This window comes from Collinsella aerofaciens (assembly GCF_041537385.1).
Taxonomy (GTDB): domain Bacteria; phylum Actinomycetota; class Coriobacteriia; order Coriobacteriales; family Coriobacteriaceae; genus Collinsella; species Collinsella aerofaciens_BV.
Genome location: NZ_JBGORS010000007.1, coordinates 1 through 106633 on the forward strand (window position 1 = coordinate 1; position 106633 = coordinate 106633).

Genomic DNA, 106633 nt, shown 5'->3' on the forward strand with positions numbered 1-106633 from the left:
CCGCCGGCCGCCCGGGGTCTTTTGGCCCCGGGCGCTGCCAGCGTGCCTAGCGCTTACGGATACCCCAGACCAGGGCTCCGACGCCAGCCATGGCAATAACAAATGCCATGAGCAGTGCAGCGGCCTGCTGGTCACCCGTGGTGGGCAGGAAACCCTTGACCGTCTTGACGATGTTCGTCACGGTCTTGGGCGTGCCGGGGTCGGGCGTCGGCGTAGGGGTCTCGGGCTTCTTGTACGTGTTGTTGAACACGATACCCTCGACGCTCTTGTCACCCTTGGTAAAGGCGACGTTCGCCTTGAGGCTGCCCTCGCCGTCGTCGACCACGTTGACGGTCGCGGTAAAGACGGACTTGTCATAGGTCATACCGGCCTCGTCGCCCTTGACCTCGCTGATGGTGTAGACGTACGTACCGGGCTCGTCGTACTCGAACTTGTCGAAGTTGATCTTGCCGTCGGCATCGTTGGTGACGGTGGACTCGATGTCCTCGCCAACGAGCTTAAAGCTAAACTCGTCCTTCTTGAGCTCGCGTCCCTCGAGCACCTTAATGGCGCCGATGGAAACCTGCGTGGGCATGGCGTGATACTTGTTGGTAAAGCCAGCCGACTCGGTGGTTCCCTCGAGCTTGTGCGTCGCGGTCAGCGTGCCGTCGCCATTGTCGGAGACGGTGGTCACGACGGTGTAGGTCGTGCCGTCATAGGTGACGCCCTTGTACAGGCCGAGCGCGTTGGGGCAAGCCTCGCGCAGCGTGTACGTGTGCGTGCCGGGCGCCTCGTAGCGGATCGGGCTCAGCGTAACGTTGCCGCTGGCGTCGTTGGTGCCACTAGCGACAGTCACGCCGTCCTCGAGCAGCTCAAACGTGAACTCGCCAGCTGCAAGGTCGCGGCCGGTCAGACGCTTAACCGTCTTGACCTGATCGGTCACGACAGAATCGGTGGGCGTTACGCTGTACGTGTTAGTGAACGTGAAGGCCGCACCGTCGTCGCCGTTGCGATTGACGATCAGATGTCCAGCACCGTTATCGGTCACGGTGTAGGAAACCTTGCGCGTTACGTTAGCGTCGTTGGTCACGCCAGGGGCGCTACCGGACTCGGTCACCGTATAGGTAAAGGTGTGCGAACGCGGAGCGGCGGGGACCTCGGGCTTGGACTCGTCCTTGGTCTCGTCAGCGTTGGCTTCAGCGTCGCTCGATGCATCGCCAGAAGCATCGGTCGTCACGCCCAGGGCGCGGTTGAGGTCGTCGAGCGTAAAGTGGATCTTGCCAAAGTCCACGTTGCCGGCCGCGTCGTTAGTTGCGGTCGTGCGCTCGGGCATCGGGGAGCCCGCCTCGTCGGCAGTGACGGTAAAGGTAAACTTGCCCGCGATATCGGCCGGGGTCAGGCCCTCGTCTGCCTGGAGCTTCTTGGTGCCGGCAAGCGCGGCATCAACGGCGTCGGCGCCGTAAACGTTCTCGAACAAGGGCTGAATGCCGTCGTAGGCGGGCGCCGCCGTCAGGGTCCCGTCACCGTTGTCGACGACGATAACCTTAAAGCTAAAGCTCGGCTTCGCGGCGGTAATACCCTTTGCTGCGAGCGGGGACGTGTACTCAAACGCCGTGTAGTTGATGGTCCACGTAAGCTTGGCATCCGTGTCGGTGCGGATGGCGCGTTTGGCGTTTACCAAGTCGGCGAGCATCTCGGTCGTGTAATGCAGGGCACCAAAACTCACTTGGCCGTTAACGTTGGTAACGCACGTACCCTCGATGGCTTCCGTCTCGCCCGCATAGGCGATGCCAAAGTAGAACTCGCCGTCGGCCATCGGACGACCGGTCAGGGTCTTGGTTGCGACAACCTGAGCAGCGGTGCCCGGGTTATCGGTCGATGCGTGGTAGCTGTTGACGAACGGGACCACGGCGCTCTCGACCGCAGCCGCGCCGGTCTTGTACTCGGTCACCAGCGTGCCCTCGGGACCGCCGGAGACGGTCGTCGTGGCGGTGAGCGTACCGGCGGTGTCGTCGGCGATAGCGATCGTCACGGTGCGCTCGGCATCGTCGTAGGTGTAACCGGGCTGGCCGTCATTCTTCTCGGCAACGGTGTATGTAAAGGTCTTACCCGCGTCAGCCTGCGTAAACTTGACCTCATGGCCCGCCAGAATGTCAATCCGACCGACCGTTGCCTCTGCCGTCGCAGGGGACTTGTACACGTTGGCGCCCTCGTGCAGGCCGAGCGCGGTGGCAGAAGCCGCATCGGCGGGCGTCACGGTAAAGGTGAACTGGCCCTCGGTCATGGGGCGTCCGTAGAGGGTCTTGCTGAGCTTGAGACCGCCGGCCGCGGCGTAATCGAGCTCAGTGCGGTACGTGTTGGTGAAGCGGCCGCTTTCCTTCTTGGTGACGTTGGCGGTCAGCTTGCCCTCGCCGTTCTCGGTCACGGTCACTTCGGCGGTTGCGACATGCGCGTCATACGTCATGCCGACCGTGCTGCCCGCGTTCTCGCGAATCTCGTACTTATAGGTTCCGGCAGCGGCGTAGTGGATCTGACCGAACTTGATGGCGGCGATGCCGTCCTTCGCGTCCCTCTTGCTCACGGTTACGGTTGCGGGATCGGGCAGCGGGGTGCCTTCGGGGGCGGTGATGGTAAAGCTGAACTCGTCCCCATCCGTCCAGTCGCGGCCGTCAATGGCCTTGCTCAGGCCAAAGTCGAGCTCTGTGTCGAGCGGGGTCACGCTGTAGGTGTTCTTGAACTCGGCGGGCTCGGTGCCCTTCAGGACATGCTCGGCCTTGAGAGTGCCGTCGCCATTATCGGTGATGGTCGTCACGATGGTGAACTTGGCATCACTGTAGGTGACGCCCTTGCTGGTGGTTCCGCCGTTGACCTCGCGCAGTGTGTAGGTGTGCGTTCCGGCCTTGTCGTACTTCACGGCGCTCATCGTGATCTTGCCATCGGCGGCGTTCTTGCCGGTGGCGACGACCTTGGCGTCCTTGCCCTCGCCCTCGACGAGCTGGAAGGAGAACTCGCCGTCCTTGAGGTCGCGCCCGGTCAGGACCTTGGTCGCGGTGATCTGGTCGGTGACGCTAAATTCGCCGGGGTTCGGCTTGTAGGAATTCTTGAACTCAGCAGTCTTGGCATCCTTCAGCTCGTGCTTCGCCACGAGCTTGCCCTTGCCGTTATCGGTGATCGTAGTCACGACGGTATAGGTCTTATCGTCGTAGGCGATGCCGTTGCCTTCGGCGCCCTTGGCCTCACGCAGGATATAGGTATGCTCGCCGGCCTTGTCGTAGGTGATTTTGTCCATGACGATCTTGCCGTCGGCATCGTTCTTGCCGGTGGCGACGACCTTGCCGTCCTTGACGAGCTCGAAGGAGAACTCGCCGGCGGTCATGTCACGCCCGGTCAGGGACTTGGTCGCGGTGATCTGATCGGTGACACTGGAGTTCACGGGAGTCACGCTGTAAGCATTCTCGAAGATAGCCTTCTCGACGTCCTGCAGCTCATGCTTAACCGTGAGCTTGCCATTGCCATCATCGGTGACGGTGGTCACGACGGTGTAGGCCGCGGTGCTGTAGGTGATACCGTTGTCGGCATCGACCTTGACCTCGCGTAGCGTGTAGGTGTGCGTTCCGGCCTCGGTGTAGGTGATCTTGTCCATCGTGATCTTGCCGTCGGCCGCATTGGTGCCCCTGGCGACGACATCGTTGCCCTCGACGAGCTCGAAGGAGAACTCGCCTTCCTTGAGGTCGCGGCCTGTCAGGGTCTTGGTCGCGGTGATCTGGTCGGTGACGCTGGACTTATTCGGGGCAGTGTTGTACTTGTTCTCAAAGCGTGCCGTCTCGGGACCCTCGAGCGTATGGGTCACCTTAAGCGTGCCGTCGCCGTTGTCGATGACGCTCGTCTTGATGGTGTAGCTCGTCTTATCGTACGTGATCCCGTTGCTCAGCCCCGCCTCGTTGGGGAGCTTCTCGCGCAGCTTGTAGGTGTAGGTGCCGGGCTTGTCGTAAGTGATTTTGCCCATGGCAATCGTGCCGTCGGCAGCGTTAGTGCCCTTGGCGACGACCTTGTCACCCTCGACAAGCTCGAAGGAGAATTCGCCGTCCTTGAGGTCGCGCCCGGTTAGGACCTTGGTCGCGGTAATCTGGTCCTCGACAGGCTTCACGCTATAGGTGTTCTTGAACTCGGTCTCGCCCGAGATCTTTTCAACGTCGGCCTTAAGCTCGCCTTTGGCGTTAACCGTCACAGTCACCTTGAACGTGGCAACGTTCTTGCTGTAGGTAATGCCACCGGCGTCGCCCTTGACCTCGCGGACCTCATAGGTGTACTCGCCCGGCTCGGCATAAGTAATCTTGCCAAAGTTAATGGCTGCCTTGCCCTTGTCGAGATCGGCATTGGTCACAGTTACGGTCGCGGGGTCGGGCATCGGGGCATTGTTGTCGGACGTCGCGGAGAGCTCAAACTCAAACGCATCCGTATCCGCCCACTTGCGGCCCTCGAGCACCTTGGTCAGGCCAAAGGCCGCCTTGGTGTCAACCGTTGCCGGCTTGGTTGCAAGGCTAAAGACGATCTTGCCGTTGTTGCCCAGGTGCGAATGCACGTGCGTGGAAGTCGCAACGGAGGAAAGGTCATTCCACCTGGGGTTAAGCACGTCGCGCGCGGTCTCGGTCTTGTTGCCGTTCGCCTCCACATCGTCCTTGGTGGTATGCAGCTGGTCGATATAGGCCAAGCGCGCGGTTCCCTTATTAAAGGACCAGTAGCCGCCATCATTGACCAGAGCGCCGTCGTAGCTGGCGATCTCGTGCCCCTCAAACTCCACAACGGCATAGTCGTCCTTCGGCTTGCGGTTTGCGCCCATCGCCACAAACTCGTCCTTGTAGTAATAGACGTCGTTGCCCTGCGGCTTTACCGTCGCGCGCTGGGTGCATTCCTTGTCCGTGTAGATAGGCGTGATTTTTTGGAAGTAATAGTAGCTGTTGGTATCGGCGGGCTCAAACTCGGCGACAACATCGCCCAGCTCGCCGCCCGACCACTTGTTGGCCAGGAAGTAGACCGTCTGGTTGTCGGCACCCTTATGTTTCTCGATATACTTCTTGAGTCCGTCATCGGGCGTAAACAGGTTGTTACGCGCGGCGTCCTTGACGCTCGAGGTGTATTTAATCTGAATAGGCTTGATGTCATTGAGCGACGTGCGCTCAAAGATCCCGTTTTCCATGTCCACGTGATAGCGGATCAGCGGAATCAGCGATGCGGGAATCTTGACCGTCACGATATCGCCCTGCTGCGCATTGGCAGAGCGCTCGACGGTGATGACCAGGTCCCTGGCCACGCTCGAAAACTCGTACGTGTCCGTATTGCCCTTGGTTGTCTTGGTCACCTCATCAAAGGTGACGCCATTAATCTGAGCACTGACAAACGTATCGACCTGCATGAAGTCGCCCAGCTCATCACTGAAGGTGATGTAGCCGGACTTGCTCTCGTCGTAACCATCCTCGATCTGAGTGGGAGAGCCCTTGCCCGAGGTGATAGAGCTCGAGATATCATCAAACACCTTCTTGAGCTCATCGGCTTTCGACGCAGCCTTGTAGAAATCGGAATTCTCGGTGCGCTTACCAAGCTTATTGGTTGTGTAGGACGTGGCGTTTGGATAGTTGCTCGACACGGCGTGCATGAACTTGTTTTCGTCGCTCGTCCAGTAGTCCGTAGGATCGTCAGCGGGATTCGCACCATCAAAGATGCCGATGGTGTAGACCGTAGCGCCTTTCCCCTTCATTTTCTTGGCGGCGGCTATGGCATTATCGGCAACCGTAGAGTTAAAGTTCCTGGAGTCTGTGGGCGTGCCGTCCGTAAAGAATACAACTACCTTCTGGGCATCCTCGCGGCCCGACATGTCGCGAGCAAGTTCAAGGCCGTAATCAGCCCGCGTGGCACCGGCAGGTTCGATGTAGCCGACCGTATTCTTAAGTTCCGTCGCAGCGCTATCGACACACGGCGTCAGGCTCTTCATGGTCTGCGAGTAGTTGTGCGTGTATCCCTGACGATCGCGATACGTATCGTTGCCGATCTCGTTTTTCTTTGCACCCGAAAACTTAACGATGGCAACCTGATGCCGCTTATTCGTATCTTTAATGCTCTTGTTTTGCTCGGCGATGGTGTCGATAAAGGAACTGGCAGCTGCCTTGAGGGCGTCGATGCGTTTGGTCGAATCGCTGTTACCCATGTCATCATCCATCGACCCGGAGGCATCAAGCACCATCACGATATCGAGCGGTTTAGTGACCAGCGACGTTGTGTCAGAAGTCGAAGACATCGTGGAGAGCGTCGTCACAAAGTCGGACTTTTCGTCCTGCGCTGGCTCGACCGTCTTGTCCGTCCAGATTCGGCCTACATAACGTGTCGTCTGGTCCTGCTCGCCGCCCGACGCCCAGTACTGCCAGCGGCCGGTGGTGTCAGGGTCGACTATCTTTTTGCTCGCCGTCGGTCCGTCCATTCCGGTGCTGGACCTGGCGTTGGCCTCGGGCAGCATGGCAAATGCTGCAGCCGGCAACACCAGCACTACGGCCAGTATCACCGCCAAGAGACCCCTCGTGTACTTACTCATCGCGTCTCCCTTCTCGCGGTCCTAGACCTTGCAACAGCCTAAAGTTACGAAATGAGACACAATTAGGGCAGGTGACACATGTTCCAGATTCGGTTTTGGGCGTGAGACAAATGTCTCACCAAAGTTGAGACACGGCGTTTTCGCAGGAAAACAGGTGCGACTCAAGATGGACGGGGCAAAAGGGCCCGTTTTCCTCCGTCCTTGGGGGATCAAGGGCTGTTACGGATATGGTGACATTTCAAAACTATGCCGGTTTACTACGATAAAAATGAGGTCTCCAACCACACGTGACTTTTTCGCAAAACCGCAAGCCGTCTACCTGCGGTTTTGATTTTGCCAAATGCGGTGTGGTTGGGGGTAGGCGATTTATCGTAGTAATCCGGCATAGTTTTGTTCGCGACGGCTCGCCCGCGCGTTCACGCGCGGGGCCGGTGGGGCATTCTTGCCCCACCGGCCCCTATTCCAGCGCTATACCAGCCCCATTCCAGAGCTACTCCAGCTTGGTTTCTACCGTGAGAGTCTTGTCCGCTGCGACTGGGGTGCGGGCGGTATCCATAGTCAGGCATTGTTTGGGGCAGCTCTCGATGCACTCGCCGCACACCACGCAGGCATACGGGTCAATCGACCACGTTCCGCGCTTGCGATCGACCGCGAGTGCGCCCGCCGGGCAACGGCGCGCACACATGCCACAGCAAATGCACACGTTCATGTCGTTGACGATGTGCCCGCGCAAGCGCTCGGGTGCCGCGAGCTTCTCCTGCGGATAGCACACCGTGACCGGCTGCTTGACCATAGAACCCAAGGCCGTCTTGGCAAATGTCAGCAAACTCATGCCGTGCCTACCTTTCCGTGCAGCTAATGCAGGGGTCGATGGTCAGGATAATCATGGGCACGTTGGCAAGGAGCACGCCCTGCAACGCATGTGTCAGACCCGCCAGGTTCTGCGACGTCGGCGTGCGCACACGGAAACGGTCCAAGTTCTTGGTGCCGTTGCCGCGCACATAGTAATACGCCTCGCCGCGCGGCTGCTCAATCACAACCTCGCCGCGCGCACCGTCGGCCGGCGTGAGCTTGGTGCGCCCGCCGATTCCGTCGTGCGGAATCTTGCTCACAAGCTCCTTGATGATGTCCATAGCCTGCGTGACCTCGGCGCAACGCACCTGGCAGCGGGCATAGCAGTCGCCATCGGTAGCGACAACCGGCTCAAACGCAGCCAGGTCCGCATAGGCGCCGTCGCCAAACATGCGCACGTCATAGTCCACGCCCGAGGCGCGGCCGAACGGGCCGACCATCGAAAGCTCCAGTGCATCTTTCTTGCTGATCATGCCCACGCCATGCAGGCGCTCGCCGCAGCTGGCGTCGTCCAAAAACGTATGCACCAGGGCCTCGTAGTCGGGGCGCATGGCATCGAGTGTCTGGACAATGCCGGCCAGCTCGGAGTCCTCAATATCGTGCTTAAGGCCGCCAATCTCGTTGATCGACAGAATCACGCGACCGCCGCACGTGCTCTCGAAGATCTTGAGAATCTGCTCGCGCAGGGTCCACGAACGATAGAACAGCGCCTCGAAGCCAAAGGCATCGGCGAGCAGACCCAGCCACAGCAGGTGCGAGTGGATGCGCGAAAGCTCGTGCAAAATGGTGCGGATATACTGCACGCGGCCGGGCACCTCGATGTCGAGCATGCGCTCGCAGGCGCTGGCATAGCCGCAGCTGTGACCAACGGCGCAGATGCCGCAGATGCGCTCGGCGATGTAGCCAAACTGATGCATGTCGCGCTTTTCGGTGAGCTTCTCGAGTCCGCGGTGCACAAAGCCGATCTGCGGAATTGCCTCGATGACGCGGTCATCCTCGATCACCAGGTCCAGATGAAGCGGCTCGGGCAGCACCGGGTGCTGCGGGCCAAACGGAATAACGGAGCGATGTGCCATGGACCTTACGCCTCCTTTTTCTGCTTGTCGCGGGCGGCCTTGGCGGCAAGCGCCGCGCGGACCTTGGCCGCTTTCTCGGGATCCATGGCGGCGAGCTTTGCCTCCATCTCGGCGGCTTTAAGTGCGGCCTTGGCCGCGGCCTCGTCATGCTGAGTATCGGAGCCGGCAGCCGCAGCGGGCTGAGCAGCGGCGCCCGCGGCATCGCCGGCGCCCGCAACGCCCTCCCCCGCAACAGCCGCAGCCGCGGCGGCCTTCTCGGCCGCGGCCTTGCGCGCCTTAGCCTCGGCAGCCGCGCGGACCTTCATGGCCTTCTCGCGCGCGGCCTTCACCTCGGGCGTGATAACGCTCATGGGCTCGGCAGTCGAGACCTGGTAGAAAAAGCCCTTAAAGTCGATCTGCATGTCGGTGATGGCAAGCCCAAACAGATCGTGCGCTTCATTTTCAAACGGGAATACCGCGGGGTAATACGAGCTGATGGACGGAATCTCCTGGTACTGGTCGATGCCCTCGACTACCAGGCTCTCAATCGCATAGCTGCCGTCCTGCGCAATATGCTCCTGAGCAGCATGAACGTTGATAAACGTATAGACCAAGCGATACGTGCCGTCGTCGACGTTGCGCTCGGCGTGCATTTGCACAAAGCGCGCGCCGACGCCCTTGAGCGCCTGGACATGCGGCAGGAGCTCGTCGATCCCAACGGTGGTATAGATAGCCTTTTGCATTACTCGGCCTCCTTCGCAGCGACGGACGCGGAGGGCGTCCCAGCAGGTGCGTCGCCAGCGGCGGGCTTCCCAGCAGGCGCGTCACCGGCACCATCAATCCCGGCCCCCGCAGCCACAAACCCGTCCTCGCCCAGCTCAACGCCACCATCCCAGGTAGCGGCACCGCCCACGGTAAGCGGATCGCCACCGGCGCGCATCACGGCCTCCTTCTGGTCCAGGATGCCGCACGCCTCCACGATGGCATCGATCACGGTCTCGGGGCGAATGGCGCACCCGGGCGCGTACACGTCCACGGGAATCGCGCGGTCCACGCCGCCGATCACGTTGTAGGCATCGCGGAACACGCCGCCCGAGCACGCGCAGATGCCGCACGCCACCACGCACTTGGGCTCGAGCATCTGGTTGTAAATCTGGCGCACGACGGGCAGGTTCTGAGCGTTGACCGAGCCCGTCACCAAAAAGATATCCGCATGCTTGGGGTTGCCGGTGTTGACCACGCCAAAGCGCTCTGCATCGAACAGCGGCGTGAGCGAGGCCAGCACCTCGATATCGCATCCGTTGCAGCTCGAGCCGTCGTAATGAATAACCCACGGCGAGCGCGACATTTTATGATCCATGGATGCCGCCTCCTAAATAAACACGTCGACGAGGATGGGCATAAGGTTGAGCAGGCCAAACACCAGCGCCACGCCCCAGCCAAGCTTAAAGCAGCTGCGCCAGGTGCTGCGTGCGAAGGTGTTGTCGATCAGCACCTCGACAAAATACGTCGCGGCCATCACGACCAGGGCTACGACCCAGCTCACCGGGTTGTCCCAAACAAAGAACATGCCCACCCACATCAAAAACAGCACGGTCTCGCACCAGTGCATAAGGGTCATCTTGGCCAGCGTGCCGCCGCTCATCTCGGTGGCGACGCCCTGGACAATCTCCTGATGCGCGTGATGCGAGTACGAAAGGTCGAACGGCGACTTGCGTAGCTTGATGGTGAGCACCGCAAGCAGCGCCAGGAAAATGGGCGCACTGTACACGATGATGGGCGCCGACTGCCCGGTCACGGCGATGGAATCAAAGCTATCGGTGGCGAGATACAGGCCCACGCTCATCAGCAGAACGGCGGGCTCGTAGCTCATAACCTGCAGCAACTCGCGATCGGCGCCGACCTGCGCAAACGGGCTTTGCGTCGAGGCGGACGCCAGCACCACAAAGATCGCGGCGAGCGTCACCATAAAGGCGCACAGCAGCGTGTTGGAGCCCGACACAAAGATGCCGCCGCCCACGACGGTAAAGATGAGCGCGCACGCCATATAGGTATCGTCCATGGTGTTTACGCTGGCAGGGGCCTTGCGCAGCAGTTTGGCAACGTCGTAGAAGGGCTGCAGCAGGCGCGGGCCCACGCGGCCCTGCATGCGAGCCGAAAGTTTGCGGTCAACGCCGTCGATCAGGCCGCCCACAAGCGGCGCCAGCAGGGCAAACGCCACGGTACCAATAAAGATGCCCACGACACCCGAACCTTCAAAATACTTGCCGCGCAACACCGAGGGCGCGCTCATGGCAAGCCGCTCGGGCCCAATCCACGCGCAGCACAGCAGCGCAAACAGAATGATGCTGCAGCACACGACGCTACCCGCGGGGCCAATACGCTTCTCGCCAAGGGCGTCCTCCGAGTACCAATTGCGCTTTTCGGCCTTCACCTCGCGTCCCATCGAGCCGCGGAAATGGCGGTAATTGTCGGTTCCCACACCCGAAAGATATACGTTTACGTGCGGTTTGTTGCTCACGCGGAATGAAGTCAGCAGCACCACGGCGATAAAAGCCACGATAACCACCATCAGATACATGGAGTCCTTGCCAATAACGTACGGCACGCGGCCAAACACCATGGCCAAGTAAGGCGACACCAGACCGCTCGAGATAACCGGGAACGCCACGCAGCACAGAATCAGCAGCGCGGCGATGGTATTGAGGGCCATCCATTCGGTCTTATGGACATTGACCTCAACGTTTTGAGCCGTGGGGTCGACGCCCGAAAGCTTGGCAAGCCACTTGCCCCAGAAGAAGAACGTCGCGGCCGAGCCAAAGGCAAGCACCATGATCATGAGCACGTTGCCGGTCTGCGCAAACGCCACCAGGGCGCCCCACTTGGACACGAGCATGCCAAACGGCGCCACAAACATGCCCATGATGCCCAGCATCATCAGGCGCGTCAGGTGCGGCATGCGGCTGAACATGCCGTCCATGTCCTCGATATTGCGGCTGCCGATATGATGCTCGGCCGTGCCCACGCACAGGAACAGCAGCGACTTTGCCACCGTATGGAACAGGATCAGGAAGATAGCGGCCCACACAGCCTCGGGCGCGCCGACACCCAAGCAGGCACTGATGAGGCCCAAGTTGGAAATGGTGGAGTACGCGAGCACGCGTTTGGCGTTGCTCTGCGAGATGGCCATGAGGGCAGCGAGCAAAAACGTGACGGCACCCACACTCGTGACCATAAAGCCGGTCACAGGATAGATGGCATAGAGCGGGCTCAGCTTGACCATCAGGAACACGCCGGCTTTGACCATGGTGGACGAGTGCAGCAGAGCGCTCGTAGGAGTGGGGGCAACCATAGCACCGAGCAGCCAGGTGTGGAACGGCATCTGTGCGGCCTTGGTGAGCGCGGCGAGCGACAACAGAATGACCGGCATCACCAGCAGCGCGGATTGCGCGGTTCCGGCGCCGGAAAGCTCGATCATGCCCGAGATGGTCAGCGGCATGCCGTTGACGTGCAGAAACATAAGGCCCGCCAAAAACGCGATGCCGCCCAGCATGTTGAGGATGATCTGGGTGAAGGCGTTCTTGATGGCCTCGGGCGTGCGCGTGTAGCCAATCATAAGAAACGAGCACACGGTGGTGATTTCCCAGCCGCAGAACAGCCACTCGAGGTTGTCGCTCGTCACGATGACGAACATGGCCGAGAGGAACAGGAACATAAGCGCCAGGAACTGCGGGCGGCGGTCGGGCGCGGTCTGCCCGCGCAGCGCAGCCTCGTGCTCGTCGTGGGCCTGGAAGTCCTTCATGTAGCCCAGGGCGTACACGCAGATAAGGCTGCCGACAATGCCGACGGCAAGCACCATGATCACACTCATGTAGTCCAGGTAGAGCGGCGTCGCCGTGACGGCTTCGGCCGCGGGCAGCGCCATGGCTGCAAAGGCGAGCGAGCCCACCAGCTGGACTATGCCGAGCACCGTGGTGAGCGCATTCCTATATTTGAACGCGTTGTACAGGATGACGGCGCACAGGATGGCGTCGATGGCGGAGCTGATGATCGAGAGCACATGCGAGGTGCCGGGGGCAACCTCAAAGCTCTGCGGACCCGTGCCAAAAAACATGACGGCGACTACAACTGTCACCGCCATAATAATGCCGGAACCTATGAGCCCCACCGCATCGCGGGCGCGGTCACCGCGCGCGAGCAGCATGCCCAGCGCCGGTACCAGCGGAAACAGGGTAAGGAAATACAGTAGCGTCATACCATCACTCCCCCATGCAAAAACGCTGCAATTGTTTAACGTTATAGCTCAGTTGAGGAGTAGCGACGGCGGGTTTTCGGTCAACTGGGGAGTTTTAGGCGTACGGGGTAAGGAGTCTGTCCGCTTTGGAGCAGAGAGGCGACGCTCCCCCTATCGCGGCGGCGGGCGCACGGGCCACTGCGCGCGGTTTATTAACCACTTTGGAGGATGTTCCAGTAGGCTCACGACGGTCCAAAAAGTTGGCGCGGCAAGAAAAATGCGCCCCTGTGGGCGCACCATCCCGTTCGCTATTCCGCTTTTTTAACGCGCGGCTTGCGACCGCGCGGCTTATCAACCAGCGCGGACTCACCGCTCTCGCGATACTGGCGGCACCAAGCCTTGACCGAAGACTCGCTGGGAATCTTGTGCTTGATCATGGCCTCGCGAACCGTTAAGCCGTTTTCCAAGCGGTCCTTGACCACGGCGAGCTTAACTTCGTACGAATAGGTGTGATGATGCGAACCGGCGTTGAGAACGGCGTCGGCACCGCCCACGGCATACGCGCGGGCCCACTGACGAGCCGTGGCCTGGGGAATGCCAAGCTCCGCGGCGAGGGCGCGATGACCGACCCCCTCTTGGAGGATCTCGACGGCGCGCTGCCTAACCTCGGGCGCATGCGTGCGAGTTCTAGTTGCTTCCGACATACCTGCCACTTCTTAGCCTTAACCGTTAATCTGCTTTCTTACGTGCAAGTTAGATAGTAGCATTTTACTGTTTGCTCAAAGCAGTTAATTAAAATAGACGCGGTGTTATCTGGGCATTTGGCACCAATTTACGACATTTCTTTATCGATTATTTACGCTGGTAGCTGACTCGCAGCTAATCGTCATTCGCTTGTCAACAAAATTGGCATCTCTTTATGTCCTTTGGCATAGAGGATATAGTTATTAACCCCTCCCCCAATAATTTTGAGTAATCGGCAAGGCAGTAGACGTCCTTACTCCTCATGATTACCGCGCATTGCCATCTACCGGAGCAAAACAAAAAGGGCGGGGCCTGCTGCGCTTGCAGGCCCCGCACCGGTTGACACCCGACGGGACACAGCCGGGCGAGGCGGATCCGTGCTACCGCCCCGCCTAGCCGCGATGTTCAACTACAGCTCGTTGGCCGCGTGATATGCCGTGCGAATGGCGTTCGCAATGTCGGCGGTGCGCTCGCCCGAGCAGTCTCCCACGCAGGTCACGGGCACCGTCACGCCATCCAGGTCAAACGCGTTGGCCTTCGAGCCCACGGCCATCACCACGTAATCGCAGGCGATCTTCACCGGCTCCCCGGCGCCGTCCTCGGTGGTACGAACGGCCTCCACGCCCTCGTCGGTAATGGCGGTCAGGCGGGTCTTAACGTGCTGCTCCACGTTGTGGGCGGCAAAGTCGCTCATAATCAGCGGCAGAATGGTCTCGGACTCGCCTGCGGCAATCTTGTCGAGCATCTCCACGATCGCCACCTCGCAGCCGTGCTGCAGCAGGTACTCGGCAGTCTCGGTGCCCACCAGGCCACCGCCAATGACGGCGACGCGCCCGCTGAGCTCCACCTTGCCGGCCAGCACGTCCCAGCTCGAGACGACCTTGTCCGAGTCGGCACCCGGAACGGGGATGACCACGTCGTGCGCGCCCACAGCCACAATCGCGGCGTCGGCGGCGTTGAGGTCCTCAGCGGTAGCGGCATGGTTGAGCTCGACCTTCACGCCCAGGCCGGGCAGAATCTTCTCGTAATACTCGACCGAGCGCATAATCTCATCCTTGCGCGGAGGCGCGGCCGCCAGCACAATCTGGCCGCCCAAGTGATCGCTCGCCTCATAGACGGTCACGTCGTAGCCGCGCTTGGCCGCCACGCGTGCGGCCTCCAGGCCGGCAATACCGCCGCCCACCACGGCGATCTTCTTGTCGCCCTCGCCCGGCTTAATGGCGATGGTCGCCTCGTCGCCGTTCTCGGCGTTGAGCACGCACGAGATGTACTTGCGGTTTTGAATCGCGTCGACGCAGCCCTTGTTGCAGTTGAGGCACTCGCGGATGGGCTCGCCGGTCGCGGCCTTCAGCGCAATGTCGGGGTCGCACATGAGCGAGCGGCCATAGGCGATGATGTCGGCCGCGCCGTCTTCCAGAATCTTCTCGCCGGCCTCGACCGAGACAACACGGCCGACGGTTGCCACCGGCACGGAGACCAGGGCCTTGACGCGCTCGGCCACGGGCAGCGTCCAGTTGTAGGGCATGGCACCCATGGGCGGAATGGTGTCGCCCATGTTGCCGGTATGGTTTGCCTGCGCAACCTGGATCATGTCGATGCCCGCACCCTCGAGCAGCTTGGCAAACTCGCAGGCCTCGTCGGGCTGCAGGCCACCCTTGCCGCGCGGCGTGCCGTCGGGGTTCTCCATGATCACGGGGAGCTTGTACTCCACCATCAGCTGCGGCGCGGCTTCCTTAATGGCGGCGACGACCTCCAGCGCGTAGCGAACGCGGTTCTCGAACGAACCACCGTACTCGTCGGTGCGCTTGTTGAGGATCGCGGAGCACAGCGAACCCACCAGACGGTCGCCGTGGACCTCGATGGCGTCGATGCCGGCCTGCTGCGCGCGGGCGGCCGAGGCGGCAATAGCCTCCTTGATCTGGGTAAGTTGCTCCACGGTGGCCTCGTTCACAAAGTGCTGCATGTCGTGGTGCAGCTTGGCGTAGGCCTGCTTGCGGATCTCGTTGGACTCGGCCATCTTGGCGGCGAAGGTCTCCTCGTCGCCGGCGGCCTTGGCCTCCTGCGCGGCCTTGGCGGCGGCCATGGAGCCCATGACCATGCGGCCGACGCCGGGCACGTCGTACTCGGGGTGGAACAGCTGCAGCGCGACCTTGGCGCCGTGCTTATGGACGGCGTCGGCCAGGGCCTTAAACGTGGGGATCTGGGCGTCGGTTGCCAGCTTGGGCGTGGGGCTCGCAGTCATGACGGGAGCGACGTCGCCGATGACGATGTAGCTCACGCCGCCACGGGCCAGGCGCTCGTAAAAAGCCAGGCTACGCTCGCCGATGGAACCGTCACGCTCCTCGTAGCCGGTGGTCAGCGGCGGGAACATAATGCGGTTCTTGAGCTCAAGGGGGCCAACCGTAATGGACTGGAGCAGCTTGGATGCAGGTGCGGTCATGGACATTCCTCTCTTGTAGGCGCGGCGGCGATGGTGCCGCGTAGTTGTCTAGAGGATATGGCATGGGGGTACAGCAGCACAACGGAAATCGGCGGATAGCAGGTAGCGGCAGGTGGATGGGGCGGGGCCGGCTCCCGGTTTGTCTCGATCTGTAACAGTTACTCAGCAAAACCGGGTCTTACTGTTACAGATCGAGACAAACCAAACCCGCCTGCCGGAAAATCTCAATCTGTAACAACAGCTCGGCAAAATGAGCCCCAGATGTTACAGGTCGAGACAAACACGACCCAACCCACCGGTATATCTCGGTCTGTAACACCTAGCCGCCCAAATCGGGTCTAGATGTTACAGATTGAGATTTTGTTTGAGAGGCTGAGAATTGGACCGAAAACACGGTCCCGGAATAACAAAAAAAGCTCGCCGGCTAGGCCGACGAGCTGCAAGTTCTTGGTCGCGGGGGCAGGATTTGAACCTACGACCTCCGGGTTATGAGCCCGGCGAGCTACCAGACTGCTCCACCCCGCAATGTCTGGGCGCCTCATGTGCGCAAGAAAGAATATTACGCGGGAGTTCGGTAAACGGCAAGGAAAATCTCGTAGAGCATAATTCCTTCATATTTAAACCCCTCAGCCCCTATCACCGTAAACGAATCGCAGCCGAGCGCCGTCGACGGCACGTATACAATGGTGCGCGTCCTTTTATGCCGACACCGGGAGTAGACATGCTGCTCGCTATCGATATGGGAAACACGCAGACGGCCATGGGCCTGTTTGACGGAGACGAGCTGGTGCAGTCGTGGCGCATGCCCACCGACCGCTCCTATACCGCCGACGAGATCCATGTGCGCCTGATGGGGTTCTTTAAGATGTACGGCCTTTCGCTCGATGCGGTCGATGCGATCGCCTTTGCCGGCGTGGTTCCGCAGCTCTCACGTGAGTGGCACGCCGTTGCCGACCGCATCGCGGCGGATGCCATCGTCATCGGGCCGCAGACGGCTGCCGTGACCAAGCTGCGCGCGGCGCGCCCCCAGGCCGTAGGTGCCGACCGCGTCGCCAACGCCGTTGCGGCCGAGACTTTCTACGGCGCGCCGGCAATCGTGGTGGACTTTGGCACCGCGACCAATATCGACGTCATCGATGAGGACGGTTATTACATTGGCGGGGCGATTGCGCCGGGCATCCGCATCTCCATGGACGCGCTTGCCGCCCGTGCCGCCAAGCTCGCCAGCGTGCCGCTCGAGGCGCCCGAGCACGCCATCGGTCGCGACACCGAAGAGTGCATCAAGGTCGGCGCCGTGATGGGCGCCGCCGCCATGGCCGAGGGCCTGGTCGCGCGCATGAAGCGCGAGCTGGGGCGCGAGGACGCCACCGTTATCGCCACGGGCGGCCTCGCCAGCATCGTTGCCGATTCGACCGACGCCTTCGACATAGTCGACGGGCAACTCACCATCAAGGGCATCTGCGAAATCTACCGCCGCATGCAGGAGCTGGGATAGAGTAAACGCCAGGTCGCAGCAACCAGCCGCCAATCCTATTCCTCAAAATCGAAAATTTTTCAGTTTTGAGGAATAGGATTTTTTGCTAAGCCTCGCCGCACAACCACCTCGCCAGGTCCACGATCTGCACCCCATCGCGATCCGTGGCCTCGTGATGCGTGCGGGCAAGAATCATCTTGGGATACGCATCGCCAATGCTCAGCAGTGGCGAAATCTCGCGTTCAAACGTCTTATCCGAGCTGATGTCGTCGCTCACCTGAATGTAGAGCTTCTCGCTTCGCCTGATTGCTACAAAGTCTATTTCCTTTTTATAGAGCACACCGACGTATACCTCGTATCCGCGGCGCAGCAGCTCGATGGCCACCATGTTCTCGTATACGCGTCCCCAATCCATATCACGTGTACCAAGCAGTGCGTATTTGAACGCGTGGTCTGCCAGGTAATACTTCTCGCCGCTCTTAAGGTATTTTTTGCCGCGAATGTCGTACCGACGAACTTTATAGAAGGCAAACGCATCGCACAGGTACCCCATGTACGTGCCGACCGTCTTGTTCGTAATCTTTAGCCCATCCGCATTCAAAACATCTGTAATGTTGCGTGCCGACGTTATGTTGGAGACGTTGTCCATCATGTAATCGGCAATGCGCAGCAGTGCCGATTCGTTTCTCACGTTATGCCGCTGCACGATATCCCTCACGATGAGCGTTTTGAAGACATTGGAGAGATATTGGTAGCGCTGCTCCTGCAGTGGATAAGGGTAAGAGCCGGACATACCGCCGGTTCTCGCGTACTCATCGAAGTCGCGATCGACCTCGCCCTTGTCACTATAGAGGCGATACTCCTCAAACGAGAATGGGAAAACCTCGATCTCGAACGTGCGCCCCGTAAAGAGCGTCGACAGATCGCTCGACAGCAAAAAGGCGTTCGATCCGGTGATGAAGATGTCGTACTGCTCGGATGCATGGAGGCTGTTGATCGCGCGTTCAAAGCCGTCGCACATCTGAACCTCGTCGATAAGCAGGAAGTTTTGCTTGTCGGACACTCGATGCTCTTTCACATAGGCGAGCAGGGCATGATATTCGAGCAGGCCCTCGAACTCGTCGAGGTTGTAATTGATATGGATGACATTCGAATTGGACAGATTTGCCTCCGCGTAATCGCGGAGGGCCTCGAGCAATTTTGACTTACCGCTACGGCGAATGCCCGTTATGACCTTGATGTCCGGTACGCCAATAAGGCTCGTCAACGTGTCCATATATGACGTTCTATTGATGAGTTTCATTGGTGCCTCCCTGCGGTCTTCTATCGCTATTCCTCAAAAACGAAAATTATTCAGTTTTGAGGAATAGACTCTGCAACGAATATACCTCGTTAAAGGCCGAGCTGGCTTAATTCTATTCCTCAAAATCGAAAGATTTTCAGTTTTGAGGAATAGAACCGCGATGCCACCCTGTAGTCGCGTAAAGACCCTCCCCGGCATAGCCGAGGAGGGTCTTGTTGTCATCGCTATCTTTGAGCGCGGGCGCCTCGCGTTACAGTCCGCGAATCCGTACGGCCTCGGGCGGAAACTCCTGCTCGCCGGCATCAGTCTTGATGGTCGCGCGGCCCCAGATGTCCAGGCCCGCAAACACGCCCACCGCGAGCGGCAGGCCGTTGGGCGACACCGCCGCGACCTGACGACCCAGCAGTGGCACCATGTCAAAGTACTCGCCCAGCACCGGAGCCAGCGGGCCGGCGGCACCCTGCGGCGTGTTCGCGACGGCAGCCCAGGCATCCACGCGGGCCAGCACGGCGGCGGCCAACGCCTCGATCAGCGCCTCATCTGCCATATCCACGCCGAGCTCGCCCAGCGCCGCACGCTCAACATCCACCGTCACCGCGGCAAACATACCCGCGGCACCGGCACCACCGTTGACGGCAACACGCGCGAGCGACGTCTCAAACGCAGGCGCACCGCACACGATATCGCTCGGCCACTGGATACCCACCTTGCCGGCAAGGCCCAGGCCCGGCGTCGACGCTGTGCCCACGAGCGCGTCCATCATGCCCATCGCGGCCACAAACGGCAGGCCGTGGAAGGCGTGCATATTCACATCCGGACGCACGACCAGCGAAAACGTCAGCGAAGCATCGCCCACGCTCCAAGCGCACCAACCCGCGGACGCACCCTCGCGACCCGCGTCGCGCGCGGCGTCAAGCTCGGTGCCAGCGGCAACAGTATTCATCTCGATCATCTACATGCGCCCCAATTCGCCCACGATATGGCCCACGCGGTCCTCGGGCTCCTTGACCTCGACGCCGTTGTAGCGGAAGAACCGCGCCGGGTCGTGCATCAGGTCCTCGAGCGGCACCAGCACAAAGTCGCGCTCGCCGATCAGCGGATGCGGCAGACGCAGCTTTTTGCCGCCGTGGGTCTCGCCGTCCATCCACAGCAGATCCAGGTCGATGGTGCGCGGGCCGTTGGCCTTGGCCTTTTTGGAACGGTCGCGGCCCAGCTCGGCCTCGATCTTCATGAGCTCGTCGAGCAGCACCAACGGCGCCAGCTCGGTCTTAATCTCGATGACGGCGTTGGCAAACGCGTCCTGGCGCATCTCGTAGGCCGGCTCGCTCTCGTAGATCTTGGAGGAGTTGGACACGCAGGTGAGTGGAATCTCGGCGATCATGTCGCGTGCGGCGCGGATGTTGTCACAGCGATGCCCCAGGTTGGAGCCCACGGCCACAAACGCGCGGCGCGGCTGCGGCTTGGCAACCGCCCAGTAGCCGTTCAGGAACTGCGCAAAACCCGCGGCGTCGTGCACGCGCACGATGTTGGCACCGGCCTGGATGGCGCCCAGGCACACGCCAAACGTAGCGGCATCGCGCTCGGCGGCCTCGGTCACGCCCGAGACGGCGCCCACAAAGCGCTTGCGCGATACGGCGCACATGAGCGGATAGCCCAGTGACGCCATCTTGGCAGTCTCGCGCTGGATAACGATGTCCTCGTTAGCCGACTTACCAAAGCCCGGGCCAGGATCGATGCAGATGCGGTCGCGCGACACGCCGGCGTGGATGAGCGCGCGGGCCTGGTCGGACAGAAAGCCCATGACGCGGCGCATGATGGGCGCCGAATCGGGCAGGGTGAAGCGGCGGAGCTGCGAGGTGGGCACGTAGGCTTCCTCGCGGCGGGCGCTGCGGCGCATCATGGCGGCCAGGTGGTCATTGGGCTCCGATGCGGCCTCGGTGGCTGCGGGCGCGGCCTCGGGCGCGGGCGCGACGGTCTCGGCGGCAGTAGCCTGCTCGGCGGCGGGCGCCTCCTGCTCGCTTGCGGGCTCAGACGTGGGCTCCGGTTCACCAAACGGCAGCGAGGGCTGCACCACGCCACCCGGGAGCTTTGCCTCGGGCTTAGGGTCGCCCAGCAGCTTGCCACGGCGACGGCGGGCAGGCTTCTCCGCCTCGCGCGCGGCCTCAGCAGCCGCTTCGCGCGCCTTCTCGGCAACAAACGCCGCTGCCGAGGTATCGAGCTGCACCGTTGCGTGCGTGCGGGTAGGCGCGACGACCTCGCCGGCATGCATCACGATGACGCCGCAGGTGCTCGTCTTAACAAACTCGACCATCTTGGGGTCGGTGAAGCCGGTCACGTCGTTGACGATCGAGGCACCGCAGCGCACGGCCGCCTTGGCAACCGCCACATGACGGGTGTCGATCGAGACAATTGCGCCCTCCTTGGCCAGCGCGCGCACCACGGGCAGCACGCGGCGAGCCTCCTCGTCGGGATTGACCGGGGTAAAGCCGGGGCGCGTGGACTCGCCGCCCACGTCGATGATGTCGGCGCCGGCGTCGAGCATCGCCAGGCCATACTCGATCGCGGCGTCCGGGTCGAAGTGCTCCCCGCCATCGCTAAACGAATCGGGCGTCACGTTGAGGACGCCCATGATGCGCGGACGGTCAAAGCTGAGCTCATACTTTCCGCACCGCCATGTCTTGCTGTCGTTCGCCATGAACATCCTCCTAAAATGCCCACGCCGCCGCGCTCGGGCGCTGGCGGCGGGGTCGCTTTGCACTCAGTCTTTCTATTGTATCCGCGCGCGCGGGCTAGAACGCAAACGCGGCCGCGATGTCGCAAGAAATCAGCAGGTCGGCATTTGCATCCTGATCGGTGGGAGCGAGGTTGCATATGGCCAGCGTATCGCCGGTAAAGTATCGCGTAAGGCCCGCCGCCGGATACACCACGAGCGAGGTCCCGCCTACAATGAGGGCATCGGCCGCGGCGATGGCGGCAACGGCACCGGTCAACACATGCTCGTTGAGCGGCTCCTCGTAGAGCACCACATCGGGCTTGATGCGACCACCGCACGCGGGGCACACGGGCACGCCCGCGGCGTCCTCGTGCTCGCGCGAGCAAATCCACTCGGCGCTATAGACCGCTCCGCACGACTGGCAAATGTTGCGATGGACCGATCCGTGCAACTCAAACACGCGCTGCGAGCCCGCCATCTGATGCAAGCCGTCGATGTTTTGCGTCACCACAGCATCAAGCTTGCCGGCGCGCTCCAGCTCGGCCAGCTTGGTGTGGCAGCGGTTGGGCTTAGCGTTAAGCGCGATCATCTTGGTGCGGTAAAAGTCGAAGAACTCCGCCGGATGTGTCTCGTAAAAGCCGTGCGAGAGCATGGTTTCGGGCAGATAGGCAAACTGCTGGTGATACAGGCCGTCCACGCTGCGAAAATCGGGAATGCCGCTTGCCGTGGAAACACCAGCGCCGCCAAAGAACACCGCGCGCTCGTGGGTATTGAACAGCTCCGCCAGCGCGGCGGAGGCCTGCTTGGGGTCCGATATTGCCTGCGTCATATGAGTCCTCCGTCCTTGTTAGTCGGGCAGCGTTGGGCGATGTCCCAGCATGCGGCCTTTAAGTCAGCATGCGCGGAGCCCGCCCCGCCCCTGTTGCGCTAATCTTAAGCCTGCCAACCCCGTCGAAAGGACACCATGCCTCAGACTTACACTTTCGCCTCGTGGAACGTCAACGGCCTGCGCGCCGTGCTCAAAAAGGACCCGAGCTTTATCCAGATCGCGCAAGAACTCGACGTCGATATCCTGGCGCTGCAAGAGACCAAGCTGCAAGAAGGCCAGGTCGATATTGACCTGCCCGGCTATCACCAAACCTGGAGCTACGCCGAGCGTAAAGGCTATTCGGGCACCGCGGTCTTTAGCCGCCAGGAACCGCTGCGCGTGCTGCACGCCGATGCGCTGCTGTCCTACGCCGGCGAGGGTGAGGCGGCCGCACTCGTCGCCCAAGCCGTAACCGAGGGCCGCGTCTGCGCGCTCGAGTTCGACAAGTTTTGGTTTGTCGACGTCTATACGCCCAACGCCCAAAATGAGCTCGCGCGCATCGATGTGCGCATGGCCTGGGACGATGCCTACCGCGGCTTTTTGAACGCGCTCGAGCGCGAGACCGGCAAACCCATCGTGACCTGCGGCGACTTTAACGTGGCGCACGAGGAGATCGACCTTAAGAACCCCAAGTCCAACCGCGGCAACGCGGGCTTTTCGGACGAGGAGCGCGGCAAGTTCACCGAGCTACTCAACGCCGGCTTTACCGATACATGGCGCACGGCAAACCCCGACGTCGAGGGCGTCTACAGCTGGTGGAGCTATCGCTTTAATGCCCGCAAGAACAACGCCGGCTGGCGCATCGACTACTTCCTGGTAAGCGACGCAATCGCCGACAACGTACGCGACACCGGCATCCGCGGCGACATCTTTGGCAGCGACCACTGCCCCGTCACCCTCACGCTGGAGCTCTAGCCCCAGCTGATCCCCTGGGGACGGAGGGAAACGGATCATTTTGGGCCTCGTGAGAGTATCCGCGTGACCCATCCGCCACGAAACACGCCCATCTACTACGTTTAAGCCACCACCCTCAACCACAGCGAACAACGCAAAAAGAAAACCGCAGGTAGAAAGCCTGCGGTTTTTCATAAAACGCGGTCATGGTCGGGAGTATCAAGCTAAACGTAGTAGATGGGCCAGTTTCGTGGCAAGCGCCGTCAACTGATTCCCTGGGGACATCTGGGGACGGAAGAAAATGGATCAATTTGGCTCTCTGAGGGCCACGATGCCCGTCATATCAGCCGGCCATTCCAAAACTATGCCGGTTTACGGGGCTGAATCGCGAACCCCCAACCATACGCAATTCCGAGATAATAAAACCGCAGGTGAACGGCTTGCTCTATTTCGAAAAAAGCCGGCATGGTCTGCCTGCGCCAATCTAGCCCCGTAAACCGGCATAGTTTTGAAATGGCACCGAAGCAGTATTGATTCTCGCCCCAGTGCAACCGGCCTTACAGCCCGTATTTCACGACGACACGGTTAATGCGACGGCACCAAGGCTTGTACAAGGCGGCCAAAAACACGCAGGTCGCAAGGCCGTGCGTAATATCGAACGGCACTGCCGTGGCAAGACGCGCCACGGCACCCGCCCAAGTAAGCGGCTGTACAAAACCAATGATGTCATACGCGTTGATCACGACGCCATAGAGCAGGCCCGACGCAAAGCCGTACGCCAGCAGTGCTGGCATGCGCACGGTGCCGTCGACGCGGTCGAACGCACCCGCATACGCTAGCGCGCCGCCAACATAGCCAACCAGCCCCCAGGCATACATCTGCCACGGCGTCCACATCCCCTGTCCAAAAAAGAAATTGCTGGTCAGCGCCGCCAGTGCGCCAACCATAAAACCATTGCGGCGACCAAGCGTCGCCCCCGCAATAATGGCAATGGCGCTCACCGGCTTAAAGTCGGGAATGGGACCGAACAAGATGCGCCCCGCCGCGGCCAACGCCGCCAACACCAGCGTGGGCATAATCTGGCGCAGGCCCGGGCGCGACGCCTCGTAACCCGCAAAGAACAGCGCAAGCACCAGTGCCACCACGACAAGCATGGCAAGCGCCGCCTGCTCAATACCTGCCAGCAACGCCGCAGCCATCACCGCAGGAACCGCCAGCAGCAGCGGGATTTCCATATGTTGCAAGACGCGCGACAACGGCAGCCCCCATCAAACGAATGTCCGTTTATGGTAGCACGGGCAAAATGAGGCCGACCAATCCCCCGGCCGGCCTTGGCTGCCAGTCGATCAGGCTTTCGCCACGCGACCGGTCTTGGCGCTATTCGCCCGTAACTTTAGCGGCAATGGCCGCGACAAAAGGATCAAACAGCAAGCCGCCCACAACGACAAAGGCCCATCCGCCCACCACGAGGCGAACCCAACGCGAGAAAAACGGCACACCGTCGATAACGCCAACGCCTGACTGAAACGCGACTTCAAATAGCCCGATAATGCAGAAGAGCAGAGTAGCGCCCACAACGGTTCCGCAAATCCGTGCGCCCGGAGTGTTCCGATCAAAACCAAAAAACTCAACGCACGTCTCAATTGCTTTGCCAAAGAGCGGCAAAAAACCCACGAACTGTGCAATACCGATGGCCAGAATAAGCTGCCCCCAGAAACCAGTAAGTCCCTGAAAATCTAAGCCAGGCTTTCCCTCAACAATCGGCAGAAATGAACACATGAACAGAGGATTAACGATGCCGTTGAGAATGGTCACAGCGGTACTCTTTTTTAGTGTCAAGTAGACCAACTCCTTTTGCCCTTGTCGGCCAGGCCCAAAAGGCGAAAACAGGTGTTACATAAGTGAATCGGGAGACGGCAGGAATGGAGACGCCAGCGCCGTCGCGCCAAACAAAACCGCGCACCCAAATAGAAGCGTTTCATAGCTCTCGCCAATGCAGAAGGAGAGGGCCACGGGAATCAAAAACGTAAGCCCCAGCGAAACGGTGCTCACCACGCCACCGGCACTTCCTGCAAGCCCCTCGCGCACCTCGGGCAACATGTAGGGTAGCGACTGAACGACCGGACCGGCGACGGCAGTCGAAGCGCCAATCGCAAACATGAGCCCGACAGAAGGCTGAGAGACAAAAGCCTCTCCGGCCCACATAAGGGCACTCCCCGCCATTGCGGCGATGGCCATAAACACGCGATAGTCGCCAAATTGCGCTCGCGCGTAGGGACCGGCCACGCTGCCGACAATCGACCCAAGCGTCACGAAAGAGGCAAGAAGCCCGGCGACCTGGGGTTCGGTTGAAACCTCAAGTGCCGAGACAAGATAACCCGAGTACGCCGTAGCCGATGCAAGGGCGACTCCAAGCAGTATCGCCACGAGCCAAACCATCGGCATCTTGATTACCGTCGCAAACGCACTTGCCGACGACGAAGCAGGCTCCGCACCCTGAACGCCAAGGCCATCTGCAGCCTGCAGAACATCTGCCGATGGCGCAACCAGCAGCCACAGCAATCCAAACACGGCAAATAAAACGGCAGCAAGGGCATATGCTCGTCCGGGCGTTGCAAAGAGAGGAGAGGTTGCAAGCGAGCAGGCGATTCCGCCCGACCCCGCAGCGTAGAACCATCCCATGGCCCTATCGGTTTCTCCGCCAAAAGCGGAACCAAGCACTTTTAGAACGATGGCATTCACGACGCATGGTGCCGCGCCCAGAAGCATGGTCGCCGTGAACAGCGTCGCAAACGATGCGCACTCCGCGCGAGCAGCCGCTGCAATTGCAGAAATCGCCGATGCGATGAATACGAGCACCTTCACGCCATATCGATCGGCGCAAACGCCGACAGGCATGCCGAATACAACGGCAGGAACAAACGGGGCAAACAGGACGGCTGAAAACTCGGCCGAGGTCAGATGCAGGTCCGACACAACCAGATGTGCCAATCCCGACACCTGATACCGCGCGTAGTTCGCAGCAAACACGATGCCGCACACCACAAACAGCAGGGCATATTTTTCGACCGTCCCTTTGCTCACGTTCATCACCCTATCTATGCTTCATCCTTGCGATAGACGACGCGTCCGTTAAAGATCGTCGTCTCGACTTCGAGATCGCGAAGCGCCATCGGGTTCATTTCAAACGGATTGCCCGACAGGATGACGATATCGGCAAGCTTGCCGGCGGCAAGGCTGCCCAAACGGCGCTCAAAGCCCTCGACATATGCTGAGCCGAGCGTGTGCGCTTGCAGCGTCTCGCCGAGCGTCAGGGCATTCTCGCGGAAGTATCCCTCCGCCGGGTGCCCGTCAAACTCGCTACGCGTCACCGCAGCATACACGGTATCGATAGGATCGATTGACATCACCGCAGGCCAGTCGGTACCAAGCCCCAAGTGGATTCCGCCATCGGCCTCTTCCCTATAGCGCCACATGTGGCTCATGCGCTCTTCGCCAAGAGACTCCTCGTACACGCCCTGCCCAAGGCCTCCGATGGGATGCTGCGGCTGAATCGCAGCATTAATGCCCAGGCGCTTCATGCGAGCAATATCCTCGAGCTTCAGGTTATCTGTATGCTCGATAGCAAAACGCGCCCCCTTGTTGCCGCACACCTCCTCGGCACGCTCGACGGCATCGATAATCATCGTGGCCGATGCGTCGCCGATAGCATGGATACGAACATCGAAACCATTCTTGTTGGCCTCGAGCACCATACAGTCAAGCGTCTCCTGGTTGCACGCCGGCTCGCCGCGGAAGTCCTTTCCCGTGGGGGCGTTAAGATACGGCTCGTGCATGTAGGCCGTGTAGGCCTCGGGGCAGCCGTCCAAAATGTACTTGAGACCCGCCATGCGCACGCGCTCGCTGTGATGACGCGCACGCAGCGCCTGCGACTCTGCCATCGGAGCATCGAGCGCAGAATAGTAGCTGATGCGCAGCGTGCTCAGGTCCTCGCTCGCCAGTCGGTCATAGATGTCGTACACGCCGGGCGTGGTCACGCCCAAAGGATACATATCGCCAATCGAAGTGATGCCGAGCTTGTTAAACTTGCGCATCGACTTGAGCAGCGAAGCATCAAGATCCGGTTTATTGAGAACAACATCGAGCAAGATGTTCGTCGCCTGGGGCTCGGATAAAAAGCCATTCGGCTCGCCGTTGTCAAAGTGGCGAATAAGACCACCTTCAGGCGTCGGTGTATTGCGATCAATACCAACCGCCCTAAGCGCGGCGGTATTGCACCACACCACGTGCATCGAAAAATCCGAAAGCACGATTGGGCGGTCGATATCGAGTGCATCGAGGCTGCGGCAATCAGGGTCAATCGGGTTTTCCCATGCAGGCGAATACCAACCCTGGCCGTAAATCCACGGATTGTCAGGGTGTTCGGCAGCAAACTTTGCCACAGCATCCACGCAAGCCTGCTCGCTCGGCAGGAACATCAGATCGCAACAGAAGTCTTCATCCTTCTGGATTGAACCAAGCGCAAAATGCATGTGTGAATCGTTGAATCCGGGCATGACCAGTTTGTTGCCGGCGTCAATAACCTCAGTATCGGGACCGATAAACGGCTGCACCTTATCGGGAGAGCCCACGGCCACAATCTCGCTGCCGCGAACTGCAACGCACCCAGCGCGAGGCTCAAGTTCCTCGGCCGTAAACAGCGCCGTCGTCTTAAGGACGATATCAGCGGGAACTACCGCCTCCATGGCTACTCACTGTCCTTAGCGACGGCGGCCTGCATGGCCTTGCGACCGAGCTCGGGCAGGAAGAAAACCGGAACCACGGAAAGCAGGAAGCAGAGGCTCTCGAGACCCATGTTCACAGTGTAGTCGGCACCAGCAACGGCAGAGATACCGATGGGCAGGAAATAACTCATGAGCAGGGAGATGGTGCCCACGATACCGCCAGCTGAACCAGCATACTTATCACCAATCTCGGGAAGGAGAACAGGCATGGACTGCATGATCGGGCCGTTGATGGCGGTAAAGAAGCCATTGATGACCAAAATCGCCCACAGAAGGAAACCGACCGGGGTGTACCACGTCACGAACATCGATATGGCACCGATGAGAGTGGTGACGATGAGGAAACCCTTGAACTTGCCAAGCTTATCGCAGAACGCAGGCCCCACGATGCAGCCGAAAAAGCTGCCAACGGTAACAATTGCGGCCATGAAACCAGCAGTGGCGACGTCTATGCCCTTGCCAAGCTGAAGCGCCTGAGGCAGGAAACCGGCATAGGCAGTGGTAGAGGCAAGTCCAAAACCGACGCCGATGGAGATTAGCCACACGCCAGGACTCTTGATAGCAACCTTAAGGTAGTCGAGCACGGGCTCGGGCTCGGGGAGCGATTGCCCCTCGGGCACATCTCGGTCAAGCACGATCCAAAGAACCCAGGAGATGGTCATAACGACAGCAGCGACCATATAGGAGTTAAAGACGCTGCCAAACAAGCCGGCACAGATCTGAGCGACAACGATTGCAACGCACGAAGCCGCGTAGAACAAGCCCATGGCGAAACCAGTCTGCTCACGGAACCAGATGCCGAGCACCTTGATGAGGTTAGCGTTGAGCGCAGAGATGCCCGTGCCAATTAGAAACATCGATGCCATTTGCATAGTGAACGAATCGAGCGTAAAGCAGCGGAGAAAGCCACCGGCGACTGAAATTGCAGTGCAAGCCGTAACAACTTTCTTAGAACCGATGCGATCGCCAAGGGCGCCCAACGGAATCGAAAAGAAAACGGCAGTAAGCATAGGAACGAGAAACAGCATCGAAAAGCCGACGGTATCGATATTGAGCATAGGCATGACCTCGACGGCAAGCGCCGAGACCTGATACTGCATGTAGTTAGCCATAAAGCACAGCAGGCAAACGACCGAAACAATCGCCCAACGCCATGAAGGAAGCTTCTCTTCCATGATGGCCCCTTTAATAAGTCGGAATAATCGAACAGCTTGGAGAACCGGGCCCTGGCTCTTAGGTATTCATATTTTGCGATTGGCCCCTCACCGAAACCATTCGGCTAACGGCTTATCATCATTCGAAAAAAGGAGTAGTATCTCTACGCAAATTAACTAAAATGCCAGCTAAACCACTACGCAATCTCATCGGAGGTCATCTTGAGCTTTTTGTCCGATTCTGAATGGCTCTGCTTAAACGATCTCGTGCTTTCGATTAATTCCATCGACAGCGACCGCGAGTTTCGCTCGACCGTCCTCAAAAAGCTGCGTTTTCTCATCCCCTACGAGTCGGCTGCATTTTTCCTGAGCGACCTTTCCAGGGATCTCGTATCCACCCCGCAAGAATGGAAAACGCGCGTCTTTCTTGACCCTCTTGGCATCGATGTCCCCGCTGGGATGCTCGAGCTCTACACCGAAAAGTACTGGCAGCAGGACATGATCGTCGCCCACCGCAATCTTACGCGCTCGACGGTGCTGCGCGAGTCCGATCAGCTCAGCCCTGGCGATATAGACAGCAGTTATATGAAGGATTATCTTGGCGGCCGCCACGTCGTCAACGTCAGTTTCTTTAATGACGAGGGCTTTTTGGGATCGCTCAATCTTAATCGCAAGAAAGAAGAGGGCGACTTTAGCGATCGTGAAGTTCAAATCCTTGAGCTCATCGAACCGCACCTCACGAACCGACTATCAAAATGGCGTGTACGCGCCGACCGCAGTTCGTCTGAAATCGTATTTGCTCACGACTACGATGTCTCAGCGCGCGAAATCGATGTGTGTCGTTGCGTGTTATCGGGCATGGACAACGCGGCCATCGCCGAAGAGCTCTCCATCAGCACTGGCACCGTTAAAAAGCATCTGGAGAACATCTTTCGAAAAACGCGGGTCAATAGCCGTGTTGGGCTTATGGCGCTCCTTCAGCAGTACACGGCGCTCAAACAGTAAGCCCGATCTCGCCCCACGAACCCCATCACGGCCCATAAAACACGTTGTCGGCAAAAAAGTCGGCGGGCGGCTCCATACAGGCAATCTCGCCGTCAAACATCATGGCGATGTCGTCGGCTACCTGCTCGGCAAAATCCAGGTCGTGCGTTGCCATGATGACGGTGCCGCCAGCCCGCGCATGGTCGCGCAGGGCGCGGGCGATGATGCGGCGGCTCTCCAGGTCCAAGCCCTTCGTGGGCTCGTCAAGCAGCAGCAGCTCGGGGCCAATCAGCAGCAGCTTTGCCAGCGCGAGCAGCTGGCGCTGTCCGCCCGAGAGGTCGTAGGGGTGACGCGTCTCCAGGCCGTCCAATCCCAGTTGCGCCGCACGCTCCCGCGCCAAGTTCTCGTCATATCCGCAGGTCGAGGCCCATTCCATCAGCTCATCGCGAACCGTCTCGGCAACCAGCAATGCTTTGGGATTCTGAGGCAGCAGCGCCGCCGAGGCCGCTCCGCGCATCATGCGGCCGCGCTGCAGCTTGGCGGTCTTCGCCAGCACCGAAAGCATTGTCGACTTGCCGCAGCCGTTACCGCCAACAACCGCATGCACCGCGCCAGCCGAAAACGACGCATCGAGCCCGCGCAGCACCCAACCGCCCGCGCGATCGTAGCGAAACCAGCTCCCTGCCAGGGTGGTAGCCGACCCAGCGTGCATTTTTTGGAGTATTCTGCTTCCATCCGTGCGCGGGAAGGCTTCCGAGCCGTTCTTGAGCGACGTTTGCGCCACAAATTCGGACGATTTGTCCAATTCCGAACTTTTTTTCGCGCTCGATACGTCCACGGGCGACTCCAGAGAGCCCAAACTGTCCTCACGCCTGCTGAATACTCCTGTTTTTGCACATCGGATGGCACCCCACCCCAACATGTCATCGGAAAACAGCGATTCTCGGCGTCCCAAAGAAGCCATATCCGCCACCTCGCGCACGCGGCCGCCCTCAATCCGGTACGCACACGTCGCATACTCGAGCATCGGCCGCGGCTGATGCGTCGCCACAACAACCGTGCAGCCCAGCTCGCGATTCACGCGAAACAGCGCGTGCAGAAAATTCTTCTCGGCAACGGGATCGAGCTGAGACGTGGGCTCGTCGAGCAGCAGCACGCGTGGGCGTAGCGTCAGAACGGCCGCCAACGACAGCAACTGTTTGCGACCACCCGAAAGCGTGTCAGTATCGCGGTGAAGCCAATCTTCCAGCCCAAAGAAATAGCTGGTCTCAGCTACGCGACGGCGCATCTCGTCGCGCGACACACCCAGATTCTCTAGGCCAAACGCCATCTCGTGCCACACGGTTTCGCACACGATCTGGTTCTCGGGATCCTGAAACACGTAGCCCACGCGCTCCGCGGACGCCCGGACGTCCATATCGGCAACGTTCTCACCCAGCACGCGCAGTTCGCCAGTGCGCTCGCCCGCCGGAGCGATCTCGGGCTTGAGCAGCGACAGCAGCGTCGATTTGCCCGACCCGGTACCGCCAACAAGCAGCGCAAACGCACCTTGGGAAACACGCCAATCAAGTCCCTCGAGCACCGGTGCCTCGGCCCCGGGATAGGCAAAACTAAGGCCTCGCACCTCAATCGCCGGCGCGGCCGAGCCATATGCCACACCCGCCGCCGAGCTCCTATCAAACCGAGCCATCAGCCAAACCTCTTCTCATCAATCGCATGCAACGCACAAGGCAGCACCATCCAGGCAGCGTACACGACATAGCCTGGCCACGGCGACGGCACCGAGAGCTGCGGATAAAACGAATACTGCGTCGTCGCGGTCCACGCCACTGCCGCCGTGGCCACGCCAAACAACGCAAGCCCAACCAGCGCGGCAATGTCGCTGCGCCCCAGTCGATACCTCGCATACGTCGTACGACGCGTCGCGGCACCCCACCCGCGCGAGCGCATCGCGTCCGCGCGCTCCAGCGAATCTTCCATGCCCCAGCCCATCAACACACTCGATGCCCGCAAGCGCGAACGCACGGGGTCGGCCGGCGCGCGGCCCGGCACATCAATCGCATCCTGCACCGCCATCACCGTACGACCGCGGCGCAAAAACTGCGGGATAAGCCTCATGCACATCGAGATCATGAGCGCAATCACCGGTGCGGCATTGCCCAGCAGCGCGAGCACCTTATCGTATTCGAGCATCGATGCCGCGGCCTCAAACCACAACACGCTCGCCACAAACAGCCCGCCCATGCACAGGCCGTATACCATGCTCTCCAGATACACCGCGCGCATGCCAATACGGAACAGCTCCGTCGAGCCCGAGGCGCTAAACAGCGGATTGAGCACCGCAACGATCAAAATCACCGGCAGCTGCCAGCGGAGTGCGCCCAGCGTGCGGGCAGCCCCACGCGTCGCAAATCCATACGCCAGCCCGCCCGCAAGTGACAGCGCAATCAGCACCGGCTGCATCGAGAACATAGTGAGCCCCAGCGTCAGCACTATATAGAGTGCCGGCACAGCCGGATGCGACATCGAGAACGCCGCGACGGGCTCGCCGCCAAACTCCTCTCGTATGTTGTCCACGGGCACCCCCGTCCCCTCGCTCAAACGACAGCTCCGCAGCACCGCCAACGCCGCACGCAAGCAGTGCAAACGCCACGCCGGCGGCGCAAGCCCCAACCGCCGCAAACCAATCGCTACGCGCTCGTCATATGCCTGCGGTATCATATTGCGCCGTGTATCGTTTCCAAACACACGTCTCTATAACGTAACAGGAGATCACATGGACGCAACCGCAATTATCCTCGCTGCCGGCGAGGGCACCCGCATGAAGTCGAACCACTGCAAGGTTTCGCACAAGATCCTGGGTAAGCCCATGGTCCAGTGGATCGTCGACGCTACCATCAAGGCCGGCTGCAGCCGCGTCGTGGTTGTCATCGGCAGCCACGCCGACGAGATGCGCGCCCTCATCGACGGCGCCTACGCCAACAGCGCCACCAAGGTCGAGTGCGTCGAGCAGACCGAGCGTCTGGGCACCGGTCACGCCGTGAAGGTCGCGCTCGAGGCCTGTGGCATCACGCAAGGCCCCGTCGTGGTGCTCAACGGCGACCTGCCGCTCATCACCGCCGACACCGTCGCCAAGTTCGCGCAAACCGTCGCCACCGGCGAGCTCGCCTGCACCGTCATGACCATGACCCCGCCCAATCCTTTCGGCTACGGCCGCATCAAGCTGGGCGCCGATGGTCAGATCGAGCGCATCATCGAGCAGAAGGACTGCACGCCCGAGCAGGCCGCCACACTGCTGGAGTGCAACGCCGGCTGCTACGCCTTTGACGGCGCGCAACTCGCCGCCCACATTAACGAGATCGGCAACGACAACGCGCAATCCGAGTACTACCTGCCCGACATGCTCGAGATCCTCAAAGGCCACGGCCAGGCTGTCTCCATCTTCCACTGCGACGACTACCGCGACGGCCTGGGCGTCAACAGCCGCATCCAGCTCGCACAGCTCACCGCCATCGCGCGCGACCGCATCAACGAGCACTGGATGGCCGAGGGCGTCACGTTCATCGACCCCACGCAGGCCTGGATCGGCCCCGATGCCGTTATCGGCCGCGATACCGTCGTGTGGCCGCAGACGCACCTGATCGGCCACGTCACCGTGGGCGAGGAGTGCCAGCTCGGCCCCAACAGCCGTCTCACCGACACCACCGTCGGCAGCGGCTGCACCATCGATGAGACCATCGCCATCGAGGCCGTCATCGAGAACGGCGTCGACTGCGGCCCGCGCGCCTACCTGCGCCCGGGCACCCACATGCTCGACGGCTCCAAGGCCGGCACGCACGTGGAGATCAAGAAGTCCACGATCGGCGAGGGCTCCAAGGTGCCGCACCTGTCCTACATCGGCGACACCACCATGGGCTCCGGCGTCAACGTGGGCGCGGGCTCTATCACCTGCAACTACGACGGCGTGCACAAGCACAAGACCGTCATCGGCAAGGACGCCTTCATTGGCTCCGACACCATGATGGTCGCGCCCGCCCAGATTGGCGACGGTGCGCTCGTGGCCGCCGGCTCCGTCATCACCGAGCCGGTCCCGGCCGACGCACTTGGTCTGGGCCGCGCCCGTCAGGTAAATATTGAGGGCTGGGCCGCCGATTACCGCCGCCGCCTGCACGAGGACGACGAGGTATAACGTTTTACCAAGCACAAAAGGAGCTGCTCCATGGGGGCGGCTCCTTTTTCTATCGTGACCTGCGCGACCGGATGAGTGGTCGGTTCGTGTCCGTTGACGGTAAAGACGTTATCAAGACTCGATAAGCCCCGCCGCGCGGTTACAATGCAACAAGGCATCTATATGGCATTCGATGTATAAAGGAGAAGGGTAATGCCGATTAATGATCCCGAGAAGTCGGAGAATATGCGCAAGTCCATCCGCGTGTATTCCGGTTCCTCCAACCGTCCCCTCGCTCAGAAGATTGCTGAGTACCTTGGGGTCGAGCTTTCGGGCCTTACGCTAAAGCAGTTCGCCAATGGTGAGATTTACGCCCGCTACGACGAGACCGTCCGCGGCGCCGACGTCTTCCTGATTCAGTCCGTGGCCGGCGGCAACGTCAACGACATGCTCATGGAGCTGCTCATCGCCACCGACGCTGCCAAGCGCGCATCCGCCCGCTCCATCACCGCCGTTATCACCCACTACGGCTATGCCCGCCAGGACCGCAAGGCCGGCCCGCGCGAGCCCATCACCGCCCGCCTCGTCGCCAACCTGCTCGAGCGCGCCGGCGTCAACCGCATCATCACCCTCGACCTGCACCAGGGCCAGATCCAGGGCTTCTTCGATATCCCGGTTAACCACCTGTCCGCACTGCCGCTGTTTGGCCAGTACTACAACGACATGCACTTCGACACCGACAACCTGGTTGTCGTCTCCCCCGACGTGGGTCGCGCCAAGGCCGCCAAGAAGCTGTCCGACATGCTCGGCTGCGACCTGGCCATCGCCCACAAGGGCCGTCCGCGCCACAACGCCGCCGAGGTCATGGGCATCATCGGTGACATCAAGGGCAAGACCTGCATCATCAACGACGACATGATCGACACCGCTGGCACCCTGTGCGCCAACGTCAAGGAGCTCAAGGCTATGGGCGCCGGCGACATCTACGTCTGCGCCACCCACGGCATCTTCTCCGGTCCGGCCATCGAGCGCCTGAACGATGCCCCCATCGTCGAGTGCGTCGTCACCGACGCCATCCCCGTCGAGGTCGGCGGCAAGATCAAGACTATCTCGGTCGCCGAGGAGTTCGCTCAGGCCATCTCCGCCGTTTACCACGAGGAGCCCGTCTCCACGCTCGTCGGCGGCGACTTCGCGCTGTAGCCTGCCGCGCATCGCATCATCTTTGATGCTTTTAAAGGGTCGGAAGCTCGCTTCCGACCCTTTTTCTATCCCTCGCCAACCTTCCCTGGACAATTAGTTCAGATACGTATTTTTTAAAGCTCCGAAGGGCCGTTCGAAGCCTTCTGAGCTCCCCAGCGGATGTCATGCCGCCCAAAGCTCATCGTTTTCGAGTACAACCGCCGCATATTTACCCTCAAATCGTCATCGAAGGCCCTTAGAAACGCCTCGAACGCCCGCCGCCTTATACGTATCTGAACTAACTATCCAGTAACTATCGTCAACCTTCGCGGCAGAGCTCAATTTCCTGCAATCCCCTCAACCGATTCCACCGATTTCCTAACACCCGGCCGTTCATGGCGCCCAGCACCCCGCTGAGCGAAAAGAACGGTATGGCGGTCGCATTCTGCCGCCAACTTAGTACGTTATAGCTATGACGACCGTGATTTCACATTTCTCCGCCCTCCGCGCAATTCGTCGCGCACGACGGGCGTACTCTGCCCTACCCTGGAACTCCATTGATAGTGAACAGCAAGCACAGGCCTTGGCTAGCTGCATTCCCAATAATGACGCGATAGACTTTGGCGCACTTTCGATACTCGACGCCTGGAATGAAGATGATTCCGAGCTGCTCGATCTTCTCGTTTCAAACGAAGGCAACCGACGCCCCGACAAGCGACTTCTTCAGCATATTCTCTCCGCTTCGCTTCCTGAAGGTGCAATTATGCACATCGAGGCCGACATCTACGCAACGTCTCCTGCCATGACAGCCATGCTTTGTTCCAAAAATGAATCAGTCGCCAAAACCTTGATGCTTCTCATGGAACTGCTCGGAACCTACTCCCTTCCTCCCGGGGCAACATACCCCATTGCTTATGACGACATCTGGCCCAAGGGCGATGTCTACGAAGCGATGGACGACCTCGATTGCCGGGACGACCAGTCGGCGACCGAGCAGCAGAACGAAACCCGCTATGAACAAGCGCACTACAAATGCGAGCCCGCCACGACCATCGAAGAGCTCGAGGCGGTCGCACGGTTCGCCAAAAGTAGCTCATACGCCTCGTTTCGCACGGCAGTCAAACTCGCCCGAGCTGGATCCGCATCCCCAGCCGAATCCCTAATGTTTGCCGTTCTCGGAGCGTCCATGCGCTTTGGCGGATTCGGATGTTGCAGCCTGCCCATGGGAGGCCTGCTACTCAACTATCGAATCGACTTCGACACTCTTGCGGTCAACATGTCCTCCGGCATCCCTTACGCCATCTGCGACCTGTATTGCCCGGCAGCCGGAGTCGACAACGAATACAACGGAATTGGGCATGAGCTTCAAAACGCTCGCATCCACGATGGCAATCGAAATAATGGCCTCAAGGCAATGGGCATCCACGTCCTGGTTATCAATCGCGACCAAATGAAAGACCTTGTTGCACTCGAAGCCTTCGCCCAAACGATGCATCGACTCGCAGGAGTCCGATTCCGATATCGCATCAAGGGCTATCGCAAGCGTCAGGCCGCTTGGCTCAACGCTCTGCGGGCCGGAATCGGCCTTGCGCCGGTCTAAACGGCGAATCACCCGTGCGCCGTCGAACAGGGCTGGACAGTTAGTTCAAATACGTATAAATAGACACATTGAATTAGGCTGTTTTACAGCTATCTCTATACCATTCGCCCTATTTGAAAGCGGGGCAGACTTCAAAACAGCGTCATATGGACTAACTAAAGTTCCAAAACAACGTATCGGCATTGAATTGAGTGATTCGAGTCTTCAGAACTTATACGTATCTGAACTAACTGTCCACCTCTAATTTCGACGGCCGTCCAAACGCGCCCAAACGCCCTCAATTACCCTCCATTTGACAGCGGCAACAGGGTCGCTCACCATAGCAGGCGACAAATCAACGAAAGGATGAACATGGCAGCTGCACAGCCGCTTAAGATTCGCATGGTTGCCGGACTTGGCAACCCGGGCGAAGAATATGCCGAGACCCGCCACAACGCCGGCTTTAAGGCAATCGACGAGCTGGCCCGTCAGGCCGGCGTCACGTACTGGAAAAACCAGGCCGGCGCCAAGGTCGCGCTCATCAATATCAACGATGCCGAGGAAGAGGGTGGCAAGCGCCAGATCGTGCTGGTCAAGCCGCAGTCGTATATGAATACCTCGGGTGGCCCCATCTCCAAGCTCTGCCGCGAGTACAAGATCAAGGCCGAGGAGCTACTCGTGATTCACGACGAGCTCGACATTCCCGCCGGCGACGTGCGCGTCAAGGTGGGCGGTGGCCACGCCGGCCACAACGGCCTGCGCTCCATCATCGACAAGATGGGCAGCCGCGACTTTAGCCGTATCCGCACCGGCATCGGCAACCCTCCCGGCAAAATGCCCGTGGCAGACTACGTGCTCAAGCGGCTGCGCGCCCGCGAGGCCGAGGACTTCCAGGACACCTGCGCCCGCGCCGCCGACGCCGCCGGCCTGGCAATCGTGCACGGCGTGATCTATGCCCGCGACCACGTCAACGGTGCCGCCTCCGCCAACGGCAAGCACTAAAACCTACCGTTTAGGGACAGGTTTATTTTGGCAGGTTTTATCTGCGGAAACGCCACGGTGGCCGCATCGCAATAAACCCCGCACTGCCATACACACATAGCGCCCCAAAGGGGGCCGGCCTCAACGAAGCGCGAGGCCGGCCCCCTTTGCCGTTTTGCCTGATAAAACCGACCAAAATAAACCTATCCCTATTTGGTAGGTCGAAGTGGATAAACCCTTTTCCCAACCGCCGAAGACACACGTAAACAGCATGTCCATGAGGGTATAATTTGCACCGTATGTCTGCACAACGCCTGTGCGCGTACGGTTTTACTCGGGCTACCGTCCATTTCCGTGGAGGCACGGTTCGGCAGCCCTAACAAGAGAGGGGTTCTATGTATAAGATCCTGGAGAAGACGCAGTTCTCGGAGAAGGTGTTCAAGTTCCGCATCGAGGCGCCTGCAATCGCCAAGCATGCGCACGCTGGACAGTTCCTCATGGTTCGCGCCAACGAGACGGGCGAGCGCGTCCCGTTTACCCTGGCCGGCTGGAACGGTGACGAGGGCTGGGTCGAGTTCATCTTCATGGTGATCGGCAAGACCACTGAGATGCTTTCCACCTACGAGGCCGGCGAGTCGCTGCGCGACGTCGTGGGCCCGCTGGGCGTTCCCACCGAGATGGCCGAGGGCCCCTGCGCCGTCATTGGCGGCGGCGTCGGCCTGGCAATTGCCTTCCCGGTCGCCAAGCACCTGGTCGAGACCGGCCACGAGGTTCACGCCATCATGGGCGCCCGCACCAAGGACCTCCTGCTCATGGAGGACCAGTTCCGCGAGCTCCTCGACGAGGACCACATCCATATCACCACCGATGACGGCTCCTACGGCGAGCAGGGCGTTGTCACCGCTCCGCTGGAGCGTCTGCTGCAGGACAAGGCCGTGAGCCAGGTCTTCTGCGTCGGCCCCGTTCCGATGATGAAGTTCTCGACCCTCACCGCCCAGAAGTACGACACCCCCATCACCGCGTCGCTCAACCCCATCATGGTTGACGGCACCGGCATGTGCGGCTGCTGCCGCGTCGAGGTGGGCGGCGTGACCAAGTTCGCTTGCGTCGACGGCCCCGACTTCGATGCCACCCTGGTCGACTGGGATGACCTTCGTGCCCGCCAGGCCGCTTACCGTTCCGAAGAGGGCGAGTCCCTCAAGGCCTATGAGGAAAAGAGCTGCGCATGCCACTAGTTAACGGTCGTTTCGTTGCCGATATGAAGTCGCCCCGCACCCCCGATAACGAGGAGCCGGCTGCCGAGCGCGCCTGCGACTTCCGCCCCGTCGACAAGGGCTTCACCGAGGAGATGGCGCTGGCCGAGGCCGAGCGCTGCCTCAACTGCAAGAAGCCGTTCTGTGTTGAGGGCTGCCCCGTCAACATCAACATCCCCCGCTTTATCGAGCAGATCCGCGCGAAGGACTTCGGCGGCGCCCTCGATACCATCCGCGAGGACTCCATGCTTCCCGCTATCTGCGGCCGCGTCTGCCCGCAGGAGAACCAGTGCGAGGGCAAGTGCATCCGCGGTAAGAAGTCCGAGCCCGTAGCCATCGGCCAGCTCGAGCGCTTCCTGGGTGACCGCCCCGAGCTCGCCTCCACGCCCAAGATGGCCCCCAAGAACGGCAAGAAGGTCGCCGTCGTCGGCTCCGGCCCGTCCGGCATCACCTGCGCCGGCGAGCTCGCCCGCAACGGCTTTGACGTCACCGTCTTCGAGGCATTCTTCACCGGCGGCGGCGTGCTGGTCTACGGCATCCCCGAGTTCCGTCTGCCCAAAGCAGTCGTCAAGCGCGAGATCGACGGCCTGGAGGACATGGGCGTCAAGTTTGAGTACAACTCCGTCGTGGGCAACATGGCCACGGCCGAGGAGCTGTTCGAGCAGGGCTTCGACGCCATCTACGTGGCGACCGGCGCTGGCCTGCCCAAGTTCCTCAACGTCCCCGGCGAGAACCTGCCCAACGTCTTCTTCGCTAACGAGTACCTCACCCGCGTGAACCTGATGAAGGCCAACAAGTTCCCCGAGTACGACACCCCCACCAAGCACGGCAAGAACGTCGTTGTCTTTGGTGGCGGCAACGTGGCTATGGACGCCGTCCGTACCGCCAAGCGTCTGGGCGCCGAGCACGCCATCATCGCCTACCGCCGTACCGAGGACGAGATGCCCTGCCGTCGTGCCGAGCTGCACCACGCCAAGGCCGAGGGCGTCGAGGTTCTGCCGCTCGTCTCCCCGCTCGAGTTTGTCGCTGGCGAGGACGGCTCCGTGTGCGCCGTCAAGGTCCAGAAGATGGAGCTCGGTGAGCCCGACGAGTCCGGCCGTCGTCGCCCGGTGCCCATCGAGGGCGCCATCGAGGAGATCCCCTGCGACGTCGCTATTTCGGCTATCGGCACCAACGCCAACCCCTTCGCTGCCAAGATCGGCGGCAAGATGGAGCTCAACAAGTGGGGCTACATCGTCGCCGACGAGGAGACCGGCCAGACCACCGATCCCCGCATCTGGGCCGGCGGCGACATCGTCACCGGTGCCGCTACGGTCATTCTGGCGATGGGCGCCGGCAAGAAGGCCGCCGCTTCCATCACCAAGAGCCTGTTGGGCGAGTAATCACCTACAGCACTAGCCACCAAACGGCAAAGTCCCCGTCGAGCACACGCCCGGCGGGGACTTTTTCTATACCGGCCAACCCATCACCACAAAGGGGACAGGCACCTTTGTGGTGGTCGGGGACTTGGCCGGCGAACCAATTCCGACGTTTGTCTCAATCTGTAACAGTTAGAGACCAAATTCCTCGCCACGTGTTACAGATCGAGACGTTAGGTTAGCGGCTGAACAGTTCGTCTCAATCTGTAACACCTAGAGCCCAACTATCAGGTTTGGTGTTACAGATCGAGATTTTGTAAAAGCCGAGAATGGGCGCTGCCACCAAAAGCCTAGCGCTTGCGGCGCTTGGTTGCGGCGATGCCGGCAGCGGCAACGGTTGCGCCGGCGATGCCAAGGGCCGCTGCCGCCGTCGCGGCGTTGTCGCCCGTGGCGGCCAGAGTGCCCACGGACTTCTGGGCAGCAGTGGCCTTCGCGGCCGGCTTGGAGGCAGCAGTCGTGGAACTCGCCTGAGTCAGCGTCACGGACGGCGTGCCAGTCTCACTTCCGCCGCCTGGCTGCGGCGTGGGAGCCGGGGTAGGCTCAGGCTGCGGCGTGGGCTCAGGCTCGACCGCATCTCCGGAGCTGATTACCACGCTGCGGGCAACCTCGTCGGAGGTCCTAACATCCTGGATAGTGGACGACCCGGCAGCACCGATGACGAGTCCGTTTCCCGTAGTTTCTCGCACAGTGCCGCCGGCGGGAGTCGTAACTACCGATCCGCCATCAATTGAGAGACAAGGGGCTGCATCACCTTGATTGACAGCGTAGATTGCCGCTGCATTACCCGACACCTCAACATTTGAATTAATGATGTCAATTCGAGGGATGGCGGACTGGGAGCCGGACTGGGAATATATTCCGTAGCCATGTTTACGACTGTGGCCAGTTCCGTCACCGCATCGAACTGTAAGGCTCGAATTCTCGACGAGCACCCGCGACACGCCGTCCTGCGCGCGCATCCAAACACCATCCAAAACCTCGACACTATCACTCGCCACGAGCGTAACATCCGCCCCGTTGGTAATACTCAAATATGTATCCTTACCCCCGGACGAATACAGGGCGACCGACAACATGTTTGCATTACGCGCCGCCGCATCTAATTTTGCGTTATCCACCGCGATGCAGCCTCCATGCTCGGAGGAGATGTTTTCGGCATAGACTGCAACGGCATTGAGCCCCCCATTCGCCTCCGCCTCGACGTGGACGTCGGCACCCTCATTAATGGTTATGTTGCCTGCCCGCGTATGAATGCCGATGGTATGAGGCACTTTGTTCGTTGCCGTCACGTTAACGTTGGCACCGCGGATGTCCACGTCGCCGCCGGCCTTACCGTCCCCCGAAACCGCTATCGTATCGGTCCCGGCCGTCGCGTTGAGAGTCACGTCGCCCGAGATGGCGAGGCTACCGCACTCGACCTTAACAGCGCTCCTGCTCTTCTGTGGTTCGGCCGTCGCGTTGAGGGTTCCCTCCCCCGTGATGGCAAGGTTGCCGTCCTTGACCTCGATAGCGCTCTGCAAGGAATCGGCCGTTACGGTGTTGGTGCCCGTCACGCCGATATTGAGGTTGCCCTGAGCGCTGATACCGGCGCCGTTGTAGCCATTGAGCTTCATGTCGTCGGCGCCGTCCCAGGACCACGTTCCGGCCTCGTCGCCGGCGCCCTTGTTGTACTGCGTGCCGCCGACGTTGACCCATTTGGCGGCGAGCGCCACGCTGGGTAGCAGCAGCTGACCGACCATGAGCGCGCAAGCCCCCGCGCAGGCAAGCTTGGCGCCCACACGTCGCCACGTTCCGTGGGAGAGCGCGCACGAGCAGCCGTGGTCGATTGGGTTGTCATGGATTTGCTTTCGCATATGAGCCTCCTTGTCGTAAGGGGTGCTTCTGTAACACCATGTTACGGGAAGATATCCGGATCCCGGGGCACAAATTCTCATGTGGCGCACCTGCCAGCGCAAAAGGCAACGAGCATGCGATTGCCAAGCGCGCCCCCCCGAAAGGCCTGCCATCAATCCCTTTGTTGAGCCCTCTCATGCCCTCGCCAAACAGGCATGCTGGAGCATCGCGCTCGTCGTGATTCTTGCCTGCTTGTTCTCGGCCCTCGACAACGTGGTCACACTCTCCAACGCCCACGGCACCGTTGCCGTGCAAACCTGGCCGCGCCTCTTTTTGGCGGCAAGCGACCTTGCCGCCGGCATCGTCTTTGATCTTGCCGAGCGTCGCTACATGAGACTTGTCATGCTCGGCATCGCCGTGCTCTCGACCAGTTCCATCCTGGCCGTCGAGGCCGGGGCAGATCCCAACCTTGGCCTTGTTGTCTTTTACCTGAGCTCGGACTTTTTCGTCACGTTCTTTACCGCCACGTTTACACAGCTGGCACCGCGCATGCACGCGCCCGCCCTCTGGGCCGGCATGGGCCGTGCGGCCAATAACGCGTGCGCGTTCACCACGTCGGGCGTCTCGCTTGCGCTTGTGACCTCTGGCAACGTCGCCCTCATCATGATCGGTGCGCTCATGCTGCTCGTAGCGGCCAGCGTTGCGTTCGTTGCCGCGGGCCTATTCCGCCTGCCCCAAACCAAGCAGGAGCGCGAACACCAGCAACGAGCCGAGGAGGCACTGGCGGCACCGAGCATCAAGGAGCAGCGCCGAGCTTTCATCGCCAACCACGCTCTCACTCCGCGCGAAGTCGACGTGCTCATGGCAGTAACCCAGGACGAACGCCCGCTCAAGCAGGTCGCCGAGGAACTCGGCATCTCGATGCGCATGGTACAGCGCCACCTGAGCTCTATCTACCAAAAGATCGACACGCAAACGCGCGCCGGTCTCACCAAAGCCTTCCCCTCGGCCTAAAACAAAAACCACCACAAAGGTACCTGTCCCCTTTGTGGTGGTTTTGATCGGCTAGCCTTCGAGCTGGGCCACTTTGTAGCGGTAGGCAGCGGCGATAACGTCTTTGCAGCCCTCGCGACCCAGCTTGGCGCGGTTGACGACGATGTCTTTACCGCTCGTCATTTTCCACTTGCCGGCACTGTAGCGCTTGTAAAATGCCTCTCGCGCCTTCTGCTGCTGCTTGACCAGCTTGGCGCCCTTCTTTTTGTTGAGGCCGCGCTTCTTGCGCACAATCTCGACGCGGTCCTCAAAGGGTGCGGTCACCAACACGGCAATGTGGTTGGGGTTGTTACGCAGCAGGTAATCGGACAGACGGCCTTCGATAATGCAGCTCTCAGTCTCGCCCAGGTCCAAAATCACCTGGCTCATCTTTTGGAACAACTTGTCCGAGTACGAGCGCGCATCGTAGCGGTCGGGCAGGAACGCCATGTTCTCCACGGCCAGACGCTCGTCGTAGGCGGCCATCTTGTCGAGCGACTCGCCCGCGCGCAGCGACGCACGTACCAGCAGCTCGTTATCGTACAGCGGAATCCCCAACTCGTCGGCAAGCATGCGGCCAATCTCGTGACCCTCGGCACCAAAATCGCGCGCAATGGTAATGACCACAGGATTCTTCTTATTCTCCAGATCGCTCATCGCGATTCCTTTCTCTGTGTGGCAAAGGGACTGTCCCTTTGTCACATTATGCAGCCACGACGCGGCGCTGGTAGGCTCGCACCAGCAGCGAGATACCAAAGTTGAGCACAAAGTACATCGCAAACACCAGGCCGTAGAGCATAAGCACCTGCGACAGGTCGATCGCGTGGGCCATCACGACGTTGGCCGTGTACATGAGCTCGGCCACGTTAATGCCCGAAAGATACGAGCTGTCCTTGATGACAGTCGTGCACTGGCTAAACAGCGCCGGAATGATCGTCTTAAACGTCTGCGGCAGAATGATGTAGCGCATGGTGGCAAAGAAGCCAAAGCCCTGGCTCTGCGCTGCCTCAAACTGGCCGCGCGGAATCGAGTTGAGGCCGCCGCGCACAATCTCGGCCATAACGGCGCTGGTAAACAGCGTAAAGGCGATGGTCGAAATCACAATATCCAAACCCTGCACCGTAAAGTAGATAAAAAGGATCCACAGCAGGTTTGGCGTGCAGCGGAACAGCTCGATATAGGCGCTCACCAAAATACGGAACGGGCGGGGCGCATAGCTCTTAACGAGCGCCAGCACCGTGCCAAAGATGAGCGAGAAAAAGATCGACAGCGCCGAGATCTCGATCGTCTTAACAAAGCCGCCCCAAATGTAGAGCAGGTTGGTCGCGTTGAAGATTTCCATGCGCTAGGCCTCCTCTACGTTGTCGAGCCCCAGCTCGGCCAGGCTCACGCCGCGCGGACGCTCCTTGGAGCGGCGCTCGAGCCACTGCACCAGCATGGCGAGCGGAAAGCAGATGATGAAGTACATAAGGCAGCAGACGATGTATCCCTGCAGGTAACCGTACAGACTCACAAAGTTGTCGGAACGGTACATAAGGTCGCCGCCGGCCACAAGCGCCAGCACCGACGTGTTCTTGACCAGGTTGAGCGCCTGGTTACACAGCGGCGGCAGAATGATCTTGAATGTCTGGGGCAGTACGATGTACCAGTATGCCTGCGCACGGGTGAAGCCCTGGCTCTGGGCCGCCTCCATCTGACCGCGCGGAACGGCCTCGATACCAGTGCGGATGACCTCCGAAATGTAGGCCGCGTGATACAGGCCCACGCCCAAGAAGCCCAGCACGAACGGCGCGATGCGCACCGGCTGGTCGGCACCGGTTATGGCCTGCAAAAACTGCGGACCGGCCATGTACATAAAGAGCACCTGCACGGGCAACGGGGTGTTCTGGTAAAACTCCACGTACACGCGGCTTATGGCGCGCAGCACGCGCGAGCGAGTGGTAGAGAACACGCCCAGCAGCGTGCCCAGCACCAGCGACAGCAGCAGACCGGCAACGACCACCTGTAGCGTCACGCCAAAGCCCTCCCAGAAGGGCCCCATGTTTTGAAATGTCGTCGACCAACGGTCGGCGTCAAATAATCCTTCGAGCATTTGATTCCTTCCTTGGACGATGCGCCTATACAAGACCCCAGGTCTTGACCTCTTGGTCGAGCCAGCCGTCGGCCAGGCGATCGCAAATCACCTGATCGACCACGGCCGAAAGGTCGCAGCCCTTCTTGGTCGCCACGCCGTAGCCCTGCTCGCCAAACTTGACCTCGGGCTGCAACAGCTCAACGGTCTCGTTCATGTAACCGGCCAGCGTGGAGCGGTCCATGGCAAAGACGTCGATATTGCCGGCGTCGAGCGAACTCTTGATGATGGGGTAGCCGCTAAAGGCCCTAAACTCGGGCTTGCAGCTAAAGCCGTTGTCCTTGATCATCTGCTCGATCAGGCCCTGCGTGGTAGCACCCTGGCTCACGCCAATGACCTTGCCGTCCAGGTCCTCAATCGAGGTAAAGCCCGAACGCTTCTTGACCATGAGTCCCACGTAGTCGGTACGGTACGGCGTCGAGAAATCCCAGCTCTTCTTGCGCTCGTCGGTGATGGTGTAGGTCGCCGCGACCACGTCGAGTTGGCCGTTATCAATCAGCGGGCCGCGCGTCTTGGGCGTTACGTCGGTAAACTCGACAAGCTCCTGGGCACGGGCCTCCTTGTAGCTCACGCCAAAGACGGCAGCGGCGATCTGATAGCACAAATCGACTTCCATGCCCTCAAAGCGACCCTTGGCGGTGTCGTAATAGCCGTAGCCGGGAACGTCTTTCTTAACGCCGGCATTCAGATGGCCACGCGATTTGATGGCCGCAAGCTTAGACCCCTTGTCGGAGCCCTCGCCGCTGGTGGAGTTGCCGCAACCGGCAAGCGCGGTCCCCGTCAGCGCAAGCATACCGGCGCCCGCCAGCTGCAAAAAGTGACGGCGCGACACGGCCGCCCTCGTCATATCCGTCATGTCCATCACCGCACCTAGTGCAGAATCTTGGACAGGAACTCACGGCAGCGCGGGTTCTCGGGGTTATCGAAGAAGTGCTCGGGCGTGCCCTCCTCCAGGATGCGGCCGTCCTCCATAAATATGACGCGGTCGGCCACCTGGCGCGCAAAGCCCATCTCGTGCGTCACGCAGATCATGGTGATGTCCTCCTGCGCAAGCTCGATCATGACGTCCAGAACCTCCTGGACCATCTCGGGGTCGAGCGCCGAGGTCGGTTCGTCAAACAGGATGATGGGCTGCTTGGTGCACAGGGCACGGGCGATGGCGATGCGCTGCTGCTGACCGCCCGAAAGGTTCTGCGGATACTCGCCGGCCTTATGCGCCATGCCAACGCGCTTGAGCGCGGCGATGGCGATCTCGGTCGCCTCCTCCTTGCTCTTCTTTTGTAGCTTGATGGGCGCGAGCGTCAGGTTGCCGAGCACCGTCATGTTGGGATACAGGTTGAACTGCTGAAACACCATGGAGCTATACTTGCGGGCCATCTCCAGGTGATTCTTTTTGGTGAGCGGCGTACCGTCGATGATGACCTCGCCCGACGTGGGCTCCTCAAGATAGTCGACGCAACGGATGAGCGTCGACTTACCCGAACCGGAAGGCCCGATCATTACGAGCTTCTCGCCGCGCTTGACGGTGAGGTTGATATCTTTGAGCACATGCAGGTCGCCAAAGTACTTGTTGAGATGCTTGATCTCGATCATGTCTGCCATGAATGTCCCTTCCCTGCGTTTACACGAGTTGAACTATTGTACGGAAAGAACCACGTTTCCGCAGCCCACACTACATTCCCGTAAAGAACCCGCAACCTTCCGCCCACTCATTGGGCACTCGGGCACTCATTGGGGACAGACTTAAATGAGTACCCGGGAAGTGGGCACTCATTTAAGTCTGTCCCCAATGAGTGCCCTTCAGCTGCCATCAAAAAAGGGGCGCGACCTCGTGGTCAGCGCCCCTCACTATCAGCTATGTGTCGATCGGCCCCTACGCGAGCTTTGCACCAACGATCTTTGCCGCGGCCGGTTTGTCGAAGTTGCCGCCGGTGGCCTTGCCGAGTGCACCCATAACCTGGCCCATCTGCTTCTTGGACGTGGCGCCCAGCTCGGCGATGACCTGCTCGATCAGAGCCTCGAGCTCCTCGCCCGAAACCTGCGCAGGCAGCAGGCTCTCCAGAATCTTGACCTGCTCGGTCAGGTTGTCGGTACGCTCCTGGTCGGTGCCGGCCTTGATGGACATCTCCAGCGTCTCGCTCGTCTGCTTGATCAGACGCTTGATCATGCTGTTGACGTCTTCCTCGGTCACATCGCGGCGCTCATTGACCTCGATATTCTTCACCTCGGCCTTAACCTGGCGAATGATGGACAGGCGAACCTTGTCCTTGGCCTTCATGGCCGCGATCATTTCCTTCTGCAGCTCTTCGTTGGTCATCTGCAAATCCTCTCTAATAGCGTGGGCGGCACTCGCGCGAGCACCGCCCCATGATTACTCAGTCGTCGACGAATCGTCGGTCGAACTCTTGGTAACGCCCTTCAGACTCACGTTATAGGGTACGTCCTTGGGCATGGGGTTGACGGTAATGTCGGCATCCTTCTTGTACTGCTCTAGCCACTCGCTGTACGCGGTGCTGGCCGCCTGCGTCTTCACCACATTGGAAACGTACTTTTTGATGGCCTTGGGCACCTGGTTGATGTCATCAACCTGATTATCGACATGGAAGTAGTCGGTGCACTTGATGATGTGGTAGCCATAGGTCGACTCGACGACTTCGCTCACGTCGCCCTTGTTGAGCCCCTCGAGCGCCGTCTGGTAGCTGTCGACGAAGGTGGTGAGCTTATCCCAGCCCACATCGCCCTTCTTCTCCTTGGAACCGGTGTCCTCGGAGTACTGCTCAACGGCGTCCTCAAAGCTCAGCTCACCGGAGTTGATCTTGTCCAGGCACTCCTGCGCCTTGGCCTTGGCGGCAGCCTTGTCCTCATCGGAAGCGTCGGAATCAACCTTGATCAGGATGTTCGACGAGCGGCGGGCGTCGTTGTAGCTGGACAGGTTTTCGTTGATGTAATCGACAATCTCGCTGTCCTTGGGCTTGCTCGTGGGCGCGACGGCATCCTTGAGTTTCTGCTGCGCCAGACTCTCCTTGAGCGAATCCTTGTAGGTATCCTCGGTATAGCCGTAGGTCTTGAGGGTCTTCTTAAAGGCCTTGGCACCGCCCGCGCTCTTGCACGCGTCCTTCCAAGCCTTCTCGACCTCCTCGTCCGACACCGTCACGCCGTTCTCTTTCTGTGCCTGTTGAAGCAGAATCTGCTGCGTGTAGGAGTCGATGAGTTGCTTGCGATACTTCTTGGGCGTGAGGTCGTTGTCGACCAGATACTGCGCCCAGTCCTTGTCCTTGGTGTAGCCGTAGGACGTGCGCATGCTCATGATCTGCTTGGTCACGGTATCCTCGGTGAGGTTGGTGCCATTGATGGTGGCAGCCACGCCACCAGTGAGCTTGTAGCCCGAGGTGTCCTCGGCCTGCGACATAAGGCCGGAGCACGCCATGGCCGAGACGGAAAGTAGCATCGCCAGCACGCCGATGACCACCAGGACGATCTTGACGGTCTTGGACACGCGGGTCTTGCGCTGCTTCTTGCGAGAGCTGGAGGCGGCGCGAGCCTGCTGCTCGGGCGTCGGCTCGGGTGCGGGGTTCTTTTTCTTATTTGCCATAGTTGGCCTTTCGCATAACGAATCGAACAAACGCCATTGTGTCACAACGCGGACCCCGCGACACACCTGGCACATGGGGGACAAGTTAATCTGCACCATTTTGGTGCAAAGGGGACAGCGCTGGCAGTCGGCAGTTAGGGACGTTCCTTTTCTGTCGGCAGTTAGGAACAGTCCCCCAGTGCCGGTCCTAAAAGTGACGACGGATGGCATCAACCATGCCTTGACACGTGGTCTGGCCGAGTACATCGGCTGCGGTGTCGGCATCCATAAAGATATTCATGAGCGCTTGCAGGGCCTCGACCTGGCCGCCCGGATCGGCAATGCCCAGATTGATAATGATCTGCGCGGGCACGGGGGCGCCCATGCCCGCCATAGCATTGAACGTGACGGGCGCGGCGGGCTTTACCACCGCGATATAGGGCTTATCCACAAACCCCGGGTCGGTGTGCGGGATAGCGATGTTGGCCGCCGGCATGGCAAGGCCCGTGGGATAGGCGTCCTCGCGCGTGCGGACGGCGTCAAGCCAACCGGACACAATGTAGCCGCGAGGTGCAAGCTCGTCCTCGAGCCGCGCAAACACCTCATCCGGCGTCACGCACTCCCAATCAAAAAACACAAGCTCAGGCGTAAACAATGCTTCGTTATCCGCCATGGGCCCACCTCTCTCACCTTTTCACCTGCGACGTTCTTTAACGACTAGTCATTCAAGAACGTCGCGGGTGACTATCAAAACAAAAGGCGGTCACACGCGCCTTGGCGCCAATGACCACCCTGACCACTCAACTAAATTGTACTGTGCGCCACTAGCCGCGAGGCGCATCAATTGCGACCTTGCCGCTCTCCAGCACGTGGACGCGGCCGTCGGCGAGCATCTGGACGACCTCGGGATACAGCACGTGCTCAATCGCGTGGATATGCTCCTCGAGCGTGTCGACATCCCAACCTTCCTCGACGGCCAACGCGCGCTGGGCGATGATGGGGCCATTGTCGTAGATCTCGTTGGCAAAATGCACGGTCACACCGGTCACCTTGACGCCGCGCGCAAAGGCATCGTCGATCGCATGCGCACCGGTAAAGCTCGGCAGCAGCGCCGGGTGCAGGTTGACCACGCGGTTGGGAAACGCCGCCAGCAGAGGCGTGTGTACCATGCGCATGTAGCCGGCCATGACCACATATTCGCAGCCGCGCTCGAGCAGCTCGTGCGCGATGATCTCGTCGGCGGCGATGGGGTCGGCATAGACATCCTTGGACAGCGTAAGCGTCTGGATACCTGCACGCTCGGCACGCTGCAGACCCTTGGCCGAAGGACGGCTCGACACCACGAGCTCAATCGAGGCGTTGAGCTTGCCGGCGGTGATCAGGTCGATCAGCGCCTGCAGGTTGGTGCCCGAACCGCTGATGAGCACACCTATCTTGAGCGGCTCAGCCGTATCGGTACCGGTCGGCCGGGTATAGGGCACAAAGCCCAGGCCCTCGGCGGCAGCCATCTGCTCGTTAGCGCTCATCGGAGTACACGACCTTACCGGAACCCTCAACGCACTCGCCCACGCGGAACGGCTTCTCGCCCAGCGCGACCAAGGCCTCGGTCACCGCAGCCTCGTCCTCGGGGGCGACGATCAGGCACAGGCCGACGCCCATGTTGAAGGTCTTGCACGCTTCGTTGGGCGCGAGCTCGGCCTGGCGCGACACGTAAGTGATGACGGGCGGAACGTCCCAGCCCATCTCGTCACCGTTACGGGTGACCACGGCGTCGACGTCGTCGGCAAGCGCGCGGTTGAGGTTCTCGGTGATACCGCCACCGGTGATGTGGGCGATAGCGTGCACCGGAGCGCCGCCGCGGAGCAGCTCAAGAATCGGCTTGACGTAGATACGCGTGGGGGCCAGCAGGGCGTCGGCCAGCGATGCGCCGCCGAGCTCCTCGAGCGGGCGGCTCAGCTCCTCGGCCTTAGCGGCGGCCTCGGGCGTGCCCGGTTTAATGCCGTCGACGCCAATGACCTTGCGCACGAGCGAGTAGCCGTTGGAGTGCACGCCGGTGGAAGGCAGGCCCAGGATCACATCACCCGGGCGAACGTTCGCGGGATCGAGCATCTTGGGACGGTCGACGACGCCCACGGTAAAGCCGGCGAGGTCGTAGTCGGCCGGAGCCATGACGCCCGGGTGCTCGGCCATCTCGCCGCCCACGAGCGCGCAGCCCGCGAGCTTGCAGCCGTCGGCCACACCCTTGATGATCTTTGCCATGTGCTCGGCCTCGATGTGACCGATGGCAACGTAGTCCAGGAAGAACAGCGGCTCGGCGCCCGAAGCCAGAATGTCGTTGACGCACATAGCGACCAGGTCCTGGCCCACCGTCTCGTGACGGTCCATGATCTGGGCGAGCACGAGCTTGGTGCCCACGCCGTCGGTACCGCTGATCAGGATCGGGTCTTCCATATCCTTAAGCGCGGCAGCCGAGAACAGGCCACCGAAGCCACCGATGCCGCCGATGACCTCGGGACGGTTGGTGTCCTTAACCATCTGCTTAATAGCGTCAACGGCGCGGCCGCCCTCGGCGGTATCGACGCCGGCATCCTCATACGTCACATGCTTGCTGTCGCTCATCTGAGCCTTCCTCTCCCACTACCGTGGCGCCGCCCGGGCGCCAAACGGTGCTCATAGTTGCGTTCATTTCGGCGCGCGCCATAACAGCACGCGCCGTCATATCAACAAAACAGCAGGTAAAACCCACCAAAATAAACCTGTCCACATATGGCAGGTTTTAGGCCTCGCCGTGCTCCTCTTCCCAGCTGCGGTCGTCGTATTTCTCGACCACGGCGTCGTCGTCAAAGTGCAGCGGCTTGTCCAGGTTGCGGGGCTTAAAGCCCTCCATAAACTTGTCGCGGCCAAAGCTCTCGGGAATCGCCACGGGGTAGCGGCCGGTAAAGCACGCATCGCAGTAACCGCCCTTGGGCATGACCTTAAGCAAGCCCTCGACCGAAAGGAAGGCCAGCGAATCGGCGCCGATATACTCGCAAATCTCATCGACCGTCTTGTTGGCGCTGATAAGCTGCGACTGCACGTCGGTATCGATACCGTAGAAGCACGGCCAAATGACCTCGGGCGAGTTGATGCGGATGTGAATCTCCTTGGCGCCGGCGTTGCGCAGCATCTTGACGAGCTGCACCATGGTGGTGCCGCGGACGATGGAATCATCGATGACGACCAGGCGCTTGCCCTCGATGTTGTCGCGCAGCGGGTTGAGTTTCATACGCACGCCCATGGCGCGCAGCTCCTGCGTAGGCTCGATAAACGTACGGCCCACGTAGCGGTTCTTGATAAGGCCCTCGCCAAAGGGAATACCGCTCTCGTGCGAATACCCCTCCGCGGGCGGCAGGCCGGAGTCGGGCACGCCGATGACCAGGTCGGCCTCGACAGGCTCCTCATGTGCCAGCTGACGACCCATGTCGTAACGGCAGGCATAGACGCTCTTGCCGTTCATGATGGAGTCGGGGCGGGCAAAGTAGACCTGCTCGAAGATGCAGTTGGCGGGCTCTTCGGCTGCAGGCACGCCCTGCTCGGATACCAGGCCCTCGGCGCTGATGCGCAAGATCTCGCCGGGACGGACGTCACGGACGTACTCGGCACCCACGATGTCGAGTGCGCAGGTCTCGGAAGCAACGACCCAGCCGCCGGCGCGCGTGACACGGACGGCGGAGTCGACCGTCGCGGCGCCGTCCTGCGAGGGCAGCTGCGAAACAGAAGCGGCGTCGGCCTGATCCAAGCCCTCGTCCACCAGCTTGCCCAGCACGAGCGGGCGAATGCCGTGTGGATCGCGGAATGCGTAGAGCGCCTGCTCGTTGATGAGCGTCATGGCGTAGCCGCCGCGCACGAGCTCCATGGTCTTGCGAATGCCCTCGCGCAGATGGCCCGTACGCTGGGTAAAGTAGCCGATAAGCTTGGTCGCGACCTCGGAATCCGAATTGGAGAGGAACGGCACGCCCAGCTCGATCAGCTGGCGGCGCAGCTCATCGGTGTTGACCAGAGTGCCGTTGTGCGCGAGCGCGATAATGACGCTATTGATGGTAGAGAGGTGCGGCTGAGAGGCTTCCCAGCTCTTGGCGCCGGCAGTGCCGTAGCGCACATGACCCACGGCCAGCTGGCCGGAGAGCGTCGACAGGTCGGCGTTGGAGAACACGCGGTCGAGCAGGCCCAGATCCTTGCGGACCATAACCGTGCCGCCGTCACCCACGGCGATTCCCGCCGATTCCTGGCCACGGTGCTGCAGTGCACGCAGGCCAAAGTACGTCAGTCGAGCCACGTCGCGATCGGGCGCCCATACGCCGAAAATGCCACATTCCTCATGCAGCTGGTCGGAGTCCGGATCATACGTCGACATGGTGTTCACCTGTCCCGCGGCACGCTCGGCCGCGCGGATGGTTTCTTGAGACATGGCATCCCCTCAGAGCCTCGTATTTTTGGCGTTACCCGCCTTATTATACGCACGGCGCGACGCACTCCCCGGCGCATGAGCAGCGCTTTTTAAAAGCCCACCGAGCTAATAATCAGTTTTGTTGCCAAACATTTTATCGGTCTATCCAGTGCAAGCGCCCGCGCCCCCAGATGGCCGCCGCGTCCACCGTTGGGGATTACAAAGTTGCAATTGGGACGTTCGTCCTGTCTTTTGGCAGGTCGGCGGCGTATCCTTATAACCTACAACAAAGCGAGAAAGGTTCTGTATGGATCGAAACGAACTCGACCCCAGCGTCCCCAGCGCCACGGAGGTCAAGAAGATCCCCCTCATCATTAAGGTGTACGCCGTCCTGTGCATCCTTTCCGGCGTGGGCACGCTCCCGTCGGTCGCTGCCTTTATGTGGCAGGTCATCACGGCACTTGTTAACGGCAACGCCACCGAAAAGCTCGGCGACAACACGCTCGTCGCAGTCGGCCTTATCGTCGCCGGCATCATGCTCTCTGCGGCAAGTGCCGTCATCCTAATCATCTTTGGCCTGGACCTTATCAAAAACCAGCGCCGCAACGCCGCCCGCCTGTCCTACATCCTTATTGCATTCACCGTCGTCGAGCTTTTGGTCGACGTGATGCTCCAGGGCATCGGGCCCTTCCTGCTGCGTCCCGCGATCCAGCTCGGCATCCTTGTTGCACTTTCGGCAACCGTCGACCCCACGCTGCGTCAGGAGCGCGAACTGCAGCGCCGCCTGCAGGAGATGCTCGACCGCGACGCCGCCGCCGAGGGCATGCTCGGGCGCGATGAAACCGGCGAAGGCTACATCAAGCTCAACTACTTCAACCTGTTCTGGGTATTCTTTGTCTGCTGCGTGCTCGGCCTGATCGCCGAGGACATCTGGCACATGACGGTCGACGACCCGGGCGTCTACCAGAACCGCGCCGGCATGCTGTTTGGCCCCTTCAGCCCCATCTACGGATTTGGCGCCGTGCTCATGACCATGGTGCTTAACCGCTTCTACAAAAAGAACCCCATCATCATTTTCCTGGTGAGCGCCCTGCTCGGCGCCAGCTTTGAGGTGTTCGTGGGCTGGTTTATGCAGACCGCGTTTGGCGTGGTCTCGTGGAGCTACTCGCACATAACGCTGTTCGGTTTGCCCGATCCGCTCGTGGTCCTCACGGGCGGACGCACCTGCACGGGCTTCGCCTGCCTGTGGGGCCTGGGCGGCCTCATCTGGATCAAGCTGCTGCTGCCGAGGCTGCTTAAGCTTATCAACAAGATCCCCTGGAAGAGCCGCTACTCGGCCACCGTCATCTTTACCGTTATCATGCTGGTCGACGGCGTCATGACGCTGCAGTCGCTCGACTACTGGTACCAGCGCGTTAACGGCACGGAGCCGGACATTCCCGTCGCACAGTTCTACGGAGAGCACTTCGATAACGAATACATGGAAAACCGCTTCCAGAGCATGACCATGAGCCCCAAGGATGCGACGCGCGTGTAGCGCTCACCGCGCCCAAAACGCAAAATGCCCGCCGGTATCACACGTACCGGTGGGCATTTTTATAAACGATCCTTCTATCGACGCAAGCCTCTACGCCTCGCGCTCGACCTCACTCACGCATTCGTTCTTGATGGTGCCAACGAGCGCCTGCAGCGCATCGACCACGTGCGGGCGAATGTCCCCGCCGATGAGCACGAGCATGATGTCGTCACCTACGGCAAGCTCGCCGCTTGCCAGCCACACGCGCACATAGCCGATACCCGGCATCGCGCGCGTGGCCTCGATAGCAGACCGTACCTTTTCGGCGTCGTAGTCAAAGACCATGCCGCCCACCCTGTGGCCTGGCGCCACGCCATCGGTCTCGACTCCGCGCACCTCGGCCTTGGGCGTCGCGCGCACCACACCGTTATGCGTCAGATACATCCCACAGCCTGCCGCCGAAGCATCGGCCTTGGCCTCGCGCAGCCAAGCATCAATCGAAGGCATCAATTTGCCACTCTCGAGCATCATTTCTCCCTTACCGTCGTCGAGTAGCCAATTTGGGACGGGGCCTTTTTAGCTACTCTCGAACAACTTATTCCTCGACCGGCGTGAGCACCATGACGGCGCGTGTGTTGCTCAGCGACAGCGAACGACAGGTCACAAGCGTTACAACCTTAGTTGCCGAAGCGGCACGATCGGTAGCATCACTCGCCACGGCAGAAGCGCCGTCGAGCATCTCGGACAGGTAGTTCTTGAGTCCGTCGTCGCCCTCAAAATTGGTCGTGCGCGCCTTGGCATACGTGTCCTCGACCACCTTGGTCGCCAGCGGACGCAGCTTATACGTCGCATCGCGCGTGATGTAGTACACATATTCAATGCTATCGAACGTCGCCTGATCAGTGGTGTCCGAAATCACGTTGAACATCGACCCATCGTTCATATGGTGGCCGTAGATCGTGGTCTGCTGGTCGACCATTCCCGGCGCGGTGTCATCGCTATCCAGGAAAATGGCACCGGACGCGTTAGCCGTTCCGTCGAACAGCGTGTTGAGGTATTTAGAGTTGTTGTTGGTCTGCACCACGGGATAGTTGATGTTGGTTCCCGGCACGTAAATCCAACCCACAATCTCGGGGTTCGTCTGAGCAAGCGCATCAAAGTCGATAATCGGCACGCCGCTGGCGTCCTTATCGCTTACATATTGCTTCTCGATTTTCTGATACGAATCGCTCGCCTGCTTATAGCCAATCTGGGCATTAATAAAGATAGCGGCGGCGGCGACAATCAGGCCGATACCGATGATGATGAGCAGAATGGGAATAATGGAGCGGCGCTTTTTGCGCGGCGGCTCGGTGTAATCCGACGGCGCGGCATGCGATGAAGACCGGGGCGGCTTCTTAGCGGAGCTATAAGACGAAGGACGATATGCGGCCGGCGCGTCCTGTCGACGATGCGTCGCCGGTGTCACGGGGCGCGGCGCACGCGGCTGCTGAGGAGAGGATGTCCGACCCTGCTGCGCCGCATGGGCAGCACCCGGCTTCGACGGATCGGGAATCTGAGAAGCCTTGAATCGTTTTCCCTGATAATCGGACATGGCTCTCCTTATACTGCGGTGAAACGGCGGAACGCCTAGGCGTCAGCCATCTCCTGTTTCATCTTCTCGATAACCTTGCGGTACTCGGGGTCGCAAGCACCCAGAATCTGCGTGGCATAGATGGCGGCGTTCTTGGCACCGTTGATGGCAACGCAGGCCACGGGCACGCCCGAAGGCATCTGCACCATCGACAGCAGCGAATCCATACCGCCCAGGTCACTCGTCTTCATAGGCACGCCGATAACCGGCAGCGGCGTAAAGGCAGCCACGACACCACCCAAGTGGGCGGCCTTGCCGGCGGCGGCGATAATCACTTTGATACCGCGATCGGCGGCAGTCGAAGCCCACTCGTGGACCTTCGCCGGCGTGCGGTGTGCGCTCGCGATCACGAGCTCATAGGGCACACCCAGTGCCTCGAGCTCGGCGGCGCAGCCTTCCATAACGCCCAGATCGGACTTGGAACCCATGATGATTCCGACAACCGGCTTTTGATCTGCCATAAACATAGACCTCCTGTTGAGAGCGGCAACGCGGCGGATCCGCGACCCTTAACTACTGAGAGTAGTATAGCTGCTCCCGTCCCTGCGGTCTGTGGGTGCTCTGCGGCGGCCCGGTGTTTTCATCTTCACTCCGGTTGCTACGCAAAGTCGTTCAGATGAAAACACCGGGCCGCCGCAGAGCACCTTCGACCTACCGGGGATTACCATGACGTACGTTGGCTGATTTGGGTTGGAATGAAAGGTTTGCGGAGGGTTGTGGACAGTTAGTTCAGATACGTATTTTTTGGCCGTGCTTCTTGGCGCTAATAGAGTGGTTTGAAGTCACTTTGAGCCCCATGACAACCTTTCTCCCCCTTATATGAGCGTCTCCACCGGTTCAGAAAGTCAAATTCAGCCCAATCGGGCTCAGGTCGGCCTTTACACACCCTCTGAAAAATACGTATCTGAACTAACTGTCCAGCGGCATTCTCGATCAACAGCAAAAGGCCTCCTGGCGAATGAAAATTCACCAGGAGGCCCCTTACAAAACGTGGGCTCCTTCGTTCGAATGAACGAAGGAGCCCATACTCTTTTTTTAGGACAGGAGGCCGCGAGTCGGGCCACCAGCCGCCAATCAATCGCACTCGCCAAGCGAGCGGCGCAGCGTGCGCACAGCGCCAAGCAAATTGGCATCGTTGCCGTTCTGTGCTGGCTTGATGCAGGGCCTCGGTATGATGGGAAGAACGTGAGCCTGATCCATCATGCGCTCAAATGCCTCAAACAGCTCGGGACGGGCGCTGATTCCGCCGCCGACCACGATGACCTCAGGGTCGATGACCGACTGCAACCCCATCAGCATGTTGTCGAAGACCAACGCGTATGCATCCAGACCGCGACGAGCGTCCTCATCCCCCTCTTCAATCCAAGAGAAAATCCGATATCCGTCGATATCATCGGTCGGATCAATCCCCTTCGCCGCACACACCTGGTCTCGGAGCGCCCGCCAGCTGGTGACATCACCGTACACCGACCCAAAGGTCACGGGCTTGCGCACATCGTTGCTCACAAAGCACACGGTGCCGGCGAGATTGTGCGCGCCTCGCAAGATGTGACCGTCAACAACGATGGCACCGCCGAGACCCGTACCGATCACCACCATCAACCCCAGGGAGACCCCCTTCAGCGCGCCGACGGCATATTCTCCCAGTGCCGCGCACATCGCATCGTTCTCGATGGTTACGGGAAGCCCCGTGCTCTCGCGCAAGATGCGACCGAGCGGATATCCGTCCAAACAGTGAAGGGCGCCGCCTCCCCCAACCACGCCATCGGAATCGCCTTCGGAAAAGACTCCGGGCATACTTATTCCCACACCCCTCACCCGGGCGCGATGGGGCTCGATCACCGAGCGGAACGTTTCGATAACCTGGTCGGCGGGCGAGGTGCATGTTGGGATACTTCCGTGCTCCTCAATGTGGTAGTCGGCGTTCACCACCGCCCATTTCACCTGAGTGCCGCCCGCATCTATACCGAAATAGCAGTCCATAATCTTATCCCCTGTCCCATAGGGTTAGTCCAGGTCCTCGCCGTTGCTCTCGATGACCTTCTTGTACCAATAGAAGCTGTCCTTGCGGCTGCGCGCGAGCGTGCCCTTGCCCTCGTCGTCGCGGTCGACGTAGACGAAGCCGTAGCGCTTGCGCATCTCGCCCGTGCCGGCGCTGACCAGGTCGATGCAGCCCCACATGGTGTAGCCCATGAGGTCCACGCCGTCGAGTTCCACGGCATCCTCCATGCTCTGGATGTTCTTGCGCAGGTAGTCGATGCGGTAGCCGTCATGGATGGAGCCGTCGGCCTTCACCTCGTCGCTCCAGCCGATACCGTTCTCCACGATCCAAAGCGGCTTGTGATAGCGGTCGTAGAGCTCGTTCAAGGCGATGCGCAGGCAGTACGGATCGGTCGCCCAGCCCCAGGCGTTGGTCTCGAGGTAGGGGTTTTTCACCATGCCGAAAGCGAGATTGCCGGACGCGACCTCGAGCTCCTTCTGGCGCAACGATACCGTCGAGCCTCCGTAGCACGAGAACGACAGGAAATCTGCCGGATAGGTTGCGAGAAGCTCGAGGTCGTTCTCGCCCATTTCCAGCTTGATGCCCGCGCGCTCCATCTCCCTCAAGCGATAGGCGGGATAGTGGCCGCCCACCTGCACGTCGGCATACCACAGCGCGTCACGCTCGCGTTCCATGGCGAGCAGATGATCGGCGGGGTCGGCGGAATAGGAGTAGATGGGGTTGTACGCGAGCATCTGACCCACCATGATCTTAGGGGAGATTTGGTGCGCCGACCGAACCGTAAGGGCAGACGCCACGAACTGGTTGTGCGCCGCCTGGGCCTTCGCATGGGGGCTCCCATCCGTAAGCCCGCCCGCCATGAAGCTCCCCATGCTCATCATGTTGATCTCGTTGAAGGTGAGCCAGTACTTCACCTTGCCCTGATAGTGCTTCATGACGCAGGTGGCGTAGCGCACGAACAGGTCGATGAGCTCGCGGCTCTTCCAACCGCCGTACTTGTTCACGAGCGCGAGCGGGGTCTCGTAGTGCGAGAGCGTCACGAGCGGTTCGATGCCGTACTTAGCGCACTCGTCAAACACGGCGTCGTAGAACGCTAGACCCTCGGTGTTGGGCTCAGCCTCCTCGCCCGTGGGGAAGATGCGCGCCCAGTTCATGGACAGGCGGAAGCACTTGAAGCCCATCTCGCCCATGAGGGCGATGTCCTCGGCGTAGTGGTGGTAGAAGTCGGTGGCCGTGTGGCTGGGATAGTAGTAGCCATCAACCACCGCCACCTCCAGCCCTTCAGGAAGTCCCTCCTCGCAAACCGCATACACGGGAAGCGCGCCGGTTTCCCCTGTCGCGGTATTACGCCACGTTATCTGCCGTGACACCGTATGGCTACCGCTGGTCATGGCGTCCGAGGTGTTCGGTCCTTTGCCGCCCTCTTCCCAGCCGCCCTCATACTGGTTGGCGGCGGTGGCGCCACCCCACAGGAAACCTTCCGGAAATGCCATTGGGTACCTCCTCGATCGTGAAAACATCTTCATGAAACGGGAAGACGGGCTGCATGGCAGTCCCGGCTTCCCGTCAGATAATCAGTTAGGCGCTTGCACCCATGCGTTGATAGACCGTGATGAAGCGCTCGGCAAGGATACGGAAGCCCTCAGCGCTCATGAGCTGATCCTCCGCATGCAGCAAGATGATGCGAAACGGCAGCTCCTCGCCGCTGGCCTCTTGCTGAAGCAGTTTCATGTGAGCGTCGTGGCCTGCGTTGAACACCACGTTGCCCTCGTCGATAAGTTTCCGGGCGGCCTCAAAATCACCATTCTCGGCACAGGTTATCGCTTCGAGGTAGCAGCTGCGCGCGCTCCCCACCTGAGCGACGATAGAGAAGCACGTCATTTCAAACTGATCGATCGCTTCTTGTTTGATCTCTGACATGGCTATGCCCCCAGCAACTTTCGAGCCTGTTTGAGCACGGCCTCGCCGTTCATTGTCCCATACGCTGTCATATCAATCGGCTCCACCGGACAGTTCACTTGATTCTTCACCTTGTTGAGTTCAAAGCGAACCTGCGGTCCCAGCAGGATAACGTCGCTATCCGCATATTCCGCCGCTTGGTTGACAGGGTGCGCCTCGATGGTGCACACGAAACCGTCTTTTTCAGCCGCCTGTTGCATGCGCTGTACCAGCATGCTCGTCGAAGCGCCCGCGGCGCACATAAGTACGATATGTTTCATCCTACGCTCCCAACCTCATGGAAAATGATGGTGTGAATATGAAAATCCCTATGCGGCCGATTCCTCGAGAGCGGCCTGCTCCTCTCGCAACGCCTGGCGATCAGCCATAAGGGTGAAGGGGGTATACATGAGCACCGACACCGCCAAAACCGCAACCGAGATCACCAGGCACCCGATGCCGCCCTGCATGAATGCGATGACCGGCTGGGGAAGCACCCAGGGAAGCTGAATCGTGGGATTGAACGCAGCCCCAAGACCGAGGGCGTAAAGCGCCTGGACCACGATGGCGCAGACCGGGATGTTCAGCACGAACGGGATGAAGTACGTGGGATTCAGCACGACCGGCAGACCGAACATGAGCGGCTCGGAGATATTGAAAAGCGACGGAACAAGCGCGATGCCGCGAATCGCCTTGAAGCGCTCGGACTTGGTGAAGAGCAGCGAGATGCTGATGCCCAGGGCGTTAGCCTGGCCACCGACGGCGGTGCCGAGCGCGACGACGGCCCAAGCGCCATAGGGCAGTGCCTCGCCCGCGATGATGGCCTCGGTGTTAGCAGCGCTGCAAGCCATGATTACCGGAGCGTAGAAGTTGAGCATCACGTTGGGGTGGACACCGAAGAACCAGAAGATCGACTGCAGCGAGCACACGATGATATAGGCCAAAGGAGAGGCACCGACCATCGTGACCGGCGTGCCGATCAAGGTGTTGATCATATCGAACAGGTTGCCCCACGGGGTGAAAGAAAGACCCCACTTGGCGAACCACACCGCAGTGAATAGCACGATGGCGGCAAACATCGGCGACAGCGAGTCTGCAACCATGGGCGGAACCATATCGGGGAGCTTGATTTCAAGCTTGCTCATCAAAATGGCTGTCACCTTCGGCACGATCAGGCCAAGCAGAATGGCGACGAAGATGCCGTTCGATCCCATGTACGACGTGTTGATGAAACTCGCCATGGGAATATCCTCGAACGATTGCTGCGGCATGAATGCCAAAAACACCGCGCCGCTCACGATGCCACCGGTATAACCGCTAAGGCCGCATACCTTACCCCACCTCAAACCGATGAAGAAGGAGATGTATATACCCATCATGTTCATGGTAACGGTGAGGATGGAGTTGCCGGTCGCCATGAGACCGCTCGAAACCACCCAATCGGAGAACCCCGGAATGGGGAAGTTGATGAGAATCGCGATAACCGAGACGCCAAGGGTCATGGGCAGCGTGCACATCATGCCGCCCATGAGGGCGTCGAGCATCTTGCTGTCAGCAACCTTGCTTGCCACAGGTGCGATTGTCTTATCCATTATGTTTTGGATCTTGTCGAATACCGCCATGTTTCAGCTCCAATCTTTGCAGTGAACTCTATCGATGCCCGTGTGCGGCATCTTCCCCTCTAGATAGCGCATCCACCTCTCTTCAAAATCACAACGACGTGCTTCAGGCGGTACGCCATTCAGCGTGAATTGGCGAGATTGCCCCAGCGGACGCTTACGTCAGGTCCGCGTACGTCACGAGCCCCACGTCCTGCTCTGCAAGCCATGCGGCGACATCAGGGTCGACAAGCATCGCGGCTTCCCGGATGCGGGCCTCGAGCATGGTCGAGTTATCTCGCAAGTACGCGTCGATATAACCTGGGTGAAACACCATGAGACGGCATATCCCTTCCGGTGTCGTTTCAAGCGCCTCTCGAAGCGCCGCAAAGGGATCCGCTTCATATGACGAGAAATCCTTGGGAACATAGGAAAGCACCGGCGTCGAGCGAAAGGTGACTGGCTCGCCCGGAGCACCCATCGCGAAATAGGGCAGGCCGTGACGCTCGGCAACGATCTCAAGGCCGCGGAAGAACATGGGGCTTGCGACCGCATGTCCCTCGAAGTAATCGGGCTCACGCCCGACGAGCTCAAGGAATCGCCGATACTGCGCCTCGATTTCGATAATGACCTCGTCAAGCACCACGAAGTCCTCCCCAGCCCGCGCGGCGGCGCGATATGCTGAGCTCCGCTTGAAATTGCCATCATCGTCAACGATGCTCGAGATGAGCGAGGAATCGCTGAGGGGCCTACCCGTGCAGATATTGGTGTGCTGACCCAAGCAGAGATCCTTGATTTGCAGGCGCGCCAAACCGCTTTCTGCAAGCGGCATGTTGGTCATGACGCCCACCGAGCGAATGAGCCCCGCTTGGACCGCGGCCGCTATCCCGCAATTAACACCGTCGCTGTAACCTAAATCGTCGGCGCGCAGCAATAACCGCTTCATCCGATCCTCCTCAACCGATATCTCGTCGAGCGGCAAAGCAACGAAGCGATGCCCTGTGTAGAGCCGATGCCGTGTTCCGGCGGGGCGGCAAGCTTCGTCGTCTCTTCTTGCATTAAGTATGACGCCGGCTATATCCAAAATCGGTTACATGCTGTGCCACAAGGTTGCGAGATGGCTACGCGAGTTTCATAACGTGAAACTCCGCAGGAATACCGGCATGTTTGAGCTATAGTTTGGTCAAATGAGGCCCTCTTATTCGGGCCGCTGAGCATAAAGGGGACAGCCATCATGGAAAAATCCATCTCGATGGGATCGGTTGCCGAACGGTTGCTTGACTACATCGACACCGCAATGCAGCACGACACCAACTACGAGATAGCGACCACGCTGGTGAAAAACTACAGCAAGCTGAGCGAGCTCTCGATTGGAGAAATCGCCGACATGTGCTTCGTCTCGAAGGCTTCAGTGTCGCGATTCTGCCGGTTTATGGGTTTCGCTGATTTCAAGGACCTGCGCAACCAGCTTGAACATGACGTCCTCAAAACCGGGTTGTTTCCACATGCCTTTGTAGAACAGCTGTCAAACGACACGGAAGGCGCTCTGGCATCCTACCGGGAGGCGATCCTGCTCAATATCGAAACGACCATCTCGGCGGCAAACATCGCGAAACTGCCCGCCATTGTCGATGATTTGCACGACAGCGGGCATGTCGCGTTCTTCTCCCACCACTTCCTCTGGGACGTGGGCCGCTACTTCCAAAGCAGGCTCACCATCATGAACCGCCTCATCGAGCTTTACCTCGATTATTCATCGCAGCTCGCCTGCGCGCAATCGCTCACCAAATCCAGCCTCGCCATCATTTGCAGCATAGGGGGAACATACCCCATTCGTTATCCAGAAATCGTCAACGCACTCGCCGCCTCCGGCTGTCGTCTTCTCGCCATCACACAAAACACCTCAAGCGCCTACTGGAACCATGCCTCCTGCATACTGAGCTGCGGAGTGACCAACAACATCGACACGGGCAAGTTCGGTGCGCTTGCCGCCATCGACTTGATAGTCATGGAATACCTGAGGCGTTATGGAGCCGATTCCGGTACTGGCGAGTAATCTCGTCGGACCACCGACGCTCAGCAGGGCAAGCCGTTTTCTCTAATCACGTCCTGATACCAGAAGAAGCTGTCCTTCCTGAAACGAGCGCATTGCTTCGCATCGGTTTCCGTGCGATCGATATACAGAAGGCCGTAGCGCTTAGTGAACCCCTGATGACTTGAGCATAGATCCATGAGGCTCCAAACGCAGTAGCCGAAGACGGGATAGCCTTCGCGAATGAGCTCCTCGACCTCGCCCAAATGTCGTGAAAGGTATTCGATGCGCACGGCATCATGCACCCTGTTCTCCTCGTCAAGTGACTCGGAAAGCGCCATGCCGTTCTCCGTGACGATCATCGGAAGCTGGTAGCGATCGTAGAGCTTGCGCATGCCCACGCGAAGCCCAAGGGGGTCGATGCCGTTCGACATCCACTCGGTCGGCGCGATCGCAGGGTTATCGCAGAGTTCGAAATCCCCGCCCGACCACGGAGGGAACCGGTCGAAGCGGATGGGCTCCGTGCGCTCATGCGCACAATTGCTGAAATAGTAGTTCACCCCAAGAAAATCGGGCCTCGTCGCGACCAGGATGTCGTGGTCCCCGCACTCAACAACAGGGTAGAAACCTTCGCGCTCCAGGTAATAGCGCGCATAAGGCGAGATGTCGCCGCGCACACTCAGGTCGAGCAGGTAGTTCTGCATCATCTCCTCGGCGTTCATGGCCGCAAGCACATCCGCCGAAGCGCTCGTCCGCGGGTTGACCACCTGCATGGCGACAACGGGGCCGATCTGCGCATCGGGGTCGATCTGTCGCAGGCACGCGATGGCGCGATGCTCGGCAAGAGCGACATGATAGCTCATCTGGTAAGCGTTCTTCTGCCGTTGGCGCGGATCGGTTTCGGTGTCACCCGTGTTGCTGGGCGCGGAGGTCGTAATTAGCTGTTCATTCACGGTAACCCAGCGCTTGACGCGCCCCTTGAAGTGCGTGAAGCAGATTTCGGCATAGCGCACATAGAAGTCGATCATCTTACGGCTCTTCCAGCCGCCGAAGGCCTCGACCAACGCACTCGGACATTCGAAGTGATACAGGGTGACCAAGGGCTCGATCCCTCGCTCCAGCAGGTAGTCAATCAGCTGGTCATAAAACGCCAAGCCCTCAGGATTGGGATCCCCCGAGGCATCGGGCATGATGCGGCTCCAAGCGAAACCCATCCGGTAGACCTTGATGCCGAGCTCGGCCATGAGGTCGACATCCTCACGCCAGTGATGATAGTGGTCCGAGGCGATCTTGTTATCGGCGATGCCGGGACGCCCCGGGCCGCGATCGGTGGTTGCCGGACCTTTGCCTCCTTCATCATACCCACCCTCAACCTGAAAAGCGCTGGTGGAAGCACCCCAGAGGAAACCTTCGGGAAACCGGTGCTGAGTCATGAGTTCAACCTCTCGTCACGGATGTCACTTCTTGCAACTCCCGTTATAACGGATGTACGAACCAAAGCCTGTTACTCATTCCCGGGCAATGTTTCACGATTTGAAAACGGCCGTGCCATCATGCACCGCAAACTCTAAAGAACATGCCGTCGCGAAGGCCAAGCCTCATGCCCGCCACCGTCACGTGCCGGCGCCGCACACCGCCAAGCCGCTACTCCCCGTCGCGGAAGGTCAGGAGGTCGCGGTAGTCCGTGTCGCGCGTGCTGCCCGTCTTCGAGAACGGGTTCACCGAAGCAGGACACCTCATCCTCAAGATCTACCTCCTCGACGAAACCAAGGTCGATTTAGGAGACGCAACGTTACTACAGCGCAGGGAAAACGGCCCGCCGAATAAAATCGGATCGATCCCCCGTCTTTCGGTCGATTGCCACCACCATGGATGCCGGAAAGCGCACGGTAACTGCAACAAGCGGCTCATCAGCAACAACGCCAGGCCTGACATGGATGCGCTCAAGACGACCCGTCCAAGTCTCTTGCTCAAACTCTACGCTCTCGCGCTCGATATCTTCGTCTGTCAGGACCGATCCATCAGCTAGTTTGTACTCAGTCATTATCTAGAACCTCCCTCTCAGACAAACCATGCTTGAGAGCATTGCGGTGGACAATTGCCATGGAAGTATCCTCTCCTCCAGGCAGAGTTTGTCATACTCATTGCATGACAAACTCTGCCTTGATACGTTCCCCACCCCATGCTCATCGGCAAAGCTCAAGGCCATAAGCGAAATAAGCTTCTAACACCGAACAATTCCTACCGCTACCCATCAGACCTCTCCAGCAACATCCGTAAGTCATCGATGGGCGGCAGAGCATCGAGCAACTCTCGTGGCATATCCTTCGACGTCTTATAGGTGGCCACACCCATGGGTTTTGTGAAGTCTTGGATCACATAGTCAACAAATCCCTTGTCCATGTCTTTGCAAGGCACAAGGCCTATGGAGGGATTCTCGTGCTCGCGACGCTCAAAGTCGTCCAGGATGCGTAGATAGCCAGAGAGCTGGCCGAGATAGGCCGGCTTGAAGGGGCCGCTCTTGAGCTCGACTGCAACTAAAACGCGTTCTATGCTATCAACGCGTGCGGACACAAAATTGCGCGTACCATAGAGGCGTTTTCTGCTTCGCCTCGTTTGGGAGATGTATGTCCAAACCCTCATCCGCACTCGACGCCAGCTCTTGCGATGTTTACGCCGACTCCGCGCGCCACCCTCTCACGCGCACATGGTGCGTAGCTGCGCTCGCCCTCATCTGCTGCGCGCTCTGGGGCAGTGCGATCCCCTGCATCAAGATCGGCTACGAGCTTCTCGGCATCCAAAACGGCGACGTACCATCGGAGTTTCTCTTCGCTGGCGTGCGCTTTATGCTCGCCGGCGCTATCGCACTTGCCGCTGCAGTCATAACAAGACGTCGCTTGCCTCGCGTCTCACGCACGGGATGGCCACTCGTTATCAGACTCTCGCTTGCCCAAACTATCGTGCAGTACGCCTTCTTTTATATCGGCGTTTCAAACGCTTCGGGTGTGCGCGGCTCAATCGTCAACGCTATGAACACGTTTCTCTGCGTGTTGATGGCAGCGCTCGTGTTCCGGCAAGAACGGCTCACTGCGCGCAAAGTCCTCGGCTGCGCTATAGGTTTTGCCGGAGTCGTTATCGTCAACCTCACCGGTGGCGATAGCGGCGGCGCCGTCACGCTCACAGGCGAGGGCTTCATCCTTATTGCCGCTGTCTCCTACGCTGTCTCGTCTGCCCTCATCCACACCTACTCCCAGCGCGAGAACCCCGTGGCGCTCAGCGGCTACCAGTTTATCAGCCCTAGTCATCGCTCAAAGCCCCTTCGGCAGCACACGGTGCTACCGAGTCACCGCAGGCCGGGGCGGGAGGCGGTCCTTTCTCTCGGAAAACTTCGCGAAGCCCAGTTTCCGAGAGAAAGTGTCCGGCTGCCGCCCCGGCCGGCCAGGTCAACTACACCGTGTGCTGCGGCAGGTCCTGCAGGGCGATGACGTCCATGCCCATGTCGTTGGCGCTGCCGTGACCCTGCTGGTCCTCGCGCACTGCCTCGATGGCGCTCACATACGTGTTGGCGGCAGACATCGCCGTCACGCAGGTCACGCCGCGGCGCACGGCCTCGGTGCGTAGCAGGTAGCCATCGCCGCGCGAGCCCGGACCGTACGGCGTGTTGATGATCACCGCGATCTTGCCATCGGCGATGAGGTCGCCGATGTTGGGGCGCTCGCCATCGTGCGGGCCGCTGATCTTTTCCACGATCTCGCACGTCACGTTGCCTCCACGCAGCACGCGCGCCGTACCCTCGGTAGAGCAGATGTCAAAGCCCAGGTAGCGCAGGATGCGGGCGACCGAAAGGATATGGCGCTTGTCGCGGTCGCACACGCTGATGAATACCTTGCCGGCGCTCGGGTCGGGCAGCTTGTAGTCGATCGCCAGCTGCGTCTTGGCGTATGCCTCGGGATAGCTCTTGGCGATGCCCATGACCTCGCCCGTCGACTTCATCTCGGGCCCCAGGATGACGTCGGCGCCCGGGAAACGACCCCAGGGCATAACGGCTTCCTTCATGCAGAACCAGTCCAGCTGACGTTCGTCGCTCGGCAGGCCCAAGCTCGCGATGGAATCGCCTGCCATGATGCGCGCCGCGCACTTGGCCAGCGGCACGCCGGTGGCCTTGGAGATAAACGGCACGGTACGGCTGGCACGCGGGTTGGCCTCGATCACGTAGACGGTCTCGCCCTTGATGGCGTACTGCACGTTGACCAGGCCGCGGACTCCCAGCGCCATCGCGATGCGGCGTGTAGTCTCACGGAGCTTAGCCTGCAGGCTCTCACTAAAGCTAAACGGCGGAATGCAGGTCGCGGAGTCGCCGGAGTGGATGCCGGCCTCCTCGATATGCTCCAGAATGCCGCCGATGTAGACCTCTTCGCCATCGCACAGGGCGTCGACATCGGACTCGATTGCGCCCTCCAGGAAGCGGTCCAGATACACCGGGTAGTCGGGGCTGATGCGCGCAGCCTCTGCCATGTAATCGCGCAGATGCTCGGCATCGTAGGCGATCATCATGCCGCGGCCGCCCAGCACGTAGCTCGGACGCACCAGCAGCGGGTAGCCGATGTGCGCGGCCACGGCCTCGGCCTCCTCAAACGAGGTGGCCTGACCCGCCGGCGGGTACATAATGCCCAGTTTGTCGAGCAGGGCGGCAAAGCGCTCGCGGTCCTCGGCAAAATCGATGGCGTCGGGCTTGGTGCCCATAATGTTCACGCCGCTCTCCTCGAGCATGCGCGCCAGCTTAAGCGGAGTCTGGCCGCCGAGCGTCACCACGACGCCGTCGGGGCGCTCGACATCGATAACGTCCATGACGTCCTCGTAGGTGAGCGGCTCAAAGTACAGACGGTCGGACGTGTCATAGTCGGTCGAGACGGTCTCGGGATTGCAGTTGACCATGATAGTCTCGAAGCCGCGGGCCGCCAGCGCGTAGCTCGCGTGCACGCAGCAGTAATCGAACTCGATACCCTGGCCAATGCGGTTGGGGCCGGCGCCCAGGATCATCGCCTTGGGCTTGTCCGCCGGCGTGGTCTCGTCGGGAGCGACGCACTTCTTGGCATCCGGGCTCGTGCGGTAGATGTTCTCGTACGTCTTGTAGTGGTACTCCGTGGCGCTCGAGAACTCGGCCGCGCAGGTATCGACCGTCTTCATGCTGGGAACCACGCCCAGGCCCTTGCGGTAGGCGCGCACAAAGCGCTCATCGGAGCCGGTCAGCGCGGCAATCTCGGCGTCGCTCGTGCCGTACTGCTTGAGCAGGCGCATCGCGTCGGCGTCGATATCCTCCACGCGCAGGCCGCGGATGCTTTCCTGGACCTGCACCATGTCGTTGATGCGGTTGAGGTACCACGGATCGATGCCGCAGATGGCATGGATGTGGGCGATGTCCCAGCCACGGCGCAGGGCCTCGACCACAAAGAAGATGCGGTGCTCGGTCGGGGTTGCCACGGCCTGAGCGAGCTCGTCGTCGCTCAGCTTGTCGGCACCCTCCTTGCCACCGGCGCAAATGCCCTGATGTCCGTCCTCCAGCGAGCGCATGGCCTTGCCAAAGGCCTCCTCAAAGGTGCGGCCGATCGCCATGATCTCGCCCACGGCCTTCATGCGCGTGGTGAGCGTGGGGTCGGTACCCTTAAACTTCTCGAAGGCAAAGCGCGGCACCTTGACCACGCAGTAGTCGATCGTGGGCTCAAAGCAGGCGGGCGTTGCCTTGGTGATGTCGTTGACGATCTCGTCGAGCGTGTAGCCCACGGCCAGGCGAGCGGCGGCCTTGGCGATGGGGAAGCCCGTGGCCTTGGAGGCCAGTGCGGACGAACGGCTCACGCGCGGGTTCATCTCGATGACGATCAGGCGGCCGGTCTGGGGGTTCACGGCAAACTGCACGTTGGAGCCGCCGGTCTCGACGCCAATCTTCTCCAGAATGGCGAGCGACGCGACACGCATGCGCTGGTACTCAAGATCACTTAGTGTCTGCGCCGGCGCCACGGTGATGGAGTCGCCGGTGTGCACGCCCATGGGGTCGAGATTCTCGATGGAGCACACGATGATGCCGTTGCCGGCGTGGTCGCGCATGACCTCCATCTCGTACTCTTTCCAGCCCTCGATGGACTCCTCGACCAGCACCTCGTGGGCAGGCGAGAGCTCAAGGCCCTGGCTCACGATGGAGACGAGCTCCTCGTGGGTGTGCGCGATGCCGCCGCCGGCGCCGCCGAGGGTAAAGCTCGGGCGCAGTACGCAGGGATATCCCACGCGCTCGGCGATAGCCTCGGCGTCAGCCACGCTGTAGGCATAGCCCGAGCGCGCAACCTCCAGGCCGATCTCGGCCATGGCTTCGTTAAAGAGCTTGCGGTCCTCGCCGCGCTCGATGGCGGCAAGGTCACAGCCGATCATCTCGACGCCGTACTTGTCGAGCGTGCCGTCCTTTGCCAGCTCGACGGCGGCGTTCAGACCGGTCTGGCCGCCCAGCGTGGGCAGCAGCGCGTCCGGGCGCTCTTTCTTGATCACGCGCTCGATAAACTCGGCGGTGATAGGCTCAACATAGGTGCGGTCGGCCAAGCCCGGGTCGGTCATGATGGTCGCCGGATTGGAGTTGACCAGGATGACCTCAAAGCCATCCTCCTTGAGCACCTTGCAGGCCTGGGCGCCGGAGTAGTCGAACTCGCAGGCCTGGCCAATAACGATGGGGCCCGAACCAATAACGAGGATGCGCTTGATGTCAGTACGTTTAGGCATGTTAGTTCTCCTCGGTCGCAGCGTTCTCGGACTCGGCGAAATTCCAGCCGGCGAGGCGGTCCTTCGCGGTGTCGATGTCCAGGTAGTTCTCCTCGCCGTCCATGAGTCGCGTAAAGGCGGTAAAGAGATAGTGGGCATCGGTGGGGCCAGGCGAAGCCTCGGGGTGGTACTGGACCGAGAAACACGGGGCGTCGAGCAGCTGGATGCCCTCAGCGGTGCCGTCGTTGAGGTTCACATGTGTCAGGCGAATGCGACCAAAGCGCTCGTTCATCACGACCGGCGCGATGCCGCGACGCACCCAGGCGCGCAGGTCGCCATCAGCCGCATGCTCGGTTTCGCCGCCGGAAAGCTCCGGAATCAGTTTGCCCAGACTGGGGAACAGCAGGCCAAAGCCGTGGTTTTGCGCGGTGATCTCCACGCGACGGCTCACCAGATTCATAACCGGCTGGTTACCGCCACGGTGACCGAATTTAAGCTTTTCCATCTGGGCGCCGCAGGCCAGGCTGATCATCTGGTGACCAAGACAAATACCAAAGACCGGCACCTTGCCGATCAGCTGCTGCACCTGCTCGTAGGTCTCGACCACGGCGTCGGGGTCGCCGGGGCCGTTGGACAAAAAGACGCCATCGGGATTCATGTCGAGCACCTGCTGGGCGGGCGTATCCCACGGAACGACAGTAAGGTCGCAGCCGGCGCGGACCAGGCCCTCCAGAATGCCGCGCTTCACGCCGCAGTCGTAGGCGACCACTTTGCGGCGGGCAGGAGCGGCAGGGGCAAGCGCAAAGACATGCGTAGCGGGCAGGTCGGCAGCTGCAAACTCGTGAGGCGCGGGGCAACTCACGGTCTTGACCAAATTCTCGCCCACCAGTGTGGGCGCTGCGGCCAGACGCTCGGCAAGCTCGTCGACGTCGAAGATCTCGGTCGAGATAATGCCCATCTTGGAACCATTGTCGCGCAGATGGCGCACCAGAGCGCGGGTGTCGACACCCTCGATAGCGACGATGCCGTGAGCGCGCAGGTACTCCGGCACGCTGACGGCCGAGCGCCAGTTAGAAGGCGTGGCGCACATGTCGCGAACGATCATGCCGCGCATAGCCGGAGCGCTCGCAGGACGCACGGCGTCGCCGGGGAAGGCCGACTGGACATCGGTCTCGTCGATACCGTAATTGCCGATCTGCGGATAGGTCATGGTTACAATTTGGCCGGCATAACTCGGGTCGGTCATGACCTCAAAGTAGCCCTCGGGCGAGGTGTTGAAGCAGACTTCGCCGGTCGCGGTGCCCTCGGCGCCGCATGCACGTCCATAAAAAATGGTCCCATCCTCAAGATACAGGATACAGGGACCGCAGGTGCCCTTGCTGGTTTTGGCCAGCATACGCTGGCAAAGCTCGCTGGGCGCGAAGGTGCGGGCGGCAGCGCCCGCGGTATGGTTGTTCGCCATAATTCTCCTTCCCGGTCTCACAGGACCGGCTTAAAGGTGTGTAGTTAGGCCTCGCGGTATTGTAACCGCAAGCATGCCTCATGGCGTTAATTTCATCAAATTGTTTACGAAATGATAATTATGACTTTCTATGCATAATGATTCGCAACTACCGCCGGGTGGTCTTTTTGGGACGGGGCTTTTTAGCTGCTCCGGCTGGTAGCACAGACGATTTGTCTGATTGTCGGCCGGGGCAGCTAAAAAGCCCCGTCCCAAAAAGACTACCCTCTAGCCAGAAAAATCATCCCGCGGGGCTTGTGGCTCACGCGGGATGACGGCGTCTTACTTTTTCTTGTCCTGTTCCAGCAGATCGGACGGTGAGCGATCGGGCTTGCCGCCGCGGAAAATCTCGCGGCCATGCAGACGATGCTCCAGGTCACGTTCGGCCTTTTCCTCGTCAATCTTGGTCTGGCTCACCACCGGGTCCTCGATCAGCGACGAAACCGAGTTCACCTGTTTTTGAATGCGCTCGGCAATGGTGTCGTCCATGCTTACGATGCGCATCTTCCAGTCGATACTCGTGGCGTTGGATGAGCTCTTGGTCCACACAAACGTCAAAATGGCGCTCTGATGACCCCGCGCGGGGAACATGCCAAAAAAGGAATCGTGCTGAATGTTGCTATCCTCGTCGATATAGGCGTGAACGTTATACACCACGCGGTCAATCTTGTCGTTGAGCAGGGCGTTGGTCGCAAGCGCCGCGGCCTGGATCTGCCCGTTGGACAGCAGCTCGAGCTCATTGGCAGACGACGTGTCCAACACCGTCACCTCAACCGTGCCCGTGCGCTCATCGGCCTCGTCGACAGAAAAATCGAGCGGGAACTGCGTAAAGCCGTTGCCCCATTCGAGTCCACCCTTGAGCGCGGTCGAGACGGTATCCACCGAAACGCTCTCGGACAGGTTGGCGGTATTCAGACGGCGCATCACGCCGTAGCCGATCTGCATGCCCACGATCAGCACCAGAATACCGATGACCACGGCCATCGCGGTCTTCGTAATGGTATGGCTCACCTGCGAGCCCGAAGGATCGTCCTCGGACAGCGGGTCGATATGTTTTGCCTGGCTCGCGCGGTCCTCGCTGCGCAGCTGCGCTAGCGCCGCTTTGTCACCGCGCTTGGCCGCAGCCTCCTTCTCACGCATGCGCTCGGTTCGCTTTTTGGCAAGCGTGGGATCCAAGACGCCGGATGCATCGATTTCGGAGAATAACTCCGTCACTTCTTCCGGAGTCAAAGGGTTCTTGTCAGCCATAAACTTCCTGTCATATCAATCAGTCGAGCTCGTGCGCACGCGCACCTTCGAACTGCATTCGATAGTAACGGGCATAGGTGCCGCCACGGGCGAGAAGCTCCTCGTGCGTGCCACGCTCCACAACGCGACCATGCTCAACGGTCGCAATCTCATCGGCATGCTTAATGGTCGAAAGACGATGGGCAATGATAATCGTGGTGCGGCCGCGTGCCAGCTCTTCGAGCGACTCCTGCACCGCCTCCTCGCTCTCGTTATCCAAAGCACTCGTCGCCTCGTCCAAAATCAGGATCTTAGGATTCTTGAGAAACACACGCGCGATGGCGACGCGCTGTTTCTGTCCGCCCGAAAGACGGCTGCCGCGCTCGCCCACCACGGTGTCGTAGCCCTGGGGAAGCGATTCGATAAAGGTATCGATATTGGCGCGGCGGGCAGCCTCGGCAATTTCTTCCGCCGTGGCGCCCGGCTTGCCGTAGGCGATGTTCTCGCCGATTGTTCCGTCAAACAGGTAGACATCCTGCTGCACCAGGCCGATGGCGCGGCGCAGGCTCTGCTGCGTCACATCGCGCACGTCCTGGCCGTCGATGCTAATGGATCCGGCAGCCACGTCATAAAAGCGCGGCAGCAGCGAACAGGTCGTGGACTTGCCACCGCCCGAAGGGCCAACCAAAGCGATGGTCTGCCCGGGCTTGATGGACAGATTCATATGGTCGATAACGGGACGCTCTTCGGCATCGCCCTCGCCCAGCTCAACGTCCTCGTAGTTAAAGCACACGTCGTGATAATCCACGGCGCCGGCGGTCACCTGCAGATCCGTGGCGCCCGGCTTGTCCTGGATATCCGGCGCGGTCGAGAGCACCTCGTCCATACGCTTAAAGCCGGCGATGGCCTTCTGATACATTTCGGCCGAATTGACGAGCGTCTCGAGCGGCGTGCAGAACAGCGAAATGTAGAGCGCGAAGGTTGCCATATCGACCGCCTGCAGCTGACCCTGGGCAACGAGCCAACCACCCAGCAGCACCACGATCACGTACAGCACGCCCGAGAGCAGGCCATACGTCGCAGTATAGACGCCCATGGCGTGATACATGTTTTCCTTGGACGAAAGATAGCGATTGTTGGAGGCGCGGAACTTAGAGCGCTCGGTCTCCTCATTGGCAAAGCTCTTGACCACGCGCATGCCCGCCAGCGAATCCTGCAGCTGCGCATTGATGCCACTGATTTTTTTGCGATTGTCGCTAAAGACCTCGCGCATGCGCATGTTCTGCCAAAACATGATGACCGCAAACGCTGCCGTCACCACAGCCATGGCAAGCGCCAGCACCGGGGCGATGGTAAAGAGGATCACAAACGAGCCGATAATCTCGATGCCGCAGATGATGATCCACTCGGGCACGTGATGCGCCGCCTCGCAGATATCGAACAGGTCGTTGACCACGCGGCTCATCATATCGCCCGAGCTGTTGCGGTCGAAGTACGCAAAGCTAAAGCGCTCATACTGGTCGAACAGGTCCTCGCGCATCTTGGACTCCATGCGCGCGCCCATCACGTGACCCCAATAGCTCACAAAATAGCGGCAGGCGCAACGGATGACATACATCAGCACCAAACCCACCGCGATCATACCGAGCGCCTGCATAATGGCAGCCTGGCCCTGAGTAAACAGCCCACCGGTCAAATTGCGCAGAATAATAGGAAACGCAAGGTCAATGGCGGCAAGCACCAGAGCGCAAACAGTATCGGCAACAAAAAGCCCCATCTGGGGCTTGTAGTAAGAAAGAAACCTCTTCAGCATAATCACCTTACGCGGTTTTACCAAACCGCGTTTCGTCTCGACGCTGCAAGTGCTCCATTTGAACAATCTGGCCTTCAATCGTCGGTCGCGTATATCCATACGCTTCCCTCCTCTTTTAGGCCACCTTGTCTCAAATGGAGCACTTTCGCTGACTTACACAAACCTGCGGGATCATTCCCGCTCGTTACAGTTCGGCTCCGCCCAGTCTGTGCGCGATGCTATCACAGGCCAAGGCGCCCACGACGGTCTTGGCGTCTTCGATCTTGCCGTCGAGTACGGCGTCGATCAACTCGTGCAGCGGCACCAGGTCCACGTTGACAAACTCGTCATCATCGGGGTTGGGCGCATCAAACTCCAGCTTGGTAGCCAAGTAGATGTGAATGATCTCGTCGCAAAAACCGCAGGACGTGACAATCGACGTCAAAAAGCGAATGCGACCGGCCCTAAAGCCCGTCTCCTCGTGTAGCTCGCGCTTAGCGCAATCGAGTGGATCCTCGCCCGGGTCGAGCTTGCCGGCGGGAATCTCGACCGTCACGCGGTCGATGGCGGTGCGGTACTGACGCACCAGTACGATCTTACCACTCTCGGTCAGCGCCACAACGGCCGCCGCGCCCGGATGGCGAACGATATCGCGGGCGCTGCGGCGACCGTTAGGCAGCTCAACCTCAAGACGGTGGACGTCGAGGATCTTGCCCTTCCAGGCGCACTCCTCCGAAAGAATCTTCTCGTGCAGCTCGGCATCGTGCGGGTCGTCATCGCCCAGCACCAGCGCCGGCTCGTCAGCGACCTCGCCGCCAGGCTCGCCCTCGGCGTGACCATACACGCGGCTGTCCTCCTCGACGATCTGCGCATCCACGAGCTCTTCGTTCTTCTCGTCCATCCGTCTCATTCCTCTCGGACTATAGGCATCCCAGGCGTCGCGGCCGCGCAGCGCGCGCAGGCCGATGTCGTGACGCAGAGTCTTACCCTCAAAATCAATCTTCTCGCAGGCCTCGTAGGCAAGGTTGCGAGCGTTCTCGAACGTGTCGCCCAGAGCGGTCACGGCAAGCACGCGACCACCATTGGTCACGAGCTGGCCATCCACCACGGCGGTGCCCGCGTGGTACACGGTCACGTTCTCCATGGCCTCGGCGTCGGCGATACCGGTGATGACCTTACCCTTCTCGTAGCTGCCGGGATAGCCCGCGCTCGTCAGGACAACGGCCACAGCCCACTCGTCACGCCAGTCGAGCTCAATCTGATCGAGCTCGCAGTTGGCGCAGGCGAGCATGACCTCAACCAGGTCATTCTTAAGGCGCGGCAGCACGACCTGCGTCTCGGGGTCGCCAAAGCGGGCATTGAACTCCAGCACCTTGGGGCCGGCAGGCGTGAGCATAAAGCCGCCATACAGGCAGCCGCGGTAGTCGATGCCCTCGGCAGCGAGCTCGGCCACGGTCTGCTCCATGACCGCCACCATGGTGGCGTGCTCCTCGTCGGTCACGATGGGCACCGGGCTGTAGACGCCCATGCCGCCGGTGTTGGGGCCCTTGTCGCCCTCGAGCGCGCGCTTGTGGTCCTGCGAGGTGGCCATGGGGCGCACGGTCTTGCCGTCGGTAAAGGCCAGCAGCGAGCACTCGGGACCAACGAGCATCTCCTCGATGACCACGGTATTGCCGGCATCGCCAAAGGTGCCGCCAAAGCACTCGCGCACGGCCTCCTCGGCCTGCTCAAGTTCGGTCGCCACGATAACGCCCTTGCCCGCGGCAAGGCCGTCGGCCTTCACGACCAGCGGAGCGCCCTGCTCGCGCACGTAGGCGAGAGCCGAAGCCTCGTCGGTAAACGAACCATAGGCTGCCGTCGGGATACCGGCGCGCTCCATGAGCCGCTTGGAGAACAGCTTGGAACCCTCCATCTGGGCGCCCTCGGCACCCGGGCCAAAGCAGGGAATACCCGCCGCGCGCACGGCGTCGGCCACGCCCGCCACGAGCGGAGCCTCGGGGCCAATTACCACGAGTCCGCATCCGTGGCTCTGCGCAAACGCCGCCACGGCCGCAGGATCGCAGTCGTCGAGAACAACGTTCTCGCCGCAGCTCGCGGTACCGCCGTTACCCGGCGCGATGTAGAGCTTGCCGGCGCGCGGTGATGCTGCGAGCTTAGCTGCCAAAGCATGCTCACGGCCGCCGCTGCCCAACAACAGGATGTCGATGGTTTGAGTGTCCGCCTTCAAGGGTGCCTCCTCTATGGATGAATGGCCCGCTCCGCGCGAGCCCTTTGCAAGCAAATATACCCCTCGGCCGCCCGTCCGGGCTGCAAAGGGGTATATCGCAATAACCAAATAGTCCCGATTACTTCCAGAATCGGTTGATGATCTGCTCGCGACCAGCGCCAACGCCAATAAACGTCACGCGGGTGTGTGCCAGATCCTCGATAAACGCCACGTAGTCCTGAGCCTCCTGCGGCAGCTCATCAAAGCTGCGGCAACCGGTAATGTCGCACTTCCAGCCGGGGAGTTCCTCGTAGATGGGCTTGGCATGCTCAAAGCGCACCTGATGCTCGGGCACGCTGGTGTAGCGCTCGCCATCGACGTCGTAGGCCACGCACACCTTGATGGTGTCGAAGGCCGAAAGCACGTCGAGCTTGGTCAGGGCGATATCGGTGAGGCCGTTGACGCGCGAGGCGTAGTTGGCGATGGGGCCGTCAAACCAGCCGCAGCGACGACGGCGACCGGTGGTCACGCCGTACTCATAACCCTCCTCGGTCAGCGTGTGACCGGCCTCGGACTCATAGGAAAGCTCGGTGGGCATGGGGCCCGAACCGACGCGGGTGATATAGGCCTTCATGACGCCCAGCACGCGGTCGACATTCTTCATGCCCACGCCGGAGCCGGTGATGGCGCCGCCGGCGGTGCAGTTGGAAGACGTCACGTACGGATAGGTGCCGTGGTCGATGTCGAGCAGCGTCGCCTGGGCGCCCTCAAACAGCAGGTCCTTACCCTCGTCGATCATGTTGTTGAGCAGCAGGCTCGTCTCGGTGATGTAGGGGCGCAGGCGCTCGGCCATCGGCAGGTACTCGTCGCAAATCTGGTCCACGGTGTAGGTGGGCAGGTTGTAGATGAGCTCGAGCTCAGGGTTCACGCGGGCGAGAGCGGTCTCCAGCTTGTCGCGGAACAGTGCCTCGTCCAGCATGTCCTGCATGCGCAGACCAATGCGGGCCATCTTGTCCTGGTAGCACGGACCGATGCCGCGCTTGGTGGTACCGATGTTCTTCTTGCCGAGCTTCTGCTCAAAGGCGCCATCCAGATCGATGTGGTACGGCATGATGACATGCGCGTTGCCGCTGATCTTGAGGTTCTTGGTGGTGATGCCGTCGGCCTCGAACATGTCGATCTCCTCAAGGACAACCTTGGGGTTGACGACACAGCCGTTACCGATCACCGACACGTGGTCGGAATACATGATGCCGGAGGGCACCTGGTGCAGGCCGTACTTCTTGCCGTTGACGACGATGGTGTGGCCGGCGTTGTTGCCGCCCGAGTAGCGCACGACGGCATCGAAGTCGCCGGCGACCAGGTCGCAAATCTTACCCTTGCCCTCATCGCCCCACTGGGCACCGACCAAAACGGTTGACGGCATGTTTACTCCTTACATTCATGGACTGTCTACGCGCCACGCCGGCACGCAGAAGCACAAAACATTCCCAGTATACCCGTGCAACGGGCGCCTGTCCTACTCCTCGGCATGTGCCCCATCAAGCTCATAGAACTTGGTGGATGCCGGCAGGAACATCAGGTCGACGTCGCCGATCGGGCCCGAACGGTTCTTGGCCACGACGATACGCGTAACGCCCTCGTCGGGTCGATCGTCGCGCGAGGCTTCGGCCTCGTCGGCGGAGCGGTCCAAGAACATAACGATATCGGCGTCCTGCTCGATGGAGCCCGATTCACGAAGGTCGGAAAGCTGCGGGCGCTTGCCGGTACGGGATTCGACCTGACGCGAGAGCTGCGACAGCGCGATGAGCGGGATCTTGAGCTCCTTGGCCATGATCTTCAGACCACGCGACATCTCGGAGACCTCGACGGTACGGCTCTCGGAGCGGCGTCCCGGCGGAGGACTCACCAGCTGCAGGTAGTCCAGGATGATGATGGCCTTCTCCTTGTTGTGGAGCATGCGGCGGCTCTTGGCGCGAATCTCGGTCACTGTGGTGCCGGGCGTATCGTCAATCAGAATATCGAGCTTGGACAAGGTCTGCGTGGCCTCGTTGATATTGGCCCACTGCTCGGGGCTAATGCGGCCCATGCGGAAGTCACTGATCGAGATCATGGCGTAGGCACAAATCAGACGCTGGGCAATTTCCTTGCCCGACATCTCCAGCGAGAAGAAGCCGACGGTATAACCGGCAGCGGCAGCGTTGAGCGCCAGATTCAGGGCGAACGACGTCTTGCCCACGGCAGGACGAGCGCCGATGATGATGAGCTGGCCCTCGCGAAAACCCATGAGCATGCGGTCGAGCGACGGGAAGCCCGTGGGCACGCCCGCAGCCTGACCACCGGCCTGGCACACTTCCTCGGCCTCGTTATAGGCCTCGACCATAAACTCGGTCAGCGTCTTGTAGCTCGACTTGACCTCGCGTGCCGTGACCTTGAGCAGCTTGCTCTCGGCGAGCTCCACGACCTCTTTGGTGTCGGTGGGGGCGTTATAGGCCAGCGCGTTGATCTCGTTAGTGGCGCCGATCAGCTCACGCAGCATCGAATCGCGGCGAACGATGGCGGCATGGTGCTGCCAGTTGACGAGCGACAGGGTCTGACCCATCAACTCCAAAATGTAGGCCTCGCCGCCCACGGCATCAAGCTTGTTGATGCTTCGCAGGTAATCGATCAGCGAGATGGAGTCGATGGGAATGCGGCTGTTGTACATATCGACCATCGCGGTATAGATGGTCTTATGAATGGGCCGGTAGAAGTCATCGGGCTGCAGCTCGACCTGGGCCTCTTCGACCACCTCGGGCGATAGCAGCATAGCGGCCAGTACATTGGCCTCTGCATCTTGGTTTTGGGGAAGACCCAACTTGGAGCCGCGGTCCTCAACCGTCAGCCCGGTCTCCCTATCGTCATATGCCATGAGCATCCTCATTCATATCGCTTGCGAGCATCCATAGTATCAGCCACGGTTCCAAAACGCGCCGCGCGCCGCCAATCATCACCGAACCAAACGGATGAACGGTCCTGTATATAGGACTTCGACGCAACGCTCACCATGACACTCACTCAGCGCAAATAACAAAAGGGCGCCCTGGTTTCCCAGAGCGCCCTTCTTAGAACAAGATTGTTGCGTTGCAGCAAATGCTACTCGGCAGCAGCCTCAGTCTCGACCTCGGCGGTCTCGGCCTCGGCGACCTCAGCGGCCTCCTCGACCTCAGCCTCGGCAGCGAGCTCCTCGGCGGTAACGCCGACGAGAACGACAACCTCGGCCTTGATCTCGCGGTACAGCGAGATGGCAACGGTGTGGGCACCGGCAACCTTGATGGGCTTACCGAGCTCGACGCGCTTGCGGTCGATGTCCATACCGAGCTGAGCCTTGATGGCGTCAGCGATCATAGCGGCGGTAACGGAGCCAAAGAGGATGCCCTCGTCGCCGACCTTGACGTCAACGGTGACCGTCTTGCCCTCGAAGGCAGCCTTGGTCTCGTTGGCGGTAGCCAGACGGACGGCCTCGCGCTTGGCGATGTTGTTGCGACGCTCGTCAAGCTGCTTGAGGTTGCCCTTGGTGGCGGCAACAGCGAGCTTCTTGGGGAACAGGAAGTTCTCAGCGTAACCCTGAGCGACCTCTACGACGTCACCCTCGCCGCCCTTGCCCTTGATCTCATCGAGAAGAATAACCTTCATGATGCGTCTCCCTTCTTAGCCGCGGTCGCGGTTGCCACGAGAGGAAACCACGGGGACGGTGTACGGCAGGAGAGCCATCTCGCGGGCGCGCTTGATGGCGTTGGCGATGTCATGCTGATGCTGCGTGCAAGCGCCAGTGACGCGACGGGGCTTGATCTTGCCACGGTCGGTCATGTACTTACGGAGAAGCTGAGTGTCCTTATAGTCGATGAACTCAGTGTTCTCCTTGCAGAACTGGCAGTACTTACGACGCGGCTGACGTGCAGAAAAATCATTAGCCATGTCAAAATACCTTTCGTTTGGCAACTTCGGCGAACCGAAGCCGCCTCTCACTCAAAAATAGGTGAACAACCCTTAGAACGGGATGTCCTCATCGTAGACGTCGACCGCGGGCGGCGTAGCCACCGGTGCGGCAGGACGTGCTGCGGGCGCGGGAGCTGCGGGGGCGTAACCGCCCTGATCGTAGCCACCCTGGCCACCACGGGAGCTCATAAACTCGATCTCATCGACGATGACCTCAAGCTTGCTCCGGCGCTGGCCGTCGCGCTCCCAAGAGCTGTAGCGCAGCTTGCCCTCGATCGCGACCTTGTTTCCCTTTGCCAGGAAACGGCTCACGGCCTCGGCGCGGGTGCCGAACATAGTGCAGTCGACAAAGTTGGGATAGTCCTCCCACTCGCCAGTCTGCGCGTTGCGGCGACGATCGTTCACGGCGACGCCAAAGGACAGAACCTGGGTTCCGCCGGCGGTGGCGCGCAGCTCGGGATCGCGGGTGAGGTTACCGGTGATGTTCACTCGATTGATGCTCATAACTCACTACTTCCTCTTGGGGCACAAGCCCAGTCCAAAACGACAGTCTTACTCCTGGTCGTCGCGACGGACGATCATGTGGCGGACCACAGCGTCGGTGATGCGCAGGACGCGATCAAGCTCGGCGATCTGGGTAGGATCTGCGTGGAAGTTGATGAGGGTGTAGTCACCATCGGTGAGGTCGTTGATCTCGTAGGCGAGCTTGCGCTTGCCCCACTCGTCAACGGAGTCGACCTTGCCAGCGCCCTCAGCGATCGTGGTATCGATACGCTTCATAACAGCGAGACGAGTCTCGGGGTCGAGCGACGGGTCAACAAAGAACAGCAGTTCATAAGCCTTCATATTGTCACCTCCTCTGGGCAAATGTGGCTTCAGGTCGTGAAGGTGCGCCTGAAGCAGGAAAAGACTTGGTAATAATATCTTTCAACCTCCCATGCCGCAAGAATATGCAGCTACAACCTCATGACCTCCACATATGCCCATACTCGCACGGCGTTTCATGCGCATTCCAACCAAATGCTGACCAAAAGCTTGACGGATCTGTGGACAAGATACGGTGCCGTGGGGACAAGCTGAGCCAAGCCGCAGGTCAACGGGCACAAGGCTGTGGTCGCAAAATGCATACCAGTGGTCCACAGCACCACCCAAAGATTTTTAAATTCATTGCCAAGTCGCTTATGAATACCCCTTTTGAACAATTGAGTTGATCAACCACGCTGGTCGGAAGCCGTTTTTTGGCACCTCAAACCCCACTGCAACGCCAAGCGCGGCCGAGCGTTTTAAAAAATGCCAACTTTTCTGTTTGCACTTTGCGATTCCTCGTGTATACTGACTTTCGCATTTAACGGAGAGTTGTCCGAGTGGCCGAAGGAGCACGATTGGAAATCGTGTAGGCGTCAAAAGCGTCTCCAGGGTTCAAATCCCTGACTCTCCGCCAGTTAATTCCAAAGCAGGCCTTCGAGCCTGCTTTGTTTTTACCCCACGCGGAGGGGTGGCAGAGTGGTTGAATGCGGCGGTCTCGAAAACCGTTTGGCCTGTATAAGGTCACGAGGGTTCGAATCCCTCCTCCTCCGCCATTAGATGGTATAAGCCCCAGCAATGGGGCTTTTTTCTTTTTGGGCACATTTCAATAACGCGCAGGAGGAGGGATTCGAACCCGCCAGGGCGCGGAGCGTAAATAAAACGCGCCCGTGGCGCGTTTTTAGCGCAGCGCGGTCGGCGTAAGCCGACCGGATAAATTTTGAGCAAAGCTCAAAATTTGGACATCCCTCCTCTTCAACCCACACCCCCATCACGTTCAATCCCAACCCAACACCCCAAACATGTACATCGCCCTCCAAAACCGACATTTTTCGACATCTTTGAAGGCTGATGTATATGTTTGGTACCCATGACCGTTCCCAGTCCCGACCGTTTACCGAGCAATAGGGTCACCACGCCCGCCAACCATGTACTATGTACGGGCATTGTCTAAACCCGCAACCAAAAGGACCCCATCTTGCCCGTCGTCGCCGCTATGACCGTTACCTCACACGCCACGGATGCCATGGTCGCTATCCCATTTTGGCTCGAGATGTTCGCTGTTGTCGCTGCATCGATCTCAGGCGTGTTGGTCGCACGCGAGCACAAGCTCGACCTGGTGGGCGCGGTCGCGCTTGCCGTGGTCTGTGGCCTGGGCGGCGGTCTTTTACGCGACATGACGCTGCAGGTGGGCAACGTCTACATCCTCAACCAGCCGATGGCACTCCCGCTTTCCATTGCCACGGCAGCCATCATCTATATTTTCCCGGCAATCGTCGACAAGCCCGAAAAACTCATTCCCCTGCTCGACATCATATCGGTCGGTATCTACGCCGCCACTGGAGCAGACAAAGCGCTGGTCTACGGCTTTGCGCCGGCGGTGTGCATCATGATGGGCTTTTTCACCGCGGTGGGCGGCGGCATGTTGCGCGACGGCTTTATGGGCGTGGTTCCGGGCATTTTCCAACGCACTAACTTTTATGCCATCGCGGCCATCGCCGGATCGACAAGCTACGTGTGTCTCGTTATGAGCGGCATCATGAGCAATGTCGCCGCGCTGATCGTATGCGTTGTCGTGACCATGGGTCTGCGCTGGCTCTCGCTGCGCTTTGACATCAAAAGCCCCACCGAAGAGGACATCGCGCGCTTTTTGCACCGTAAAAAGTAGACAGCACGGCACTACCCTTCGAAATGCAACCGAGAGGTTCTTTTAGAGCGCCCTCGCGTTGGGTACCCTGTTAGGTATATGCCGAACACCTAACAAAAGGATCAACTATGGCTTTCAATCAAACCGCGGCGGCGCCGTCACACAAGATGCGTCGCTGCCTGCTTATGGCATTCGCGCTCATCGCGCTGGCGCTCACCGCACTTCCCACGGCGTCATTTGCCGACACGGACACGGCAGGCAACGTACTTGCAACCGACAACGACTCTAATCCGTCCGGTGTCGAGGGCGACCTGTATTGGGCCGGTCAGAGTCTCGAACTGGACGATGTCTCCATCGACCGCGATATCATCGCCGCGGGCGATACCCTCTCAATTCGCGACTGCACAGTGGGCGGCGCCGTCCGTCTGGCGGCACGCACCATCGACATTGCCAAGACCACGGTTGATGGCAGCGTGACCGTTGCTGGCCAGCATGTCGTTCTCAATTCCGACAGCACCGCTAGCTGTTTCTACGCGATAGGCGAGACGGTTGCCTTGCGCGGCTCTACCAAGTCGGCAGCGCTCGCGGGCGATACGGTAACCATCGACGGCACCGTCGATGGCGATGTCGAGGTTTGGGCCGACAAGCTCATCCTGGGCAAGAACGCCCACATCACCGGCACCGTGAACGCGCACGTCTCCGAGGACCCCGAGCGCGCCGCGGGAGCCGAGGTCGGCGCACTCAAGATCGACCGCACCGAGAACGAGGATACTTCCACCACTACCGATGTCATCGGCGGTATCGTCGCCGCGGCGCTCTCGACCTGCTTCATCGCCCTGCTGCTCGAGCTCGTCTTTCCGCGCGCGACCGCCAGCGCCGCCGGAATGCTCCACCAGCACCCCACGCCCCTGTGGGTGAGCGGTCTTCTGGGTACGATTGCTGTCGTCCCCGCCGTCCTACTGCTGATTATCTCTATCGCCGGTCTGTCGCTTGCCGGAGCCCTCATGTGCGGTGTTATTGGCATCGCGCTGGTGTCGAGTGCCTTTGCAGGGTGCGCGATCGCGCGCATGGTCGGACACAGCCAGAACCGCTACGCCATGGCAGCCGCTGGTGGCGTAATCGCAGGCGCCCTCACGGGGCTTCCCCTCGTAGGCGGCTTCATCAGCGGCGTGGCCTTTGTCTTTATGCTCGGCTACATCATCCAAATCATCTGGCGCAACGCCCACCTCAAGCCGCAGCAGCCGGCTAACGCGCCAGAACTCCCCACCGCCTAGCAGCCGATCACCACAAAGGGGCCAGGCACCTTTGTGGTGGTGCAACCGAGCCTGCCCCCTTGCACCAAAAAGGGCGCCGACCATTGCGGTCGACGCCCTTTCTTATTGGCGGTTATAAGCCCCAGTGCTTATTTGTTGACCTGACCGGCGCGGACAGCAGCCTTCTTACGGTCGGTGGCGTTGAGCAGACGCTTGCGCAGGCGGATGTTCTTGGGAGTGATCTCCACCAGCTCGTCGTCGGCAATGTACTCCAGCGCCTCTTCCAGAGAGAAGGTGCGAGGCGGCACCAGCTGGACGGAGATATCGGAAGTCGAGGAACGCTGGTTGCCCAGGTTCTTGGTGCGGGCGATGTTGACGACCATGTCGCCAGCCTTGCTGCGCTCGCCCACGATCATGCCCTCGTAGCACTCGGTGCCCGGCTCAACAAACAGCTGGCCGCGCTCCTGCAGCGTACCCAGAGCGTAGGCAACGGCCTTCTCGGTGGTCATGGAGATCATAGCGCCGTTCTGACGGTTGCCGATCTCGCCGGCGTAGGGGCCATACTCCAAGAAGGTGTGGTAGAACACGCCCTCGCCGTGGGTGACGTTCATGATGCGGTTCTTAAGGCCCATGATGCCGCGGGTCGGGATCTTAAACTCGAGGTGCGTCACGATGCCCGAGGTATCCATGCTCGTCATGATGCCGCCGGAGGTACCGAAGACCTCAACGACCTTGCCCGAGTACTCGTCCGGGCACTCGACGACGGCCTGCTCGACGGGCTCCATCTTGTTGCCGTTCTCGTCCTTCTTAAACAGAACGCGGGGACGGCCAACCTGGAACTCAAAGCCCTCGCGACGCATGGACTCCATCAGAACGGACAGGTGCAGGATGCCGCGACCCGAGACCTCGACGCCGCTCTTGTCCTCGAGCTCCTCGATCTTCATGGTCACGTTGTTCTCGGCCTCGTTGAACAGGCGCTCCTTGAGCTGACGGGCGCCCACGATGTCGCCGTCGCGACCGACGAGCGGGGAGGTCGAAGCCTCAAAGACGATGGACAGAGTCGGCGGGTCGATCTCGATGGGCTCGAGCTCAACGGGGTTCTCGGGATCGGTGTAGACATCGCCGATATCGGTGCGGTCGATGCCCACGACGGCGGCGATGTCGCCGGCGCCGACTTCCTGGCATTCGGTGCGGCCCAGGTAGTCGAAGGTAAAGAGCTGCTTGACGGTAGCGGTGGCGCTGGAGCCGTCGTTCTTGACGACCAGGATCTGATCGCCCTGATGGATGGTGCCGGAGTACACGCGACCGATGCCGATGCGGCCAACGAAGTTGGAGTGGTCAATGGTCACGCACTGCATGGCCAGCGGGGCGTTCTCGTCAACCTCGGGAGCGGGCATGTCGTCGATGATCATATCAAGCAGCGGATACATGTCCATGTTGCCGTCGTTGGGGTCAAGACGGGCAAAGCCATTCATGGCGCTGGCGTAGACCACGTGCTCCATGGCGAACTCGAGCTGGTCGTCGGTGGCACCCAGGTCGGCCATAAGGTCCAGGCAGTCGTTGTAGGCCTTCTCGGGGTTGGCGCCCGGACGATCGATCTTGTTGATGACGATCATGATCTTGAGGCCGGTGTCGATAGCGTGACGCAGCACGAAGCGGGTCTGGGGCATGGGGCCCTCAAAAGCGTCAACCAGCAGCAGGGCGCCGTCGGCCATACGCAGCACGCGCTCGACCTCGCCGCCAAAGTCGGCGTGGCCCGGAGTGTCGATGACGTTGATCTTGACGTCCTTGTACTCGATAGAGATGTTCTTGGCGAGAATCGTAATGCCGCGCTCGCGCTCCTGGTCGTTAGAGTCCAGGACGCGGTCCTCGACCTGCTGGTTGGCACGGAAGGCGTCCGTGGCACGCAGGAGCTTGTCGACCATCGTCGTCTTGCCGTGGTCGACGTGGGCGATGATGGCGATGTTCCTCAGATTGTCTACGCGCATGTAGTTCCCCTATCTTCTATCCATATACAAACGGCACGCGTATGCGGCCCGCCCAGCGATACAACGCTCAGCGGGAATATTGAGCCTTTTACCGAAAACTCGTTTATTTTAGCGATTTTAGATAAGAGGGGTTTCCTCACCTGCAGGTTCAGGGTCGCTCCACATAAAACCATCGCCGGCGCCCATGCCCTCATACAGCACGTATGCCGAAAAACCGCTCTCGAGCGTGGTTTCGAAGAAGCTCACGAGCAGGGCGTCGTGATAGCCGCCGTCAATTTCGACACAACCGGTGTAGCCGATGGCATAGCGGGCGATGCGGCCCAGCCCCTCGTCCTTAAGACCCATCTTGTGCTCGGAGATAAAGTTGGTGGCAGCCTCGAGGCATGCCTCCTCGCCATCTTCGTCGAGCGCGGCCAGATAGCGGTTGGAAGCAGCGTCCTCGATCGCCACAACTACGCCCGGATTCTCGCCGGCGGCAAGGTCGTCCAAGAATGCACCAATCAGGTCACACACCATGGCGTCGAGCTCGGCGGAGACGTTACCGGCGTCTTGCATATCCTGTGCCATCTTTAGACCTTCCCATCGAGTCTGGCGTCGTTACAGTTCTTGTGCCTCGGCAGCGATCTTGGCGGCAGCGTCGCGGGCGCGCATCATATCCATCGCGCGCTTGTCGAGTACCTTGATCTGGTTGGTCAGCATTACTGCATCGACCACACCCCAGATTACCAAGCCTGTTGAAATCGAAAACCCAAGCGCACCAACTGTACCACGAAGGCGCGAGCAGATTGCCGCGACAAGGGCGGAGACGACAACCATCTTGATAAACGAGCCGCGGCGCTCGCGAAGCGTGCGGGCCTGCGTCACATAGGCAATGCGTGCCGCCTCAGAAGCCTCCGAGCGCATCTGTGCCTCGCGCGCAATGGCCGCCGCCTCAGCCGACATACCGCCGGCCATCAGCGAACACTCCGCAACTCTGCCGCCCCGCATTTAGAAGTCATCGGGGGAGAGCGTATGGACGAACTCGTCGAACTTCTCGAACTCCTGCTCGTCGTCGACTTCCTCGGCGTGGGTGGAAACAGTGCCCAGGCGATTCATGATGTCGTCCTCCACAAACATGGGGGCATTGCTGCGCACGGCAAGGGCAATGGCGTCACTGGGGCGGGCGTCGATCTTGCGCTCCTCGCCATCGGCCAGTACGACGATCGTCGCGTAGAACACCGGCGGCTCGGCGCGAACGATCTCGATGCGCTCGAGCTTGGCGCCCAGGGCGTCAACGGTATCGAGCAGCAGGTCATGGGTAATCGGGCGCTCGGCGCGGCCGCTATCGATGCCGCGGCTGATGGCAGCAGCTTCAAACGAACCAGTCTGAATGGAAAGGGAACGCAGCGGCGCGGGCGAGTCCGATTTGTTGCTGCGCTCACGAAGTACGATAAGCGATGGCACGGGACCGGCGGCCATGACGATGGTCTCTATGTCGACACGAACCATGGAACACCTCCGGTACGTAGCGGTTAACACGCGGCAGCCCGCCGCATTGAATAGCTATACTACCCAATCTTTCGCACAGCACACAAAATCAAAGTAGTTAATTTGGGACGGGGCTTTTTTGACTACTTTCAGTAGGTAAGAAAAAAGCCCCGAGGCAACGCCCCAGGGCTCTTCACAGTTTTGATGGTGGACCTGACAAGATTCGAACTTGTGACCTCCCGGTTATCAGCCGGACGCTCTAACCAACTGAGCTACAGGTCCATCATGGTGGAGGTTAGGGGGATCGAACCCCTGACCTCAGGCTTGCAAAGCCCGCGCTCTCCCAGCTGAGCTAAACCCCCACGGAGACAGTAATAAACACCCCAGCGGCGACTCGGCTCTCGCTGGGGTGTTTATTGCGAAAGAAAGTGGTGGACCTGACAAGATTCGAACTTGTGACCTCCCGGTTATCAGCCGGACGCTCTAACCAACTGAGCTACAGGTCCATCGCGCAAGGGATATATTAGACGAGTCGTTACGCGCGCGTCAACAACTTTTTTGAAAATCTTTGGGGGCGTGTCTGACGGGCGGGCGGGATGGGTTAGGTTTGCTGCTCGGACAGTCCTGCGCAAGACGAAGGCCACATTAAGTGGCCTTCTTTGCGTGCGGAACTCGCGACAAACCTAACCCATCCCGCCCGCCCGTCAGACACAGGTTCCACGATTGTCAAAAAAGCGGTCGGCGCGCAGTGCGCCGACCGCCAATATATGGGGTCTGATGATTTTTACCAGCTAGGGCCTCTTACTCGTCGAGGAGATCCTCTGGCATGTCGTTGCCGTCGCCTAGGTCGACTGGGGCCTCTTCGGTGTCGGCTGCGGCCTCGGCGCCTTCGGGCTTCTCCTTGGCGGCCGTCATGCGGGCTACGGCGCAGATGCGGTCGTTGTCGTCGACGGTCATCATCTTGACGCCCTGGGTAGCGCGGCCAGTCTGGCTGATCTCGTCGGTCTTGACGCGAATGACCGTCGCGCCCTCCGTCACGATGAACAGCTCGTGCTGCGGGCCCACCGTCTTCATGGCCGCGAGGTTGCCCTTACGCTCGGTCATTTGGATGGTGTAGACGCCCTGGCCGCCGCGATTCTGCTCCGGGTAGTCCGCGACCGGCGTGCGCTTGCCGTAGCCGCGCTCGGTGATGACGAATAGATCGCCGTTGCCGTTAGTGACTTCCATGCCCAGAACGCTCACGCCGTCCTTCATTCCGATACCGCGAACGCCGCTGGTATCGCGGCCGGTGGCGCGCACTTGCTCCTCGGAGAACATGATCGCCTTGCCCGCGGTAGTGGCCAGGATAATCTTGTCGCCCTCGCGCACGCGGCGCACGTTCAGCAGCGCGTCGTCGTCACGCAGGTTGATAGCGATCAGGCCGTCGCGACGGCTGCGGTCATATGCGCTCATCACGGTCTTCTTGACCATGCCGCTCTTGGTGGCAAACATCAGATACTCGTCGGCAGGGAACTCGCGGCAGCTGATGACGCTCGCGATCTTCTCGCCCTCCTCGAAGGGCAGCAGGTTGACGATCGCGGTACCGCGCGCCTGGCGCGTACCCACCGGCAGCTCGTGCACCTTCAGGCGATAGACCTTGCCCTTGCTCGAGAAGAACAGCACGTACTCGTGCGTGGACGCGATAAACATCTCGTCGATAACGTCGTCCTCTTTGAGGTTGACGCCCGACACGCCCTTGCCGCCGCGCTTCTGGGCGCGGTAGGCGGCAACCGGGATGCGCTTGACATAGCCGGTGTGGGTGATGGTCACGACCATGTCCTCGTCGGCAATGAGGTCCTCGACGTCCAGGTCCTTCTCGACCTGGCTGATCTCGGTGCGGCGCTTATCGCCAAACTTCTTGGAGATCTCGCGCATCTCTTCCTTGATGACGCCCAGGATCTTCTCCTCGTGCGCCAGCAGGTCCTCGTAGTAGGCGATGGCGCGGCGCAGGCCGTCCAGCTCTTCCTGAATCTTGTCGCGCTCCAGGCCGGTCAGGCGGCGCAGCTTCATCTCGAGGATGGCCGTGGTCTGCTCGGGCGTAAAGCCAAAGCGCTCGATCAGGCGGCTGCTGGCCTCGGAGTCGGTCTGCGAGGAACGGATGATGCTAATGACCTCGTCGATATGGTCAAGGGCCATCAGGTAGCCCTCGAGGATATGCGCGCGGGCCTGGGCCTTCTTAAGGTCGAAGCGGGTGCGTCGGGTGACGACGTCGACCTGGTGGTCGATGTAGTGCTGCAGCATCTCGCGCAGGCTCAGGCATTTGGGAACGCCGTTGACGAGCGCCAGGTTGTTGGCGCCGAAGGTCGTCTGCAGCGAGGTGTACTTGTACAGGTTGTTGAGCACGACCTGCGGGATGACGCCCTTCTTGAGTTCGATGACCAGACGGATACCCTTCTGGTTGGACTCATCGCGCATGTCCGAGATGCCCTCGATGCGCTTGTCGTTGACGAGCTGGGCGATCTTCTCCTGCAGGGTGCCCTTGTTGACCATGTAGGGAATCTCGGTAAAGACCAAGCGGTTGCGGCCGGTCTTGGTGGATTCCACGTGGGCCTTGGCGCGCACGGTAATGGAGCCGCGGCCGGTCTCGTAGCTCTGCTTAATGCCGGCGCTGCCCATGATGATGGCGCCGGTGGGGAAGTCCGGACCGGGCATGATCTGCATGAGCTCGTCGACAGTGGCGTCGGGATTATCGATCAGGTAGCAGGTTGCCTCGATCGCCTCGGTGAGGTTATGCGGGGCGATATTGGTGGCCATGCCGACGGCGATGCCCTGGCTGCCGTTGACCAGCAGGTTGGGGAAGCGCGCAGGCAGCGCCTGAGGCTCGGCGAGCGATTCGTCGTAGTTGGGCTGCCAGTCGACGGTATCCTTCTGCAGGTCACGCAGCAGCTCCATGGCGGGCTTTGCCAGGCGGCTCTCGGTGTAACGCATGGCGGCGGCGCCGTCGCCGTCGATGTTGCCGAAGTTGCCGTGGCCGTCGATGAGCGGCGTGCGCATGGAGAACCACTGCGCCAGGCGGACCATGGCCTCATAGACCGCGGAGTCGCCATGCGGGTGGTACTTACCGATAACTTCGCCGACCGTCCAAGCCGACTTCTTGTGCGGGCGGTTGGGGTAGATGCCGCTCTCGTTCATCGCGTACAGGATGCGACGGTGCACCGGCTTTAAGCCGTCGCGCACGTCCGGCAGGGCGCGCGCCGTGATGACCGACATCGAATACTCGATAAACGACTGCTTCATCTCGCGGCCAAACTCCGAAATCTGGAGCTGGCCGCCGTTGATATCCTCGCCGGCCGAGGCGCCACGATCGACTTCGCCAAAGCTCTCCTCGAGCTCACCGTCGTCGTCCTCTTCCTCGTCATCATCGGCATCGGGGTTATAGGCGTCAGGATCGCCGTCCTCGCCCTGCTCAGCACGGGCAAGCAGGCGCTTCAGATCGTCGGGCATGCCGGCATCGCCGGCCTCGCCCATACCCTCGTTATTGTTGATATCGTCTGCCACGTTACCTCCTCATGGTTTGCGTGGTCCATTAGTTCCCTGCCACGGAGACGGCTTTTCCAGGTGCCGCAGATTCGCTCGAAAGAGGAGGGAAGCGTACTTGGGTACGCGACCGACGATTGAGGGCGAAGGTGCGGTGGCTGGGAAAGCCGAACAGGTTAGGCGTCTAAGAAGCGTGCATCATGTGCATGTTTCTCGATGTACTCACGGCGATAGCCGACCTCGGAACCCATGAGCTCGCGCACGGCACGGTCCGCCACCACGGCGTCCTCGATCGACACGCGCTGCAGGATGCGGGTCTTGGGATCCATCGTCGTCGAGGCGAGCTGCTTGGGGTCCATCTCGCCCAGGCCCTTGTAGCGCTGGACGGTATAGCCCTTGCGCTTCTTGGTGATCTTGCCATCCTTGGCCTTGCCGTCCTCGTCGTTATCGTCGGGGTTCAGGCCCAGACTCTGGATGGTGTCGCGCAGGATCTCGTCTTCGGGCTGGCGGCCGTTGGGATACACGTAGTGGATCTTGTTGCGCACCTTAATGCCAAAGATGGGCGGGCAGGCAACATAGACGTAGCCGGCATCGATCAGCGGACGCATGTACTTGTAGAAGAACGTCAGCAGCAGGATGCGGATATGCGCACCGTCGACGTCTGCATCGGTCATGATGATGATCTTGTGGTAGCGCGCCTTGCTGATATCGAAGTCGCCGCCGTCGCCGGCGCTCGTCGTGACGCCGCAGCCGATCGCGGTAATCAGCGACTGGATGGTGTCACTCGAGAACGCGCGATGGTCACCAACGCGTTCGACGTTCAGAATCTTGCCGCGCAGGGGCAGAATCGCCTGGATGTCTCGGCGACGGCCGTCCTTGGCCGAACCGCCTGCCGAGTCGCCCTCTACGATGAAGAGCTCGGTCAGCTCGGCATCGCGCACCGAGCAGTCAGCGAGCTTACCGGGCAGGGACGCCGTCTCGAGCAGGCTCTTGCGACGGGTCGCCTCGCGCGCCTTGCGGGCAGCGTTTCGCGCCTTGCAGGCCTGTTGCGCCTTCTTGACGATCTCGCGAGCGGGCTTGGGATGCTCCTCGAGGTAATCGGCGAGTCCGTCGGTCACGATCTTGAGCGTGAGCGCGCGCATATAGGAGCTACCGAGCTTGGCCTTGGTCTGGCCCTCAAACTGCGGATCGGGCAGCTTGACCGAAATAACGGCCGAAAGGCCCTCGCGCACATCGTCGCCGGTCAGGTTGGCGTCTTTTTCCTTGAGCAGGTTCTGCTTGCGCGCGTAGTCGTTGATCACGCGGGTGAGCGCGGTGCGGAAGCCCTCAAGGTGCATGCCGCCCTCGGGAGTGTAGATGTCGTTGGCAAACGACATGACGTTCTCGCCGTAGCCGCTATTCCACTGCAGGGAAACCTCGACCTCGCCCATCTTGGCCACGGGCGCATCCGGGTCCGATTTGCCCTCGATGTAGATGGGCTCCTTAAAGGCCTCGGGGACGTCCTTGCCCTCGTTGAGGAACTTGACGAAGTCGATGATGCCGCCCTCGTAGCAAAACTCCTCCACGTGGGGAGTCGCCTCGCGCTCATCGGTCAGCACGATCTTGAGGTTCTTATTGAGGAACGCCGTCTCCTGCAGACGGTTGTGCAGCGTATCGAAATCGTAGATGCAGGTCTCGAAGATCTCATCGTCGGGCCAGAAGGTGACGGTGGTGCCCGTCGAATCCGAGGTGCCCACGACCTCCATCTTCTTGACGGTCTTGCCGCGCGAGAACTCCATCTCGTAGGTGTTGCCATCGCGACGAACCTGAACGACCACGCGCTTGGACAGCGCGTTGACGACGGAGATGCCCACGCCGTGCAGGCCACCCGAGACCTTATAGGCCGAGTTATCGAACTTACCGCCGGCGTGCAGGATCGTCATGACGACCTCGAGCGTCGGGATCTTTTTAACAGGGTGCTCGTCGACGGGGATGCCGCGCCCGTTGTCGACGACCGTGATGGAGTTGTCGGCGTGGACCGTCACCTGGATCTCGGTGCAGAAACCGGCCATGGCCTCGTCGACGGAGTTGTCAACGATCTCCCACACCAGGTGATGCAGACCGCTGGCGCTCGTCGAGCCGATATACATGCCCGGGCGCTTACGAACGGCCTCGAGACCTTCGAGAATCTTAATCTCGCCGCCATCGTAATCGTTTTCGTTTGCCACACGTCCTCCTTCAGTCAAGAAAATGTGTACAGCCTTACTAGTTTATCGTAAAAAAATACCCTCGGGAACGAGGGTATTTGGCTCTACAAGGCCACCAGATGCGATTTAAGGCTCTTTTTTGCTTTGCACGCCCTTGGCCCACTCGGCACTGGCTCTCATGGCATTCTCGAGGGCCTCGCGCAGTTTTTGGTCTTCGATGGGCGCCACTTGGCGCTCGATGTCGGTACGCTCGGCCTCACTTAGGTCGGCGTGCGGGGCCGGCGGTCGCTCGGTCGGCGCCGGGCGCAGGCGTTCCTTGGCGGCGGGCGGCGTGTGACCGGGCGCGGTGGTTTTGAACACCAGGCCGTCCACATGCGCACCGGCGCGCTCCATGCGCGCACGGATGATTTCGCGCAACAGCGTCATTTCCTGCGTCCACGAGGGCGAGTCGAGATATACCAGCAACTCATTGGACTCGGGCAGGTAGCGCAGTCCCGTCACATGCCGCCCCTCGCGCGTGCCCGAGCACACCGCGTTCCATGCGCGATAGACCGTGCGCGACTCCTCGGCGGCCTCCATCTGCGCACGGCGCTTAGGCGTCGCAGCCGCTAGGATGCGCTGACGCTCTGCGTTCAAAAACCCGTTGAAGGCGACCGTTTCGCTCTCGCGCTCGTAATTAGCACGTCTCACCCATGCTCACCACCTTGGCTCGATCAAGCAGGTCGTCGGTAAAGTACCCCAGGTTGGTCGTAGTTATGACCGTCTGGATATCATCGCCGATCAGCCGCAGGAAAGCGCCGCGACGCTCGCCGTCGAGCTCGCTCATCACGTCGTCCAGAAGCAGCAGTGGGGCGGTGCCCAGGACATCGCGAGCCACGGCAACCTCGGCCACCTTCCAGGACAGCACCAGCGTGCGCTGCTGTCCTTGGCTGGCAAATGAACGGGCGGAGCGACCAGCCACGGTGAACTCGATCTCGTCGCGATGCGGTCCCACCAACGTCACGCCGCGGCGAATTTCCTCGTCGGCATGCTCGTCAAGGGCGGCCAGCATGCGCTCGTACGCCCAACCCTTCAGCTCTTCGCGATCCTCGACCTGGGGCAAATCCCCCAGCGTGGACGCATAGGCCACGTTGGCGGCCTCACCTGACGCCACTTGCCCGTAGGCAGTGTGCACATGGCCCGCCAGCCGGTCGAGCAGGGCCAACCGGTGCACGAGCAGGGCCGAGCCCGCGCGGGCAATCGAATCGTTCCACGCGCCGAGCATCTCGCGGCAGCACCAGGTCTCCTTGAGCAAGGCGTTACGCTGGGTCACGCAGCGCCCATAGGTGCTCGCAAGATCGGCATAGCGTGCGCTCAGCTGCATGCCAAAGTCATCGAGGGCGGCGCGGCGCACACTGGCGCCTCGCTTAACCATGTCCAGATGGTCTGGGCAAAACAGCACGCTCGGCAGAACCCCGCGCACACCGGCGGCAGAGCATCTCTTGCCGTTGCGGCTAAACGAGCGCTTACCGTCCTCCGCGCTCAATCCCATATCAAGCACGCGGCCGTCGCCCTCGAGCCTCAGCTCAATCTTGCACGAGCCCACGCCGTCATGGACGAGCTCGGCTGCGGTCGGATGCCTAAACGAGGCGCCGCTCGTCAGCAGCTGCAGCGCCTCTATGAGATTGGTCTTTCCCGCCGCGTTGGGTCCCGCAAGTATCGTCACGCCCTCGTCCAGGGCAAGGCGATAGCTATCGAAGCTGCGGTAGTGCGCGACGGAAAGATCGCGGGCGAACATGGTCATGGCGCAGCGCTAGATGCGGACCGGCATGACCAGGTACAGGTAGTTGATCTTATCGTAGGACTTAAAGATGCCCGCCTGCGAGTAGCTCTTGAGCTCCAGCGTGATCTCCTTCTCCTTGGACAGGGCATTGAGGCAGCCGAAGATGTAATGGTAGTTGAAGGCGATGGTACCCGACTCGCCCTCGGCCTCGACATCGATCGTCTCCTGCGCAAGGTCCTGGTCATTGGAAATGGAGGACAGGCCCATCTGCCCGTTCTCGACATCGATCTCGAACTTGACGGCGGGGTTGGCGCTCGCGATAACGGCCACGCGCTTGAGGGCGGCGTTAAAGGCGGCGACGTCGATCTTGACGCTCGTCACGCACGAATCGGGGATGAGCTGCTTGTAGTTGGGGTACACGCCCTCGATGCGACGCGACACGTAGGTGGTGTTGCCGGCCTCGAAGACGACCTGGGTGTCGGTAGCCCCGATCATGATGGTCGCTTGGCTGGCCATGATGTTCAGCGCGTCGTTAAAGGCGTCAGCCGGAACGTTGAGCTCAAAGGAGCCCTCGAGGGTCGAGGTCTCGACCTGCGTATCGCACACGGCCAAGCGGAAGGAATCGGTCGCTACCAGGCGTACGGTGTTGTTCTCGACCTTCATGTGCACGCCGCCCAGGATGGGGCGAGCCTTGTCGGTCGAGGTGACGCGCCACACGCGGCCGACCATTTCGGACAAGACGTCGGTCGGCAGCTCCACGGCACTCTCGATGGCATAGGCCGGAAACTCGGGGAAGTCATTGGCATCGAGCGTGTTCAGCCTAAAAGAGCTCTTCTCGCAACCAATCAGCACCTGGCGCTCGGACAGCTCAAAGGTGACCGGGGCATCGGGGAGGGTCTTGGTGATATTGGAGAGCATCTTACAGGGAATAACCATCTCGCCCTCTTCTTCGACATGCGCCGCGATGCGATGACGGATCGAGATGGTGTAGTTAGAGGTCTGGAATTCCAAGATGCCGTCTTGGGCCTTAACGAGCACGCCCGACAGGATGGGGAGGGTGGATGCCGAAGCGACACCCTTCATAACGACGCCGATGGCTTGTGTAAGCGAGCTCTGGCTGACGGTGAACTTCATCTTTTAATACCTTTCTATAGATATAAATATCTTAATAATAGTAATAGCACTGACGAAACTGTTGATTACTCCCAAAGACGCAGGTTAGACCCAGAAAGAGAATCGACAGCAACCTGTGTGCAACAGGGGTGGTTTTCCACGTTCAAAACCTGCGCAAAACTTTTCATCACCGCGGGTTGGGTTTTAGACACCTTATGCCCGTGGTTTCGACAAGTTTTCAACAGGTGTCTCTATTTCCCTACGAGCGCAGTGTAATTTTATCGCGCAGCGACTTGAGGTCTTCGGTGACGGTGCGGTCTTCCTGGATCATCTTCTGGACCTTTTTGTAGCTCGTACTGACGGTCGAGTGGTTGCGGTTGCCAAATTCGGCGCCTACCGCCGTGGTCGTCATCTCGCACATCTCGATGGCCAGGTAGATGGCAATGTGGCGTGCTTTGGCGATATTGGCGTTGCGACGCGGGCCGATGAGCTCCTCGTGCGTCACGCCGTACTGCTCTTCGATGACGGACTGAACCGTCTGGACGTTGATCTTTTTGGCCGATGTGTCGAAGTACTGGCTGGCGATGGCGTCGATATCGTCAAAGGTGAGCTCCCCGCCCTCGCGTTCGCGGTCGCCCGCCTCGCCGGCGCAGCGCTCACAGAAGCTCTCGAGTTCGCGGATGTTGGTGCCCGAGACCTCAGCCATGTGTTTAAAGTGCTCGTCGGTTAGGTGCCCGCTGTCGCCCCCATAGGCCGCCAGCAGCGAGTCGTCGCCTGCCTCGGGAGCGGCGACGATGGTGTTCTCGTAATAGCGCTGCAAGATCTTGTATTTCATCTCGTAGCTGGGCTCTGCGACCAGGCAAAGCATGCCGGCGTTGAAGCGGCTGGTCAGACGCTCGTCCATGCTCAGGTCCTTGGGGGCGCGGTCTGCCGCGATGACGACCTTCTTGTTGTTGCGGATGAACTCGTCCATGAGCTGGAAAAAGTAATCCACGCTCGCGCGCTTGCCGATGATGTTTTGGATGTCATCGATGATGAGCACGTCCACGCCGTGGTATGCCTGCATGATGGGGGCGTTGCTCTTCTTTTGGCGGTCGAACTCGGTCATCAGGTCGTCCAGATATGCCTGGGAGTTGGCATACTTGACCTTGATCTCGGGCGACTTCTCGGCGAGCTCGTTTTTGATGGCAAGCAGCAGGTGCGTCTTGCCCAGGCCCGATTTGCCGTAGATGAACAGTGATGTGCACGTGCCGCGCTCGTCCGCGAGGGCGGCAAACTTGAGTGCCGAGCGATAGGCATGGCTGTTCTCGGGGCCGTAGACAAAGTTCTCAAAAGTAAATTTTGAGTTCGCGGCGAGCGGGGCTCCATCCGTATTCTGCTCGGCCGGTACGGTCGGTGCTGGCATGGGTGAAGCGGGGGTCGCAGCTTGCGTGGATTTAGTCGGCGCTCCGCCCTTCATCTGGTTCATCATGCGACGAAAATCATCGGCCGAGAGCGTGTTCTTGATTGCAATACCCGAATCCGCGCCCGCCGCTGCGTCGTGAGCGATCGGCATGTGCGTGACGGGTGCGTTCGTTGACGTCGCAGCGGCGGTCGGCAACGGTGCCATGGTTTCACGGGAAACATCGCTGTGCTGGTGCTCGATTGCCGGCACGTCGCCTGCGGAGGCCGGCGCCGCCGGGGAAGCAGCGGGAGCAGCGCCGGGCGCCGTCGCGGCAGCAGATTCGGCCGTTGCGCCTTGCGGTGCCACGATGTCGAGCGCAATCGGTGCAAAGGCGATTTCTTCCAGATAGGCCTCAATAGTCGGCTGATGCTTTTTGAGCTGCGCGATGGCAAAGCGCGAGGGGGCCTCGATCGTGAGCGTATCTTCGGTCAGGCTTATGGCGCGCGATTGCCCCAGCATGTTGATGAGGCGTGCATCTTGGCCGTCGCGCTGGCAAAAGGCGATGGCATCCCCCAGGATGATGCTTGCTTCCTCGTCCACTGTCTCTCCCGTTCTTTAGCTCTGAGCTCGCACGCGAGCGGCGCCGAGTTCGGTCAGATGGTATTTCTGGCCATGCTTGATGACCAAGCCGGCCTGCGCCAAGTCATTGAGCGTGCGTGACCAAGTGGGGGCCGAGTTTCCAAACGCCCTCGCCAGATCGGTTGCACCGCACGCTTGATTTTGCGCCAGATAGCCCAGCGCGGCGTTGCCGCGATCGCTTACGAACACGTCCGGTTGTGGCTGCGCATACTGATTTGCTGCATTAGGATACATCATTTGAGCTGCTGGTTGTTGAGAACTCTGCATCGGCGGCATTTGCTGTTGAAAACTTTGAGGCCACTGTTGGTAAGGCTGCGGAGGCATCTGCTGGGCCCAGGGGTTGTACTGCTGCTGCGGCATCTGCTGGTACGGCTGCTGATATCCCTGCTGGTACTGCTGCGGGAACTGCTGGCCATACCCCAGTGGCGGCATCTGCTGATATGGATATCCCTGTTGGTACGGCTGATAGCCCATTTGCTGGCCACCCGGTGCCCCCGTCGCCTGCTGCATTGCTGCTGCATCCTGATCCGCCGGCGGCATGGCCTCTGGCGCGTTTGGCGGCATCGACATCGATGCCGCCTGGGGCTCTTGTGTGGGAAGCATTCCGGGCTGCTGCATCTGTCCCACGGGGGGCTGCATCTGCTGCGTTGCCATGGGCTGCTGCGCAAAAGCTCCCGGCAGGGGATATGTGGGCTGCTCCGTCTCGGGCCGCACGGCAGCGCCGCGTCCGCCGGCGCGTTCGATTTCCTGCACGCGTTTAGGGTTCAGGCTTACCGTAACCACGGTGCCGTTGCCCATATTGTCCTCGATGGATACGGCACCGCCGGCGTTTTCCAAATACTCCTGCACCATGGGAAACCCTGCTCCGGTTCCACGGATGTAGCGCTTCATCTTGCTGTTTGCGCTGGTAACGCCAAAGTCGAAAGCGCGCTCCTTGTCGTCGATGCCGGGCCCCTGATCGGCAAAGCGGATGGTGTCTCCGCCGTCCAGAATCGAGATGATGGGCTCGGCAAAGTGCGCGTGGATAAAGTTTTCGACAATCTCGCGGATGACCATGAGCGAGATATGGCCACCTTGTTCTTTCATGCACTGGTAGACGGTGTTGGTCGTCTCTTCCAAATACGTGCGGACATCTTGCGGATCAATGACGATCACACGCGGTGTCGACAGCATGTCGTCATAGACGGCGATGCGCGCGGCGTACATGGCTTTCGGCGCCTGCGTGGTCGTCTGCTCGCCTTCCTTACGCTCTTCGCGCACGCCGGTGATGTGCTCGTTGTCGGGTGCCGGGTCTCCGGAATCGACCATGGTGTAAAAGTCGTCAGACATGCCGCTCGCAATCTTTCAAAAGGTTTCGAACAAATAGTAGCTCACCGTGCAATGTTTCTCATCTTTCGACAACTTTTCAAAACCTGTTGAAAACTTTGGAAAACGGACGAAAAGTTCTCAACATTGCCAATATGACCTGTTGAAAACTCGATGAAATATCGTGAAAAGTTGCCATGCACCGCTAAATCGAGCTCAGCTTATGGGGGAACCGTGTGAACTGCGCAACCTTTTACCTTTGATTTCTTGACATTTGAACATTGATTTCCCTACAATCTTCAAGCTCACGTGTCTATATCTGCGTCCGCGCCCCCGCGGACACTCGAAATGCAGCAGGAGGAACTTAAGATGAAGCGTACGTATCAGCCTAATAAGCGTAAGCGTGCCAAGACCCATGGCTTCCGTGCCCGTATGGCCACTAAGGGTGGTCGTGCCGTGCTCGCCCGTCGTCGCGCCAAGGGCCGCAAGCGTCTCACTGTCTAGCAGCGATACACACATCTCGCATGAAGACTATTAAGTCTCGGCAAGATTTCGAGCATGTGTTCAGTCAGGGGCGTCGTTTCAATCACCCTCTGATTCGAATGACCATATGTGAATCGGTTGGCGAAGGCGACTCCGGAAGGGTCGCCTTCGTTGGTGCTAAACGGCTCGGTTGTGCTGTCGTGCGCAACCGTTCTAAGCGTGTGATGCGCGAGGCCGCCCGCAGCTGTGGATTTCCCGTTGCGGGTTATGACATCATCTTGTTCGCAACTCCCAAGACGAGGGTTTCCTCGCCGCAGGAGATGGACAATGCATTGCGTTCGCTTATGAAACGCGCCGGCGTTGCCGGGGAGGAGCGATGAGCAATCACGTTTTGCGACGTGTTGCCATCGCTCCTATTCGCATATATCAACAGGTTGTTTCGCCCTTATTGCCTGACGCCTGCATTTATTACCCAACGTGCTCGCAATACGCCGTCCAGGCGATTGAGAAGTACGGTGTTTTGAGAGGCTGCTGGCTTGCCGTGAGGCGCATCGCTCGCTGCAATCCCCTGCACGTCGGCGGTTATGACCCTGTGCCCTAGCGGGCACTCGCTATCGGAGGAAAACTTACATGTGGGATTGGATCGTTAACATCCTTTTCGAGCTGCTCAAGCTCATCCAGACCTTTGCGGTCGACTGGGGCCTGTCCATCATCATCCTGGTGGTCATCATCCGTCTGCTGCTGACGCCGCTTATGCTCAAGTCGACTAAGTCGACGGCACGCATGCAGGTGCTGCAGCCCAAGATGCTCGAGATCCAGGAGCGCTATGCCGACGATCCCCAGCGTCAGGCCGAGGAGATGCAGAAGTTCTACAGCGAGAACAAGTTCAACCCGATGGCTGGTTGTCTGCCGCTGTTGATTCAGATGCCTGTCCTGTTCGCCCTCTTTACGCTGCTGCGTAACCTGCCGGACTACTTTAACGACGGCACGTTCTCGTTCTTTAATATTCTGCCCGACCTGACCACCACGCCGAGCGCCTCCTTTGCCGATGGCTTTATGGTCGCGCTGCCTGCGCTGGTCTGCCTGATCCTGTTCGCTGTCCTGACCCTGATTCCGCAGCTCTATATGTCGCGCAACCAGACCGGCCAGCAGGCTCAGAGCATGCGTATGATGGCCGTTGTCATGACGGTCATGATGCTTTGGATGGGCTGGAGCCTTCCCGTTGGTGTTCTGCTGTACTACGACGTCTCGTCTGCTTGGCAGGTTATCCAGCAGATTTTTGTGACGCAGAAGGTCATCGACAAGGCGAAGGCCGATGAGGAGGAGCGTCTTAAGAACGCACCGCTGCAGGTTGAGGTCACTCGTCGCGAGAAGAAGCCGCGCCCGCACAAGAAGAAGTAGTGGGATATCAATCTTATTTAGGTACCTAACTTTTGGAGTACGTTATGTCTGAAGAGATCATCGAGGATATGCTTGAGGAGGTTGCCCCGCAGGTCGCGGGCGATTATCCCGAGATTGCACAGCGCTACAAGGCCGGTGAAGAGCTGACCGATGAGGAGCTCGACACCATTGCCGATGTTGCGATTTCCATCCTGCGTTCCATCCTTTCGCACTTCGATGCCGCCAACTCTCCTATCGATGAGTATGAGGGCGACGAGGGTGAGCTGATTTTGGATGTAACGGCTCCCGACCTTGCTGTTCTCATTGGCCGTCATGGTCGCACCCTTGATGCCCTTCAGGTTATGTTCTCATTGCTGGTGGGCCGCAAGCTCGGCTTTAGGTATCCGGTTGTAGTGGACGTCGAGGGATACAAGAGCCGCCGTCAGGACAAGGTTGCCTCCATGGCTCAGTCTGCTGCCGAGCGTGCCATCCGCACTCATAAGAGTGTTTCGCTTCCGCCCATGAATGCCTACGAGCGCCGACTGGTTCACATTGCACTTCGTGGCAATGACGCCGTCGATACTCATTCTGAGGGTTTTGATCCCGATCGCCATGTGGTGATTGTTGCTCGATAATCTACTCGAGCTTATGCTAAGGGGACGTGGTTTCCACGTCCCCTTTTTTTGTCAAAAGTTCTCGATACACTGGTTTTTGTCAGAAAGGAGCTTTCGTTGTTAGTACTTACTGATCAGCAGGCTGACGAGATGTTGAGTCGTCTAACTTCCTATTGCAAAGAGTATTCCTTGAGCGTAACTGATGTTGAGCTGAGGAAATGTATTCAGCATTTGGATTTGGTTCTGGAAACAAATAAGACAACCAATCTCACCCGTATTCTTAACATAGAAGATGCTGCGGTTCTTCATATCCTCGACTCTCTTGTTTTGCTTCCCTATATCAATAAGGCTCCTGAGGGAGCTTTGCTCGATATGGGAACAGGTGCGGGCTTCCCTGGTATTCCTTTAACCATAACCACGCATCGTAAAGCTACTTATATTGACTCTGTTGGCAAGAAGGTTGATGCAGTCAATTCTTTTGTTCATGCTCTTGGATTGAAACATGCTCATGCGGTCCATGATCGTCTTGAAGAATATGCTCGAAGTCATAAGAAGCAGTTCTCTGTCGTAACCGCCCGCGCACTGGCTCCTCTACCGATTCTTGTTGAGTATGCAGCTCCGTTCCTCAAGGATGGAGGGCTATTTGTTATCACCAAGGGTAATCCTTCGGATGAGGAGCTTGCTTCCGGCATGTCAGCAGCTAAGATTTGCGGCTTCACTTTGCTTCTGAATGACGCAATCGATTTGCCTGAGGGCTTGGGCCACAGGGAGTTCATTGTTCTTAAAAAGAGTCATCCAGCATCCGTTTCATTGCCTCGTGCAAATGGCATGGCAAAGAAGAATCCGCTTGCCTAGATGTTTCACGTGAAACATAATGGATACTAACAACTTGCAGTGTTTCACGTAAACATGGCGGTTGATATCGAATCGGAATGTTTCACGTGAAACATCCTCCGTTTGACAGCTTTAATACACACCAGGAGGGACCGTGGGATTTCGCGACGTTAAGCGTTCTAAGAGCGCAAAAGACACGCGTATCATTGCAATCATCAATCAAAAAGGCGGCGTCGGTAAGTCAACGACGGCTGTAAACCTTGCAGCAGCACTGGGTGAGCAGGGTCGTAAGACGCTGATTGTCGATTTTGATCCGCAGGGAAACAGCACCAGTGGATTTGGAATTGAAAAAGAAGACCTTGATCACTGCATCTATGATGCATTGTTGAATGATGTGCCGGCAGAATCGCTTGTTCTTGATACAAATTGCAAAAAGGTATTCGTAATTCCAGCTACGATTCAGCTTGCAGGTGCCGAAATTGAGCTCGTAAGCGCAATTGCTCGTGAAACCCGCCTCAAAGATTTGCTTGAGCCGATTCAGGACGAGTTCGATTTTATTTTCATTGACTGTCCTCCTTCGCTCGGCCTGCTTACTATCAATGCCTTGACCGCAGCAGATAGCGTTTTGATTCCAATCCAGTGTGAGTATTACGCACTTGAGGGAGTTACGAAGCTGCTTGAGTCAATGAAGATGGTCAAATCACGTCTGAACAAGGGCTTAGACACCTATGGCGTGCTTATGACCATGTATGACTCACGTACTTCTTTGTCGAATCAGGTTGTTGAGGAAGTTCAATCGTACTTTGGTGATAAGGCGTTTAAGACGCTGATTCCCCGTACCGTTAAAATCTCTGAAGCTCCGTCTTTTGGAGAACCGGTAATTACCTATGCACCTCAAAACAAGGGTGCAAAAGCGTATATGAACCTTGCAAAAGAGGTGATCAAGCGTGCCTAGTGCAAAGAAACGTGGCGGATTGGGGCGTGGACTCAATGCTTTGGTCTCTGAGGCCGAGTATGAGACCGGTGGTTCCGCTGCATCTGCTTCAAATGCCGCATCTGAAACAAAACTACCTATTGAGGATATCGTTCCCAACCCTAATCAACCGCGAATTCACTTTAATGAAACTGAACTTCGCGAGTTGAGCGAGTCAATCCAAGAACATGGCGTTTTGCAGCCGCTCTTGGTTCGCAAGCATGGAAACGGCTATGAGATCATCGCTGGTGAGCGTCGTTACCAGGCGTCAAAGCTTGCTGGTCTTGAGGAACTGCCTGTCATCATTAAAGATGTTAATGATGAAGAGATGCTGGCTCTTGCTCTTATCGAAAACCTTCAGCGTTCTGATCTGAATCCCGTCGAAGAGGCTAAGGGCTATCGCCAGCTCATCGATGCTAGCGGTATGACCCAGGAGGCATTGTCGAAGGCCGTAAGCAAGTCACGCTCTGCAATTACAAACTCGCTGCGCCTTCTCGATCTCCCCGAAGTAGTTCAGCAGATGATTTTTGAGGGTAAACTTACTGCTGGTCACGCACGTGCGATTCTTGCTGTTCCCTATGAGGATGCTCGAATTCGACTTGCAGAGAAGGTTGTTGCGGAGGGCCTTTCCGTAAGAGCGACAGAAAATCTTGCTCCATTGTTTTCTGCCGGAGAGACACCTAAGACGCCGCGGCCTGCAACGCCTCAGTCTTTTAAAAAGGCTGCGCGTGTACTTCGTCAGGTATTTAATACCAACGTGCGTGTGAAGAGCTCGCGTGGAAAGAATAAGATTGAGATTGAGTTTAAAGACGAGGAAGAGCTCTCTCGTATTCTTGGTGAAATGATTCAGTTTGATCAAGGTGGCCAAGATGAGGAATAAGATTTTTACTGCGATTGCATTGGTGACGACTGTCGCGGCTGGTGCCTTTGCTGGCTATAAGATCGCGACAGACGATGAACTTCGAGGTCGTTTGCTTCGTGGCGCGCAAGATATCGTTGATACATCCAAGAAGAAAATGGATGTTATGACAGAAGATGTTGCCATGCGGACTGCTCAGGTAACGAAAAATCCTAAGATTAATCAAGGTTGGGTTAGCAACCAATGGGAAAATGTAGGCTATTAGGTACCTAACAATTACCCTGCATATTTTGAGGGGCCCTTGTCTGATTCATGAGACAAGGGCCCCTTATTTTGTCCGTAAAAAATGGGAAAGGTAGCAGCTGGTCCAAAATTGAGGTCAATAAATGAACCGGCCCCGGTTGCATATC

Annotated in this window: 89 protein-coding genes, 6 tRNA genes and 1 pseudogene; 27 read left to right on the top strand and 69 right to left on the bottom strand. The window is 59.8% G+C overall.

The window, feature by feature from the left end; all coding sequences use genetic code 11:
• Positions 1-46: 46 nt before the first annotated feature.
• From ACEG18_RS08170 to ACEG18_RS08210, 9 genes are all read right to left on the bottom strand, one after another.
• Positions 47-6562, bottom strand: a complete 6516-nt coding sequence (locus ACEG18_RS08170; RefSeq protein WP_372542248.1) for a Spy0128 family protein — start codon at positions 6560-6562, stop codon at positions 47-49.
• Between the two features lie 490 nt (positions 6563-7052).
• Positions 7053-7394 (bottom strand): 4Fe-4S dicluster domain-containing protein, encoded by a 342-nt coding sequence (locus tag ACEG18_RS08175; RefSeq protein WP_372542250.1) that lies wholly within the window; start codon positions 7392-7394, stop codon positions 7053-7055.
• 7 nt (positions 7395-7401) lie between these two features.
• A complete protein-coding gene (locus ACEG18_RS08180; protein WP_372542251.1) occupies positions 7402-8490 on the bottom strand; it encodes a hydrogenase large subunit in 1089 nt (362 codons plus the stop codon).
• 5 nt (positions 8491-8495) lie between these two features.
• The gene (locus ACEG18_RS08185; protein ID WP_372542253.1) at positions 8496-9212 is read right to left on the bottom strand and encodes an NADH-quinone oxidoreductase subunit C; all 717 of its coding nucleotides are present in this window, start codon (positions 9210-9212) and stop codon (positions 8496-8498) included.
• Complete coding sequence (locus tag ACEG18_RS08190) at positions 9212-9829, bottom strand: NADH-quinone oxidoreductase subunit B family protein (RefSeq protein ID WP_372542255.1); 618 nt, start codon at positions 9827-9829, stop codon at positions 9212-9214. Before ACEG18_RS08190 ends, ACEG18_RS08185 begins: the two co-directional genes overlap by 1 nt.
• A gap of 12 nt (positions 9830-9841) precedes the next feature.
• Complete coding sequence (locus ACEG18_RS08195; RefSeq protein ID WP_372542256.1) at positions 9842-12724, bottom strand: proton-conducting transporter transmembrane domain-containing protein; 2883 nt, start codon at positions 12722-12724, stop codon at positions 9842-9844.
• A 287-nt stretch (positions 12725-13011) separates the two neighbouring features.
• On the bottom strand, positions 13012-13407 hold the full coding sequence (locus ACEG18_RS08200; RefSeq protein ID WP_089573462.1) for a helix-turn-helix domain-containing protein: 396 nt from the start codon (positions 13405-13407) through the stop codon (positions 13012-13014).
• A 449-nt stretch (positions 13408-13856) separates the two neighbouring features.
• Positions 13857-15887, bottom strand: a complete 2031-nt coding sequence (bilR, locus tag ACEG18_RS08205; protein WP_372542258.1) for a bilirubin reductase, long form — start codon at positions 15885-15887, stop codon at positions 13857-13859.
• A 448-nt stretch (positions 15888-16335) separates the two neighbouring features.
• Positions 16336-16412: transfer RNA gene (locus tag ACEG18_RS08210), tRNA-Met, on the bottom strand.
• 196 nt (positions 16413-16608) lie between these two features.
• Between ACEG18_RS08210 and ACEG18_RS08215 the strand changes: the two genes are divergently transcribed.
• The gene (locus tag ACEG18_RS08215) at positions 16609-17382 is read left to right on the top strand and encodes a type III pantothenate kinase (protein WP_055251517.1); all 774 of its coding nucleotides are present in this window, start codon (positions 16609-16611) and stop codon (positions 17380-17382) included.
• An 85-nt stretch (positions 17383-17467) separates the two neighbouring features.
• On the opposite strand, the gene ACEG18_RS08220 is transcribed toward ACEG18_RS08215, so the two are convergent.
• The 4 genes from ACEG18_RS08220 to ACEG18_RS08235 form a co-directional block, all read right to left on the bottom strand.
• A complete protein-coding gene (locus tag ACEG18_RS08220) occupies positions 17468-18664 on the bottom strand; it encodes an ATP-binding protein (protein ID WP_372542259.1) in 1197 nt (398 codons plus the stop codon).
• Positions 18665-18914: 250 nt separating this feature from the next.
• The gene (locus tag ACEG18_RS08225; protein WP_372542261.1) at positions 18915-19616 is read right to left on the bottom strand and encodes a hypothetical protein; all 702 of its coding nucleotides are present in this window, start codon (positions 19614-19616) and stop codon (positions 18915-18917) included.
• Positions 19617-21359 carry a dihydropteroate synthase gene (gene folP / locus ACEG18_RS08230; RefSeq protein ID WP_372542263.1) on the bottom strand — a complete coding sequence of 581 codons (1743 nt, stop codon included), beginning with the start codon at positions 21357-21359 and terminating at the stop codon, positions 19617-19619. It abuts the gene before it with no gap.
• Between the two features lie 94 nt (positions 21360-21453).
• Positions 21454-22206: an NAD-dependent protein deacylase gene (locus ACEG18_RS08235; RefSeq protein ID WP_372542265.1), complete on the bottom strand. Its 753-nt coding sequence runs from the start codon at positions 22204-22206 to the stop codon at positions 21454-21456.
• A gap of 135 nt (positions 22207-22341) precedes the next feature.
• On the opposite strand from ACEG18_RS08235, the gene ACEG18_RS08240 reads away from it, so the two are divergent.
• Complete coding sequence (locus ACEG18_RS08240; RefSeq protein ID WP_372542267.1) at positions 22342-23160, top strand: exodeoxyribonuclease III; 819 nt, start codon at positions 22342-22344, stop codon at positions 23158-23160.
• 536 nt (positions 23161-23696) lie between these two features.
• Here ACEG18_RS08240 and ACEG18_RS08245 read toward each other — a convergent pair.
• The 5 genes from ACEG18_RS08245 to ACEG18_RS08265 form a co-directional block, all read right to left on the bottom strand.
• Entirely contained in the window at positions 23697-24395 is a 699-nt protein-coding gene (locus ACEG18_RS08245; RefSeq protein WP_233504104.1) for a DUF6580 family putative transport protein, read from the bottom strand.
• A 121-nt stretch (positions 24396-24516) separates the two neighbouring features.
• The gene (locus tag ACEG18_RS08250; RefSeq protein ID WP_117778675.1) at positions 24517-24954 is read right to left on the bottom strand and encodes a hypothetical protein; all 438 of its coding nucleotides are present in this window, start codon (positions 24952-24954) and stop codon (positions 24517-24519) included.
• A 78-nt stretch (positions 24955-25032) separates the two neighbouring features.
• Positions 25033-26223, bottom strand: coding sequence for an MFS transporter (locus tag ACEG18_RS08255; RefSeq protein ID WP_372542269.1), 1191 nt, complete (start codon positions 26221-26223; stop codon positions 25033-25035).
• A gap of 14 nt (positions 26224-26237) precedes the next feature.
• A complete protein-coding gene (locus tag ACEG18_RS08260; RefSeq protein WP_372542270.1) occupies positions 26238-27884 on the bottom strand; it encodes an amidohydrolase in 1647 nt (548 codons plus the stop codon).
• A gap of 2 nt (positions 27885-27886) precedes the next feature.
• On the bottom strand, positions 27887-29098 hold the full coding sequence (locus tag ACEG18_RS08265; RefSeq protein WP_372542272.1) for an MFS transporter: 1212 nt from the start codon (positions 29096-29098) through the stop codon (positions 27887-27889).
• Between the two features lie 201 nt (positions 29099-29299).
• Between ACEG18_RS08265 and ACEG18_RS08270 the strand changes: the two genes are divergently transcribed.
• On the top strand, positions 29300-30082 hold the full coding sequence (locus tag ACEG18_RS08270; protein ID WP_372542274.1) for a helix-turn-helix transcriptional regulator: 783 nt from the start codon (positions 29300-29302) through the stop codon (positions 30080-30082).
• 25 nt (positions 30083-30107) lie between these two features.
• Here the strand turns inward: ACEG18_RS08270 and ACEG18_RS08275 are convergent, their stop codons facing one another.
• Entirely contained in the window at positions 30108-31751 is a 1644-nt protein-coding gene (locus ACEG18_RS08275) for an ABC transporter ATP-binding protein (RefSeq protein WP_372542276.1), read from the bottom strand.
• Positions 31751-32638 carry an energy-coupling factor transporter transmembrane component T gene (locus ACEG18_RS08280; protein ID WP_372542277.1) on the bottom strand — a complete coding sequence of 296 codons (888 nt, stop codon included), beginning with the start codon at positions 32636-32638 and terminating at the stop codon, positions 31751-31753. Before ACEG18_RS08280 ends, ACEG18_RS08275 begins: the two co-directional genes overlap by 1 nt.
• 199 nt (positions 32639-32837) lie before the next feature.
• Here ACEG18_RS08280 and glmU point away from each other — a divergent pair, with 199 nt between their 5' ends.
• The 6 genes from glmU (at position 32838) to gltA (ending at position 40603) form a co-directional block, all read left to right on the top strand.
• Complete coding sequence (glmU, locus tag ACEG18_RS08285) at positions 32838-34250, top strand: bifunctional UDP-N-acetylglucosamine diphosphorylase/glucosamine-1-phosphate N-acetyltransferase GlmU (protein ID WP_372542279.1); 1413 nt, start codon at positions 32838-32840, stop codon at positions 34248-34250.
• Positions 34251-34442: 192 nt separating this feature from the next.
• On the top strand, positions 34443-35429 hold the full coding sequence (locus ACEG18_RS08290; protein ID WP_089573682.1) for a ribose-phosphate diphosphokinase: 987 nt from the start codon (positions 34443-34445) through the stop codon (positions 35427-35429).
• Positions 35430-35991: 562 nt separating this feature from the next.
• On the top strand, positions 35992-37008 hold the full coding sequence (locus tag ACEG18_RS08295) for a putative endonuclease domain-containing protein (RefSeq protein ID WP_372542281.1): 1017 nt from the start codon (positions 35992-35994) through the stop codon (positions 37006-37008).
• A 351-nt stretch (positions 37009-37359) separates the two neighbouring features.
• On the top strand, positions 37360-37989 hold the full coding sequence (pth, locus tag ACEG18_RS08300; RefSeq protein WP_372542282.1) for an aminoacyl-tRNA hydrolase: 630 nt from the start codon (positions 37360-37362) through the stop codon (positions 37987-37989).
• Positions 37990-38363: 374 nt separating this feature from the next.
• Entirely contained in the window at positions 38364-39203 is an 840-nt protein-coding gene (locus tag ACEG18_RS08305; protein ID WP_006235793.1) for a sulfide/dihydroorotate dehydrogenase-like FAD/NAD-binding protein, read from the top strand.
• Positions 39194-40603, top strand: a complete 1410-nt coding sequence (gene gltA, locus ACEG18_RS08310; RefSeq protein ID WP_089572633.1) for an NADPH-dependent glutamate synthase — start codon at positions 39194-39196, stop codon at positions 40601-40603. The genes ACEG18_RS08305 and gltA overlap by 10 nt, the downstream gene beginning before the upstream one ends.
• A gap of 326 nt (positions 40604-40929) precedes the next feature.
• Here the strand turns inward: gltA and ACEG18_RS08315 are convergent, their stop codons facing one another.
• Positions 40930-42492 carry an LPXTG cell wall anchor domain-containing protein gene (locus tag ACEG18_RS08315; RefSeq protein ID WP_372542285.1) on the bottom strand — a complete coding sequence of 521 codons (1563 nt, stop codon included), beginning with the start codon at positions 42490-42492 and terminating at the stop codon, positions 40930-40932.
• Positions 42493-42709: 217 nt separating this feature from the next.
• Here ACEG18_RS08315 and ACEG18_RS08320 point away from each other — a divergent pair, with 217 nt between their 5' ends.
• A complete protein-coding gene (locus ACEG18_RS08320; protein ID WP_372542287.1) occupies positions 42710-43486 on the top strand; it encodes a helix-turn-helix transcriptional regulator in 777 nt (258 codons plus the stop codon).
• A 51-nt stretch (positions 43487-43537) separates the two neighbouring features.
• Here ACEG18_RS08320 and ACEG18_RS08325 read toward each other — a convergent pair whose 3' ends face one another.
• From ACEG18_RS08325 to ACEG18_RS08375, 11 genes are all read right to left on the bottom strand, one after another.
• Positions 43538-44161: a cytidylate kinase-like family protein gene (locus ACEG18_RS08325; RefSeq protein WP_055251542.1), complete on the bottom strand. Its 624-nt coding sequence runs from the start codon at positions 44159-44161 to the stop codon at positions 43538-43540.
• 46 nt (positions 44162-44207) lie between these two features.
• Positions 44208-44846 carry an amino acid ABC transporter permease gene (locus ACEG18_RS08330; RefSeq protein WP_215692908.1) on the bottom strand — a complete coding sequence of 213 codons (639 nt, stop codon included), beginning with the start codon at positions 44844-44846 and terminating at the stop codon, positions 44208-44210.
• Positions 44847-44849: 3 nt separating this feature from the next.
• The gene (locus tag ACEG18_RS08335) at positions 44850-45596 is read right to left on the bottom strand and encodes an amino acid ABC transporter permease (RefSeq protein WP_035136546.1); all 747 of its coding nucleotides are present in this window, start codon (positions 45594-45596) and stop codon (positions 44850-44852) included.
• A 25-nt stretch (positions 45597-45621) separates the two neighbouring features.
• The gene (locus ACEG18_RS08340) at positions 45622-46497 is read right to left on the bottom strand and encodes a transporter substrate-binding domain-containing protein (RefSeq protein ID WP_118258803.1); all 876 of its coding nucleotides are present in this window, start codon (positions 46495-46497) and stop codon (positions 45622-45624) included.
• Between the two features lie 8 nt (positions 46498-46505).
• On the bottom strand, positions 46506-47237 hold the full coding sequence (locus ACEG18_RS08345) for an amino acid ABC transporter ATP-binding protein (protein ID WP_055251548.1): 732 nt from the start codon (positions 47235-47237) through the stop codon (positions 46506-46508).
• A gap of 271 nt (positions 47238-47508) precedes the next feature.
• On the bottom strand, positions 47509-47952 hold the full coding sequence (locus tag ACEG18_RS08350; RefSeq protein ID WP_006235801.1) for a GatB/YqeY domain-containing protein: 444 nt from the start codon (positions 47950-47952) through the stop codon (positions 47509-47511).
• 54 nt (positions 47953-48006) lie between these two features.
• Complete coding sequence (locus tag ACEG18_RS08355; RefSeq protein WP_372542290.1) at positions 48007-49227, bottom strand: peptidylprolyl isomerase; 1221 nt, start codon at positions 49225-49227, stop codon at positions 48007-48009.
• A gap of 187 nt (positions 49228-49414) precedes the next feature.
• The gene (locus tag ACEG18_RS08360) at positions 49415-49879 is read right to left on the bottom strand and encodes a PTS sugar transporter subunit IIA (protein ID WP_372542292.1); all 465 of its coding nucleotides are present in this window, start codon (positions 49877-49879) and stop codon (positions 49415-49417) included.
• Positions 49880-50030: 151 nt separating this feature from the next.
• Positions 50031-50732: a phosphoribosylglycinamide formyltransferase gene (gene purN, locus ACEG18_RS08365; protein ID WP_372542294.1), complete on the bottom strand. Its 702-nt coding sequence runs from the start codon at positions 50730-50732 to the stop codon at positions 50031-50033.
• Positions 50722-51825, bottom strand: coding sequence for a phosphoribosylformylglycinamidine cyclo-ligase (gene purM / locus ACEG18_RS08370; RefSeq protein ID WP_372542295.1), 1104 nt, complete (start codon positions 51823-51825; stop codon positions 50722-50724). The genes purN and purM overlap by 11 nt, the downstream gene beginning before the upstream one ends.
• Before the next feature lie 157 nt (positions 51826-51982).
• Positions 51983-53653 (bottom strand): amidophosphoribosyltransferase, encoded by a 1671-nt coding sequence (locus ACEG18_RS08375; RefSeq protein WP_372542296.1) that lies wholly within the window; start codon positions 53651-53653, stop codon positions 51983-51985.
• A 286-nt stretch (positions 53654-53939) separates the two neighbouring features.
• On the opposite strand from ACEG18_RS08375, the gene ACEG18_RS08380 reads away from it, so the two are divergent.
• Positions 53940-55169 (top strand): putative ABC transporter permease, encoded by a 1230-nt coding sequence (locus ACEG18_RS08380; protein WP_117776583.1) that lies wholly within the window; start codon positions 53940-53942, stop codon positions 55167-55169.
• Positions 55170-55259: 90 nt separating this feature from the next.
• Here the strand turns inward: ACEG18_RS08380 and ACEG18_RS08385 are convergent, their stop codons facing one another.
• The 9 genes from ACEG18_RS08385 to ACEG18_RS08425 all read right to left on the bottom strand — a co-directional run bounded on the left by ACEG18_RS08385 (position 55260) and on the right by ACEG18_RS08425 (position 63301).
• Positions 55260-55679, bottom strand: coding sequence for a molybdenum cofactor biosynthesis protein MoaE (locus ACEG18_RS08385; RefSeq protein WP_233542722.1), 420 nt, complete (start codon positions 55677-55679; stop codon positions 55260-55262).
• Positions 55680-55743: 64 nt separating this feature from the next.
• A complete protein-coding gene (locus tag ACEG18_RS08390; RefSeq protein ID WP_372542298.1) occupies positions 55744-56742 on the bottom strand; it encodes a class B sortase in 999 nt (332 codons plus the stop codon).
• Positions 56743-56777: 35 nt separating this feature from the next.
• Positions 56778-57242, bottom strand: a complete 465-nt coding sequence (gene purE / locus ACEG18_RS08395; RefSeq protein ID WP_372542300.1) for a 5-(carboxyamino)imidazole ribonucleotide mutase — start codon at positions 57240-57242, stop codon at positions 56778-56780.
• Positions 57243-57855: 613 nt separating this feature from the next.
• The gene (locus ACEG18_RS08400; protein WP_089572591.1) at positions 57856-58764 is read right to left on the bottom strand and encodes an ROK family protein; all 909 of its coding nucleotides are present in this window, start codon (positions 58762-58764) and stop codon (positions 57856-57858) included.
• A 24-nt stretch (positions 58765-58788) separates the two neighbouring features.
• Positions 58789-60276 (bottom strand): glycoside hydrolase family 1 protein, encoded by a 1488-nt coding sequence (locus ACEG18_RS08405; RefSeq protein ID WP_089572592.1) that lies wholly within the window; start codon positions 60274-60276, stop codon positions 58789-58791.
• An 85-nt stretch (positions 60277-60361) separates the two neighbouring features.
• Positions 60362-60703, bottom strand: coding sequence for a PTS sugar transporter subunit IIA (locus ACEG18_RS08410; protein WP_089572593.1), 342 nt, complete (start codon positions 60701-60703; stop codon positions 60362-60364).
• Positions 60704-60705: 2 nt separating this feature from the next.
• Entirely contained in the window at positions 60706-61002 is a 297-nt protein-coding gene (locus ACEG18_RS08415; RefSeq protein ID WP_089572594.1) for a PTS sugar transporter subunit IIB, read from the bottom strand.
• A gap of 48 nt (positions 61003-61050) precedes the next feature.
• Entirely contained in the window at positions 61051-62343 is a 1293-nt protein-coding gene (locus tag ACEG18_RS08420) for a PTS sugar transporter subunit IIC (protein ID WP_372542303.1), read from the bottom strand.
• Between the two features lie 154 nt (positions 62344-62497).
• Positions 62498-63301 (bottom strand): ChbG/HpnK family deacetylase, encoded by an 804-nt coding sequence (locus tag ACEG18_RS08425; protein WP_233502133.1) that lies wholly within the window; start codon positions 63299-63301, stop codon positions 62498-62500.
• A gap of 252 nt (positions 63302-63553) precedes the next feature.
• Between ACEG18_RS08425 and ACEG18_RS08430 the strand changes: the two genes are divergently transcribed.
• Positions 63554-64375 carry a MurR/RpiR family transcriptional regulator gene (locus ACEG18_RS08430; protein ID WP_099432426.1) on the top strand — a complete coding sequence of 274 codons (822 nt, stop codon included), beginning with the start codon at positions 63554-63556 and terminating at the stop codon, positions 64373-64375.
• Positions 64376-64395: 20 nt separating this feature from the next.
• Here the strand turns inward: ACEG18_RS08430 and ACEG18_RS08435 are convergent, their stop codons facing one another.
• Positions 64396-65784, bottom strand: coding sequence for a glycoside hydrolase family 1 protein (locus tag ACEG18_RS08435; RefSeq protein WP_372542306.1), 1389 nt, complete (start codon positions 65782-65784; stop codon positions 64396-64398).
• A 251-nt stretch (positions 65785-66035) separates the two neighbouring features.
• Between ACEG18_RS08435 and ACEG18_RS08440 the strand changes: the two genes are divergently transcribed.
• Complete coding sequence (locus ACEG18_RS08440; protein ID WP_157758013.1) at positions 66036-66380, top strand: hypothetical protein; 345 nt, start codon at positions 66036-66038, stop codon at positions 66378-66380.
• 218 nt (positions 66381-66598) lie between these two features.
• Here ACEG18_RS08440 and ACEG18_RS08445 read toward each other — a convergent pair whose 3' ends face one another.
• Positions 66599-66925, bottom strand: coding sequence for a PDDEXK nuclease domain-containing protein (locus ACEG18_RS08445; RefSeq protein ID WP_372542308.1), 327 nt, complete (start codon positions 66923-66925; stop codon positions 66599-66601).
• A 53-nt stretch (positions 66926-66978) separates the two neighbouring features.
• Between ACEG18_RS08445 and ACEG18_RS08450 the strand changes: the two genes are divergently transcribed.
• Positions 66979-67836, top strand: coding sequence for a DMT family transporter (locus tag ACEG18_RS08450; RefSeq protein ID WP_372542310.1), 858 nt, complete (start codon positions 66979-66981; stop codon positions 67834-67836).
• Here ACEG18_RS08450 and carB read toward each other — a convergent pair.
• From carB to rpsF, 12 genes and pseudogenes are all read right to left on the bottom strand, one after another.
• Complete coding sequence (carB, locus tag ACEG18_RS08455; RefSeq protein WP_117776881.1) at positions 67799-71113, bottom strand: carbamoyl-phosphate synthase large subunit; 3315 nt, start codon at positions 71111-71113, stop codon at positions 67799-67801. The two genes, ACEG18_RS08450 and carB, sit on opposite strands and share 38 nt — an antisense overlap.
• 1 nt (position 71114) lies before the next feature.
• The gene (gene carA, locus ACEG18_RS08460; protein ID WP_372542311.1) at positions 71115-72554 is read right to left on the bottom strand and encodes a glutamine-hydrolyzing carbamoyl-phosphate synthase small subunit; all 1440 of its coding nucleotides are present in this window, start codon (positions 72552-72554) and stop codon (positions 71115-71117) included.
• Between the two features lie 321 nt (positions 72555-72875).
• Positions 72876-73841 carry a hypothetical protein gene (locus tag ACEG18_RS08465; RefSeq protein WP_055251358.1) on the bottom strand — a complete coding sequence of 322 codons (966 nt, stop codon included), beginning with the start codon at positions 73839-73841 and terminating at the stop codon, positions 72876-72878.
• Between the two features lie 19 nt (positions 73842-73860).
• Entirely contained in the window at positions 73861-75633 is a 1773-nt protein-coding gene (locus tag ACEG18_RS08470) for an ABC transporter ATP-binding protein (protein ID WP_372542313.1), read from the bottom strand.
• Positions 75634-75817: 184 nt separating this feature from the next.
• Positions 75818-76513, bottom strand: a complete 696-nt coding sequence (locus ACEG18_RS08475) for an NUDIX domain-containing protein (protein ID WP_171021464.1) — start codon at positions 76511-76513, stop codon at positions 75818-75820.
• A gap of 27 nt (positions 76514-76540) precedes the next feature.
• Positions 76541-77839, bottom strand: a pseudogene (gene purD, locus ACEG18_RS08480) (phosphoribosylamine--glycine ligase); the annotation flags it as partial.
• A gap of 118 nt (positions 77840-77957) precedes the next feature.
• Positions 77958-79244: an adenylosuccinate synthase gene (locus tag ACEG18_RS08485; RefSeq protein ID WP_055251352.1), complete on the bottom strand. Its 1287-nt coding sequence runs from the start codon at positions 79242-79244 to the stop codon at positions 77958-77960.
• A 93-nt stretch (positions 79245-79337) separates the two neighbouring features.
• Entirely contained in the window at positions 79338-80735 is a 1398-nt protein-coding gene (dnaB, locus tag ACEG18_RS08490; protein ID WP_006235827.1) for a replicative DNA helicase, read from the bottom strand.
• 218 nt (positions 80736-80953) lie between these two features.
• Complete coding sequence (gene rplI, locus ACEG18_RS08495) at positions 80954-81493, bottom strand: 50S ribosomal protein L9 (protein WP_022094073.1); 540 nt, start codon at positions 81491-81493, stop codon at positions 80954-80956.
• 15 nt (positions 81494-81508) lie between these two features.
• The gene (gene rpsR, locus ACEG18_RS08500) at positions 81509-81775 is read right to left on the bottom strand and encodes a 30S ribosomal protein S18 (protein ID WP_006235829.1); all 267 of its coding nucleotides are present in this window, start codon (positions 81773-81775) and stop codon (positions 81509-81511) included.
• A 72-nt stretch (positions 81776-81847) separates the two neighbouring features.
• Entirely contained in the window at positions 81848-82300 is a 453-nt protein-coding gene (locus ACEG18_RS08505; protein WP_006235830.1) for a single-stranded DNA-binding protein, read from the bottom strand.
• 48 nt (positions 82301-82348) lie between these two features.
• Positions 82349-82642 (bottom strand): 30S ribosomal protein S6, encoded by a 294-nt coding sequence (gene rpsF, locus ACEG18_RS08510; RefSeq protein ID WP_006235831.1) that lies wholly within the window; start codon positions 82640-82642, stop codon positions 82349-82351.
• Between the two features lie 504 nt (positions 82643-83146).
• On the opposite strand from rpsF, the gene ACEG18_RS08515 reads away from it, so the two are divergent.
• From ACEG18_RS08515 to ACEG18_RS08530, 4 genes are all read left to right on the top strand, one after another.
• Positions 83147-83237: transfer RNA gene (locus tag ACEG18_RS08515), tRNA-Ser, on the top strand.
• 48 nt (positions 83238-83285) lie between these two features.
• Positions 83286-83376, top strand: a tRNA-Ser gene (locus tag ACEG18_RS08520).
• 422 nt (positions 83377-83798) lie between these two features.
• Positions 83799-84488, top strand: coding sequence for a trimeric intracellular cation channel family protein (locus tag ACEG18_RS08525; protein ID WP_241154614.1), 690 nt, complete (start codon positions 83799-83801; stop codon positions 84486-84488).
• Positions 84489-84595: 107 nt separating this feature from the next.
• The gene (locus tag ACEG18_RS08530) at positions 84596-85741 is read left to right on the top strand and encodes a DUF8173 domain-containing protein (RefSeq protein ID WP_372542315.1); all 1146 of its coding nucleotides are present in this window, start codon (positions 84596-84598) and stop codon (positions 85739-85741) included.
• 128 nt (positions 85742-85869) lie between these two features.
• Here ACEG18_RS08530 and typA read toward each other — a convergent pair whose 3' ends face one another.
• The 14 genes from typA to ACEG18_RS08600 all read right to left on the bottom strand — a co-directional run bounded on the left by typA (position 85870) and on the right by ACEG18_RS08600 (position 101104).
• Positions 85870-87708: a translational GTPase TypA gene (gene typA, locus ACEG18_RS08535; protein WP_006235837.1), complete on the bottom strand. Its 1839-nt coding sequence runs from the start codon at positions 87706-87708 to the stop codon at positions 85870-85872.
• A 117-nt stretch (positions 87709-87825) separates the two neighbouring features.
• On the bottom strand, positions 87826-88275 hold the full coding sequence (locus tag ACEG18_RS08540) for a hypothetical protein (RefSeq protein ID WP_089572580.1): 450 nt from the start codon (positions 88273-88275) through the stop codon (positions 87826-87828).
• A 30-nt stretch (positions 88276-88305) separates the two neighbouring features.
• A complete protein-coding gene (locus tag ACEG18_RS08545) occupies positions 88306-88662 on the bottom strand; it encodes a hypothetical protein (protein WP_117735835.1) in 357 nt (118 codons plus the stop codon).
• A 33-nt stretch (positions 88663-88695) separates the two neighbouring features.
• On the bottom strand, positions 88696-89196 hold the full coding sequence (locus tag ACEG18_RS08550) for a bifunctional nuclease family protein (protein ID WP_372542316.1): 501 nt from the start codon (positions 89194-89196) through the stop codon (positions 88696-88698).
• A 184-nt stretch (positions 89197-89380) separates the two neighbouring features.
• A tRNA-Ile gene (locus ACEG18_RS08555) sits at positions 89381-89457 on the bottom strand.
• A 4-nt stretch (positions 89458-89461) separates the two neighbouring features.
• Positions 89462-89537, bottom strand: a tRNA-Ala gene (locus ACEG18_RS08560).
• Between the two features lie 67 nt (positions 89538-89604).
• A tRNA-Ile gene (locus tag ACEG18_RS08565) sits at positions 89605-89681 on the bottom strand.
• 295 nt (positions 89682-89976) lie between these two features.
• The gene (gene gyrA, locus ACEG18_RS08570; protein WP_372542327.1) at positions 89977-92682 is read right to left on the bottom strand and encodes a DNA gyrase subunit A; all 2706 of its coding nucleotides are present in this window, start codon (positions 92680-92682) and stop codon (positions 89977-89979) included.
• A 185-nt stretch (positions 92683-92867) separates the two neighbouring features.
• Positions 92868-94898 carry a DNA topoisomerase (ATP-hydrolyzing) subunit B gene (gene gyrB, locus ACEG18_RS08575; protein WP_372542317.1) on the bottom strand — a complete coding sequence of 677 codons (2031 nt, stop codon included), beginning with the start codon at positions 94896-94898 and terminating at the stop codon, positions 92868-92870.
• Positions 94899-95003: 105 nt separating this feature from the next.
• The gene (locus tag ACEG18_RS08580; RefSeq protein ID WP_372542319.1) at positions 95004-95567 is read right to left on the bottom strand and encodes a DciA family protein; all 564 of its coding nucleotides are present in this window, start codon (positions 95565-95567) and stop codon (positions 95004-95006) included.
• On the bottom strand, positions 95554-96660 hold the full coding sequence (gene recF, locus ACEG18_RS08585) for a DNA replication/repair protein RecF (RefSeq protein WP_372542321.1): 1107 nt from the start codon (positions 96658-96660) through the stop codon (positions 95554-95556). Before recF ends, ACEG18_RS08580 begins: the two co-directional genes overlap by 14 nt.
• A gap of 9 nt (positions 96661-96669) precedes the next feature.
• Entirely contained in the window at positions 96670-97773 is a 1104-nt protein-coding gene (dnaN, locus tag ACEG18_RS08590; RefSeq protein WP_099432409.1) for a DNA polymerase III subunit beta, read from the bottom strand.
• 238 nt (positions 97774-98011) lie between these two features.
• Positions 98012-99736 (bottom strand): DnaA ATPase domain-containing protein, encoded by a 1725-nt coding sequence (locus tag ACEG18_RS08595; protein ID WP_372542322.1) that lies wholly within the window; start codon positions 99734-99736, stop codon positions 98012-98014.
• A gap of 15 nt (positions 99737-99751) precedes the next feature.
• Positions 99752-101104, bottom strand: a complete 1353-nt coding sequence (locus tag ACEG18_RS08600; protein WP_117817411.1) for an ATP-binding protein — start codon at positions 101102-101104, stop codon at positions 99752-99754.
• 345 nt (positions 101105-101449) lie between these two features.
• Here ACEG18_RS08600 and rpmH point away from each other — a divergent pair, with 345 nt between their 5' ends.
• The 9 genes from rpmH (at position 101450) to ACEG18_RS08645 (ending at position 106488) form a co-directional block, all read left to right on the top strand.
• On the top strand, positions 101450-101584 hold the full coding sequence (gene rpmH / locus ACEG18_RS08605) for a 50S ribosomal protein L34 (RefSeq protein WP_019127408.1): 135 nt from the start codon (positions 101450-101452) through the stop codon (positions 101582-101584).
• A gap of 20 nt (positions 101585-101604) precedes the next feature.
• Complete coding sequence (gene rnpA, locus ACEG18_RS08610; protein WP_082435526.1) at positions 101605-101943, top strand: ribonuclease P protein component; 339 nt, start codon at positions 101605-101607, stop codon at positions 101941-101943.
• Complete coding sequence (gene yidD, locus ACEG18_RS08615) at positions 101940-102164, top strand: membrane protein insertion efficiency factor YidD (RefSeq protein WP_372542324.1); 225 nt, start codon at positions 101940-101942, stop codon at positions 102162-102164. Before rnpA ends, yidD begins: the two co-directional genes overlap by 4 nt.
• Positions 102165-102193: 29 nt before the next feature.
• The gene (locus ACEG18_RS08620) at positions 102194-102964 is read left to right on the top strand and encodes a YidC/Oxa1 family membrane protein insertase (RefSeq protein ID WP_055251326.1); all 771 of its coding nucleotides are present in this window, start codon (positions 102194-102196) and stop codon (positions 102962-102964) included.
• A gap of 44 nt (positions 102965-103008) precedes the next feature.
• Entirely contained in the window at positions 103009-103578 is a 570-nt protein-coding gene (locus ACEG18_RS08625) for a Jag family protein (RefSeq protein WP_372542326.1), read from the top strand.
• A gap of 168 nt (positions 103579-103746) precedes the next feature.
• The gene (gene rsmG, locus ACEG18_RS08630) at positions 103747-104412 is read left to right on the top strand and encodes a 16S rRNA (guanine(527)-N(7))-methyltransferase RsmG (protein WP_232049588.1); all 666 of its coding nucleotides are present in this window, start codon (positions 103747-103749) and stop codon (positions 104410-104412) included.
• Between the two features lie 133 nt (positions 104413-104545).
• Positions 104546-105346 (top strand): ParA family protein, encoded by an 801-nt coding sequence (locus ACEG18_RS08635; protein ID WP_022093800.1) that lies wholly within the window; start codon positions 104546-104548, stop codon positions 105344-105346.
• The gene (locus ACEG18_RS08640) at positions 105339-106244 is read left to right on the top strand and encodes a ParB/RepB/Spo0J family partition protein (RefSeq protein ID WP_199408188.1); all 906 of its coding nucleotides are present in this window, start codon (positions 105339-105341) and stop codon (positions 106242-106244) included. Before ACEG18_RS08635 ends, ACEG18_RS08640 begins: the two co-directional genes overlap by 8 nt.
• Entirely contained in the window at positions 106234-106488 is a 255-nt protein-coding gene (locus tag ACEG18_RS08645) for a hypothetical protein (protein WP_117817403.1), read from the top strand. Before ACEG18_RS08640 ends, ACEG18_RS08645 begins: the two co-directional genes overlap by 11 nt.
• Positions 106489-106633 lie beyond the last annotated feature (145 nt).

What these genes read in the sequence shown, in the direction of transcription:
- ACEG18_RS08170 (WP_372542248.1), bottom strand. Translation starts at nt 6,562, where the DNA reads ATGAGTAAGTACACGAGGGGTCTCTTGGCGGTGATACTGGCCGTAGTG.
- ACEG18_RS08175 (WP_372542250.1), bottom strand. Translation starts at nt 7,394, where the DNA reads ATGAGTTTGCTGACATTTGCCAAGACGGCCTTGGGTTCTATGGTCAAG.
- ACEG18_RS08180 (WP_372542251.1), bottom strand. Translation starts at nt 8,490, where the DNA reads ATGGCACATCGCTCCGTTATTCCGTTTGGCCCGCAGCACCCGGTGCTG.
- ACEG18_RS08185 (WP_372542253.1), bottom strand. Translation starts at nt 9,212, where the DNA reads ATGCAAAAGGCTATCTATACCACCGTTGGGATCGACGAGCTCCTGCCG.
- ACEG18_RS08190 (WP_372542255.1), bottom strand. Translation starts at nt 9,829, where the DNA reads ATGGATCATAAAATGTCGCGCTCGCCGTGGGTTATTCATTACGACGGC.
- ACEG18_RS08195 (WP_372542256.1), bottom strand. Translation starts at nt 12,724, where the DNA reads ATGACGCTACTGTATTTCCTTACCCTGTTTCCGCTGGTACCGGCGCTG.
- ACEG18_RS08200 (WP_089573462.1), bottom strand. Translation starts at nt 13,407, where the DNA reads ATGTCGGAAGCAACTAGAACTCGCACGCATGCGCCCGAGGTTAGGCAG.
- bilR (WP_372542258.1), bottom strand. Translation starts at nt 15,887, where the DNA reads ATGACCGCACCTGCATCCAAGCTGCTCCAGTCCATTACGGTTGGCCCC.
- ACEG18_RS08215 (WP_055251517.1), top strand. Translation starts at nt 16,609, where the DNA reads ATGCTGCTCGCTATCGATATGGGAAACACGCAGACGGCCATGGGCCTG.
- ACEG18_RS08220 (WP_372542259.1), bottom strand. Translation starts at nt 18,664, where the DNA reads ATGAAACTCATCAATAGAACGTCATATATGGACACGTTGACGAGCCTT.
- ACEG18_RS08225 (WP_372542261.1), bottom strand. Translation starts at nt 19,616, where the DNA reads ATGATCGAGATGAATACTGTTGCCGCTGGCACCGAGCTTGACGCCGCG.
- folP (WP_372542263.1), bottom strand. Translation starts at nt 21,359, where the DNA reads ATGGCGAACGACAGCAAGACATGGCGGTGCGGAAAGTATGAGCTCAGC.
- ACEG18_RS08235 (WP_372542265.1), bottom strand. Translation starts at nt 22,206, where the DNA reads ATGACGCAGGCAATATCGGACCCCAAGCAGGCCTCCGCCGCGCTGGCG.
- ACEG18_RS08240 (WP_372542267.1), top strand. Translation starts at nt 22,342, where the DNA reads ATGCCTCAGACTTACACTTTCGCCTCGTGGAACGTCAACGGCCTGCGC.
- ACEG18_RS08260 (WP_372542270.1), bottom strand. Translation starts at nt 27,884, where the DNA reads ATGGAGGCGGTAGTTCCCGCTGATATCGTCCTTAAGACGACGGCGCTG.
- ACEG18_RS08265 (WP_372542272.1), bottom strand. Translation starts at nt 29,098, where the DNA reads ATGGAAGAGAAGCTTCCTTCATGGCGTTGGGCGATTGTTTCGGTCGTT.
- ACEG18_RS08275 (WP_372542276.1), bottom strand. Translation starts at nt 31,751, where the DNA reads ATGGCTCGGTTTGATAGGAGCTCGGCGGCGGGTGTGGCATATGGCTCG.
- glmU (WP_372542279.1), top strand. Translation starts at nt 32,838, where the DNA reads ATGGACGCAACCGCAATTATCCTCGCTGCCGGCGAGGGCACCCGCATG.
- ACEG18_RS08290 (WP_089573682.1), top strand. Translation starts at nt 34,443, where the DNA reads ATGCCGATTAATGATCCCGAGAAGTCGGAGAATATGCGCAAGTCCATC.
- pth (WP_372542282.1), top strand. Translation starts at nt 37,360, where the DNA reads ATGGCAGCTGCACAGCCGCTTAAGATTCGCATGGTTGCCGGACTTGGC.
- ACEG18_RS08305 (WP_006235793.1), top strand. Translation starts at nt 38,364, where the DNA reads ATGTATAAGATCCTGGAGAAGACGCAGTTCTCGGAGAAGGTGTTCAAG.
- gltA (WP_089572633.1), top strand. Translation starts at nt 39,194, where the DNA reads ATGCCACTAGTTAACGGTCGTTTCGTTGCCGATATGAAGTCGCCCCGC.
- ACEG18_RS08315 (WP_372542285.1), bottom strand. Translation starts at nt 42,492, where the DNA reads ATGCGAAAGCAAATCCATGACAACCCAATCGACCACGGCTGCTCGTGC.
- ACEG18_RS08325 (WP_055251542.1), bottom strand. Translation starts at nt 44,161, where the DNA reads ATGAGCGATCTGGAGAATAAGAAGAATCCTGTGGTCATTACCATTGCG.
- ACEG18_RS08330 (WP_215692908.1), bottom strand. Translation starts at nt 44,846, where the DNA reads ATGGAAATCTTCAACGCGACCAACCTGCTCTACATTTGGGGCGGCTTT.
- ACEG18_RS08335 (WP_035136546.1), bottom strand. Translation starts at nt 45,596, where the DNA reads ATGCTCGAAGGATTATTTGACGCCGACCGTTGGTCGACGACATTTCAA.
- ACEG18_RS08340 (WP_118258803.1), bottom strand. Translation starts at nt 46,497, where the DNA reads ATGGACATGACGGATATGACGAGGGCGGCCGTGTCGCGCCGTCACTTT.
- ACEG18_RS08345 (WP_055251548.1), bottom strand. Translation starts at nt 47,237, where the DNA reads ATGGCAGACATGATCGAGATCAAGCATCTCAACAAGTACTTTGGCGAC.
- ACEG18_RS08350 (WP_006235801.1), bottom strand. Translation starts at nt 47,952, where the DNA reads ATGACCAACGAAGAGCTGCAGAAGGAAATGATCGCGGCCATGAAGGCC.
- ACEG18_RS08355 (WP_372542290.1), bottom strand. Translation starts at nt 49,227, where the DNA reads ATGGCAAATAAGAAAAAGAACCCCGCACCCGAGCCGACGCCCGAGCAG.
- ACEG18_RS08360 (WP_372542292.1), bottom strand. Translation starts at nt 49,879, where the DNA reads ATGGCGGATAACGAAGCATTGTTTACGCCTGAGCTTGTGTTTTTTGAT.
- purN (WP_372542294.1), bottom strand. Translation starts at nt 50,732, where the DNA reads ATGAGCGCTAACGAGCAGATGGCTGCCGCCGAGGGCCTGGGCTTTGTG.
- purM (WP_372542295.1), bottom strand. Translation starts at nt 51,825, where the DNA reads ATGAGCGACAGCAAGCATGTGACGTATGAGGATGCCGGCGTCGATACC.
- ACEG18_RS08375 (WP_372542296.1), bottom strand. Translation starts at nt 53,653, where the DNA reads ATGTCTCAAGAAACCATCCGCGCGGCCGAGCGTGCCGCGGGACAGGTG.
- ACEG18_RS08380 (WP_117776583.1), top strand. Translation starts at nt 53,940, where the DNA reads ATGGATCGAAACGAACTCGACCCCAGCGTCCCCAGCGCCACGGAGGTC.
- ACEG18_RS08385 (WP_233542722.1), bottom strand. Translation starts at nt 55,679, where the DNA reads ATGATGCTCGAGAGTGGCAAATTGATGCCTTCGATTGATGCTTGGCTG.
- ACEG18_RS08390 (WP_372542298.1), bottom strand. Translation starts at nt 56,742, where the DNA reads ATGTCCGATTATCAGGGAAAACGATTCAAGGCTTCTCAGATTCCCGAT.
- purE (WP_372542300.1), bottom strand. Translation starts at nt 57,242, where the DNA reads ATGGCAGATCAAAAGCCGGTTGTCGGAATCATCATGGGTTCCAAGTCC.
- ACEG18_RS08400 (WP_089572591.1), bottom strand. Translation starts at nt 58,764, where the DNA reads ATGGACTGCTATTTCGGTATAGATGCGGGCGGCACTCAGGTGAAATGG.
- ACEG18_RS08405 (WP_089572592.1), bottom strand. Translation starts at nt 60,276, where the DNA reads ATGGCATTTCCGGAAGGTTTCCTGTGGGGTGGCGCCACCGCCGCCAAC.
- ACEG18_RS08410 (WP_089572593.1), bottom strand. Translation starts at nt 60,703, where the DNA reads ATGTCAGAGATCAAACAAGAAGCGATCGATCAGTTTGAAATGACGTGC.
- ACEG18_RS08415 (WP_089572594.1), bottom strand. Translation starts at nt 61,002, where the DNA reads ATGAAACATATCGTACTTATGTGCGCCGCGGGCGCTTCGACGAGCATG.
- ACEG18_RS08420 (WP_372542303.1), bottom strand. Translation starts at nt 62,343, where the DNA reads ATGGCGGTATTCGACAAGATCCAAAACATAATGGATAAGACAATCGCA.
- ACEG18_RS08430 (WP_099432426.1), top strand. Translation starts at nt 63,554, where the DNA reads ATGGAAAAATCCATCTCGATGGGATCGGTTGCCGAACGGTTGCTTGAC.
- ACEG18_RS08435 (WP_372542306.1), bottom strand. Translation starts at nt 65,784, where the DNA reads ATGACTCAGCACCGGTTTCCCGAAGGTTTCCTCTGGGGTGCTTCCACC.
- ACEG18_RS08450 (WP_372542310.1), top strand. Translation starts at nt 66,979, where the DNA reads ATGTCCAAACCCTCATCCGCACTCGACGCCAGCTCTTGCGATGTTTAC.
- carB (WP_117776881.1), bottom strand. Translation starts at nt 71,113, where the DNA reads ATGCCTAAACGTACTGACATCAAGCGCATCCTCGTTATTGGTTCGGGC.
- carA (WP_372542311.1), bottom strand. Translation starts at nt 72,554, where the DNA reads ATGGCGAACAACCATACCGCGGGCGCTGCCGCCCGCACCTTCGCGCCC.
- ACEG18_RS08465 (WP_055251358.1), bottom strand. Translation starts at nt 73,841, where the DNA reads ATGGCTGACAAGAACCCTTTGACTCCGGAAGAAGTGACGGAGTTATTC.
- ACEG18_RS08470 (WP_372542313.1), bottom strand. Translation starts at nt 75,633, where the DNA reads ATGCTGAAGAGGTTTCTTTCTTACTACAAGCCCCAGATGGGGCTTTTT.
- ACEG18_RS08475 (WP_171021464.1), bottom strand. Translation starts at nt 76,513, where the DNA reads ATGGACGAGAAGAACGAAGAGCTCGTGGATGCGCAGATCGTCGAGGAG.
- ACEG18_RS08485 (WP_055251352.1), bottom strand. Translation starts at nt 79,244, where the DNA reads ATGCCGTCAACCGTTTTGGTCGGTGCCCAGTGGGGCGATGAGGGCAAG.
- dnaB (WP_006235827.1), bottom strand. Translation starts at nt 80,735, where the DNA reads ATGCTCATGGCATATGACGATAGGGAGACCGGGCTGACGGTTGAGGAC.
- rplI (WP_022094073.1), bottom strand. Translation starts at nt 81,493, where the DNA reads ATGAAGGTTATTCTTCTCGATGAGATCAAGGGCAAGGGCGGCGAGGGT.
- rpsR (WP_006235829.1), bottom strand. Translation starts at nt 81,775, where the DNA reads ATGGCTAATGATTTTTCTGCACGTCAGCCGCGTCGTAAGTACTGCCAG.
- ACEG18_RS08505 (WP_006235830.1), bottom strand. Translation starts at nt 82,300, where the DNA reads ATGAGCATCAATCGAGTGAACATCACCGGTAACCTCACCCGCGATCCC.
- rpsF (WP_006235831.1), bottom strand. Translation starts at nt 82,642, where the DNA reads ATGAAGGCTTATGAACTGCTGTTCTTTGTTGACCCGTCGCTCGACCCC.
- ACEG18_RS08530 (WP_372542315.1), top strand. Translation starts at nt 84,596, where the DNA reads ATGGCTTTCAATCAAACCGCGGCGGCGCCGTCACACAAGATGCGTCGC.
- typA (WP_006235837.1), bottom strand. Translation starts at nt 87,708, where the DNA reads ATGCGCGTAGACAATCTGAGGAACATCGCCATCATCGCCCACGTCGAC.
- ACEG18_RS08540 (WP_089572580.1), bottom strand. Translation starts at nt 88,275, where the DNA reads ATGGCACAGGATATGCAAGACGCCGGTAACGTCTCCGCCGAGCTCGAC.
- ACEG18_RS08545 (WP_117735835.1), bottom strand. Translation starts at nt 88,662, where the DNA reads ATGGCCGGCGGTATGTCGGCTGAGGCGGCGGCCATTGCGCGCGAGGCA.
- ACEG18_RS08550 (WP_372542316.1), bottom strand. Translation starts at nt 89,196, where the DNA reads ATGGTTCGTGTCGACATAGAGACCATCGTCATGGCCGCCGGTCCCGTG.
- gyrA (WP_372542327.1), bottom strand. Translation starts at nt 92,682, where the DNA reads ATGGGCGAGGCCGGCGATGCCGGCATGCCCGACGATCTGAAGCGCCTG.
- recF (WP_372542321.1), bottom strand. Translation starts at nt 96,660, where the DNA reads ATGACCATGTTCGCCCGCGATCTTTCCGTCGCGCACTACCGCAGCTTC.
- dnaN (WP_099432409.1), bottom strand. Translation starts at nt 97,773, where the DNA reads ATGAAGTTCACCGTCAGCCAGAGCTCGCTTACACAAGCCATCGGCGTC.
- ACEG18_RS08600 (WP_117817411.1), bottom strand. Translation starts at nt 101,104, where the DNA reads ATGTCTGACGACTTTTACACCATGGTCGATTCCGGAGACCCGGCACCC.
- rpmH (WP_019127408.1), top strand. Translation starts at nt 101,450, where the DNA reads ATGAAGCGTACGTATCAGCCTAATAAGCGTAAGCGTGCCAAGACCCAT.
- rnpA (WP_082435526.1), top strand. Translation starts at nt 101,605, where the DNA reads ATGAAGACTATTAAGTCTCGGCAAGATTTCGAGCATGTGTTCAGTCAG.
- yidD (WP_372542324.1), top strand. Translation starts at nt 101,940, where the DNA reads ATGAGCAATCACGTTTTGCGACGTGTTGCCATCGCTCCTATTCGCATA.
- ACEG18_RS08620 (WP_055251326.1), top strand. Translation starts at nt 102,194, where the DNA reads ATGTGGGATTGGATCGTTAACATCCTTTTCGAGCTGCTCAAGCTCATC.
- ACEG18_RS08625 (WP_372542326.1), top strand. Translation starts at nt 103,009, where the DNA reads ATGTCTGAAGAGATCATCGAGGATATGCTTGAGGAGGTTGCCCCGCAG.
- ACEG18_RS08645 (WP_117817403.1), top strand. Translation starts at nt 106,234, where the DNA reads ATGAGGAATAAGATTTTTACTGCGATTGCATTGGTGACGACTGTCGCG.